The following is a 112826-nucleotide window of genomic DNA, read 5'->3' on the forward strand; positions in this document are numbered from 1 at the left end:
ACTGGCTGAGCGAGGAAGACCACCGTTCCGGCTGCAAGATCATGCCGTGCGTGTCGCGCTTCGAAGGCAAATCGCTGGTCTTGGAAAGATAGGAGGCGAGCTTGGGCATCACCTTTCGCAAGGAAACGTTCCGCGACGACTTCACCTTCAGGAACAGCCCTGAGCATATCAGGCGCTTCCCGTTCCCGTTCCACGAAGACAGCTACATGTACGCCGTCAACATCGAGCCGCATGTCGTCGGTCCGAAGGGCAGCGTGCTGGAAAACCTGATCGACGTCGACGAGCACTATGTCGCCGAGATGCAGGACCGCGCTCTGGTGCTGGCCGAGGATCCGTTGCGCTGCCAGTCGCTGCCGCACATGACGCTCGCCGGCTGGGACCTGCTCGAACTTCTGATGGAGCAGCAGGCGCTGGGCTATCCCGAGCATTTCACGCTGACCCGCGACGGCGATCGCTGGCGCTGGATCAACCGGCCGCTCGGCATCGACGACACCTTCACATTCGGCGACACCTCGACGCTGCCTTACGGGCCGATGGAATACATCACCCGCCAGAGCCAGGGCGATTTCTGCATCCTCGACCAGCGCGACGGCAATCTTTGGATGGATGCCGGCATGGTCACCACCCAGGCCGACTGGTCGCTCGATTTCGATATCGGCATGAACTTCTTCGAGTGGCACGCGCCGGTGCCGCTGGCGCATGAGAAAGGGATTTTCGTCAGGGCGCTGAAGTTCCTCACCAACATCCAGCAGGGCAAGCCGGCGCGTCGCTTGAACTGGACCATGACCGTCAATCCGCGCCTCGACACCAGCCCGGAGAATTATCACAAATGGGGCCCGGACCGGGCGACGGCCACACCGGAGAATGTCGGCGACAAGGTGCATCTGCGCGTCGAGTTGCAGAGCTTCTGGCGCCTGCCGCGTTCCAACGCCATCGTCTTCCCGATCCGCTGCTACCTGATCAAGATGGACGAGCTGGTGACGCAACCGAAATGGGCGCGCCGCCTGCACCGCGTCATCCGCGACCTGCCCGAGGAGCTTGCCACCTACAAGGGGCTCACCCGCTACCGGCCGACGCTGGTGGAATGGCTGTCGAAGCTGGATGACGGGAGTGCGACGAGCCCCGGATTCGGGCCGGACTGAATTTGTCCCGCCGATGTTGGCGCTGCCTCTCAAGCTGCCGATCTCCCCCCAAGAGGGGGAGATGCCCGGCAGGGCAGAGGGGGGCGCGAAGGAACGCAAACCTTGCCCATCCACGGCGAAAAACCACCAATGATACCAGGGGCGCAGCTACGATTGATTGATAATTCGGCGGGACAACGCCCCCCTCTGTCCCGTCGGACATCTCCCCCACAAGGGGGGAGATTAGCAGCCGCTACGACGGCGCAAACAGTGCCTCACCCCGCGCTCTGCGGATAGCAGATGATCGACAAATAGCGCATCGGCAGTTTCGTCAGCTGTTCCGGCCCGTGCGGGGCGTCGGCGTCGAAGAACAGGCTGTCGCCGGGCTTCATCGGATAGAGATTGCTGCCGTGTCGGTAAACGACCTCGCCCTCGAGCATGTAGAGAAACTCCATGCCCTCGTGCTGGAAGGTCGGGAACACGTCCGAATCCTCGGTCAGCGTGATCAGGTAGGGCTCGACGACGACGCCGCTGGTGTTTGAGCCGATATGGCCAAGCAGATTGTACTGGTGGCCGGCGCGCGTGCCGCGGCGCTCGACGTCCAGGCCTTCGCCGGCCTTGACGAAAACGGCGCTGCGCTCCTCCTCGAAGCGGCGGAAGAAGGCGGTGACGGGAACCCCCAGCGCCCGCGAAAGTGCCTGCAAGGTGGTCAGCGACGGCGAGGTGATGCCATTCTCGATCTTCGACAGCATGCCCAACGAAATGTCGGTGGCGACCGCCAGATCCGCGACGGTGATGCCGAGCTTCTTGCGGAACGCGCGCACCTCGCGGCCGATCGCGACTTCCAGCACCTTTTCACGCGTGTCGCGGATGGCGTGCGGGTTCTGGGTCAGCGGCGCCCGGATGGTCTTCCCGTCCACCGAGACCTTTGGCAGCGGCTTTGCCTTTGCGCCGCCGGCTCCAGCACCGGCCTTTGGATTTGAAGCGTTTTTCGCCATGTCGCCCCCCGGACTTCGCGGATTTATTTCACTCAAGGTGAACATGTTCGGTGGCGATACATGAGCGCAGCCGCGTCGGCAAGCCGTCTTATGTCGCATGCGCCGATCCCGCGATTTCGGCCAATGCGGGTTCTTCGCCAGGAATCCGCCTTGTGCGCACGCCGTTCCCGCAGATGGCTGTTGACAGTGCCGAAGGGCCAATTACTGTCACTGGCAGTGAAATTTGTTTCGCTGGGGAAATCAAAAAATGGAGGCCCGGAAATGAACACTCGCGTTGCCGTCATCGGGGCCGGACCGTCCGGCCTGGCACAGCTCAGGGCCTTCAAGTCGGCGGCCGACAAAGGGGCAGACATTCCCGAGATCGTCTGCTTCGAAAAGCAGTCCGACTGGGGCGGCCTGTGGAACTACACATGGCGCACCGGCCTCGACGAACATGGCGATCCGGTGCACGGCTCGATGTACCGCTACCTCTGGTCGAACGGGCCGAAGGAATGCCTGGAATTCGCCGACTATACGTTCGAGGAACATTTCGGCCGGCCGATCGGCTCCTATCCCCCGCGCGCCGTGCTGTGGGACTACATCAAGGGCCGCGTCGAAAAGTCGGGCGTGCGCAAATGGGTGCGCTTCAACAGTCCGGTGCGAATGGTGACCTTCTCGGACCAGACGAAGAAATTCACCGTCACCGCGCATGACCGCACCAACGACGTCACCTATTCGGAAGAGTTCGACAATGTCGTCGTTGCGTCCGGGCATTTCTCGGTGCCAAACGTTCCCTATTTCGAGGGGTTCTCGACCTTCAACGGCCGCATCCTGCACAGCCACGATTTCCGTGACGCGATGGAATTCAAGGGCAAGGACATCCTGATCATCGGCCGCTCCTATTCGGCCGAGGACATCGGCTCGCAATGCTACAAATACGGCGCGAAGTCGATCACCTCCAGCTATCGCTCCAAGCCGATGGGTTTCAAATGGCCTGAGAACTGGAAAGAGGTGCCGCTGCTGCAGAAGGTCGTCGGCAAGACCGCGCATTTCAAGGACGGCAGCACCAAGGATGTCGACGCCATCATCCTGTGCACCGGCTATCTCCATTCTTTCCCGTTCCTCACCGACGACCTGAAGCTCAAGACCGCCAACCGCATGTGGCCGCTGGACCTCTATGAAGGCGTCGTTTGGGAGAAGAACCCGAAGCTTTTCTACATCGGCATGCAGGACCAGTTCTACACCTTCAACATGTTCGATGCGCAGGCCTGGTATGCGCGCGACGTCATCATGGGCCGCATCAAGCTGCCGTCCGCGCAGGCGATGGCCGAGCACGGCGCCAGATGGCGGGCGCGCGAGGAGACGCTGGAAGACGCCGAGCAGATGATCTGGTTCCAGGGCGACTACACCAAGGAACTGATGGACCAGACCGACTATCCCGGCTTCGACGTCGAGGCGGTCAACCAGACCTTCATGGAATGGGAGCATCACAAGGTGGAAGACATTATGAGCTTCCGCGACCATTCCTACCGTTCGCTGATGACCGGCACCATGGCGCCGCTGCACCATACGCCGTGGCTGCAGGCGCTGGACGATTCGATGGAGAGCTATCTGGAAGTGAAGGGCGTCGCTGCGGAGTAGCTTGCCGTCAGGCCGGCAACACGACCCAGTCGTGGCGGCTTTCGCCATAGACGGCTTGTGTCGGCGCCGGGAAGGACGGATCGGCGAAACAGCCGACCGCCACAGCGACCGCCTCCGGTTTGCGCGACGGATACCAGAACACCGTCGAGCCACAGTTTCCGCAGAAGTGGAAAGTGACGGGAAAGCCGCTGTCGGAATTGCGCCGGAATGTCTGGGATGAGCCGTCGATGTCGATCGCCTCGGCATCGAAGAAAGCCGCTATCCCAAACGGACTGCCGGTGCGCCGCTGGCAGTCCAGGCAGTGGCAAAGCGATATTTTGGCCGGCTGTTGCGGACAACGGATCTGCAATTGGCCACAGGTGCAGCGGGCAATCCTGCTGGTCATGTCTTCCTCCCTTGATGGTTTCGCGGCTTGAGCTTTAACCCAGCCTCGCCCGTGCCTTGGCCGTCCAGGCATTGAACAGCCGGTCGGCGACGATGCCGATGAAGGCGATGGCGAGGCCCGCCACGATGCCGCGGCCGGAATCGGCCTTTGACAGCGCGATGAACACCTCCTGGCCGAGATCACGGGTGCCGACCATGGCGCAGATGATGATCATCGCCAACGCCATCAGGATGGTCTGGTTGACGCCCAGCATGATCTCGGGCAGCGCGAGCGGCAATTGCACGCGAAAGAAAGTCTGGCGCGGCGTGCAGCCCGAAACCTTGGCCGCCTCGATCAGTGCCGGAGGCACTTGCCTGATACCGTGATTGGTGTAGCGGATCGCCGGCACCACGGCGAAGGCTATCGTTGCGATCATCGCGGTGACGTCGCCGACGCGGAACAGCATCACCACCGGAATGATGAAGCAGAAGGACGGCAGCACCTGCAGCGTATCGATGACAGGCGTGACCGTCTTCTCGAAGCGGTCGCTGCGCGCGGCCATCAGGCCGATGGGAATACCGATCAGGCAAGCGATGAAGGCCGAGATGCCGCAGAGATAGACCGTCGCCATGGTCTTCTCCCACAGCCCGGTGACGGCGCAGAAGGCGGTCAGCGCTGCCACCAGAGCGGCAAGGCGCAAGCCGGAAAGCTGATAGCCGGCAAGGCCGAGCAAGAACACCGCGCCTAGCCACGGAAAGCCTTCGCAGAAGGCGCGCACCGGGTTCAGCACGTTGAGGATCAGCGCCACGCGGAACGCCTCGATCGTGTCGAAGAAATTGATCGTCACCCAATTCACCGCCGCTTTCCACAATGGCGCGGTGGTGAAGGTGATCGCCTTCGGCACCGCCGCGAAGGCAGGCACGAAGAGGCCAAGCAGCGTGGTGACGATCAGGATGGCGACGGCCAGCGTCAGGTTGGGATAGCGCCGCCAGAAGGCGGGTAGGACTTGCCGGTGGACGTGACCTTTTGCATGGTTGGCGGCGATGGCTTGGCTCAGCCGGTCGAGCGCGATGGCCAGCGCCACGATGGCCAGCCCCGCTTCCATGGCTTCGCCGACCTTCAGTGCACGCAGCGCCAGCAGCACGTCATAGCCCAGCCCGCCGGCGCCGATCATCGAGGCGATGATCACCATGTTCAGCGCCAGCATGATCACCTGGTTGACCCCGACCATCAGCGTCGGCCGCGCCGACGGCAACAGCACGCGCCACAGTTTCTGCCGCGCCGTGCAGCCGGCCATCTCGCCGAAATCGTCGATCTCGGACGGCACCCGCGACAGGCCGAGCATCGTTGCCCGCACCATTGGCGGCGTGGCGAAGATGGCGGTGGCGATCATCGCCGAAACCGGGCTGTTGCCGAACAGGAGCAGCATCGGGATGAGATACGCGAAGGTCGGGATGGTCTGCATCAGATCGAGGGCAGGGGAGACCACCAGCCGCTCTGCCCAGGGTTTCCGCCAGGCCCAGATGCCGACGAACAATCCCGTGGCGATGCAGAATGGCACGGCGATGGAAATCAGCGCCAAGGTCAGCATGGCGCTGGTCCATTGGCCGAACAGCGCGACGTAGAGAAAACAGCCGCCGACCAGCATCCCGAGCCTGCGACCGCCGGCGGCATGCCCGGCGACAAAGGCCGCCGCGCAGACGCCGATCCAGGACAGGCGCGGCAGCACATAGGCGTCGGCGCCGTGGCCGATCTTGAAATTCTTGGCCAGAAGGTTGAGCGCGAAATCGAGCGGCACGCCGAGCACCGCCGTGATCGAGCGCGTCAGCCATGACAGGTTCGATTTGATCCAGCGCATCAGCGCGCTGACCCAGTCCGCGGCCGGCACGATCGCCTCTGCCGGATAATTGACGGCCCAGGGGAGACTGTCCTGGAGCAGGAACACTACTAGCACCACGGCAAGCGCTGCGGCCCAGACCAGCAGCCAGGTCTGCGCCGGCTGCGGCCTCGTCCCGCTGGCGCTTGCCGTTACTGTCATGCACCGGCTCCTGACCGCTCGATGCCGGCAAGCAGGTCGATCACCGCTTGCGGCGTCACCTCACCGATCGGCTTGCCGCTGCCGTTGACCACGGCGAAAGGCCTGCCGGCCGCCACGATGCTAGCGGAGAAGCTGGCAATCTTGGCCTCCGGCGCCACCGTGCCGCCATGCTCGGCGCCGTCGCAGGCGCGCATCAGGCTCTTCGCCGAGATCACTTTGGCGCGGTCGACGTCGCGGGTGAACTCGGCGACATAGTCGGTCGCCGGGTCGACCACCAGTTCCTCCGGCGTGCCGATCTGGATGACTTCGCCATCCTTCATGATGGCGATGCGGTCGGCCAGGCGGATCGCCTCGTCGAAATCATGAGTGATGAAGACGATGGTCTTGTGCAGCATGGTCTGCAACCGCATCAGCTCGTCCTGCATCTCGCGGCGGATCAGCGGATCGAGCGCCGAGAACGGCTCGTCGAGGAACCAGATCTCCGGCTTGGTCGCCAGACTGCGGGCGATGCCGACACGCTGCTGCTGGCCGCCGGACAGCTCGCGCGGATAGAAATGCTCGCGCCCGCGCAGGCCGACGAGCTCGATCACGTCGCGGGCGCGTGCTTCGCGCGTCGCACGGTCCTGTCCCTGGATGCTGAGCGGAAAGGCGATGTTGTCCAGCACGTTGAGATGCGGCAGCAGCGCGAAATTCTGGAACACCATGCCCATGCGGTGGCGCCTGAGTTCGATGAGCGCGGCATCGGAGATCTTGAGCAGGTCCTTGCCCTCGAACTCGACCTTGCCGTGCGTCGGCTCGACCAGCCGCGACATGCAGCGCACCAGGGTCGACTTGCCCGACCCCGAGAGCCCCATGATGGTGAAGACTTCGCCCTGGCGGATTTCGATATCGACGCCGCGTACCGCCCCGACCAGTCCGGCAGCGGCGACATCGGCCATGCTGGCCATGCCGTCGCGCTCGCGGATGAAGCTGGCTGCGTTCGAACCGAACAGTTTCCAGACATTGCGGCAAGCCAGCTTTATCGGGCGGGCATCCTTTGTCGCGCCCGCAACGATCGGTCCTTGTTCAGTCTTGTCAGGCATTCAAGCGTCCTTCTGGAATATCGACGATTGAGGCCCGGCCCGATCGACGGCCGGGTCTCATTCTCCAGTCGGAGCGATCACTGTGCCCAGGCTTTCCAGTCGGCTTCGTGGGCGGCGATCCAGGCGGCGGCGACGTCCTCCGGCGTCTTGCCGCCGAGGTCGATTTCACCGCTCATCTTGTTGAGCTCGTCGGTGTCGATCGTGTAGGCCTTGGCCACCTTGTAGGCGACAGGCCATTTGTCCTTCATGCCGTTCCAGGCATATTTCCAGATCTCGCCATGCGGCTTGCCGCAGTCATATTTGGCATCGGGATTTGTGCCCCATTTCGGATCGGTGTAGCAGTCGGGCGTATATTCGGGGAATTCGACCCATTCGCCCTTGTATTTGGCCGGCGCCCAATGCGGCGAATAGATCCACAGCATGATCGGCGCCTTGCGCTGATAGGCCGAATCCAGCTCCGCGAACATCGCCGCGTCGGTGCCGGCGTGGATGACGGTGAACGGCAATTTGAGTGCCTCGACACGCTCGTCGTCAAAACCCTCCCAGGTCACGGGGCCGCCGAGATAACGGCCCTTGGGTGCCGTCTCGGGCGTCGAAAAGGCCTCGGCGCATTTCGCATCCTTCAGCGCTTCCCAATTGGGCAGGCCGGGGCATTTCTCCTTCATATATTCGGGGAACCACCACTCTTCCTTGGCCTTGGGGCCGAGTTTGCCGAGGCGCTCGGTCTGGCCGGTGGCATCGGAAGCCTTCATCGCCTCGCCGGCGGTCGTGTCCCAGAATTCCAGGCCGACATCGAGGTCGCCATTGGTGAGACCGGTGGTCAGGCTGGAGAGGTAATCGGCGGTCGGATATTCGACGGTGTAGCCGAGCTTTTCGAGAATGCCGCCGAGAATCTTGGCGTTGAGATTGACGCTGGTCCAGTCGAACAGCGCGATCTTGATGGGATCGTTGGATTCAGGGGCTGCGGCGTGGACGGAAAGCGTTGGCAGGCTTAGTGCCGCGAGCGCGGCGGCGCCCATGGACAGTTTAGAAACTCTGCTCCGAAATGACATGCTTGTTCTCCTTCAAGCTGTGACGGTTATCGTTTCGTTCCCTTCTTGCGTCTTTCTGCCCTTGTTGGGTTTTTTCTTGATTGTGTTGGAAAGACCTGCCCTTGCGCAAGGCCGTTTCCGCCATCGCGCGGCCAAAACCGGCGCAGGCGGGATTGTGCAGAGTTTTTGATTTGCGGAAACGGTGCTGAGAGGATCGGCGTCATAGCTGCCGACGGATCGCTGCGACAGCGATCGCCTGCGGGTCGATTGCCAGCCTTATGGCGCCCTGCAAAATGCGAGCCATCAGGGTCCCCTGACCTCGGCTATCGGCCCGGCAAGCCCCATCGCCGGGACGGTTTCATGGGATGAAATTATATATACCAACGTTCATCGCGCGCAACGACTAAGGCTTGCTGGATAAATATTCGGACCGCAGGCGAGGTCGCACCCACCCACCGGCCGAGCCACCTTACCAGCAGACATAGCCGCCATCGACGATCAGGTCGAGGCCGGTGACGAAGCTCGACGCGCGGCTGGCCAGGAACACGGTCGGCCCAACCATTTCCTCGGGCGCCGCCATGCGGCCCATCGGCGTGTCGCGCTTGAAGATCTTGATCTCTTCCGCCACCTCCGGGCGCTTGTTCATCGGCGTCAGCGTGTAGCCCGGGCTGACCACATTGACGCGCAGGCCGCGGTCGGCCCACTCCATGGCGAGGCTCTTCGACATGTGGATGACCGCGGCCTTCGAGGAATTGTAATGCGCCTGCGTCAGCCCGCGATTGACGATGGTGCCCGACATCGAGGCGATGTTGACGATCGAGCCCTTGCGCCGCGCCAGCATCTTGCGCGCTTCGGCCTGGCAGGACAGGAACACGCCGGCGACATTGACCTCGTGCACCTTCCGCCACGTCTCCAGGGCCATCGTCTCGGCCGGCTCCGATCCGGCGATCCCGGCATTGTTGACGGCAATCGTCAGCGCGCCGAGTTCGCTCTCGACGCGATCTGTTGCCGCCGCGAGATCGCTCTCGGACGTCACCGTGCCCGTCAGCACCAGCGCCTTGCGTCCAAGCACGGTGATACGCTGTGCGGTCTCCTCCAGTCCGCCCTTCGATGCATGGCCGAAACAGGCGACGTCTGCGCCGGCCTGCGCCAATCCGATCGCGATTGCCTGGCCGATGCCGCTGCCGGCACCGGTAACCAGCGCGACATCGCCGTCCAGCTTGAAAAGATCCATCGATACCCTCCCTGCTTCGGGGAGGGTATGCGCTGTCCCGCGTTCCGATCAAGCCTTCAGCGCGGGCATGGCGACACGGCTAGAAATAGCCGTCGGAGGCGGCCGTGGCTTCTTTCGGGATCTCGACGCCGTCGACCAGGATCTTGTCGACCAGTTCGTGATGGAAGCAGACCAGACCCTTGATGCGCTCCGCCTCATGCACCGGCTCGGGATAGTACCAGACGAGGTTCTCGTGGCGTTTCTTGCCCGTCGTCACGTGATAGTAGTTGGAGATGCCCTTGTAGGGGCAGCGCGAGATGTAGCGGCTGGGCGCGAACATATCGAGCCGCGTGTCGGAGATCGGCAGATAATGGCGTACTGGATGGCCGGTCTCGAACAGGAACACGCCGCGCCGTGAATCGGCGACCTGCTCGCCGTCCAGGATCACCTGCACCCGCCGTGTGGACGGCAGGCAATCGACCCGTCGGAACGGGTCGCGGGCGTGGACGAAGATCTCCTCGTCCTCCTCATACCAGTGCGTCATCTTGGGCCAGTAGAAGGACATATAGTCCTCGATGGGCGGACAACCCTTGACGGGGTCGAGATAGCGCCAGGCGGCATCCTCGACCAGCGTGATGCCGGTGTTGAGCGAGTAGTGCGTGGCGACGCCTTTGAACGGATCCTCCGTCGTCGTCCTGCTCGGCAGCAGGAACTCCTCGCGCACGTCGCTCATTGGGAAGTAGTAGACCGGCAGGTGATCGGATTCGTAGAACACCAGCCCCCTGGTCGTGTCGGCGACGATCATCGATCCCACCTGCACGCGCAGCCGCTTCTGCATCGGCATGATGAAGGCGACGTAGCCGGGCTCGAACTCATACTGCACGATCGTGTCGAGCAAGGGAAAATGCGGCCCGCGGCCGCGCAAATGAGGCTTGCGAATGGTAGTCTCCCGTTTCTTTTCTTTTGTCATCGAGTGTTGGGGCAAAGCGAGATGAACCTGGGATTGAGTCGTCGTATCGGAGTGGGTTTCCGGGCGGCGGGCTTCTCCTGAGTCGGGCGGCTCGGACGATTGCCCCCCCTCGCCCTTCGCAGACCCGCTGGCGGATAGCCTCGCCGCCCGAAAGCAGAAATTGTCCATCCAGCCTCTATCCCAGCGACACCCGGTCGAGCAGCAGGCCGGCGGCGATCGGCGGCAGCCCGCTGACATTCTTGCGCACCGGCACCAGGAGGTCGGGGAAATAGCTGAAGATGACAGGCGTCTCGTCAAGCAGCAGCTTCTGGATGTCGGACGCCGCCGCCCGCTGCGCGCCGATGTCGAGCGCCTTGAGATAGGAAGTGACCATGCCGTCATAGGCCGGGCTCTTGAAATGCGCCGCATTCCACGGACCGTCGCTGACCAGCGGGCTTTTCAGGAACACGTTCGGCACGCTGCGATGGGCGTAGTCGGTGATGCCGAGCGGGCTGTCCAGCCAGTCCGATTGACCGAACACCGCCTTGCCATAATATTTGTCCTGGTCCTCGATGTTGAGCGAGACGCGCGCGCCGATCTCCTTGGCGAAGTTCTGGAACAACTGCGCGTAGCCGGGAATATCGGAATAGCGCAACGTCGTCAGCGTGATGTCGAAGCCGCTGCCGAGGCCCGCCGCTTCCATAAGCTGCTTGGCCTTGGCGATGTCCTGGGAGCGCTGCGGCACCGACTTATCGGTTGCGGGAAAGGCCGGCGCGAACGGGCTGTCATTGCCGGTCGCCGCCATCCCGCGGCACAGCCCATCCACCAGCTTGGAACGGTCGATGCACAGCGCCAGTGCCTGGCGCACGCGCTTGTCGGTGAAAGGCGCCATGTCGCAGCGCATGTGAAGCTGGCGGTGCGCGGTCGAGGCGACACGCAGCACGGTGATGTCGGGGCTGTTCAGCACCACCTGGCTGACATCGAGCGGAACGGCGTCGAGTATGTCCACTTCGCCGGCCTGCAGCGCCAGGATGCGCGGCTGCACATCGCCGTAGAATTTGAACTCGAGCCGGTCGGGCAGCGCCTTCTCGCCCCAATAATCGGGGTTGCGGATGAAGGTCGCGCCGACTTTCGGCGTGTAGGTCTCCAGCCGGAACGGGCCGGTGCCTTCAAAGGTCTTCTCGTAATCGCCCTTGTAGCTCGCCGGCAGGATGACGGCATTGTAGTTGTCGATCGACACCGAATAGGGAAAGCTGCCGTTCGGCACGTCGAGATGGAAGGCGACGGTGTGGTCGTCGACCTTGCGGGTGCCGCCCTTCGACAGCAGCCCCTTGAACACCGAAAGCGCGTTCGAGGCCCCGTCCGGGTCGGCCAGCCGGTCGAAGGTCGCGACGACGTCGTCGGCCTTGAAATCCTCGCCATTGTGGAATTTCACGCCCTTGCGCAGCTTGAACGTCCAGACGCTGCCGTCCTCGTTCGGCGACCAGCTTTCCGCCAGCACAGGCTTCAGCGTGAGGTCCGGCTGTGTGACGCAGAGGAACTCGGCGGTCTGGAAAACCAGCTGGTAGCTGCCGCTGTCGTAATAGGTCACGGGATCGATGGCGCCGCCGGGCGTCGCCACGCCGGCGCGCACCGTACCGCCCGGCTTGCCTTCGGCGCGGGCCTTTTGCGTGCCGAGGCCGGCAGCGGCGACAAGGCTGCCCAGGAACGGCAGCGAAAGGCCGAGAACGCTGCCATGGCGCAGGAAATCGCGCCGGTCGAGCCGGCCGGCCAGTAATTCGTCGACAGCGGAATTTTCGATTGCAGTCAGATTCCGGCGGGCGATGTCGATCCTCTCGAAATGCTTCGGCATGGCTGCAATCCTCGCTTGTCTTGGGGCAGGCCATCTAGTTCATCGTTGACCGCGACCGGAAAGCGATATTTTTTGATAGGGGCCATCGGAATTCTCGATGCGGGAGCGAAGGGATGGACACCGAAAACCTGCGCAGTTTCCTGGAGATTGCCGAGCATGGCAGCTTCACCGTCGCGGCCAATCGGCTGAACCTTGCCCAGTCCACCGTCAGTGCGCGGATAAGGGTGCTGGAGGAGCAGTTGGGGCGACGGCTTTTCGTCCGCGACCGCGATGGCATCACGCTGACGCCGGCCGGCCGGCAGTTCCTGCCGCATGCGTCCGCAATTACCCGCACCTGGGAGCAATCGAGGCAGGACATCGCCGTTCCCGATGGCTACGAAGCACTGCTGCGGCTGACCGCGCCCGCCTATCTGTGGGAGCGCATCACCTCGCCATGGGTCGAATGGATGCGCGCCGAGCGGCCGAACGTGGCGTTGCGGCTCGAGGGCAGTTTTCCCGATCTGGCGATCGACCAACTGGCCGAAGGCCTGCTCGACATCTGCATCCTCTATCTGCCGCGGCCGCATCCCGGCATCGTTTACGAAACGCTGGCCGTCGATCAGGTGGTGCTTGTCCAGCATGCCGCGCAGACGAAGCCGTGGACCGAGAACTACATAATGATGGACTGGGGGCTCGAATTCCGCATCGAGCATGATCGGGCGTTTGCCGGCATGGTCAAGCCGGCCATTTCGGCCGGCCTGGTCTTCATCGGGTTGCAGCATGTGCTGTCGCAGCACGCCGCCGCCTATCTGCCGCTCAGCGCCGTCAGCGGCCATATCGAGCGCGGCGAAATGAAACGCGTCGCGAACACGCCCGTGTTCCAGCGGCCGATCTATCTTGCCTATCCCAGCAATCCGGCGTCGTCGGACGTGCTCGACGTGGCCTTGGCGGGATTGCGGGCGCTGACGAGAGATTGGGCCGGCGAGCAGGGCTTTGCCGAGGGCGACCGGTCCTTCAGCATGGCCGGCCATCTGTGAAGGGCAGGGGCCGCATTTTCAGCTACGCCGGCTGGGTATCGACCGCTACCGGCCTCTGCAGCCTGGCGAGTTCCGCGTAGGGAATATGGCAGCGGATCGAGTGTCCTGGGCGCGCCTCGGCCAGCGGCGGTTCCTGCTGTTCGCAGATCGGGCCGATCTTGCGCGGGCAGCGCGTGTGGAACACGCACCCCGAGGGCGGGTTGGTGGCGCTGGGGATTTCGCCGTCGAGACGGATGCGTGCCGTTTCGGTCTGGTCGAGCCTGGGCACGGCCGACAGCAGCGCTTCGGTGTAGGGGTGATGCGGGCCGGAGAAAACCTCTTCCGACGGCCCAAGCTCCATGATGCGGCCGAGATAGAGGACGGCAATCTTGTCGGAGAGGTAGCGCACCACGCCAAGGTCATGCGAGATGAAGATGTAGCTGACGTCTTCCTTCGCTTGCAGATCGGCGAGCAGGTTGAGGATCGCCGCCTGCACCGACACGTCGAGTGCGGAGGTCGGCTCGTCGCACACGACGATGCGTGGATCGCCGGCGAAGGCACGCGCTATGGCAACGCGCTGTTTCAGTCCGCCCGACAACTGGCGCGGCTTCACGGCCAGATGCCGGTCGGTCAGCCGCACCGAGCGGACGAGGTCGTCGAGGCGCGCCTCCAGCGCCTTGCCGCTCAAGCCTGCCAGCCGCTTCAGCGCGCGGCCGATCAGATGCCTTATCGAATGCGAGCGGTTGAGTGCGGAGTCCGGATTCTGGAAGACGATCTGCATCGCCTTGACCTGGTCGTCGCTGCGGTCCCCAAGCCGCGGCGCCAGCGCCTTGCCCTCGAGCTCGATGCTGCCGCCGTCGTCGGGCGGCACGAGGCCGAGCAGCAGCCTGGCGAAAGTAGTCTTGCCGCTGCCGGATTCGCCGACCAGCCCGAGCGTTTCGCCCGGCCTGAGATCGAGCGACACGTCCTTCACCGCGCGCAGCGAATGGCCATGGCTGGCAAAGGTCTTGTTCAGTCCGGCGACCCGCAATACCGGCGCGGCCGCGGCTTTCGGGGCGGCGGGCGCGTCGATGGGCGTCGCGCGCGGCAGGGATTGCGCCTGCTCGTGATAGTGGCAGCGCGACAGCCGGCCGCCCAGCTCGTAGAGCGGCGGCAACTCGTTGCGGCAGCGGTCGGTAGCGAGAGCGCAGCGGTCGGCGAAGGGGCAACCCTTGATGTCGGCCCCGATGCCGGGCAAAAAACCCGGGATGGTGTCGAGGCGGCCCTGGTCCTTGCGCTGGCCCCCGCGCGGCAGGCAGCGCAGCAGCGCCACCGTATAGGGGTGGCGGGGATCGTTGAAGACGGCCTGCGTCGGTCCTTCCTCGACCAGCATGCCGGCATAGAGCACGCCGACGCGGTCGCACATCTTGGAGACGACGGCGAGATTGTGGCTGATGAACAGGATCGAGGCCGACAGTTCTTGCCGCAGCTGCGCGATCAGGTCGAGCACCTCGGCTTCGACCGTCGCGTCGAGGCCGGTCGTCGGCTCATCCAGGATCAGCATCGAGGGATCGTTGGCCAGCGCCATGGCGATCGCCACGCGCTGCTGCATGCCGCCGGAAAGCTGGTGCGGATAGCGCTGCATGACGCTGGCCGGATCGGAGATCCGCACCCGGTTCAGCATGGCAATTGCGCGATCCTCGGCTGCCTGCCCCATTGTGCCGCCAAGCTCGAAGATTTCGGTCAGCTGGCGGCCGATGCGGATCGACGGGTTCAGCGCCTTGCCGGGGTCCTGGTAGACCATGGAGACGCTTTCGGCCCGCGCCCGCCTGAGCGCCTCGGCATCGAGTTTCATGACGTCCTGGCCGTCGAGGAAGATCGCGCCGCCTGATATCGAACCGTTTCTAGGGAGGTAGCGTACGACGGAAAGGGCGACCGTGGATTTGCCGCAGCCGGATTCGCCGACCAGCCCATAGGCCTCGCCCTGGCCGATGGTGAGGCTGAGATTGCGCAGCACCGCCCGGTTGCGGCCCGAAACACGATAGGCGACCGACAGGTCGTTGAGGTCGAGTGCGTTCTGGGTCTTCGCCTTCCGGGCCTTGGCGGGTTCAGTCATTGAACGCTCCATGCACACCGTCGGCCGCCAGGTTGACGCCGATTACCAGCGAGGCGATGGCGAGTGCGTCGAACAGCACGGTCCACCAGAAGCCGCCGCCGATCATGCCGTAATTGCTGGAGATGCTTAAGCCCCAGTCCGGCGATGGCGGCTGGATGCCGAAGCCCATGAAGGAGAGCGTGGCGACCGCGAAGATGGCGTAGCCCAGCCGCACCGTGGTTTCGACCAGGATCGGCGGGATGACGTTGGGCAGGATCTCGACGAACATCGTATGCAGCGCGCTTTCATGCCTGAGCTGGGCGGCGGCGACATAGTCGAGTTCGCGTTCGGCCAGCACCGCCGAGCGCACGGTGCGCGCGATGATCGGCGCGAAGCTCAGCCCGATGACCACGATGACAGTGGTCTTGGACGTGCCGAGCGCCACGATGGCGAGCAGCGCCACGATCACCACCGGGATTGCCATGAAGGCTTCCAGGATGCGGCTGATGACGTCGTCGACGATGCCGCGGAAGTAACCGGTGAGCAGCCCGAGCGCCGTGCCGGCCACCGTCGCCAGCAACGTCGCCAGCGGCGCGACGGTCAGGATGTCGCGCGAGCCGACGATGACGCGCGAGAAGACGTCGCGGCCGATCTGGTCGGTGCCGAACCAGTGTTCGGCCGAAGGCGGCGCCAGCGCGTTGATGATGTCGTCGGCAAGCGGATCGTAGGGCGCGAAATGTTCGCCGAACAGCGCGCAGGCGACCCAGAACAGCACGATGGTGATGCCGACGAGGAAGGTGCCGGAGCGAAGCAGCGAGGACAAAACCTCCGCCACCGGGCTGCGCTGGCGTGTGTCGTCCTGCCTGGCGGGACTGGTCTGGACGGCGCTCATTGTTCTGACCCCAGTCGGATGCGTGGATTGAGCACGGAATAGAGGAAGTCGGCCACAAGGGTGGCCACGGCATAGACGATGCCGATGGTCAGGATGCCCGATTCCAGCATCGGGAAATCCTTGCCGCGCGCAGCGGTGAAGATCAGCGAGCCGATACCCTGGTAGCGGAACAGCGTCTCGATCACCACGAGGCCGCCGATGAGATAGCCGGTCTGGGTGGCGATCACGGTGATGGTCGGCAGCAGCGCATTGCGCATCACATGGCGCCAGATCACCGTGCGCCAAGGCAGGCCCTTGAGCACCGCGGTTCGCGTATAGTCGGAATCGAGCGCCTCGATCATGCCCGAGCGCGCCATGCGCGCGATATAGCCGAACAGCACCAGGAACAGCGGCAGCGCCGGCAGGATCAGGTAGTAAAGCTGCGTGAAGAACCCGGCATCACGCGGCCATGCCGCCGAGATCGGCAGCCAGCGCAGCCAGACGCCGAAGATCAGGATAAGGATGATGCCGGTGACGAACTCCGGCAGCACCGTCACCGACAGGCCGCCAAGGCTGATGATGCGGTCGAGCGGCCGGTTGAGATTGAGGGCTGCGACGACGCCGCCAAGGATTCCGATCGGCACCACCAGCACGAAGGCGACCGCCGCCAGCTTCATCGAATTTCCCAGCGCATCGATGACGAAGGGGGCGACCGGCGAGCGGAAGATGTAGGACGTGCCCATGTCGCCCTGGACGAAGTTTGAAATCCAGCTCCAGTACTGGGCAAGCAGTGGCCGGTCGACGCCGAGCGAATGGTTGAGCGCATCGACGGCGCGCTGGTCGGCGAACGGCCCCAATATGGCGCGCCCGACATTGCCGGGCAGCACCTGCCCGCCCAGGAAGACCATGATGCTGAGCAGGAACAGCGTGACGAGCGAAAGCGAGACGCGCCGGACAAGGAAGGAGAGAATGGCTAACACTCCCTGAGTAGCCAGCTCCCGTCAGGAAGCTGGCTGTTATAGGATTGGCTTTCCCTTCCGCTCAGGCCTTCGACGCCTTTTCCAGGAACAGCTGCGACATCGCGGTCGGCTGCACGCCGGCCACGCCCTTCGCCGTCGCCGTCAGATAGTCGTAGAAATAGCCGAAGATGACCGGCGTCTCCTCGAGCAGAAGCTTCTGGATCTTGCCTGCCGTCGCCTTCTGCGCTTCGAGATCGAGGGCCGCGATATAGCTGGTCGCCAGCGCGTCGTAGTCCTTGTTCTTGAAGTGCGCCGCGTTCCATGTGCCTTCGCTCTTCAGCGGGGCGGCAAGATAGACGTTCGGCACGCCGCGGTGGCCGTAGTCGGTGATGCCCATTTCCGAGTCCAGCCAGTTCGATTTGCCGAACACGGCGTCGCCGTAATAGGCGCTCTGGTCGAGGATGTTGAGCTCGAGCTCGATGCCGATTTCCTTGACCCAGTTCTGGATGAGCTGGGCGTATTCGGGGATTTCGAGATAGCGCTCGGTGGTCAGCGTCATCTTGAAGCCCTTGCCGGCGCCCGCCGCTTCCATGAGCTGCTTGGCCTGCGCGATGTCCTGCTTGCGCTGCGGCACGCTCGCATCGGTCGAGGGATAGACCGGGGCGAACGGGCTGTCGTTGCCAGCCACGGCGCGCCCCTTCATCAGGCCCGCGACCAGCTTGTCGCGGTCCAGGCTGAGCGCGATGGCGCGGCGCACGCGCGCATCCTTCATCGGCCCGTCGTCGCAGCGCAGGTGCAGTTGCTGGTGCGCCGACGATTTCAGGCTGATGATGTCGATGTTCGGGTCGTTGAGCAGCGCCACGCCGGACAGGACAGGCATCTGGTTGATGATGTCGACCTGCCCGCCTTGCAGCGCCAGGATCATTGGCTGCATGTCGGCGAAGAAGGTGAATTCGGTGCGTTCCGGCAGCGCCTTCTCGCCCCAGTAGTCCTCGTTGCGGACGAAGGAAGCGCCGACCTTCGGCGTGTATTTGTCGATCTTGAACGGCCCGGTGCCGTCGAAGCTCTTTTCATAGTCGCCCTTGTAGCTCGCCGGCACGATGACGGCGTTGTAATTGTCTGATGACACCATGTAGGGAAAGTTGCCGTTCGGGGCGTCGAGGTGGAATTCCACCGTGTAGTCGTCGACCTTCTTGCTGGCGCCCTTCGACAGGATGCCGGTGAACACCGACAGTGCGTTGGACGAGTTGGCCGGGTCGGCGATACGGTCGATGCTGGCCACCACGTCGTCGGCCTTCATCTCGCCGCCTGAGTGGAATTTCACGCCCTTGCGCAGCTTGAAAGTCCACACCGAGCCGTTGTCGTTCGGCTTCCAGCTTTCAGCCAGCGCCGGCTTGAGCACGAGATCTGGGCCGTCGACGCAGAGGAACTCCGCGACTTGCTGCATGATCAGCAGGCCGCCGGCATCGGCGATCGTGACAGGGTCGATCGTCGCCGCCGGCACGCTGCTTGCGACGCGGATCGTGGCGCCTGGCGCGCCTTGCGCCCGGGCGGGCGACGGCATGGCACCGAGGCCCGCGGCCGTGGTGATGCCGCCCAGCAGCGGCAGAGACAGGCCGAGCAGGCTGCCATGGCGGATGAAGTCGCGGCGGCTGACACGGCCGTCGACGAGACCGTCGATGAGATGATTTTCGAGCGGCGAGCGATTGCGCCGGATGAGATCGAGAATGCGATAATTCTTGCTCATGGGTTTGACCCTTTCCCCTGTTTCTTATGGTTGACGAAAATTCGCGACTACACCGTTTCCGGTCGCCAGAGGCCTGTAGACCGGGACTGTAGCACGCGGTTTTGTCCGGTCCATCCAGTCCTTGGCGTGGATGTGCCGGATTCTGGGCTGCACTGCTTCCTCTGGTCCGTGGCCACCCTTTCCGATCGGGATCGCGGCGGCTGGCTTCTTCTGTTTTGGCCGGCCGCCCTCATCTAGTTCAGCGGCAAACGACGGTAAGTTCCGGGCTTTGCCGGATCGTGATATTTGTCGCAGGGGCCGTTCTCGGCGAAGTCGCGATGGCAGGCAGCGAGCCGTTCTCGCGACAATGTGATGCCGAGACCGGCCCCCTCCGGGACGCGCACGACATTGTTCCTCGGGCAAAACGGTCCCTCTTCGGTTATGTCCGTCGGTTGCATGCGAAACAGCGACTGGTTCGGCTCCCGCATCCAGCCGAGCGCGGCGCACAGATGCAGGTAGGCGGCGCTGCCGATGCCGCTGTCGCCGCTGTAGCACCAGAAATCGATGCCGGCGTGCTCGCAGGCGCCGACGAAGCGCAGCATGCGGCCGATGCCGCCATGCGCCGTCGGATTGCCGACGAAGGCGTCGGGCACCTTGAGGTCCATGGCGCGGGCGATGTCGATGTTGTGGGTCGAGAACGGGATCGAGCAATGGCGCCTGAGTTCGCGCATCTCCTCGATCGTCGCCACCGGATCCTCCCAATTGCGCACGCCAAGCTCTTCCAGCGGCCGCGCCAGTCGCCGGGCGGTGCTGAGCGAATAGGCCTGGTTGGAATCGATGCGGATCATCGCATCGTCGCCGAGCTTCCTGCGGATCAATTCGATCATCTTCAGCGAGATTTTTGGAGCCTGCGTCGAGAACTTCCCTTCGAAGAAGGTCGTTCCGTGCGTCTCATGAAGCTCGACGCAATAGTCGGCGACCTCCTCCGGCGTCGTCTCGCCTTTCACCCTTGGCCCGTCGCCGCGCAGCGAGAAATAGTCGGTGAATGGGATGTCCTTGCGCACGGCCCCGCCGAGCAATTGGTAGAGCGGCTGGTTCCACGCCTTGCCGCGCAGGTCCCAGAGCGCCATGTCGATCGCGCCGAAGGCCATGATGCGGGTGCGGTCGTTGATCGACTGCACGCCGGTCCAGTAGGGGAGGCAGACATGCTCGGCGCCGGCGATGTCAAAGGCGTCGCGGCCCACGAGCCGCGGTGCCAGGATGTCGTTGATGATCGCGGCTGCTGCCGGTGTCGGTGCTTCGCCGAGGCCGATCAGGCCATCTTCGGTCTCCACTTCGACAATGGTCGGCGAGAAGCCGTCGAGTTCACCGAACACCCAGGCATAAGGCGCCTCCAGCCTGAGGTTGATCGGCGTCGCCTTGATGCCGCGGATTTTCACCGGCCGACCTCGAAGAAGGGCTTGCCGAGAAGATCCGGGAGGACGTCGATGCCGAGGCCCGGACCATCCGGAACGCCCATGCGGCTGCCGGTGACCGGCGGCTTGTTCGACGCCGTGCGCACCGTCACCCATTCGTGGAAGGCGATGGCGTGCAGGCGGCGCTCCAGCGGCGTCGACAGCGACAGATGCGCCATGGCCGCAGTGTCGATCTCGGCGCCGCCAGTGTCCTCGACGGTGATCATGAAGCCGAGGTCTACGGCGACATCGCGGATCAGCCGGGTCCTGGTGACGCCGCCGAGCCGCGAGATCTTCAGCGTCAGCCCGTCGGCCGCGCCCCGGCGATGGATTTCCAGCATGTCCTCGAGCGAGGTGACGGATTCGTCGAGCACCATCGGCTTGTCGAGCATGCGGCGCACCGACATGGTTTCCTCGATCGTCGTGCAGGGTTGCTCGAATGTGTAATCAATCGAGCGCGTCGCATCGGCGAACTGGCGCGCCTGGTAGGGCGTCCAGCCGGCATTGGCGTCGCAGAAGATGACAGTGTCTTTCGGCACTGAGGCGGCGACCGCCGTGACGCGTTCGATGTCGTCGCGGACGTTGCCGCCGACCTTGACCTGCAGCCGTTGGAAGCCATCCTTGACGATGCGCTTCGCAAGCGCGGCCATGGCATCGACGCTGCCATGGGTGACGACCTTGTAGAGCTCGGCCGTATCGCTCTCCTTACCGCCCAGCATCGTCACCAGCGGCACGTCGGCGGCGCGCGCGGCGAGATCCCAACAGGCCATGTCGAGCGCCGACTTGATGTAGGGATGGCCCTTGAAGACGGTGTCCATCAGCCGGCCGATGCTGGCGAGGCCGCGTGGCTCCTGGCCGATGAGGTGCGGGGCGATCTCCATAACGCCGGCACGGGCGCCCGCCGGGAAGGCGGCCGAATAGAAATTGCCGAGCGGCGCCATCTCGCCCCAACCGGTGATGCCATCGTCCGAGGAGATGGCGACGATCACCGCGTCGAAGGCGTCGGCGACGCGCCCCTTTGACATGCGGTAGGGCCCGTCCACGAAGGGCTGCACGACATGGTAGGCTTTGATGGTTGCGATCTGCACGTTGATGTCCGTTATCCGCCGGGGAAGGATCAGGCGCCTTTCGACGGGCGCCGTTCGAGGGCGCGCGCGTAGGCAAGAAGCTCTTCGAAGTCGTGGTCTATATGCTCGCGGGCGTGGCGCTGGGCAGCGCGCATGTCGTCGCCCTTGAGCAGCCGCACGTAGGTCTCGTGAACGTCCTCGGCGGGCACGGCTTCGTCGCGTGCCTGCTGGTGCAGGGCGAAATACATCTGCAACCGGCTGGTCAGCCGCTGCCATGTTTCCAAAAGAACGGAATTGTCGGCCCATTCGTGAATCAGGCCATGCAGTTGCAGTGCGGTTTCGATCTGCCTTGTGGTGTCGCGGTCGCGCGTCGCCTGCTTCACCGCCTCATGGCGCCGGTCGAGCTCATCGAAAAAGCGCCGGTCGCGCAGCTCCCATGTCCGCTCGATGGCGAATTCGTCGAGCACCTTGTTGAGCGAGTAGACGTCGTCGATGTCCTTGGCGGTGACATTGATGACGAAGGTGCCGGCATAGGGAATGCTGGTCAGGATGCCTTCCTGCACCAGCTCGCGCATCGCTTCGCGCAAAGGCGCGCGGCTGACGCGCATCTGCTCGGAAATCCGCAGCTCGTTGAGCTTCTGGCCCGGCTCCAACTGGCCGGTCAGGATTGCCCGTCGCAGCAGCGCCACGATCTCCGCGCGTCGCGTCGTATCCGCGATTGGACTGAAGTCCGCCCTTGCCATCCGGCCACTCCCGACGAAACAAGGGCAAGACAAGCAGATTGTCGACAATCTAACAAGAGCTTTTGCGGCTTTTTTCACATCGCCGGTACTGGTCGGGCGGAACTGCTCGCAAAAGCGGCGCCCGCGACCTGTGGGAAGGCCGGGGCGCCGCGCTGAAACCGGGCCTGCGGGGGAGTCAGGTGGCCGGTTTCTGTGGCAGTGGCGAAATCGGCATTCCAGGACCGATCTTCTGCAGATTGCCTGTTATCACCTGGTCGCCTTCCGCGACGCCGCTCAGGATGGCCACCAGGTCGCCGCTGGTCGGCCCGGTCGAAACCAGCCGCTGGTCGACCGTATTGCCCTTGCCGACGACGTAGAGATATTTGCCGAGTTGGCTCGAACCCAGTGCGACCTGCGGCACCATCAGCGCATCGGGCTGCTGTTTGACGTGCAGCCGTACGCGGACATATTGGCCAGGCAGCAGCGCGAACTTGGCGTTGCCGATGGTGGCGCGCGCGGTGATGGTGCCGGTCGAATGGTCGATCGTGTTGTCGATGAAGGTGAGTTCACCCTTCTGATGGGCTTCGGTCTCGCCCGGGAGCAGCACCTCGACCTCGATCGGGCCGGCGGCGCGAGCTTCCTCGATCTGCGCCAGATCGCTCTCGCTCGGATTGAAGGTTACATAGATCGGGTCGAGCTGCACCAGCGTGTTGAGCACCGTGCCGGCGACACTGACCAGCGTGCCGATCGAGGCCTGGTTACGGCCGATGCGGCCGGCGAAGGGAGCGCGGATCTCCGAATAGCTCAGATTGAGCTCGGCCGTGCGGACCGCCGCCTGGTTGAGCGCCAGCGACGCCTGCGCCTCGCGCAGAGTGCTGGTGCGCTGGTCGAAGCTGTCCTTGGCCAGGTAGCCGCTCTTGGCGAGCTCGGTGCCGCGGCCGAGATTGGAGCGGGCATAGTCGAGCGTCGCGGTGTCGCGCTGCACCTGCGCTTTCGCCTGGTCGAGCGCCGCCTGGAAATCCTGCGGCGCGATCTTGTAGAGGAGGTCGCCCTTCTTGACGTCGGCACCGTCTTCGGCGACCTGCTCTTCCAGGTAACCCGGCACTCTGGCCTGCAGCGTGACGCTGCGGATCGGTTCGGTGCGGGCGGCATAGTCGAGATAGATCGGGATCGTCTTCTTCACCACGCTGGTCACCGGCACCGGCATGACGAATGCCGCGGGAGCGGGGGTCGCCGCTCCGGCCGTGCCGGCATTGAGGCTGAGGCTGCCCATATCGAGCAGGTGAACGCTCGCCACCGAGATTGCGCCCAGCGCGACAGCCGCGCCCAAAGCGATTTTCCATTTACGCATGTTCAGTCTCCAATCTTATTCGGCCGCTTGCGCCATGGGCGGCAAGGCGGGTTCGGCAGTTGGTTCGGAATGCAGGGAAGCGGGCTCGTCGTCGCCGCGCCGTTCGCGCAGCTGTTCGATGACCGCATAGAAGACCGGCACGAACACCAGCGACAGGATGGTCGCTGCCACCATGCCGCCGAAGACGGTCGTGCCGATCGATTGACGGCTGGCGGCACCGGCGCCGGTCGCGAACATCAGCGGCAGCACGCCCAGGATGAAGGCGAAGGCCGTCATCAGGATCGGCCGCAGCCTCAGCCGTGCCGCTTCCATCGCCGCTTCGACGATGCTGAGGCCTTCTTCGCGCCGTCGCCGGGCGAACTCGACGATCAGGATGGCGTTCTTGGCCGCCAGGCCGATCAGCATGACGAAGCCGATCTGCGAGTAGACGTCGATCTGCATGCCGCGCACCCACAGCACCACGAATGCGCCGAACAGGGCGAGCGGCACTGCCAGCAGCACCATGAACGGCATCGCCCAGCTCTCATATTGCGCCGCCAGGATCAGGAAGACGAAGACGATGGCGAGGCCGAAGACGACCGACGCGATCGATCCCGCCTTGAGCTCCTGGAAAGTGATGCCGGTCCATTCGAAGCCGAAATCCCTTGGCAGAGCCGTGGCGGCGGCCCGTTCCATGGCGGCGACCGCCTGGCCGGACGAATAGCCGGGCGCAGCGCCGCCATTGATCGAGGCCGAGGCGTTGTTGTTGTAGTGCGGCACCGTTTCCGGGCCGACGAACGGCACCAGCTTGCCCAGCGTGCTGAGCGGCACCATGCCGCCGGAGGCATTGCGCACATAGAGCCGCGAAATGTCGGCCGCACCCGCGCGTGCATCCTTGTCGGCCTGGATGGTCACCCGGAAGGTGCGGCCGAACAGGTTGAAGTCGTTGACGTAGAGCGAGCCGAGATAGATCTGCAGCGTGTTGAAGACGTCAGGCAGGTTGAGCCCAAGCAGCTTCGCCTTGGCGCGGTCGAGGTCGTAGTTGAACTGCGGCGTCGAGGTCGAGAATGGGGAGAAAAGCTGCTGCGGGTTGATTTCCGGCTGCTTGCGCGCCTCGGCGATCACGGCTTGCGTCGCATCGTTGAGGGCGGTGCTGCCACGACCGGTGAGGTCCTCGACGACGAATTCGAAGCCGCCGGTGGTGCCGATGCCCGGGATCGATGGCGGATCGAAGGAGAGCGCGAACGCCTCCGGGATCTGCATCAGCTTGCCGCGTACGTCGGCGACGAGCTTGGAGGCGCTCTGGTCGGGACCGCGCTCCTCCCACGGTTTCAGGATGGCGAATTCGACCGCGGAATTCGACTGCGCCGCGCTGGTCAGGAAGTTCAGTCCGCTGATCGAGCCGACGATGTCGACGCCGGGCGTCGCCTGCAGGATGTCGCGCGCCTTCTGCGCCACCGAGTCGGTACGCTCCAGCGAAGCGCCGTCGGGCAACTGGATGACGACGAAGAAATAGCCCTGGTCCTCGACCGGAAGGAAGGTCGAGGGAAGCTTCGCCCAGACGAAATAGGTGGCGACCAGCCCGGCCGCGAACAGGCCGAGCATGATCCAGCGCAAACGGATGAGGACGCGCACGCCATTGGCATAGGCATGCGACAGCCTGTCGAAGCCCGAATTGAACCAGCGGAACAGCACGAACTGTTCGCCATGGCGATGACGCAGGAAGGCAGCGCTCAGTGCCGGGCTCAGCGTCAGCGAATTGAAGGCGGAAATGCCGACCGAGATCGCCACCGTCAGCGCGAACTGGTTGTAGAGCCGTCCCGAAACGCCGGGGATGAAGGCGACCGGCACGAAGACGGCCATCAGCACGGCTGTGGTCGCGATGATCGGACCGGTGACCTCGGCCATTGCGGCTTTCGTCGCGGCCAACGGTTTCAGCCCGGCCTCGAGCTGTCGTTCGACATTCTCAACCACCACGATGGCATCGTCGACGACGAGGCCGATCGCCAGCACCATGCCGAGCAGGGAGAGCATGTTGAGCGAGAAGCCCATCATCTCCATGACGACGAGCGTCGCCACCAGCGACACCGGAATGGCGATCGTCGGAATGATTGTGGTGCGCCAGCTTTGCAGGAAGACGAACACCACGGCGACGACGAGAACCAGAGCCTCGCCAAGCGTGATCAGCACGTCATGCATGGAGGCCGAGACGAAGCGCGTCGTGTCGTAGTGCATGGCATAGCTGACGCCCTTGGGAAAGCGGGCGGACAGCTCCTGCATCTTGTCCTTCACGCGCTGCTGCAGATCGAGCGCGTTGGAACCGGGCATCTGGTAGACGGCGAGCACCACGGTCGGGTCCTTGCCGAAGAAGGCCGACGACGAATATTGCAGGGCGCCGAGCTCGATGCGGGCGACGTCGCGCAGCCGCACCAGCGAGCCGCTGGTGGTGTTGGCGCGCACCACGATGTCGCCGAACTCCTTGGGATCGCTCAACCGGCCGACGGCATTGACCTGCATCTCGAAAGCCGTGCCGGCAGGTGCCGGAGACTGGCCGATCTTGCCGGCGGCCACCTGGACGTTTTGCTCGGCAATGGCGTTCTGGACGTCGACGGCGGTGATGCCGAGATTGGCGAGCTTGTCCGGATCGAGCCAGACGCGCATCGAATAGCGCCGCTCGCCGAAGATCTGCACGTCGCCGACACCGGGCAGCCGCTTCAGCGGGTCCACCACTTGCAGATAGGCAAGGTTCGACAGCGCCACCGGATCGACGGAGCCGTCGGGGGAGGTGAGATTGACGATGAGGACAAAGTTCGGATTCTGCTTCTTGATCGTCACGCCGCCCTGGTTGACGATCGCCGGCAGCGACGAGGCAGCCTGCGAGACCCGGTTCTGGACGTCGACGGCGGCGGTGCTCAGGGAATAGCCGACATCGAAGGTGATGGTGATCGTCGAGGAGCCGTCGTTGGAGCTGGTCGACGACATGTAGGTCATGCCTTGCACGCCGTTGATCTGCTGCTCCAGCGGCGTCGTCACCGTGTCGGCGACCACCTGCGCGCTGGCTCCCGGATAGTGGGCGCTGACCACGACCTGCGGCGGTGTGATGTCGGGAAACTGCGAGACGGGCAGCAGGAAATAACAAATCGTCCCGGCGAGCACCATGATGATGGCGATCGCCGAGGCGAAGATCGGGCGGTGAATGAAGAAGTTTACCACGACACGCACGCCTCTCCGGCTGCTCTTGCCCTGCCGAACGCAGTGGCAACCCTGGACAGCTTCTGGCCGCGCCCGAACTCTTCCGACGAACGGAGCAACGGCACATCACCGCGCTGCGTGCCCGCAAGCCTGCGCAGCATTGTTTCGAAAGCGCGCGGATCGACCCCGTCGGCTTTCATGACCAGCCGGATCATCGGATCCCGGACGGCTTCATCTATGGTAAGATCGCGGCGCTGTGGCATTGGCCGGCTCCTTGTCTGTCGATTCGCAGCCCATGCTCGCGAACCGTTTTTCATCTCTTCACCGGCCGGAGCCGCATGAAATGCAATTTTTCGCCCGCCCCGATCTGGCCGGACCAGATCACGGTCTTGTTATTGACGGCGGGCGCCATAGGTGTTACCAGTAAGTAACGTGCTGGAAGTTACAGACCGGTAACACCCTAGTCAAGAGGTGGCCGAGGGATTTTTGGAAACGAAAGGAGATCAATGATGACAGACGGCGTCGTGGAGCGCCCTCGTCCCCGGGATCGGATCCTGGAAACGGCGCGCGACATGTTCCACAAGCACGGCATCAAGGGCGTCGGCGTCGACGCCATCACCGAGGCTGCCGGCACGAACAAGATGACGCTCTACCGTCATTTCGAATCCAAGGACGATCTGATCATCGAATGCCTGCGCGCCACCGCATCCAAGGCCGGCGCGATGTGGGACGCATTCGAGGCCGAGCATCCGGGCGACAAGCTCGCGCAACTGCATGCCTGGGTTCGCAAGGCGGCCGAGATGCTGACGGCCGATTGCCGGGGCTGCGACATGGCTAACGCCGCGGTTGAGCTGACTGAACCCGACCATCCGGCCAGGCGCGTGATCAAGGAGCTCAAGGAAGCCCAGCGCGAGCGCCTGGTGGCGCTCTGCCGGGGAGCCGGCATCGGCCAGGCCGAACTTCTGGCCGATACGCTTTCGCTGCTGTGCGAGGGCGCGCGCGTGAGCGTGCAGACCGTTGGCACCGAAGGCCCCAGCGCGCAATTGGTGCGCATGGCGGAAGGGTTGATCCAGTCGTTCAGGGGCGGAGCCGCCGCGGGCTGATCCATCGGCGAGGCTCATTGGCGCCGGACAGCGCGTACGCTTCCGGTTGCCGTACCTTTTGATCCTGCGAGAATTCCCTGCCGTTCCGGAAATGTCCGGCATGCGATAAAAAAGCCCGCTGCCGGGAGGAGGTGGCAGCGGGCTCGATTTCGAATGTGGTGCGGGAGGAGGTGCACCCCACTCAGCGCCGGCATCGCATCTGGGAGGAGTAGATGGCCGACGACCAGAAGCTATGAGTTGCCCAATGATTCGGCAATCGTGAATCGTGCATAGCAGCTGTGCAGATTCGCCGTATCGCTCGCGAACACCGTGACCGGAAGACCTTGCGGCCCGCGTCACTGCACCGGGACATTTTCCCGGAAGATCAGCCGCGGCTCGATGAACTTCCGCGTCAGGTAGGGCGCCGATGATGCGATCGAGCCAAGCAGGCGGATGACCGATTGCTCGGCGATCAGCCTGGCATTCTGGTCGATGACGACGTCGGCTAGATCGTCGACGAGATAGCCGCGCGTTTCCCTCGTCAGGTCGTGACAGATGAATACCGGCTTGCGGTTGGGCCTGGCCTCCCGGATGGCTTTGGCAACGCCGGAGCGTCCAGCTCCAATGCAATAGATGCCGAGCAGTTCCGGCTCGTTGCGCAGCGCCTTCATGGTTTCGGCATAGCTGGCATCGGGCTCGTCGTTGATCTCGACGGCGCTGCTGACGCTGAGGTTGGGGAACTCCTCGCCGAGCACGGAGCGGAAACCCATCTCGCGTTCCTCATGGCCGCGATAGGAGCGCGAGCCGACCACCATCGCCAGCTGGCCCTCGCGGTCGCCGAGAAAGCGCCCCATCAGGAGTGCGGCGGTCCGTCCGGCCACCCGGTTGTCGATGCCGACATAGGCCGAGCGGGGTGCCGCCGGAATATCGGACACCAGCGTCACCAGGCGGATGCCGGCCTCGACGATGTCGCGCAGGATGTTGCGCGTCCTGGGATGATCGACGGCGATGACGCCGACGCCGTTGGCTCTCAGCGACAGGTTTTCGAGGGCGGCCTGCAAGGCATAATCCTCGATATGCCTGGCCAGATCCTGCATGAAGGCGTTGCTGCCGATCGGCAGGAAGAATTCCAGATTGGCCGGCCGGGACGGAAGCGTTACCTGGTCGGCGACCGGCAGATAGCCGAGCTGCTTGGCGGCCTCCATGACGCGCTGCCGGTTGGCCGCGCTGACCCCCTTGCGGTTGTTGAGCACCCTGTCGACCGTCGCGGTCGACAGTTCGCAGCTCCTGGCGATGTCGGAGACGGTGGCTTTCATGCCGCAACCTATGCGCCGATGCGATGGCACGCCAGGCGGGCGATGCGGCCTGAGCGCTCCCATCGTCCGGATGCCCACTCTGCTGCTTCGCCAGGACGGTTTGCGTCCATCCTCAATGCGGCGCCTTGCCATCGGCGATGGCGTCGCGGATTTCCTTGTCCGACATGCCGGTGATGATGCGTTCGACCTCCGCCACGCTGGTCGTCTTGGGGTCGATGTCCCCGGCCACCACCTTGCCGCGCCGCATGACGACGATGCGGTCCACCACCTGGAAGACGTGGTGGATGTTGTGCGCGATGAAGATGCAGGAATGGCCGGAATCGCGCGCGCTGCGCACGAAGCTCAGCACACCCTGGGTTTCGGCGACGCCGAGATTGTTGGTCGGTTCGTCGAGGATGATGAGGTCGCTGTCGAAATGCATGGCGCGCGCGATCGCCACCGCCTGGCGCTCGCCGCCGGAGAGGGAGCCGATCGGCGTGGTCGGCGGGATGTTCTTGGAAATGCCGACCTGCTTGAGCAGGTCGCGCGCGACCGTGTTCATCGCCTCCTGATCCATGCGGTTGAGGAAGCGCGGCGGCTTGATCGGCTCGCGTCCGAGGAACAAATTGCGGGCGATCGACAGTTGCGTGACCAGCGCCGAGTCCTGGTAGATGGTCTCTATGCCGTTGGCGATGGCGTCGCTGGTGCTGCGCAGGTTCACCTTCTTGCCGCGGATGAAGATGTCGCCGCTGGTCAGCGGCACCGCGCCCGACAGCACCTTGATCAGCGTCGACTTGCCGGCGCCGTTGTCGCCGAGCAGGCCGACGATCTCGCGCTCGTTGACGTGGAAATTGGCGTCCACCAGCGCCTGCACGCGCCCGTAGGACTTGCGGATGTTCTGCATGCGGATCAGTGGCTCGGCCATGGTTCACGTCCCTGCCTGATGCCGGCGTTCCAGCCATGAATGAAGCGCCATCATGCCAAGGATGATCGCGCCGATGAAGATGTTGTAGGCAAGGCCCGGCACGCCGATCAGCACGATGCCGTTGCGCATGACGCGCAGGATCAGGATGCCGAGCACGGTGCCGATGATCGTGCCGCGCCCGCCCGTCAGCGCGGTGCCGCCGATCACCACCATGGCGATGACCTCGAGCTCGTAGCCGGTGCCGCTATTGGGGTTGGCGGCCGAGGTGCGCAGCGAGGATATGACGCCGGCAAGCGAGGCCATGACCGAGGACAGCACGAACAGGCCGATCTTGACGCCGTTGACGTTGACGCCGCGCGCCCTTGCAGCGTTCGGGTTGCCGCCGGCCGCCTGGATCCAGTTGCCGGTGCGGCTTTGCGTCAGCACATAGCCCAGCGCGATGGCCGCGGCGATGAACCAGAACAGCGACATGTAGATGCGGAACGGGCCGATGAAGAAATCGCCGACCAGCGCCTCCGCAAGCCAACTGCCCTCGGCGCTCCAGGTACGCTGCGGAAAACCATCGGTGACGAACAGCGCGGTGCCCCGCACCACCAGCAGCATGCCGAGCGTGACCAGGAAGGACGGGATCTTGAGCTGCGTGACGAACCAGCCATTGACCAGCCCGATGAAGGCGGCGACCAGCAGCGCGACGACGAAGCCGATCTCCAGCGAGGTGAGGCCGCTGTTGAACAGCGTCCACATCAGCACCGGCGAGAAGCCGAACAGCGAGCCGACGGAAAGGTCGAATTCGCCCGACGTCATCAGCAACGTCATGGCCAGCGCGATCAGTCCGAGCTCGACGGTGAAAGCCAGTGTGTTGGAAATGTTCTGCGGTGACAGGAAGTCGTGGTTGAAGCCCCAGAAGACGGCGATCTCGACGACGAGCAGCACGAAGGGGCCGAATTCCGGCCGCGCGATCAGACCTTGGACAAGCGAACGATTTTCCACGTGTAACCCGCGACTGGTTGGAATGGGCCGGACTGTCGGGCCGCGTCGAATGGCTCGATACCGGCAAAGGGCAGGGCGCCGCACGCCGGTGACGTGCGGCGCTGGAGATCAGGGACTATTTGCCGGACAGGATCTTGTCGTAGACCCCGGCGGTGTCTTTCTCATAGAGCGCGCCGGTGATGACGTTGAAGCCCGGGGGAATGCCGCTCGCGGCCATGTTGGCGAGCGACAGCGCGACATAGCTGGTCGCCTGTGGGTCCTGCCACTGGCCGGCATTGACATAGCCGTTCAGCACTTCCTGCGTGGTGTCGAGCGAGTTGCCCCAGCCGACGACCGGGATTTCGCCCGGCTTGACGCCGACCTGGTCGAACACGCGTTTGATCGAGCCGGTGACGAGGTCGCCAAGGCCGATGATCGCCTTCACCTTGGCCTTGTTGGCGGTGAGATAGTCGACCATGCGATTGATCACTTCGGCCTGGTCGAGCGTCGCCTCGGTCACCTCATAGGTGATGCCGAGCGGCTCGAACACGCTCTTGATGCCTTCCTCCTCCTGGACGCCGTAGGTGGCGCCGGGAATCTCGACCGGCATCCAGACGAAGTCGCCCTTCTTCACCAGGCCCTTGTCGACCAGGTATTGCGCCCAGTGCTTGCCGAAGGTTACGTTGTCACCGCCGACATAGGCGTTGAAATTGGCCTTGGGATCGGGCGTGTTGAAGTTGATGATCGGGATGTTGGCCGCGCGGGCTTCCTTGACGATCTCGACAAGGCTGCCCGGATCGGGGCTGGTGGTGGTGATACCGTCGGCCTTGGCCGAGATCGCGGCCCGCACCGCCTCCTGCTGGGAGGCGACGTCGCCATTGTGGAACGAGGTGTTGACGGTGTTGCCGGTGTCCTTGGCCCATTGCTTGGCGCCGGCAAGGAAGTAGGTCCAGACCGGATCGGCCGGGCCGCCATGTGAAATCCAGTAGAACGTCTTGGCCTGCGCCGCCGCCGGAATGACCGTCAGCGCGACCAGCAGGCCGTATAGAACCACTCTTAGCCGTGTCAGCATTTGATTTCCTCCCGTTTGAAATTGATCAGTTTGAAACCGCCCTTTGATCGGGCAAGATCGCGTCCTCCTCGCCAACGCCGTGTTGGATGATCAGAGCATCCTCTTTTTCGACAAATGGCAAGCCTCCGCCTGTCAGTCGTAGTCAGCGCCTGACGGGGCGCCATCAGGAGACCCATCAGATTGCATCAGTTCGAATGATTTTTCGCGGCATGCGATACCGGCCTCGAGGGTCGCCGGAGCGATGGTTGACCGCCTCCGGCAACGCGAGGAGCTAGAGGAGGCCGGCCCTGGCAAGATCGCGCATCAGATGGCTGGCGCCGTAGGTCCAGTGCGGGCAGTCCGGCGACAACCGCACCCGGTTGACCAGCGCGCCGAACTTCTCCGACGAGATGGTGACGATGTCGCCGACCTTGTGGGTAAACCCCTTGCCCTTCTCGCCGCGATCCTTCGACGGCACGAACATGGTGCCGAGATAGAGCGCCAGGCCGTCGGGGTATTGGTGATGCGGGCCCATGGCGGCGGCGACGAGCTCTTCGGGAGAGCGGCTGATCTCGGCCATCGAGCTTGCGCCCTCGAGCTCGAACCCGTCCTCACCCTCGACCTTGAGGCGCACCACCGCGTTCTTCACGTCGTCGATGGAGAACGTGCCGTCGAACAGGCGGATGAAGGGGCCGAGCGAGGCGGAGGCGTTGTTGTCCTTGGCCTTGCCGAGGAGCAGCGCGGAGCGCCCTTCGACGTCGCGCAGATTGACGTCGTTGCCGATGGTGGCGCCGACGATCTTGCCGCTGCTGCCGGCGATCACTGCGATCTCCGGCTCCGGATTGTTCCAGGTCGAGACGGGATGCAGGCCGACATCGGCGCCGAAACCGACCGAGGCCATCGGCTGGCATTTGGTGAAGATCTCGGCATCCGGACCGATGCCCACTTCCAGATATTGCGACCAGGCGCCGCGCGAGATCAGCTTGGCCTTGATCTCCATCGCTTCGGGAGACCCCGGCTTGAGCTTGGACAGATCGTGGCCGATCAGCCCGGCAATGTCGGCGCGGATGGCATCGGCCCGTTCCGCCGAACCGCGCGCCTGTTCCTCGATGACGCGTTCCAACAGGCTGACGACGAAGGTGACGCCCGAGGCCTTGATTGCCTGCAGGTCGACCGGGGAGATGAGATAGGGCTTTGCCGGATCACGCGCGGCCTCGAAACTGTTGGCCGCGATGTCGTCGAGCGAGCCGATCGGCTTGCCCCTGGCCGAGCGCACATAACCGGCCGGATCGGCCATCTCGCAGATATCACGCACGGTCGGCGCCGTGCTCGACGTGATGTCGAAGACGGTGCCATCACGCACCGTGACCACCAGGGGATGCGAGGCATCGCTGCTTCTGGCGCGCCCGACAAAAAGGCCTTCGGCGGGCAGATGCATCGGGTTCGTCATGCGTGCGGTCCTCTGATCATCGAAATGCGGCTTGCCGGTTCGGCGCGGCACTTTCACCGGATTCCTGTCAAAGGTCTATCCCGTTTGTGGTGATCCAGGCGCCATGTCTGCCGGCGTCGTCGGCCATTGGCCTACCGCAAGGAAGCACTCCTTGGGGGTTGGATGCATGCGGCGGTGCGGGAGCCCCAATGCCTGCGTCATTTTTTTGGGCTTGAGTTTGTTCTTGTTTTGTTCTAATATGCTCAACCTGAGTCAATTGGCGGACGAGATCAGTATGAGTGGGCAACCCGCATTCGGAACCGCGAGGAACGGCCAGGCCTTTTTTCGATGGGAGCAGGCGGGGAAGCATCTCCACCGGCTGTTCTTTGCCATCCTCGTCGGCAGCGCGATTGCTGGTCGTCTCGCGCGAAAGGCCATTGCCTTGAACCGTGAGTTCGGATTGCAAGGCTGGCTGGTCCCGGAAAATCACATCCACATCTCGCTTGTCGGCCTCGGCGACCATGAGGAGTATCCGCAAGAACTGGTAGAGACCGCCTGTCATATCGGATCGATGATCGTTGCGAAGCCCTTCGAGGTCTCGTTCGATCGCCTGTCGGCTTTTGGCGGTGGCGCGCTGGTCCTGCGCGGCAACGATGGCAATCCGTCGCTGCAAAAGTTCTGGCGTGATCTGACGGCGGTGATCTCGGACAGTCCGTTGAAACCCTTTCTCACCAGGTCCATGGAACCGCATGTTACGTTGCTTCGTGACGAAGTGGGCGTTCCCAGGGTACGCGAGCGGTCGATCGATCCGGTCGGCTGGACGGTCCGGGATTTTGTGCTGATCCACAGTCTCATCGGGAAGAGCGCCTACAAGCAGCCCGGACGTTGGCGGCTGACCGGCCAGGACGATGCACTGCCCGCCATGTGAGAGCCTGGAACCGTCCCCACATGCGCCGCGCGGTCCATCCTCCTGACAGGACATGTCAGCTATCAAGCGGAACGATGATGGCAGGCCGACGAGCTTTCCCTATTTGCAAGACGTCTGAACAGGAGGAACACATGACCAACGCGGAAATTGCGAAGGATTTCACGGCGCTTCTCAAGCGCGGTGACTACGAAAGCGCTGCCGAGAAATATAACGCCGACGACATCGTCAGCTATGAAGCGATGGAGGGGCCGATGGCCGTCTGCCGTGGCAAGGATTCTGTCAAGCAGAAGGGCCAGTGGTGGCAGGAAAACAACGAGGTCCATGGCGGCTCCGTCGAGGGCCCTTACGTCAACGGCGACCAGTTCGCCGTGCGCTTCACATTCGACATAACGCCCAAGGCCACGGGCCAGCGTGTCACCATGGACGAGGTTGGCCTGTACACGGTGAAGAACGGCAAGATTGCCGAAGAGCGCTTCTATTATTGACACGGGTTTTCCGGCTGTCGGCACATTTCGCGCATCCTAGGCGGCCACGATCATGTCCTGGCCGCTATCCCTATGCACGTCGTTCACGGATCGGCGACCGCCATTGAAGAAACTCACCCCTCGATGATTCGGCCGGCCGCTGGCAAAGCGCGCGGGGGCTGCTTAACCTGCCGCCAGATTCGAAGTCCGAAAGGCGCCTGTTTTGACGATCACCATGTACGGCATCACCACTTGCGACACGATCAGGAAGGCCCGCGTCTGGCTGGAAGGCCATGCAGTGCCATATCGTTTCCACGATTACCGGGCCGAAGGGATCGAGGCGGGCAGGCTGGATGACTGGGCCCGCAAGGTCGGCTGGGAAAAGCTGCTCAATAAGGGCAGCACGACGTTCCGCGAGTTGCCGGAGAAGGATAAACAGGACCTGGATGAAAAGAAGGCCAAAGCCCTGATGCTGGCCAAGCCGACGATGATCAAACGGCCTGTGCTGGAGCTTGGCGACCAGATTTTGGTTGGGTTCAAGCCGGATGTTTACGAGGCGGCGGTGGGCGGGAAGTAGAACAACACTCCGTACCCGGCGTTCCTTCGCGCCCCCTCTGTCCGGCCGGACATCTCCCCACGAGGGGGGATTGGCTGCAACGGCGGCTTTCGCAAATCGCCAATGTGGAACCGGGGCGCGGCAACTGCCGATCTCCCCCCAAGTGGGGGAGATGTCCGGCAGGACAGAGGGGGGCGCTGCCCCGCCGGCGTCTCAAGGCTAACGCGCTCCCACCAGCTGGAAGTGTGGTCGCTCAATCCGCGCGCAAATACCCCATCAGCGCGACCGCATTGTTGTGTGCCTCGTCATGCGCGCCGTAGAGCAGCGTCACCTTGCCGTCGCGGAGCAGGGCGCGCAGTTGCGCCACCGCCTCGCCATTGCCGTCCAGTTCGGCACGATACCGCTTCTGAAACTCTGCCCAGCGTTCAGGCTCGTGCCCGAACCACTTGCGCAGCTCGTCGCTCGGCGCGATCTCTTTCAGCCATAGCGCCAGCGCGGCGTCCTTCTTGGCGACGCCGCGCGGCCAGATGCGGTCGACCAGAACCCGCTGGCCATCGGCCTTTTCGGGTGCCTCATACACCCGCTTGACCACGATCTCGAAGGCCATCGGCTCTCCTTCGTGCGCTCCCGTCAGGCCCACTCGCCCTTGCGCATGACCGGCACGCGGCTGCCATCCTTGCCGACGCCGTCGATGTCGATCTTGTCCGAGCCGATCATCCAGTCGATGTGGATGAAGCTCTTGTTGCCGCCGCGCTCCGCGATCTCGGCCTGGCTGAGCGAGGCGCCGTCGACGAAGCACTTCGAATAGCACTGGCCGAGCGCGATGTGGCAGGCGGCGTTTTCGTCGAACAGCGTGTTGAAGAACAACAGGCCGCTCGCCGAGATCGGCGAGGAATGCGGCACCAGCGCCACTTCGCCAAGCCGGCGTGCGCCCTCGTCGGTATCGAGCACTTTCTTCAGCACGTCCTCGCCCTTCGAAGCCTTCGCCTCGACGATCCTGCCGCCCTCGAAACGCACCGAAATCTCGTCGATCAGCGTGCCCTGGTAGGAGAGCGGCTTGGTCGACGAAACATGGCCTTCCACCCGCCGCGCATGCGGCGTGGTGAAGACCTCCTCGGTCGGGATGTTGGGATTGCAGGTGACGCCGTTCTTGGCGGTGGAGGCGCCGCCCATCCATTCATGGCCGTCGGCCAGCCCGACCGTCAGGTCGGTGCCCGGCCCGGTGAAATGAAGCGCATGGAAATTATGGCCGTTGAGCCATTCGGTGCGGCTGCGAAGGGCCGCATTGTGGGCCTTCCAGTTGCCGATCGGGTCTTCCACGTCCACGCGCGAGGCGGCGAAGATGGCGTCGGCGAGCTTGGCCACTGCAACGTCGTCGGCGTCATCGGGGAAGACCTGCTTGGCCCAGGCGAGATCCGGATAGGCGACGATGTTCCAGTTGATGTCGAAGCCGGTGATCTTTTCCAGCGCCGGCTGGTAGGCCATCGAATTGGCCTTGTTGGCGCGCGCCACTTTCGCCGGGTCCTGCGCCGACAGGAGCGAGGGATCCTCGCCGCGCACGGCAAGTCGCGCCGCATTGTTGGAGAAGGCCTTGGCCATGCCTTCGTACAGCCAGCCGGCGGCCCGGTCGAAGCCGGCGTCCGCGCCATAGCGAAAGCGCGCCAGCGTGATCTCGTCGTCGTTGAAGATCGGCGTCACCAGCCCCGCGCCGGCCTTGTAGGCATGCTCGACGATGCGCCTGGTCAGCGGCAGCGCGGCGATGGACGAGGTCAGTACCAGGTCCTGCCCGGGCTGCAATTGCAGCCCCACCTTGATAGCGACTTCCGCCAGCCTGTCGAGCTTCACCGGGTCGATCGTTGCGGAAACGCCGCGCGAATGTGTGGTCATGATCCTGCCTGCCGTAGTTTGATGTCGGACTCTACATAGACCGGCGGCACCGTGCTTTCCACCGTGATCGCGTCGCTCGTGCCTGTCTTCGCGGAGCCGAACCGCGCCATCGTCGCCTCGATCTCTTCCCTGATCCAGAGTTTGAAATCCCGGATCTTGCGGCTTTCGGCCTTGGCGGCGGAGGTCACCAGCCAATAGCCTAGCCCGCTCTGGGCGCGGATCCCGAACGGCGCCACGAGCCGCCCGTCGGCCAGCGCATCGGCGGCGAGGAGCTGCCAGCCCAGCATGACGCCGTGGCCGGCAATCGCCGATTCCAGGCAAAGCATCGGATCGGTGAAGCGCGCGCCCTTCAGGAAGGTGACGGGTTCGACACCGGCCGCGGCGAACCAGCTTTCCCAACTGATCATCGCCCGTTCGTCGGTGATCGCGCAGGTCTGGGCAAGGTCTTCGATCGATTTCAGTTTCTTCGCGATCGAGGGCGCGCAGACCGGGAACACCTCTTGTGCCAAAAGCAACTCCGCCTTGCCGCCCGGCCATTTGCCGTCGCCAAGCCGGATGGCGATATCGATATCGGAATGGTCGAGGTCTGCCAGCCGCACAGAGGCGTCGATGCGCAACAGCACTTTGGGATGCCGGGTGAAGTGATGCGACAGCCGCGGCAGCAGCCATTTCGAGGCGAATGCCGGCGCCACTGAAACCACCAGCGTGCATTGGCGCGCCTCGTCGGCCAGCGCCACGGCCTGGGTGAGCTCGCGGAAACCCGCGCCGAGGCGCGTCGCGAACATGGCGCCGAATTCCGTCAGGACGAGCCCCTTGGCCGTTCTCTCGAACACCGACTGACCGAGCTGCTGCTCCGCGCGCTTTATCTGCTGGCTGACGGCGCTGGCCGAAACGTTGAGTTCGCCGGCGGCCGAGGCAAGCGAGCCGAGACGGGCGACGGTCTCCACGGCGCGAAGGCCATTGAGGTGGACGCGGTTGAGCATGGCCATTGAGTTTTTCTAAACCAGCGGGGCTGAAATCTCAATTGAAAGTGATGCCGAAAGCGCAGACTTTATCCCCAAGACAGGCCTGCGGAGGCTGAGATGTTAAGGCTGTTCGCGTCGCTCAAGATATTCTTCCCTGTGCACGAGCCGCCTTGCGGTGGCGAAACGGTCGCATGGCTGACCGATCCGCTGTCGCATCCCGTGCTGAGCGCCATGTCGGAGCGCGAACTCGGCGACATGCCGTTTCGGCTGACGGCGCGTCGCACTGCCCACGAGACGGCGCAAGCGGGCTGCCGCTGATTGGTGCTTACGGCCCGGCGCCTGGCCCAATGCAAGCGCGTTGTGTCGCCGGTCCACGGACTTATTGTGCACCGCGATGACATCCGCCACCTCAACAGCGCTGCGGTTCGCTTTCGCCGGCATGATCGCCATGGCCGTCGCCATGGGCATTGGTCGTTTCGTCTACACGCCGATCCTGCCGGGCATGATGGAAGAACTCCATCTGTCGGCGGCCGATGCGGGCTGGATCGCGTCAGCCAATTATCTCGGCTACCTCGCCGGCGCCTTTGCCGCGGCGGGCGGCTGGGCGCATGGGCGCGAGCGCCTGCTGATGCTGACAGGTCTGGGCGCCAGCGCTCTGCTTGCCGCGCTCATGGGGCTGTCGGATACGATCCCCGCCTTTCTTGTCATCCGCTTTCTGGCCGGCCTGGCCAGCGCCTTCGTCATGGTGTTCCTGGCCAGCATTGTTTTCAGCCATCTTGCCGCGGCCGGCCGCAGCGATCTGCAGGCGTGGCATTTCGGCGGCGTCGGCCTCGGCATCGCCGTGTCCTCGGTGCTGATGGCGGCCCTGGTCAGCGACCATGCCGGCTGGGCGGCGGGCTGGCTGTGGTCGGCGGCGATCTCGGCTTGTGGCTTCGTCGTCGTGGCGCTGTTGGTGGACAGCGGGCCGTTGGCCAGCGGCGATACCGGCCGCGAGCCGGTGCTGCCGAAAGACCGCTCGCTGACCAAGGTGATCGTCGCTTACGGCTTGTTCGGCTTCGGCTACGTGGTGACGGCGACCTTCCTGGTCGCCATTGTCCGGCAAGGCGGCGGCGGACGCGTGTTCGAGGCGGTGGTCTGGATGGTCACCGGTCTCGCCGGCTTTCCCTCGGTCTGGCTCTGGCAGAAGATATCGGTACGGATCGGCCTTTACACGACCTATGCGCTGGGATGTTTCGTCGAGGTCGTCGGCATAGTCGCAAGCGTCGCGGTAGGCGGGCGCACCGGGCCGCTGCTCGGCGGCCTGCTCGTTGGCGGCACGTTCATCGCCATCACCGCGCTCGGCCTGCAGACCGCGCGGCAACTGGCGCCACAGGCTCCGCGGCGGACCTTCGCCTTGATGACGGCTTCGTTCGGTCTTGGCCAGATCATCGGCCCGATTGCGGCTGGGCTCCTGGCGCAGGCGTCGGGCGATTTCTTCCTTGCCTCGATCGCCGCCGCGGCCGTTCTGGTCGCCTCCGGCGTCATCACATGGTCGGCCGCGCCAAAATCGCCATGATTGTGGGTTTGCTCGGTGCCGGGCATCGGGCATGGGCATTTTCTTTCCCCCTAATGTGTGACTTTATGCCCGCTGAACTCAGCTGATTTGCGCAAAAATCGAGGAATTCGCCACAGTGTTCGTATCCTTCTTCCCGCAGCCGAAGCTGTTTTTCTCTTCGGCCGCCGTCTGGAGCCTTGCGGCGATCCTGTTCTGGTTTTTCGGGGGTGAGCAGCTGGGCGCCGTCTTCGGCCTGCCGCCGGCAGCCGCCGGTGCGCCGCCAATTATCGGCATCGCCGTCCTCGTCTCGAAGCCGTTTCTCTGGTTCTACATCTACTTCGCGTTTTGTGTGTTGGCCTTCTACGCTTTCTGGAGCTGGTATTCTCCGCATCCGTGGCAGCGCTGGTCTATCCTGATGACTGCGGTCATCCTGTTCTTCATCTATTTCAATGTGCAGGTCAGCGTTGCCGTCAACGCCTGGTACGGCCCCTTCTTCGACTATGTGCAGGGGCTGATGTCGGGCACTGGAAAATCGACCAACGCCGAATTCTACATAGGGCTGGCCGATTTCTCGTGGCTTGCGCTGGTCGGCATGAACGTGCAGGTGGTCAACGCCTTTATCGTCAGCCACTGGATTTTCCGCTGGCGCACGGCGATGAACAACTACTTCGTCGAGAACTGGGGCAGGCTGCGCCATATCGAGGGCGCCTCGCAACGTATCCAGGAGGACACGATGCGGTTTTCCCAGATCATGGAAGATCTGGGTTCCAGCTTCGTCCAGTCGATCATGACGCTGATCGCCTTCCTGCCGGTCATGATCCAGTTGCAGGCCCATATAACCGAGTTGCCGATCATCGGCGCGATCCCCCAGCCATTGGTGGTCGCGGCACTGGCCTGGTGTCTGTTCGGAACGATTTCGGTCATGATTGCCGGCATGAAGCTTCCAGGGCTGCAGTTCCGCAACCAGCGCGTGGAGGCGGCCTACCGCAAGGAACTCGTTTATGGCGAGGATCACGCCGACCGGGCCCAGCCCGCCACCACCGCCGCGCTGTTCGCCAACGTCCGCCACAATTATTTCCGGCTCTATTTCCACTACATCTATTTCAATGTCGTCCGGTACACGTACCTGCAGGCCGACAATATTTTCTCGCTGCTGATCCTGGGGCCGTCGCTGGTCGCCCATAAGATAACGTTCGGCGCGCTGAACCAGATTTCGAACGCTTTCGGCAAGGTGACGGGTTCTTTGCAGTTCCTGCTCACCTCCTGGTCGACCATCGTCGAGCTGCAATCGGTGCATAAGCGCCTGCGCGCCTTCGAGGCGACGTTGCAGGGCGAGCCGCTGCCGGAAATCGACCAACGCTATCTGGCACGGCAAGGCGCCGAGGATCCCGCTTAGGCAGGGAAGACCTGGGTGCGAAACGGGTTGGCGGCTCAGCCGCCGACCGAAACCTGCTTCTGGCCAGCACCCTGCCGCGTGATATAATCGCGAAAACTGATGCATTCGACGTCTGATTTGACGCAGACCTCGCCGGCAAAACGCTCCAGCGCGTTCCAGTAGGCGCCGTCATTCATCAGCGTGAAGTGGAAGCCGAGTTCCAGCGGAACGCGCTTGCCTTGATACTGCGCGTCGAAGGCGGCGCGAAACGCCTGATAGGTCCGGTCGGCGAATTCCGCCGCGCCGCTCGGCCGCTCGAAGCCGCCGGAATGCCTGACATAGAGATTGTAGTCCATGGCGATCACCCGCCGCGATTTCGGTCCCTCCGGAATCTGCGGCAGTGAAAAGCGGGTGATGCCGCCGGCGGTCGGCGGATGAACAGGACCGCGCGAGACGCCGCTGGCGTCGAACCGGTAACCGGCGGCGGGCAGCGCCTCGTAGAGTGCCTTGCTCGTCGACAGATAGGGCGCGCGGAAGCCGACCACCGCGTGCCGGGCGAAATCGCGCCAGCCATCGGGCTCGGGCGCAATCCCGTTGATCGCGTAGGCGTTCTCGAGAATGTGCTCGAAGGCACCGAATTCCTTCAGCCAGTCGGCCTTGCTCCAGTCCTTGCCGTCGAAATGGCCGCAGGCGTGGCTGGCGATGTCGTGGCCTTCATGTGCGGCAAGCCCGATCTGTTCGAGCCGATCGGCCACTTCCTGTTTGGACGCGGCAAAGCCGATGTTGGATTTGCCCGATGTCTTGCCCGGCGCGGTGTATTGGCTGCGCGTTTCCGGCGACAGCAGGAAGACACAGGAGAGGAAATAGGTGAAATGCGCGCCGGTGCGCTGCGCCAGCGCCCGGCTGCGCTTCCATTGCGAGATGTCGCGGGCGCTGTCGAAGGAGATGATGACGACCTGCTTCGGCCTTGCCGGCAAAGGCGCCCGCGAGCCGGGTGGATCGGCGAAAGCCGCACCGGCCGTGGCAAGCGAAGCGAGACAGAACGCGGCAACGCGAGACGAAAAGGATATTGGCAACAGCTACTGGCCCCGAGCGGTTTTGGCCCCGCTATAGCGCAAATGTGGCGTGGGTGCGGTGGGCTTTTCGTCCGTTTGCCCCGCGAATGGGTGATTTTCCGGTCGAACCCCTTCCATGCCGACAAAATTTCGCTAAAACGCGGGCTCGCGAACGCCCCGTCCCGGGGCAGGAATGGTTTTATTGATGTCCGACGACAGTTTTATCCGTGAAGTCAACGACGAGATCCGTCGCGAACAGGCGCAGAAGCTGTGGGACCGTTTCGGCCCGGCCCTGCTTGTGGTCGCGGTGCTGGTCGTGCTCGGCACCGCCGCCTTCGTCGGCTATCGCTACTGGGACGAGACCCGCGCCAACCGTTCGGGCGATGCCTTCTCGCAGGCGTTGAAGCTGGCCAATGACGGCAAGAATGACGAGGCGCTGGCCGCGCTCGATCAATTGGAGAAGGATGGCTACGGCGCCTATCCGCTGCTTGCCCGCATGCGCGCTGCCACCGTCAAGGCCGACAAGGGTGACGTCGATGCCGCCGTCAAGGATTTCGACGAGGTGGCTGCCGACGCCGCCATTCCCCAGGGCCTTCGCGACATGGCGCGGCTGAGGGCCGCGCTGCTGCTGGTCGATCACGGCTCCTTCGCCGATGTGTCGAGCCGCGTCGAGGCCCTGACCTCGGACACAAACACGCTGCGCCACACCGCGCGCGAGGCGCTTGGCCTCGCCGCCTGGAAGGAAGGCAAGACCCAGGACGCGCTGAAGCTGTTCGATCAGATCGCCGCCGATGACGGTGCCCCGCGCAACACCCGGGAACGGGCGACCCTGATGTCCGAGCTGATCCGCGGCTCGGGCAACGCGTCGTGACATATGAGCTTCAAAGTCGCCATCATCGGCCGGCCTAACGTCGGCAAATCGACTCTTTTCAATCGGCTGGTGGGAAGGAAGCTGGCGCTTGTCGACGACACGCCGGGCGTCACCCGCGATCGCCGCGTCCATGCGGCAAAACTTTATGACCTGCATTTCGACGTCATCGACACTGCGGGTTTCGAGGACGCCGGCGCCTCGACACTGCCCGGCCGCATGCGCGCGCAGACCGAGATCGCTATCCGTGAAGCCGACCTGATCTTCTTCACCGTCGACGCCAAATCCGGCCTGTTGCCGGACGACCGGACCTTCGCCGAGATCGTGCGCAAATCCGGCAAGCCCGTCGTGCTGGTCGCTAACAAGGCCGAGGCAAAGGGTGCCCAGGGCGGCATGCTGGAGGCCTGGGAGCTCGGGCTTGGCGAGCCGGTCCCGGTCTCGGCCGAACACGGCCAGGGCATGCCCGACCTGCGCGACGCGGTGATCGCCGCCCTTGGCGAGGCAAGGGCCTTTGGCGAGGATGAGGACGACGACGAGGAGATCGCCTCCAGCGAGGTGCTGATCGGCGAGGATATCGCCGATCCCGACGCCGACGAGGTGCCGGCCTATGACGACACCAAGCCGATGCGCATCGCCGTCGTCGGCCGCCCCAATGCCGGCAAGTCGACGCTGATCAATGCGCTGATCGGTGAGGAGCGGCTTTTGACCGGACCGGAAGCCGGCATCACCCGCGATTCCATCTCGGTCGATTGGGACTGGCGCGGCCGCCGCATAAAGCTGTTCGACACCGCCGGCATGCGTCGCAAGGCCAGGATCCATGAAAAGCTCGAGGTCATGTCGGTGCAGGACGGCCTGCGCGCCATCCGTTTCGCCGAGATCGTCATCATCGTGCTCGACGCCACCATCCCCTTCGAGAAGCAGGATCTTCAGATCGCCGACCTGATCATCCGCGAGGGCCGCGCGCCGGTGATCGCCTTCAACAAATGGGACCTGATCGACAATCCGCAGGAACTCTTGGCCGAACTGCGCGAGAAAACCGAACGGCTTTTGCCGCAGGCGCGCGGCATGCAGGCTGTCACGGTTTCCGCCGAGACCGGACGTGGCCTCGACAAGCTCATGGAAGCCGTCATCCGCACCCACAAGGTCTGGAACAGCCGCGTCTCGACCGGCAGGCTCAATCGCTGGCTGGAAGGCATTCTTGCGCATCATCCGCCGCCCGCGGTTGCCGGTCGCAGGCTGAAGATCAAATATGTCACGCAGGCCAAGACGCGCCCGCCGGGTTTTGTTGTCCAGTGCTCGCGACCGGACGCGATGCCGCAATCCTATGTCCGCTATCTCACCAACAGCCTGCGCGAAGCCTTCGACATGCCGGGCGTGCCGATCCGCATGGCGCTGCGCACATCCGACAACCCCTTTGCCGGCAGGGCCAGGAAGCGCTGAAGCCGGCGCATCGGTGCGGTGAGGAAATCCAAAATGCCGGCGGAACAGAGGGGGGCGCGAAGGGATCGCGGCCTCTCCTCCGTCCTAGATCTCTCCTGCATGTGGGCGGCGGACCAGCTCGGGTCCGTCAGACCGCCTTGCTCAGAAGTTAGGCGGCATCTTTTACGGTCGTGTTCACCTGCGCACTCTCAGGCAGCGCCTCGAAAGCCGACTGCAGCAGAATATCGCCCAGCCGCGCCGCTACCGGATCGAGCTCCGCGTCTTTCCGATGCAGATGCAACGCCATCCTCGGCAGCGCCGGCAGCCCGGCGATCTCCGGCGTCATCGCGCTGACGCTGGCCGGCAGGCCGATGTCGGTGCGGATCGTCAGCCCCAGCCCCGCGGCGACGGCGGCCCAGATGCCGCCCAAGCTCGGGCTGGAGAAGGCCATGCGCCAGGGCAGGCCGGCGCGGTCGAGCGTTTCGGTCGCCACCGTGCGCAACAGGCAAGGTGCTTCCAGCGCCACCAGCGGCAGCGGCTCGCCATGGCGCAGGCTGGTCTCGATGCGCTTTGCCGGGCCGATCCAGCGCATCTGCACGTCGGCGACATGCTGGCTGTAAGGCAGCGTCGCGCCGCTGTGCCAGGCAAGCGCGATGTCCAGGCTGCCCGAGATGATCCGCTCCGCGAGTTCGTCGCTGCGCGCGATGCGGGCCTCGATCTTGACTTTGGGATGGGCACGGGCGAAGCGGCCGAGCACGTCGGGCAGCACCGCCTCGCCAAAATCCTCCTGCAGGCCGAGCCGTACCCAGCCTTCCAGCTCGACGTCATGGATGGCGGAAGCCGCCTCGTCATTGAGCTCGACCAGCCGCCGCGCATAGGCGAGCATGGTCTCGCCGGCTTCCGTCAGCGCCAGGCCGCGTCCCGACTTGCGGAAGATCGGCGTCGCCGCCTGCTCCTCCAGTTTCTTCAACTGCGCGCTGACCGCCGAGGTCGAGCGGCCAAGCCGGTCGGCCGCCTTGGCGAAGCTGCCAAGCTCCATTCCGGTGACGAAGCTCCTGAGGACGTCGAGGTCGAATGTCACGCGTCGCATGATAATCCCGTTTTTTAGGACTTTGTGTTAAAAACTTCCTGATTTTATGGATAAAGCTATGGCGATAGACATGCGCCGTCAAGGCCGGGTCACCGGGCTGCAAACGAGAATGAAACCATGTCCGCCATCGTCACCCGCAGCGATTGTCAGTCGGCGCCACGAGCCGAAGGCTCCGGCTCCAGGACCTTCACGCCCAACCACCGCTGGAAGGTGCTGGGTATCGGCGTCGCCGCCAATGCCGGTTTTTCCGCTACTTTCTCCGGCATACCGGCAACCGCGGTGCTGATGCGCCAGGGCTACCATCTCGGCAATGCTCAGCTCGGCCTGGCGCTTGGCCTTCTCGGTCTGGGCGTTGCGCTCAGCGAACTGCCCTGGGGCCTGCTCACCGATCGCTGGGGCGACCGCCGTGTGCTTTTGACCGGGCTTGGCGCCACGGCGGCGTGGCTGTTCCTGATGGCGTTGCTCATCGTTCCATCCCCGTCCGGCGTGCCCGGCGTGCATGTCCTGGCGGCCGCCTTGCTCGTCACCGGCCTGCTCGGCGGCAGCGTCAACGGTTCGAGTGGCCGCGCCATCATGGGCTGGTTTCGCGAAGGCGAGCGCGGCTTCGCCATGAGCATCCGGCAGACGGCGGTGCCGCTTGGCGGCGGGCTTGGCGCCCTTGTCCTGCCCTCGCTCGCCGCCACGAATGGCTTCGCGGCGGTCTATGGCCTGCTCGCCGTCTTCTCCGTGATCTCCGCCTTCTTCGCCTGGCGCTGGCTCCATGAACCGCCGACGCAGGATTCGGCCGCGCCGACCGTTCTGGCCGGGCCGCCGCCGCTGCGCAATGGCGAGGTCTGGCGCATCGCGACAGCCATCGGCCTGCTGTGCTTTCCGCAAGTGGCCGTACTCACCTTCGCATCGGTCTTCCTGCACGACTTCGCAGGCATGGGAACCCTGGCCACCAGCGCAAGCCTCGCCGCCGTGCAGGCCGGCGCCATGGCGATGCGCGTCTGGAGCGGCCGCTTCACCGACCGCCACGGCAACCGCCGGCCGTTCCTGCGCCTGTGCAGTGCGCTCAGCGCGCTTGCCTTCACGCTGCTTTGGCTGCTGGTCCTGCCCGGCCCGACCCTATCAGGCGGCCAGCCCGTCGTGATGGTTCCCGTGATGCTGATTGTCGCAGGCATCCTGGTCTCCGCCTGGCATGGCGTCGCCTACACCGAGCTTGCCACGCTTGCCGGCGCCGGCCATGTCGGCACCGCGCTCAGCCTCGCCAACAGTTTCGTTTTCATAGGCTTCTTCCTGGTGCCGGTGGCCATTCCGGGGCTTTTGCATCTCTGGTCCTGGCCCGGCGTCTGGTTGTCGGCCGCGGCGTGCGCGTTGATCGCGTGGCCCATCTTCCTGCGGCCGGCCTGCGTGTCCGTCCCGCCGCAAAACCGCCCCACTTCGCAACCACGAGCCCTGAGCCGATCGGGAAAACCCGATCGAAGCTGTTAACGTCCCATCAAGGTTAATGCATCATTTTGCTCTCCAGTGGGGTCAGTAGCGTTCCTGGAGAGAGTTCCGTGCATCGACGTGTCTTGACGCGCCTTGTTGCCGTCGCCGGTGAGAAGAAACGCAGCCTTGTGGCGCCTTTCATCGTCGGCCTCGGCATCTGGATCGGATTTCCGACAGTTTCCGCCTACCAGGACATGACGAGCCTCGTTTCCGGCCTCGAGGCGCCGACCCGCTGGAATTCCTATGTCGAGAAATCCGTCGCCGGATCGGTCCATGCGGCCGAGATGCCGTTTGTCGACGACGCCGTGACGGGTTCGCTCTCCGGGTCGGGGGTGCGCCTGCCCGGGGTCGGCGCCGTCTCCTTTCGCGGCGAGGGTGGCAAGGTCAGCACCTCGCCGGACGAGGACCGCATCGTGCGCGCCGACAAGAAGGGGCGCATCGTCCAGATCTCTCCCGTCGCCCCGCCGAAGAACTTCAACGCCGGCTCGATCTTCGAGCGCACCTCGTCGCTGCTGCGCCCCAGCATGGACAGCGGGTTGAAGATGGCTTTCGCCAAACCCCGGATCAAAGGCAAGGAGATCCAGATCGCCGCGGCATTCCATGCGCGTGAGGACAAGAAGCCGGATCCCGGCGTGTCGCCCATGCTCGCCGCCCTGGTCAATAATGACCACCCGGATGTGCTGGCGACGGCCTATGCGCAGGCCGCACCCGATTATGCCAAGGCGTCGCCCTTCGAGGCCCTGCTCCAGGACGAGGAGCCCAATAACGGCCGTTTCATCCCGCCGATGGCCAAGGGCGACCATTCGTGGATCCAGAATCCGCTTCCGGCAAGCGTCTTCTCCAAGCCCGAGCAGAAATGCCTCGCCAACGGCATCTATTTCGAGGCGCGGGGCGAATCCGTGCGCGGCCAGGCCGCCGTAGCCCAGGTCATCCTCAACCGCGTCCGCAATCCGGCCTATCCCAATTCGATCTGCGGCGTCGTCTACCAGAACGATAGCTGGTTCAACCGTTGCCAGTTCTCCTTCGCCTGCGACGGCAGGAAGAAGCGCATCGACAACCCGGTCGCCTACAAGACCGCGCAGGATGTCGGCATGGCGGTGACCGCCGGCAAGGTCTTCATTCCCGAAGTCGGTTCGTCGACCCACTATTATGCCAATTATGTCCATCCGGGCTGGGCGCGCACGATGCAGAAGATGACCAAGATCGGCCTGCATATCTTCTACCGCACCTATGGCGGCGGCTGGAGCTGAACGCCCGATAGCCGCCGATATTTTCGCACGGCTGCGCGGCCTGGCGAAGAGCCGTCGCGCGGGGGATTCGCGCAAGGCGTCCGCGCCGCCATGGCGGGCACGATGTCGCACCTCGCTACTACTTTGATTTCATTATATAAAATACATGGTAAGGAACTTCCGCCCGTGGCTTGACGGGCGCAAACCCTCTAACTATGTTGCCGGCGACTTTAGAAGCGGACGGACGGTGACGGTCTGCCCGGGCAGGGGGGTTGCGATGGCCGATGAAACTGGGCCAGGCGGAACCGGAGAAACCGGCCGCGGCAAGCAGCACGAAGCCGCCATCCGCGACGACGAACTTGAGCGCCGCCGGCGTGAACTTGAAGCATCGCTTGCGACAAGACGGCCGGACCGGCTCGAGGGGAAAGACGCGAAACCAGTGACCGGGTACGGTCAGGCACTCAAGCTGTCCAGCGAGTTCATCGCCGGGGTGGTGGTCGGTGCCGCCATCGGCTGGATCATCGACCGTCTGGCGGGGACATCGCCATGGGGTCTGATCGTGTTTCTGCTGCTTGGTTTTGGCGCGGGCGTGCTCAATGTCATGCGTTCGGCAGGCGTTGTGGCGGAATTCGGACAGGGCGACAAATCGCGCTCTGGCCGCGACGACAGCAAGTGACCGCCGTTCAGGCGGCACTTGGAAATAGCCGCCTTTCGACGGGCGGCATGGTAACAAGGCCGCATGCGGCACTGACGGGGTTTGAACGTGGCAGCTGACAAGGTCGATCCGATCCACCAGTTCCATATCAACAAGCTGATACCGATCGATATCGGCGGCTACGACTTGTCCTTTACCAATTCGGCGCTGTTCATGGTCGCGACCGTGGTCGTGGCCGCGGCATTCCTGTTTCTGACAACGTCGAGCCGCAGCCTCGTTCCCGGCCGGCTGCAATCGATCTCCGAAATGGCCTATGAATTCGTCGGCAACATGTTGCGCGACGCTGCCGGCACGCAGGGCATGAAGTTCTTTCCCTTCGTCTTTTCCCTGTTCATGTTCGTGCTGGTCGCCAACCTGCTTGGCCTGTTCCCTTATTTCTTCACCGTCACCAGCCACATCATCGTCACCTTCGGCCTCGCCGTCTTGGTTATCGGCACCGTGATCGTCTACGGTTTCGGCAAGCACGGCCTTGGTTTCCTCAAGCTGTTCGTGCCGCAAGGCGTGCCGGTGTTCCTGCTGCCGCTGGTGGTGCTGATCGAAGTGATCTCCTTCGTGTCGCGCCCCGTCAGCCTCTCGGTTCGTCTGTTCGCCAACATGCTCGCCGGGCACATCACGCTGAAGGTCTTCTCCGGCTTCGTCGTCAGCCTCTCGGCGCTGGGCGCGGTCGGCGTCGCTGGCTCGGTTCTGCCGCTGGCGATGGCCGTGGCGTTGACGGCGCTCGAACTGCTGGTCGCCTTCCTTCAGGCCTACGTCTTCGCGGTGCTGACCTGCATGTACCTCAACGACGCCCTGCACCCGGGGCACTAATCAAAAGTTTCCGGCGCAAGAGTTTCCAACATTGCCGCCGGAATGGAATCGCAACGGAATTTCAGATCCAAAGGAGTTGAACAAATGGACGTAGAAGCAGCAAAGTACATCGGCGCCGGCATCGCTTGCCTCGGCATGGGCGGCGCGGGCATTGGCCTCGGCAACATCTTCGGCAGCTACCTCTCGGGCGCGCTGCGCAACCCGTCGGCCGCCGATGGCCAGTTCGGCCGTCTGATCTTCGGCTTCGCCGTGACCGAAGCTCTGGGCATCTTCTCGCTTCTCATCGCGCTGCTGGCCCTGTTCGGCTGAGCCCCTGTTTGGCTGAGCCGTTATTTGGCGAAGCTATGGGAAGATTGGACAGGCCGGCCGCGAGAGCGGCGGGTCTGATATCAGGGGATAGTCCATGTTCGTGACATCTGCCTTTGCGCAAGAGTCCGCGCCTGCCACCGAGGTGGGCCACGCTGCGACGGAAGGCGACACGCATTCCGGCACAAGCGTGCCTGCCGAAGCGCATGGCATGTTTCCGCCATTCGATCCGGCGACGTTTCCGTCGCAGCTTCTTTGGCTGGCGATCACGTTCGGGCTCTTCTACCTCTTCCTGAAGAGGGTGGTGGTGCCGCGCGTCGGCGGCATCATCGATGTCCGCAACGATCGCATCAGCCAGGATCTCGATCAGGCCGCGAAGTTGAAGGGCGAGGCCGACGCCGCCGTTGCTGCCTACGAGCAGGAATTGGCGGAAGCCAAGAAGAACGCCAACGCCATCGGCCAGCAGGCCAATGATGCAGCCAAGGCGGAAGCCGAGACCGCGCGCAAGAAGATCGAGGCCGCGCTCGACGAGAAGCTCGGCGAGGCCGAGGCGCGCATTTCTTCCATCAAGGCCAACGCCATGAAGGAAGTCGGCAGCATCGCCGAGGACACTGCCTCGGCGATCGTCGAGGCGTTGGTCGGCGGCAAGGCCAGCAAGACCGAGATCGCGGCCGCGGTCAAATCCGTGGCCGGGTGAGGAGCGCATCATGGACGCCACATCTCTTGCAACGCTCTGGGCCACGATCGCCTTGGTCATCTTTTTGGCCATCGCGATCTACATCAAGGTGCCCCGCCTGATCGCCAAGGCGCTCGATGCCCGCGCCGCCAGGATCAGTAGCGAGCTCGACGAAGCGCGCAGGCTGCGCGAGGAGGCCCAGCAACTGCTTGGCCAATACCAGCGCAAGCGCAAGGAAGCCGAGCAGGAGGCCGCAGACATCGTCGCCGCGGCCAAGCGCGAAGCCGAACTGCTTGCCGCCGAGGCGCATAAGAAGACCGAGGACTACGTCGCGCGGCGCACCGCTCTCGCCGAACAGAAGATCGGCCAGGCCGAGCGTGAGGCGATCGGCGAAGTGCGCGCCAGCGCCGTCGACATCGCCGTCGAAGCCGCTCGCACGCTGCTCGCCGGCAAGATCGACGCCAAGGCGGGAGCCGATTTGTTCAAGGCCTCGCTGCAGGATGTTAAGGCGAAGCTGAACTGAGCCTTGACCGACGCAGAACAATCAAAGCCGCCTGGGCAACCTGGCGGCTTTTTTGTTGCAGAACGGGGCGAAGCGCTGAAGCAGCCAATCTCCCCCCACGAGGGGGGAGATTGGCTGTTATCGCTGCCGGCTCACTCCAGCCCCGCGAAGCTTTCTTCTTCCACCACCTCGGCACCCCCGAGCCTGAACGGCGCGAAGGACACGCGGTGCAGCCGCGCCACCGGCCCGTGCGTCTCGATCGCGGTGCGATGGCGGACCGTGGCGTAGCCCATATGCACTTCGAAGCCGTAGTGCTGGTGATGGCTGCCGCAGCCGCACATCATGCGGTCGCGCATCACCTTGGCGACGATCGAGGCGGCGGCGATGGATTGCGAGCGCTGGTCGCCCTTGATCAGCGCGCGCCCCGCGCAAGGCAGGCCCGGCGGCACGTCGCGCCCATCGGCAAGCGCGAGCTTCGGCCGCACCGGCAGGCCGGCGACCGCACGGCGCATCGCCTCCAGGCTCGCCTTGAGGATGTTGCTGCCGTCAATGCCCTCGGCGCTGACCGAAGCCATCGACACGCCAAGCGCGGAGCCGATGATGCGCACGAACAGCGCCTCGCGCTGCAAGTGGCTGAGCCGTTTGGAATCGTCGAGGCCGTCGGGGATGTTGGCAGGGTCGAGCACAACCGCAGCCGCCACCACCGGTCCGGCCAGCGGGCCGCGTCCGGCCTCGTCCATCCCCGCCACCGGCCACAGGCCTTCGGCCATCGCCTTCGTCTCGAAGGAGAAATCGGGTTTCTCGACGATTTCGAAGAGAGGCGGAGAATCAGAACGCGCGCGAGCCATGTTGCGGCGAGGTTCGCATCGGCTCTGATTCTCCGCAAGTCCCTCCGGGTCGGGTGGGGCGCCGGACCGGGAGGGCACCGTCTGCAGGCCGGGGCAGGCCGGACGGGATTTTTTCGCCAAGGCGGCAAACAGCCGTGGTCGTTCAAAGCAGCATCAACTGCTCCTGGTCCTTGCCGGCGGCGACGAACTGGTCGGTCCGCAGCGTGCGCCGCTCGGCATTGAGACCGAGCCGCTTGGCGGTGATCTCGAAGCGCCGGCCGATCTGCCAGGCGTAAGGACCCGCGCCCTTCATGCGCTTGCCCCATTCCGAATCGTAATCCTTGCCCTCGCGCATCGAGCGGATCAGCGACATCACATGGCGATAGCGGTCGGGATAGTGGCGCAACAGCCAGTCCTTGAAGATCGGGCTGACCTCGAGCGGCAGGCGCAGCACGACATAGCCCGCCTCGCGTGCGCCGGCATGGTGCGCCGAATCGAGGATGCGTTCCATCTCCTGGTCGGTCAGCCCGGGGATGATCGGTGCCACCATGACCGAAGCGGGGATGCCGGCATCCGCAAGCTGCCTGATCGCCTCCAGCCGCTTGCTCGGCGTCGAGGCGCGTGGCTCCATGGTGCGCGCCAGCATGCGGTCGAGCGTCGTCACCGACAACGCCACCTTGGCGAGGCCCCGTTCGGCCATGCGTGACAAGATGTCGATATCGCGCGTCACCAGAGCGGATTTGGTGACGATGCCGACCGGGTGCCCGCGCGCCTCCAGCACTTCGAGGATCTCGCGCATGATCCGGTACTGCTTCTCGATCGGCTGGTAGGGATCTGTGTTGGTGCCGATGGCGATGGTCCGCGGCTGGTAACCGTCCTTTGACAGTTCCTTGTCAAGCAGGCGCGCCGCGTCCGGCTTGGCGAACAGCTTGGATTCGAAATCCAGCCCCGGCGACAGGCCCATGAAACTATGCGTAGGCCGCGCAAAGCAGTAGACGCAGCCATGCTCGCAGCCGCGATAGGGATTGATCGAACGGTCGAAGGAGATGTCGGGCGATTCATTGCGGGTGATGATGGTGCGCGGCTTCTCGACCTGTACCTCGGTCTTGAAGGGAGGCAGTTCCTCCAGCGAGTTCCAGCCATCGTCGAAGACATGCCGGCTGACGGGCTCGAACCGACCGGACGGGTTGATGCCTGCCGACCGGCCGCGGTTGCGGTCCGGACGCACGCGCATGCCGCTCTGCTCGATCATCGCGTTGGCCATCTCGGCTCGTCCTGCTCCGAAGGCGGCAATGTCGGCGCGCATGATCGGTTCCATCTTCGCCCGCTCCCAGGGACTGTCCATGTTGCTTCGAATCGCTCTGCTCATGAATTTAATCCTATTTGCCGAAAGAGAACAAAGCAAGAACTTTCTATGGTGCACCGCAAAAACTGGCGCTGCGTTCCGCTTTCCGCTATTCGGCAAACGATGCTCACCGTTCTCATCGAGACCCACAATGACGAGGAGGGCCTCGCCCGCACGCTGGCGACGCTGATCGGCGGCGCGGTCGAGGGCGTGGTGCGCGAAGTCATCGTCTGCGACACCGGTTCCACCGACCAGACCCATCGCGTCGCCGAGCATGCCGGTTGCCAGTATGTGACCGACGGGGTCGCGGCGGCCATTCGGCATGCGAAGGGCGATTGGCTGTTGCTGCTGGAACCGGGCGCGCGACTGGTCGACGGATGGATCGACGAGGTCGTTGCGCATACCGCGAAGCAAACCATGGCGGCGCGGTTTTCACGCACACGCGCCGGCCGCGCGCCATTCCTGGCCCGGATCTTCTCGGGAAATCGGGCCTTGGCCGCCGGGCTGCTGATCAGCAAGCGCCAGGCCGCGTCCTTGTCGAAAGATGCCGGCAGCGCCGAGGCCCTCGCTCGCGGCCTGGCGACCAAGCGGCTGGATGCCGAAATCTGGGCCGCTCCGGCAAAACAAGAGCACCGCCCGTCCAAATGATTTTGCAGCTGCTCTGTCTACGTGCGTTGCACATGTGACGCGCAGCTAGCTTCCGATCACGCGGGTGCCGGCGCGCAGGCCGCGGCTGATGATGGAAGTGGTTTGGGCGTCTCGCGGCCCTGGCGCCGACGTTTCCACGGCGAGCCGGTCATTCGCCAAAACGCATCTCCACAGGCATCCAGCGAAGGCGACGTCTGGCTTGACGCTGTGCCTTGCTTTCCGCGTCGTAGTCGACAGGGATCGGTTCCTGACTGAACGACCGTTGATCGTCCAGGGCGTTGATGATGACGATTGCCCTGGCATCGTCCTCTCCGGCGATTGCGGCGGTATAGACGCCGCATTCGCCGCAGATCAGGTAGTCGGCCGTCCCCAATCCAAAACGGTATTTCTTCAATCGCCGGACGTCCTTGACTGAGATGACCAGCCTGCCGTCCGGATCGGCGACGGCGCGCGAACCATGCCTGGTACAGAACGAGCACTGGCAGGCGCGGACCTCGATTTTCGATGGATCGAGCTCGGTTGAAAATCGAAGGCGTATGTTGCCGCAATGGCACCCGCCACCATGCACAGTCATCGCATCCATCCCGTCGTCAACGGCGATGGCCGCCGCCGCGAGACGATACGTCCTCCCGCATCCGGTTTGGAATGGCCTTTAGAAGGCGAAGGTGGCGTTCTGCCTGGCAAACGTGGCGTGAAACCCGCGCTTTGCCTCGGCCTTCACGGAGCCGACATGCCGCGCCGCAGGTGCTCGTCCAGGCGCGGCATGATCTCGACGAAGTTGCAGGGCATGTGCCGGTAATCGAGCTGCGCCTTCAAGATGCCGTCCCAGGCATCCTTGCAGGCGCCGGGCGAGCCCGGCAGCACGAAGACGAAGGTGGCGTTGACGACGCCGCCGGTCGCCCGGCTCTGGATCGTGGAGGTGCCGATCTTGTCGTAGGAAATGCGGTGGAACACCTCGGAAAAGCCGTCCATGCGCTTTTCGAAGATCGGCTCCAGCGCGTCCGGCGTCACGTCGCGCCCGGTGAAGCCGGTGCCGCCGGTGGTGATGACGACGTCGATGTCCTTGTCACGCGACCACGCCAGAACCTTGTCCTGGATCTTGTCGCGGTCGTCGGTGACGATGTCGCGGGCGGCGAGGATGTGGCCGGCTTCCGCGATGCGGTCGGCCAGCGTCTGGCCGGACCTGTCGTCGGCAAGGCCGCGCGTGTCGGAAACGGTCAGCACCGCGATGCGCACGGGGATGAAGGAGCGGCTTTCGTCAATCCTGGCCATGGGCATCTGCTTCCGCTGTCATGCTGCGCGTCGCGGCGACGAACCAGTCGGGTTGCCGGGCGCGGATGTCGGCTGCCGCGCGCTTGGCGACGTTGCCGGTCTCGAACAGGCCGAAGCAGGTGGCGCCCGAACCCGACATGCGGGCAAAGCCAGCTCCGGCCTTGTTCAGCACCGAAAGCGCCTTGCCGATCGCGGGCTCTATGGCGCGGGCCGCCGGCTCGAGGTCGTTGCGGGTGATCTCCAGCCAGTTGCGCAGGCCGTGGAAGTCGACCACGCGCGGCAGCGGCGGCAGCGCTTCATTGTCGCGGCGGGACAGCGCGTTGAACACGTCGGCCGTCGAGACCGCCTTGCCGGGATTGACCAGGACCAGTCCGAGCGCCGAGAAATCGGGTACGAGCGACAGCACCTCGCCGATGCCGCGTGCAATCAGCGGCCTGGCCGCCAGGCACATGGGAATGTCGGCGCCGAGCGAAAGCCCGATCCGCGCCAGCGCGGCATCGTCGATGTCGAGTTGCCAACTCGCCGCAAGCCCGCGCAGAACCGCTGCCGCATCGCTCGATCCGCCGCCGACGCCGGAAGCGACCGGCAGGTTCTTTTCAAGCTTGATCGAGACCGGCGGCGTGCCGCGAGGACCGGCCGCCTGCCGCAGCGCGTCACGCGCCCTGAGCACCAGATTGCTGCCGTCGAGGGGAACATCCGGAGCGTAGCGGCCGGACACGCTGAAATCGTCGTGCTCGGCAAGGGCGATCTCGATCCTGTCGCCAAAGCGCGTGAACACCGCCAGGCTTTCGATCAGATGGTAGCCGTCATCGCGCCTGCCGGTGATGTGCAGGGCGAGGTTTATCTTGGCGGGCGCCGGCCACATCCGGACGCGCTGGCCGGATTCCAGGCTCTCGATTGCGAGTGAAATGAGGATCAGTCCTTGGCCAGCCGGTACTCGCCGGTCTTCGGATCCTTCACCAGCGTCCCCATCGCGCCGTTTGCCGTCTGCTTTTCGGTGCGCCGCACCTTGGCGGTCACGCGCTCGGCCTCGCGGATAAAGGTGCGATAGCCAAAATAGGCGGCGATCCCGACGACGGCGAAGAAAATGATCTGCGGCATATCAAAACTCCTCCCACGCTGGGCCGGCGAAGGGCGGCCGGTCGGGTCGGTTGGCGCATGTCGTCCAAAGGCGGTTCCTGGAGAAAAACGACATGCATGGAACTTCGGGGTTCATGGTAGACGGTTTTACCGGGTTTTCAAAGCCCGAAGCGCGCCCACAAGGCGCGCTCTTGCGCCGCATCGATCACGCCGCCGGTGGCAGCGGCGGCAATGTCGGGCGCCGAAAAGCCCTTGCTCGAGCCGAACAGCCCGAAGCGGCCGAACAAACCGCGCGGCGCCGAGATCAGCTTGAGTTGGGTTTTCGCCCCGAACCGCGTCTTGAGCACGGACCGCATGTCGCCGAGCGCATCGACAAGCCCAAGCTCCAGGCCCCGCTTGCCGGTCCAGAACAGGCCCGTGAACAGGTCGGGATCGTCCTTGAGCTTGGTGCCGCGCCGCTCCTTGACCAGATCGATGAAGGTTTCGTGCACTTCGAGCTGCAGCGCCTTCAGCCGTTCGATGTCTTCCTTCTTCTCCGGCTTGAATGGATCGAGCACCGACTTGTTCTGCCCCGCCGTGTGGACGCGGCGCTCGACGCCGATCTTCTTCATCAGCTCCGGGAAGCCGAACGAGGCCGACACCACGCCGATCGAGCCGACGATGGACGACGGATCGGCGAAGATTTCGTCGCCGGCAACCGCGATCATGTAGCCGCCCGAGGCAGCGACGTCCTCGACGAAGACCAGCACCTTTCTGTTCTTCTCGATCGCCAGGTCGCGGATACGCTTGAAGATCAGCCGCGACTGCACCGGCGAGCCGCCGGGCGAATTGATGGAGATGGCGATCGCAGGCGCGTCGAAGGAAAACGCCTTTTCGATCAGCCCGGCGGTGGAGGCAAGCGACAGGCTCGGACGGAACGGGCCGCCGCCCGCCAGGATGGTGCCGTGCAACCGGATAACCGGAATGGTGACGACCGTGGAACGCCAGGATTTCGGCAGCAGGCGGTTGAAAAGGCGTTTCACTGAGGTCGATCTCCGCTCGATGGGTTGCCAGCATGTAGGAATTTCAAGGCCAACGGCAATGCCGCGGCCATCGCGGCCAGGTTGTGTCAATCTCCGAACAAGGAGGCGAGGCCGTTGTTGATCATCTCCGTCCGTTCCGACGGGCCGTCGCCCGTCTGCGCGTGAAGCATCAAAGGCGGCCGAATGGCGAGTTTGCCGCGCGCTCCGAGCGTTGCCCTGACGATGATGCGGATCGCCGCGGCATCGGGGCGGGGATGCACGGCCAGCATCTCGGCGTCGCCGAAGCGGCCCGCGATCGCATCGAGAAGCGAACCGAGTTGCTCGGGCCGCGCGATGACGGCAAGCCCGCCACGCGGCCTGACCACCGCTGCGGCACTGCGGATCCAGCCCTCTAACAGCCCGTCCTCCATGACATGCGCTTCCTTTCTCAAGCGCTCGGGCGTGGCGCGGTCCTGCGCGGCGTTGAAGGGCGGATTCATGATGACGAAATCGAAATCATTGTCGCCGAGGCCGGCCGCCGTCCTGGCGCGGCCCGAAAGCGCGACATTGGCGACGAGCACGCAAGCGCGGTCGGCGAGATGCGCGTTGCCGGGATGCGCGAGCGTGGCCGCGGCGAAAGCCGCCATTTCCGGCGCGCGTTCGACCAGCACGGCCCGGGCCGTCGGGCAGCGCGCCAGAACGGCAAGTGCCGCGGCGCCGGCGCCGGCGCCGAAATCGGCGAGACGCCCGCCGAACGAGGATGGCACGGCAGCCGCCAGCATCATGGCGTCCATGCCGGCGCGATGGCCGCCATGCTTGGGCTGCACCAGCCAGAACCGGCCGCGATGGAAGGCATCGACCGTGTGGGCCGGCGTGTCCGGGGCGAGGGCGGCTGGCGCGGCGGACATTATTTTTGGCGGATCTCGTTGGCGATGCCGGCATCCGTCAGGATGCGCCGCGCGGCATCGGCCTTGTCGGCGTCGACCATGACGCGCCGCGGCAGGATGCCGAGGGAGCCGTCGAGCACGCTCATATTCTGGTCGGCCACGAAGCAGCCGATGCCGGCATCGCGCATCAGCGATTCGACGAAGGAGATGATGACGGCGTCGTTGGTGCGAATGAGCTCTATCATCGGACGAAACTCTCAGTTTGCCGCGTTCATGTAAACGCATGCGGGGCCCGAAACCAGAGTAGCCGCGCCAATTCGCCACTTGCCGTGGCCGCGTTCGCCGCCCTAGAGTCCGTAACGGAACCAAGGGTGCCGTCGCACGCGTTACATCAGACGGGAGAGTTTGTCGTGGGTGTCGTTCTCAACATCGAAAATGGAAAGCGGGAACCCGCCTCCATCAAGGATCTGATCGACCTGACGGCGGCCGACATGGGGCGCGTCAACGAATTGATCCTGTCGAAGGCCGGATCCGATGTCGAGATGATCCCGGAGGTCGCCAACCACCTGATCTCGTCGGGCGGCAAGCGGCTCAGGCCAATGCTGACGCTCGCCGCCGCACAGATGTTCGGCTATGCCGGCGAGGGTCACGTCAAGCTCGCCACATCGGTCGAGTTCATGCACACGGCGACGCTGCTCCACGACGACGTCGTCGACGAGAGCGGCATGCGACGCGGCAAGAAGACGGCCCGCATGATCTGGGGCAACCAGGCGAGCGTGCTGGTCGGCGACTTCCTGCTCGGCCAGGCATTCCGCATGATGGTCGATGTCGGTTCGCTGGAGGCGCTCGACATCCTGTCGAGCGCGGCCTCGATCATCGCCGAGGGCGAGGTCATGCAGCTTGCCGCCGCCAAGAACCTGGAGACCACCGAGGACGAGCATTTCGCCGTTATCAAGGCCAAGACCGCTGCCTTGTTCTCGGCTGCCGCCGAGGTCGGCCCCGTCATCGCCCAGGCGACGCGCAACGACCGCGCCGCCTTGCGCTCCTACGGCATGAATCTCGGGCTCGCCTTCCAGCTGATCGACGATGCGCTGGACTATGGCGGCACCAGCAAGGATCTGGGCAAGAATGTCGGCGACGATTTTCGCGAGGGCAAGGTGACGCTGCCGGTCATTCTCGCCTACCGGCGCGGCAGCAAGGCCGAGCGCACCTTCTGGAAGCGGGCCATCGAGGACAATGTCACCGATGACGCCGGCCTCGAAAAGGCGATCGGGCTGATGACCCACCACGGCGCGATCGCCGACACGATCGGGCGTGCCCGTCATTTCGGCGAGATCGCCCGCGACGCGCTGGCGCCGCTGGAGGCGACGCCGCAGAAATCGGCGCTGATCGACGTCATCGATTTCTGCATCAGCCGGGTGAACTGAGCCGCTGCCCTTCACGCAGGCCTCCTTTGGCTCGTGCTGGGGAGAAATCCGTGAATCCGTCTCCGCCGCCTCGACAAGCCGCCTCGCTGCAAATTATCTATAAAACATGGCAAAGGGCACGGACGAAACCATCGCGCTGCGCATCGGCAAGGTTCTGGCGGATCGCATCATCTCGGGCGCGATCGAACCCGGCGCGCGGCTGCGGCAGGATCACGTGGCCGAGGAATTCCACACCAGCCATGTTCCCGTGCGCGAGGCCTTTCGCCGCCTCGAGGCGCAAGGCCTCGCCGTCAGCGAACCGCGCCGCGGCGTGCGCGTGGCGGCTTTCGACCTCGGCGAGGTCAAGGAGGTCGCCGAAATGCGGGCGGCGCTCGAAGTTCTGGCGCTGCGCCACGCGGCGCCGCATCTGACCTCGGCTATTCTCGATCGGGCCGAGGAGGCCACCAAGGCCGGCGACAAATCCCGGGACGTCAGGTCGTGGGAAGAAGCCAACCGCGCCTTTCACCGGCTGATCCTGGCGCCATGCGGCATGTCGCGTCTTCTCGCCACCATCGATGACCTGCACGCCGCAAGCGCCCGTTTCCTGTTCGCCGCATGGCGCTCGGAATGGGAGACCCCCACCGATCAGGACCACCGGGCGATATTGGCCGCCTTGCGGCAGGGCAACACCGAATCGGCCGCGGCGACATTGGGGCGGCACGTGCAATGGATTGGCCGCAAGCCGGTCAGGACCGCCTCCGGCACCACGCGAGAGGCCTTCGCGATCGTGGGCTAACCGCCCATGCGCAAGGCATGCCTTGCCATCGTCCGAAAATTGTGGCTTCGATAATAGATCGAAGGCAGAAATTATCTATAATTTTGAATCGACCAAGGGAGTCCCTATGACCGACATCGCGTTCTCGTCCGCAAAACCGTCCTTCAGCCCGCTCCGGCTTCAGGAGCGATCGCTCGGCTGGCAGGCGGGCGCCGTCGTGCTCGGCACCCTGTTCCTGGCGCTGTCCTCCTATATCGAGGTGCCGATGGTGCCGGTTCCTGTGACGATGCAGACCTTCGCCGTGACGCTGGTCGGCGCGCTCTATGGCTGGCGGCTGGGCGCGATCACCATCGCCGCCTGGCTGGTCGAGGGTGCGGTCGGCTTCCCGGTTCTGGCCGGCGGGGCTGCCGGCGTACAGCATTTCGTCGGACCGACGGGCGGCTATCTCTTCGCCTTCCCGGTTGTCGGCGCGCTGGTCGGCTGGCTGGCGGAGCGCGGCTGGAACGGCGGCAGGGTCGTGCTTGCCTTCGTCGCCATGCTGCTCGGCAACCTGCTGTGCCTTGCCCTTGGCACGGCGTGGCTTGCCATCATCATCGGCGCCGAGAAGGCTGTCGCCTTCGGGTTCCTGCCGTTCGTCCTTGGCGGCCTGCTCAAGTCGGCGCTTGGCGCCGCCACGCTGATGGCGCTCCCGCGCGGCAAGGCGAAATAGCTGGCGCGGATGCGACAGGCTTTCCCTGTCGGCCTTATGCGCCGGGCCTGCCAAGGCTGCGAATGGAACGGCCTGTGCAGTGCGGTGGCGTCGGTGGATATCACGACGCACGCCTGCGGCGCCCCGCCTGCCGGCAACTCCTGACGCCGATGCGCCGATTTCGGGCTGAAAACCGTTCTTTGCCGGCATGGTTTGTTAATCGGGTGACCCGATTGTGAATTCGAGGCGGATTGAAGCGTGACCCCAAAAAGGCCATGCTTTTCTCCGAAAGATCGAATCTACGTCGATCCCGCTGACGCGGAGATGGCGCCTGGCTGAAAGGGATACGATGCAGCAGGGACGTGCGCGCTGGCTGACAAGGCTGGCACTTGTGACGGGCATGGCGATTTCGGCGCTGCCGGCCCATGCCAAACAGACCACCGAACCGGTGAAGATCACATCCTTCTCGGGAGCCTATCTGGCTGCCCGGATCGCCGAAGGTGACAACGACCTCGACAACGCCATCGCCTATTACAAGCAGGCCCTGGCCTTCGATCCGAGCGACACGGGCCTGCAACAAAGCCTGATGCTGTCGCTGATCGCGCAAGGCCGCTTCGACGAATCCCTTGTCTATGCCGACAAGCTGAAGGAAGTTCCCGACGTCGAACGGTTCTCGCGTCTGGCGCTGGCGGTCGATTCCTTCCACAAGAAGGATTTTTCCAAGGCGCAGTATTGGCTGAAGCTGTCGCTGGAATCCGATCTCGACCGGCTGATCTCCGGCGTCATGTCCGGCTGGGCCCAAGAGGGCGCCGGCGACCCCAGCGAGGCGATGGCATCCATCGACAAGCTGCAGGGGCCGGACTGGTTCGGCCTGTTCAAATCCTTCCACCGCGCGCTGATCGCCGACGCGTCCAACATGCCTGAGAAGGCCGACGCGATCTACGCCGCGACCATGCAGGACACCGCCGCCGGCAGTGCGGCTCCCGAAACCTGGATGCGCAATGCGCAGGCCTATGCCTCGTTCCTGGCCCGCAAGGGCGACACGGCCAAGGCAGTATCGGTGCTCGACCAGGCCGAGGCCTTTTCGCCGGGCAAGCTGGAAATTGTCGCCTTGCGCGACAGGATCAGCAAGGGCGACAAGATCCCGCCCTTCGTTGCCGGTCCGTCCGACGGAGCCTCCGAGATACTGCTCGATCTGGCGACCGCGCTCAATCGCGGCGGCGGTGAGCCTTTCGTCAGGCTCTATCTGCAATATGCGCTGGCGCTGAAGCCCGACAGCGATGCCGCCCTGGTGCAGCTTGCCGCCGTTTCCGAACAGCTGAAGGACGGCGAGGGGGCCATCGCGCTTTACCGGCGGATACCGGATACCTCGCCGCTGAAGGAGCTTTCGGACTTACAGCTTGGCCTCAACCTTGCCGATCTCGATCGCCATGGCGAGGCGATCACGCATCTGAAGGCCTTCGTCGATGCGCATCCCAACGACATGCGCGCCTATCTGGCGCTTGGTGGGGTCTATTCGTCGAAGGAGGATTTCCGTTCCGCCGCCAATCTCTACGACAAGGCCGTCGAGGCGCTGAAGACGCCGACCGCCGCCAACTGGAATATCTTCTACCAGCGCGGCATCGCCTATGAGCGGCTGAAGGAATGGCCGAAGGCCGAGCCGAATTTCCGCAAGGCGCTGGAATTGCAGCCCGACCAGCCGCAGGTGCTGAACTATCTCGGCTATTCCTGGGTCGACATGAATATGAACCTGAAGGAAGGCCTGGCGATGATCCAGAAGGCCGTCGATCTCAGGCCGAGCGACGGTTACATCGTCGACTCGCTGGGTTGGGCCTATTTCCGCCTCGGCAGGTACGATGACGCGGTCCGCGAAATGGAACGCGCGGTGTCGCTGAAGCCGGAAGATCCGGTGCTGAACGACCATCTCGGCGACGCCTATTGGCGCGTCGGCCGCAAGCTGGAAGCCACCTTCCAGTGGAACCAGGCGCGCGACCTGAAGCCGGATCCCGACGTGCTTGCCGCCTTGCAGCAGAAGCTGATGAAGGGCCTGCCGCCGATCGAGTCCAACACGGCGCAGGAAACCCCCAAGGTCAAGCCGGCGCCGGCCGCGCCGAAGGGCTAAGATGAAATGATGTTGCTCGCGAGCGGGGCCCTTGTCGGGCCCCGTTTTCGTTGGCGGCTGTCAGAACAGCTTGCGGTAGACGACGAAGCCCGAGCGCTCGCCGATCCTGTCGTAGAGCTTCATGGCGGTGTGATTGGTCTCATCCGTCAGCCAGTACACCCGGCCCGAACCGGCCGCTTGCGCCCGCTCGTAGACGCCCTCGATGAGAGCCCGGCCGATGCCTTTGCCGCGCAAGGTCTCGTCGGTGAAAAGATCCTGCAGGTAGCAGTTCGGCGCGATCGCCGTGGTGCTGCGGTGAAAGAGGTAATGGACAAGGCCGACAAGCTGGCCCTCGCCTTCGGCAACCAGCGCATGCACCGGCTCATAGGCGTCGAAGAAGCGCGACCATGTCATGGCGGTGATCTCGCTTGCCAGCGCCGTCTCGCACGAGCGCCCGTAAAACGCGTTATAGCCGTCCCACAGCGGCAGCCATTGCTCGAAATCCTGGCGCGTGACCGGGCGGACGGTGATGGAGTGGGCATGGCTGACCTGTTGTCTGGCGAGGCGGAGTTGTGAGCGTTCACCAGAAGGCACGCGCTCATGGCCGGCAATGGGCCAGCCGCTCGCAAAGCTTTCGACATGCCTCGCGACGCCCGCGCCTTGCTTGACGCTTCGCCGCCGTGTCTCTAGGACGGGGCCGCAAGTCAGCCCTTGCAGCCGAGGCCCCCGTGACGATTGAAATCTCGACGATTGAAATCCCCGCCCATATGCATCCCAGCCGCTCCTTTCAGGGGCTGATCCTGACTTTGCACAATTACTGGGCGGACTATGGCTGCGTGATCCTCCAGCCCTACGACATGGAGGTCGGTGCCGGCACCTTCCATCCGGCAACGACGCTGCGGGCGCTTGGACCGAGGCGCTGGAACGCCGCCTACGTCCAGCCTTCGCGCCGCCCCAAGGACGGCCGCTACGGCGAGAATCCGAACCGGCTGCAGCACTACTACCAGTATCAGGTGATCCTGAAGCCCAATCCGCCAAACCTGCAGGAGCTCTATCTCGGCTCGCTCGCCGCGATCGGCGTCGACCCGCTGCTGCATGACATCCGCTTCGTCGAGGACGATTGGGAAAGCCCGACGCTCGGCGCCTGGGGGCTTGGCTGGGAATGCTGGTGCGACGGCATGGAGGTGTCGCAGTTCACCTACTTCCAGCAGGTCTGCGGCATCGAATGCGCGCCGGTTGCGGGCGAGCTCACTTATGGCCTGGAACGGCTGGCCATGTATGTGCAGGGCGTCGACAATGTCTACGACCTCAATTTCAACGGCCGCGAGGGCCCCGACAAGGTCACCTATGGCGATGTCTTCCTGCAGGCCGAGCAGGAATATTCGCGTCACAATTTCGAATACGCCGACACGGCGATGCTGCTGCGCCACTTCGACGATGCCGAGGCCGAATGCAAGGCGCTGCTCGATGCCGGCGCGCCGGCATCGAACCACAATCTGCCTATGCACCGCATGGTGTTTCCCGCCTACGACCAGTGCATAAAGGCCAGTCACGTCTTCAACCTGCTCGACGCGCGCGGCGTGATCTCCGTCACCGAGCGGCAGAGTTATATCCTGCGGGTGCGCAATCTCGCGAAAGCTTGCGGCGAGGCGTTCTTGAAGACGCAGGCCGGCGGATTGGCGGCCTGAGCTTCAGGCACCCTCCCTCACCAAATCGAGGGAAGCGTCGATCGGCAATAGGATCTGGCCGCTTGGGCCGGCCATTATACGCAATGCTTGGCGCACACCCGGCATCGAGAAGGCGCCATGGGCCTGAGCTGCGAAGCAAGCGCTGAGCGCCAGGATTTGCAAAAGTCTGGATGCCGTTTTCATGGTCGTTCAGCCAATAGCTCTCTGCCTGAGCGTGGGTCGCTTCAGCGCTGCGTTCGGTTCATGGAAATCTTTGATCCAAGGACGGGTGGGATCATCCCGTCCCGACAGGACGCCCAAAATTTCTGGAAAGGGTGACAGCGGCCAGCCGAGTTGCTATGGGCCGCGGACCATTGCTGCGTGAGCTTCAACCATGCCTGACCTGCTTCTAGAACTTCGCTCCGAGGAAATACCCGCCCGCATGCAGCGCAAGGCGGCGGGCGATCTCAAGAAGATGCTGACCGACGGTCTGGTCGAGGCAGGGCTGACCTACGAGGCGGCGCGCGAGTACTGGACGCCGCGGCGGCTGGCGCTCGACATCAGGGGCCTTACCGCGCGCTCGAAGGACATCCGCGAGGAGATCAAAGGTCCATCGACGACAGCGCCTGAACAGGCTGTCCAGGGTTTCCTGCGCAAGGCCGGGCTTTCCTCGATCGCCGAGGCACACGTCCATTCCGACCCGAAGAAGGGCGACTTCTATGTCGCGCACATTTCGAAGCCGGGCAGGGCGGCGGAAGAGATCATCGCCGGGCTGGTGCCTGATATCATCCGCAATTTCCCGTGGCCGAAATCGATGCGCTGGGGGCCGGCCTCGGCCAAGCCCGGCTCGCTGCGCTGGGTACGGCCGCTGCAATCGATCCTGTGCACCTTCGGTCCGGAAACCGAGGAGCCTGTCGTGGTCGATTTGGAGATCGACGGCATCCGCTCGGGCAATGTCACCTACGGCCACCGCTTTCACGCACCCGGCGAAATCACCGTGCGTCGCTTCGACGACTATGTGAGCAAGCTGGAAGCGGCCAAGGTCGTGCTCGACGCCGACCGGCGCAAGGAGATCATCCTCGCCGACGCCCGCAATCTGGCTTTCGCCAACGGACTCGACCTTGTCGAGGACGAGGGACTTTTGGAAGAGGTCTCCGGGCTGGTGGAATGGCCCGTGGTATTGATGGGCGAATTCGAGCAGGATTTCCTCGCCATTCCGGCCGAGGTGATCCGGCTGACCATCCGCGCCAACCAGAAGTGCTTTGTCACGCGCCCGCAGGGGCAAGGCGATGCGCTTTCCAACCGCTTCATCCTCACCGCAAACATCGAGGCGAGCGATGGCGGCAAGGAGATCGCCCACGGCAACGGCAAGGTGGTGCGCGCGCGCCTCTCGGACGCGCTCTATTTCTGGACGACCGACCAGGGCGATCTGCCTGATTTCGCCGAGCTCGAGGCGTCGGCGAAAAAGTTCGGGCTCGACCTCAAGAAGCCGCTCGACCAGCGCATGGCCCGGCTCGACCATCTCAATGTGACCTTCCACGCCAAGCTCGGCACGCAGGGCGAGCGGGTGGAGCGGATCAAGCGGCTGGCACAAGAACTGGCGCCGACAGTGGCGCAGTCGATCTCCCCCCTTGAGGGGGAGATGGCCGGCAGGCCAGAGGGGGTCGCCTCGCACGAAGCGCCGGCATCCTCTGTCCGCGATGGAACGTCGCGTCCCGTCGCACCGACCCCCTCTGTCGCCTTCGGCGACATCTCCCCTTCAAGTGGGGAGATTACCGCGTTCGCGGGTCGCGCCGCCGTTTTGGCGAAGGCCGATTTGACGACCGAAGTGGTCGGCGAATTCCCCGAATTGCAGGGCGCCATGGGCCGCAAATACGCGTTGCTCCAGGGCGAGCATCCGTCCGTGGCCGCAGCCATCGAAGAGCATTACAAACCGCAGGGCCCTTCCGACTATGTGCCGAGCGATCCGGTGTCGATCGCAGTCGCGCTCGCGGACAAGCTCGATACGCTTGTCGGCTTCTGGGCCATCAATGAAAAGCCGACAGGCTCCAAGGATCCTTACGCGCTGCGTCGCGCTGCGCTCGGCGTGGTGAGGGTTCTGGTCGAGAACCGCATTCGACTGGGGCTGACGACGATCTTCGGCAGCGCTTCCACGAACTACACGGTTGGCAATATGGATCAGGTCCGAGACCTTCTCGCCTTCTTCCATGATCGCCTGAAAGTCTACCTCCGCGACAAGGGGGCCCGCCACGACCTCATCGACGCGGTCATCACGCCGCAGTCCGACGACCTCTTGCAGGTCGTGCGCCGTGTCGAGGCGCTGGGCTCCTTCCTCGACACCGAGGACGGCAAGAACCTGCTCGCCGGCACCAAACGCGCGGCCAACATCCTGGCTGCCGAGGAGAAGAAGAAAACGCTCGTCGCCGAAACCGTTGAGCCGGCGCTGTTCCGCGAGGATGCCGAGAAATCGCTTTTCGCGGCGGTGAATCAGGCCGAGAAGCAAGCCGGCGAAGCGATTCAAAACGAAGACTTTTCCGCCGCCATGCTGGCGCTTAGCGTTTTGCGCGAACCGGTTGATTCATTCTTTGAACGCGTTCTCGTGAATGATGAGGATCAAGCCGTGCGCGCCAACCGGCTGGCGCTGCTTGCCCGCATCCGTGCGGCCACCGACCAGGTCGCGGATTTCTCCAAGATTGCAGGCTAGAGGGACTCAGGCGAAGCGACGCTCGTCCACGTCGGCAAAAGCGGCCTGTCCGGCAATGGTGCCGGACGCCGGACCGACGTCAAGGCAGTCGCTACTTGAGCTTGCCGACCCCAGGGACGGGCTGCTGCGCTGCCGCCGCGGGCGCGGCTGCCGGTGATGTCGCCGGGGTCTTCTGCCCATTCGCCGCCGGTGCCGCCGAAGCGGTGGCGGTTGCAGGAGCAGTGGCCGGCGCCTTGGCCTGCGTGGGCGTCGAGAAGGCGCTGCCGACGATACCGCCGCGAATGATCATCGGGTTTTGCAGCAAGCCGTGCCGCGCCTCGGGCGCGTTCGGGATCGCTGCCACCTTTTCATAGGTGACGTCAGGGTCACCGAGCGCCACAACCGATCGCATATCGCCCGCCTCGGCGGCGTCGGTCGCCTGCAGCACGATGATGGATGGCGTCGAGGCCGGCGCACCGGGAAAGACCAGTGACGAGGCCTGGGCGCCGCCGCCGGCCATCGCCGCCAGAGTGATAGCAACCGTTCCCCAGATACGCATAGACACGATGAAAGCTCCCCATTGCCCGGAAGCCGCACGATAGCGGGCCGGAATTGATGCCGGCTTTCGCGGAACCGTAGCATTTTAGGGATTGGTAAATCGCCAAGGGACGGGCTTGCCCCTTGGACGCCATCGTACTACGCAGCCGATATCCGTGAGGTGAGCAGAGTGGCTGAAATTCTTGCCGTCGGCGAGGCGATGGAACGGGCGCTGGCGCTGCTTGAAAGCGGCGACGTGGTCGCCATTCCGACCGAGACCGTCTATGGGCTCGCCGGCGACGCCACCAACGGCATCGGCGTGGCGCGCATTTTCGAGGCCAAGGGACGGCCGCGGTTCAACCCGCTGATCGCCCATGTCGCCGACATGGCGATGGCCGAGCGCGTTGCTTTGTTCGATCCGCTGTCGAGGAAATTGGCGCTTGCGTTCTGGCCAGGTCCTTTGACGCTGGTGCTGCCGCAGCGGCCCGGCAACGACATTCATCCGCTGGTCACGGCCGGGCTCGACACGATCGCCTTGCGCATGCCGAGGGGCTTCGGCGGCGACCTGATTGCAAGGCTCGGCCGGCCGCTTGCGGCTCCCAGCGCCAATTCCTCCGGCAGGATCAGCGCGACGACGGCGCAAGCCGTGGCGGCTGATCTCGGCGCACGCATAAAGTTGGTCGTCGATGGCGGCGCGACGCCGGTCGGGCTGGAATCGACCATCGTCAAGGCCGAAGGGGGAAAATTGCGCCTATTGAGGCCCGGCGGCATTGCCGCCCAGGAAATCGAGGCGGTCGTCGGCATGGAGCTGTTGCGCGGCGCCGACGCCGGTGTCGAGGCGCCGGGCATGCTTGCCTCGCACTATGCGCCTGACGCCGCGGTGCGGCTCAACGCCGGGGCCGTCGGGGAAGGCGAGGCGCTGCTGGCCTTCGGCAAACGTCGCGCTGAAGGCTGGCAAAAGGCGGCCGCCTGCCTCAATCTGTCCGAGGCCGGTGACCTGCGCGAAGCGGCGAGCAATCTTTTCGCTTACATGCAGGAACTCGATCGCAGCGGCGCGCGGACTATCGCCGTCGAACCCGTTCCCTTCGACGGGCTCGGCGAAGCGATCAACGATCGGCTTTCACGTGCCGCCGCGCCGCGTGACAATAGCTTGCCGCCAACATAGTTTCGCGCACATGACCGACATCGCCCAGACTCTCGACACCGCTCTCATCGACCGCTTCGCGGCGATCGTCGGTGAGAAATACGCGCTGCGCGACCAGCGCGATATCGCGCCCTACATCACGGAACGACGCGGGCTCTGGCATGGCGCGACATCGCTTGTGCTGCGGCCGGGCAGCGTCGACGAGGTCAGCCGGATCATGCGGCTGGCGACCGAGACGGCAACGCCAATCGTGCCGCAAAGCGGCAATACCGGGCTGGTCGGCGCCCAGGTGCCGGACAGGTCCGGCCGCGAGATCGTGCTGTCCCTGTCGCGGCTGAACCGCATCCGCGAGATCGATGTCCTGTCCAACACCGTGACGGCGGAGGCCGGCGTCATCTTGCAGACGCTGCAGGAAGCGGCCGATGCCGCTGACCGGCTGTTTCCGCTGTCGCTGGCCGCGCAAGGCTCCTGCCAGATCGGCGGCAATCTTTCCTCCAATGCAGGCGGCACCGGCGTGCTGGCCTATGGCAATGCGCGCGAGCTTTGCCTCGGCGTCGAGGTGGTGTTGCCGACGGGCGAGGTGTTCGACGATCTGCGCAAGCTGAAGAAGGACAATACCGGCTACGACCTCAAGAACCTGTTCGTCGGCGCCGAAGGCACGCTCGGCATCATCACGGCCGCCGTGCTGAAACTCTTCCCGAAGCCGAAAGGCCGCGAGGTTGCGTTCGTCGGCCTGCCGTCGGCCGAGGCGGCGCTGTCGCTGTTCAGCCTGGCGACGGACCGCGCCGGCGCCGCGCTCACCGCCTTCGAGCTGATCGGCAAGCGGCCGTACGATTTCACGCTGGCGCATGCCCAGGGCGTGGTGCGGCCGCTGGCGCAGGATTGGCCGTGGTATGTGCTGATGCAGATCTCGTCCGGCCGTTCGCCGGAAGATGCCAGGGCCCTGATCGAGGACGTGCTCGGGGCCGGGCTGGAACAGGAAATCGTCGGCGATGCCGTGATCGCGGCCAGCCTTGCGCAAGGCGATGCCTTCTGGAATTTTCGCGAGGTGCTGCCCGACGCGCAGAAGCCCGAGGGCGCCTCGATCAAGCATGACATTTCGGTCCCAGTGGCATCGATCCCGCGTTTCATCGAAGAGGCTGCCGGCGCCGTGGCTTCGGTCAGCCCCGGAGCGCGAGTGGTCTGCTTCGGCCATATGGGCGACGGCAATCTCCACTATAACATCTCGCGGCCCGTCGATGGCGACGACCAGGTGTTCCTCGATCTCTACCATCCCATGAACAAGGCCGTACACGACGTCGTGCGCTCCTTTCACGGCTCGATCTCGGCCGAGCACGGTATCGGCCAGCTGAAGCGGGACGAACTGATCGCCACCGCCCCGCCGATGGCGATCGACCTGATGCGCAGGGTCAAGCAGGCTTTCGACCCGGCCGGCATCATGAACCCCGGTAAGGTTATCTGATCCTTTCGGAATCAAGCGCGCGGTCGCATTCCGATAACCATCCCCGTGATCAGCAAAATTTAACCGACTTTCTTAAGCGCGGCGGTAAGGAGGCCGCGCTACTGTTTCCCCATAACGAGGCCGGGAAAACTGGCCCGGAGAGAACCGGACACCGGCTCTCAGGAGAAACAGGAAGGCATTCAATGAACACTGGACTGAAGCCAGTCTGGGCGGGACGCAACATGCGCCTCGACCCATTCCGCCTGCCGCAGGTGGTAAGCTACGCCACACGCGACGACTATGGCGACGTTACCTTCACCATCGACCACCGTGGCGCCGTGATCCGCCGCCTGCTGGAGATGAGCGGCGTACCGGCGATCATCGCTCTGCCCGCCAATGCGTTCCGCGGCGTTGCCGCCCGCGCGATGGAAGATCCGGAAGGCAATGTCACGGTGACCCTGGAACTCCTGCACAACGATCCCATGCTGTCGGTGCCGCTGCTGGTCGCCGACGACCTCGACGACGTCGCCGCCGACTGGCGCGCCTGGGCCGACGCCTATCGCTTGCCGATGCTGTTGATCGAATCGGACGGCGTTGCCCGCACCCTGGAGGAATCGCTCGGTGCCGCCATCAAGACGCTGCCGCCGCAGGATCGCCGCAAGGGTCGCGTTTCCAACATGCGCCGCCCACGCTTCCTCGCCCGCCGCAGGGCGGGCGACCTCGGTCTCAGGCTGGTGATCGGCGGCGAGGAGATCATTGCAAGGGAGTAGGTTGGGCTTTCCTTCTCCCCTTGTGGGAGAAGGTGGCCGAGCGAAGCTCGGTCGGATGAGGGGTGTCCAGCTTGGCATCGACGGCGCTCCGACACGCACCCCTCAACCGTCTTGGCGCTGCGCGCCAATCCACCTTCTCCCACAAGGGGAGAAGGAAACAAGCCGCTACACCAGCGGCTTCAGCGCCACCCACAGCGCGCCGCCGATGAGGCCGAGGAAGATCAACCAGCCAACCTGGTTGTTCGACCTGAACAGCCGCAGGCATTGATCCGGATTGTCGATATCCAGCACCAGGATTTGCCGCGCCATGTGGGCGCCGGCGGCGATCAGTCCGGCCAGAGCCACGACAGGGGCCTGCGCCGACGCGAAGGCGATGGCGAAGCAGATAAGCGCGCCGCCGTAAAGCCCGGCCAGCCACGATTTGGTGTTGTCGCCGAACAGGCGCGCGGTCGAGCGCACGCCCACGATCGCGTCGTCTTCCTTGTCCTGGTGCGCATAGATCGTGTCGTAGCCGATCACCCACAGGATCGAGCCGAGATAGAGCATGACGGCCGGCCCGTCCAGATCGCCGAACTCAACCGCCCATCCCATCAGCGCGCCCCAGGAAAAGGCAAGGCCGAGAACCAGTTGAGGCCAGTTCGTGATCCGTTTCATGAATGGATAGATGGCGACGATGACCAGCGAACAGACGCCGAGCAGGACGGCGAAGCTGTTGAACTGCAAGAGCACGGCAAGTCCGACCAGTGCCTGCAGGATGACAAACAGCCACGCCGCGCGCCGCGTGACCTTGCCCGACGGAAGCGGCCGCGAGCGCGTGCGCTCGACCTGATTGTCGATGTCTTCGTCAGCCAGGTCGTTATAGGTGCAGCCGGCGCCGCGCATGGCGATTGCGCCGGCCAGGAACAGCACGAGATACAAGGGTGCCGGCAGCAGCGAAAGCAGCGGATCGCCCGGGCGCGGATAGGCACTGGCCGCGAGAGCCGCGGACCACCAGCACGGCCACAAAAGCAACTGCCAGCCGATCGGCCTGTCCCATCGGGCAAGCTGCGCGTAGGGCCATATCGGCCGCGGCAGCACGCGGTAAACCCAATGGCCGTTCGGCGCGTCGGCGACGCGGCCCTGGGCTGCTTTCGACTGAACCGTTTCCATGACGATGGAGTGGCAGCCGCCGCGCAAACCGTCAAGCGGCGAGCAGGACAGTGGCATTCGTCGGCGCTTCAGGAGGCGAAGATGTCGCGGGTGGAGAACCAGCCCTTTGCCACGTCGATGAAAGCCAGCACGGCATTGGGCAGGCGCTGATGCGTGTCATGGGTGAGGATGATGCGTTGCATGGGCAACGGATCGGAAAGCGGCTTGCAGACGAGAGGCAAGCCGTCATAGCTGCGGTCCCCATGCGGCCTCGTGTAGCTGACGGCGACGCCGAAGCCGTTGGCCACCATGCTGCGCTGGAGTTCGAACGAGCTTGTCTGCCTATCGGCGACCGGCGACAGGCCACGGCTGCGGAAGAGGTCCAGCATGTGCTGCCAACTATGCGGCTGGTCCGTCGTGATCAGCGGGTAGGCGGCCAGATCGGCCAGGCTGACATCGGGACGATCCGCCAGCGCGTGTCCGGCCGGCAAAAGCGCATGCGGCCTGAGTTCATGCAACAGGATGCGGGCGAAATGCGATGGCAGGCCAAGATCATAGGTGAGCCCGAGGTCGACGGCGGCATCGCCGAGCCGCCGCCCGAGCGTCTCGAAGGTCTCGTCGCGCACGATCACCGCAACCTCCGGATGGCGTTCCGAGAAGGCGCGGATCAGAGCCGGCGCGAAATAGGGCGCCAGATCTTCGAAGCATCCGAGCACCAGTTCGCCGCCGAGCGCCGACTTGCGCGAGCCGAGACCGATGAGTTCGTCCGTCTCGGCGAGAACCTGTTTTGCCTTGGCCACCACGGCGCGGCCGAAGGAGGTCAGGGTGACGCCGCTTCCGCGCTGGCGCACGAAGAGTTTCTGGCCGAGATCCCGTTCGACCGCGTCGATCGCCACCGAAATGGACGGCTGTGAAACGTTCAGCGCCCTGGCCGCGCCGGTAACGCTGCCGTGGCGAGCGACGGCAACCAGATAGCGCAACTGCGTTAGGGTCAGGCTCATAGAGTGGCACTATGTGACAGATGAGAAGTTATTATTTTACTGAATGAAAGAGGCTTGCGATAGTGGCGTCGATCCCTGAAAGGAGAACGCCATGGCTTCCCAGACTGCGCTTCGCGCGATCGACACAGGTTTGATCGATGCGCAGACGATTGCGGATTATCAGCGCGACGGCGCCGTCTGCATCCGCGGCGCTTTCAAGGGCTGGGTCGAAACGATTGCCGCCGGCATCGAGCGCAACATGCAAGACCGCAGCGCCACCGCGTCGGATATCGCCAATGGCCGCGGCAGCTTCTTCGACGACTACTGCAACTGGGAACGCATTCCCGAATTCGTCAAGCTGGTGCGCGAATCGCCCGCGGCCGAACTCGCGGCCGCGGTGATGCGGTCGCGCACCGCGCAGTTCTTCCACGACCACGTCCTGGTCAAGGAACCGGGCACGCAGAAGCCGACGCCCTGGCATCAGGACATTCCCTATTATTTCGTCGACGGCCGGCAGACGGTCAGCTTCTGGATCCCTATCGACCCTGTAAAGGAAGCAACGCTGCGGCTGATTGCCGGCTCGCACAAATGGGACAAGATGATCCTGCCGGTGCGCTGGCTCGACGACAGCAATTTCTATGCCGACGAGGGTGACTACCTGCCGGTGCCGGATCCAGACAAGGACCCCTCGCTGGAGGTGCTCGAATGGGAAATGGAGCCGGGCGATGCCATCCTGTTCGATTTCAGGACTGCGCATGGCGCGCGCGGCAACCTGACCGCGGCGCGGCGGCGGGCGCTCTCGCTGCGCTGGGTCGGCGACGATGCCCACTATGTCGAACGGCCGGGGCGCACCTCGCCGCCCTATCATGGCCATGGCATGCAGCCGGGGCAGAAGCTGCGCGAGGACTGGTTCCCGATAGTCTTCCAGAGCTGAGTTGGAAAGGCCCGCAACCGTGGAAGCAACTTATCTGCCGAACGCAAATGCCATCCGGCGTGCAGGCGGCACAGGCGGTCGCGCTCTGAGATAGGAACGTGACAACACAACGGATGTCATGACGATTTGATATGCGCCAATGATTGCCCCTGCCACAGACAGGATTAGAGATGCGGCACTTGAATCCTTCGGATCGATGCCCAACAAAGAGGACAGCAACATCAATATCGCTACAAACAATACCGTGACCAAGCCGAACGAGATGAGCAGACGCGGGAACGCATATCCGAAAACCTTGGAGCCGCGTTGGCCTGCAACGGCAAGCGTTTGATCATCATCGGCAATGACCGCAGGCAACATCGTACCCCATTTTGCGAACGCGGCGATGCCGGAAAAGACCCAGACAACAAGAGCTGCCAGAAGGGCGAAGGACGGACGAACGCCGCCGATGACCATAGCTACCGCAATCGTCACGGGAGCTATCGCACCGAGCAGGCCGAGTAACAGGCAACGTTTTACAAAACTGAAGAATGCCTTGGGTCTTTCCTTTAGCCAATCGGATACCTGGTCGGGGTCAAGCTGCGTCAAAACGGCAATGTGAGCAGGAATAGCCAAGAAGGTCGACGTCACTACGCCGATGAAGATTGAAGCTCCGGAGTTGATGTGTATGAACCTCTCGAGCAGCGCCAGCCCACCAGCCAAGCAGATGTATCCGACAACCCATTTCCGGTTGCGGGTATAAACTTCGAGCGAAGCCATCCAAATATTGTCTTCGAGCACCACCAGTCTCCTACCAAGCCCGGACGTGCAAGGAGTATCGGAACCATGTTGCGGCTTTCCTAATTGCAGAGGGAAAACTTTCTCTTTGCGAAATCTATGGGCTGGACTCGCAGAAGATCTCTGCATGGATCAAATTCTTTTCGAAGACCAATGCAAATATCGCAAAGGCGGCCGGGCTGGCTAACGTTCCCGTGCGCAATTCCGATCAAAGCGCCTGGATGCCTTGACCCGTCGTCCAGAGAGCAATAGCGGGTTCTCTGGAAGATTACAGGCATCAAGAGGTGGCCATGAACGTCCTTCTTCTCGGCTCCGGCGGCCGCGAACATGCGCTCGCCTGGAAGATCGCCGCGTCGCCGTTGCTGACCAAGCTCTATGCCGCGCCCGGCAATCCTGGCATCGGCCGCGAGGCGGAGCTGGTCAAGCTGGACATCGCCGATCATTCCGCTGTCGCCGCCTTCTGCAAGGACAGAGAGATCGGCCTCGTCGTGGTCGGGCCGGAAGGGCCGCTGGTGGCCGGCATATCAGACGATCTGCGCGGCTGGGGCATCCGCGTCTTTGGCCCGTCGCGAGCGGCGGCGCGGCTCGAGGGCTCAAAGGGCTTCACCAAGGATCTTTGCGCCAGATACGACATCCCCACCGCCGCCTATGGCCGTTTCACGGACCTGGCATCGGCCAAGGCCTATGTCGAGAAGATGGGCACGCCGATCGTCATCAAGGCCGACGGCCTTGCCGCGGGCAAGGGCGTCACGGTGGCAATGACGATGGACGAGGCGCTGGCCGCGCTCGACGCCTGTTTCGACGGTTCTTTCGGCACCGCCGGTGCGGAAGTGGTGGTCGAGGAGTTTCTGACCGGCGAGGAGGCCAGCTTCTTCTGCCTGTGCGACGGCACTACAGCACTGCCCTTCGGCACCGCGCAGGATCACAAGCGCGTCGGCGATGGTGATGTCGGCCCCAACACCGGCGGCATGGGCGCCTATTCGCCGGCCCCGGTGATGACGCCGCAGATGGTGGAGCGCACCATGCGCGAGATCGTCGAACCGACCATGCGCGGCATGGCTGCAACAGGTGCACCGTTCGCCGGCATTCTCTTCGCCGGGCTGATGATAACGGACGAAGGGCCGAAGCTGATCGAATACAACACCCGCTTCGGCGACCCCGAATGCCAGGTGCTGATGATGCGGCTGAAGGACGACCTGCTGGTGCTGCTCAATGCCGCCGTCGATGGCCAGCTCGCGCACATGTCGGCGCGCTGGAGCGACGAGGCGGCACTGACCATCGTCATGGCCGCGAGAGGCTATCCCGGCACGCCCGAAAAAGGCTCGGTCATTCGAGGGCTCGATGAGGCCGCCAGCGAGGGCGCCCAGATTTTCCATGCCGGCACCGCCATCAATGGCGGCGCGCTGGTCGCCAACGGCGGTCGCGTCTTGAACGTCACCGCGATCGGCGCGACTGTCGGCGAGGCGCAGAAGAAGGCCTATGCCGCGCTCGACCGTATCGACTGGCCGCAGGGCTTCTGCCGCCGCGACATTGGCTGGCAGGCCGTGGCGCGTGAAAAGGCGGGAGCAAGCTGAAGGCAAAGGTCCGGTCGCGTACTTTCAACGTTCGCCCCGGTCGAGTTCGGTCGAACCGGTGCTCATCGGATCCGTCGCTACGGCGAAGGCGGCGTCGAGTTGCGCGGGCGAGCGCTGCCCGGCGCGCTTCCAGGCGACATATTGGACAATGCCGAAGATTGCCCGTCGCGGCACCGTCTTCACGACAGGCATGCGGAACCCGTCGCGGAATTTCGACCAGCGCGAACCAAGCACCGCGACCATTTCCTCGAAACTCGGCGGCGTCGCTACGTCGGCGTAGATGAGGGTGGTCTTGCCGGCCAAAGCGGCTTCGCGCGGGAGCGGCACCGGTACGCTGGCGAGATAATCCGCCGGCACGTCGATCAGCCCGCCGAACGGCCATTGCCGGCGCAGCGTGGCGGCATCTGTCGGCGCGACGTTGACGTCGATGTCGTTGGGCGTCCCGGCTACCCGATAGGGGCAACGGAAGCGGCCGCAATTGGCCTGCGCCGAAAATTGCCAGAGCGCATAGCCTTGCCAGTTGCCGATGGGAAAATGCACGTCGATGTCAGGCTTGTAGCGCGCATACCAGAGCGGCAGCCGCGACAGCAGCCCGTACTTGTAGCTGTTGTCGGCGATATACTGGGCGGTCTTGCCATTGGTGTAGAGCACCGGGAAGCGGCCGATTCGCCGATGCACCTGGCGCACGAACGCCTCGGCGTCGTCGAGCGACATCCATTGCGCGGGATCGATGCCTTCGATGTCGAGGGCCATGAGGTCGTCCGGCGCAGGATCGGCGAAATCGAGGAAATTATTGGCCTGCTCGACCGGATTGCCGGGGCGGGCGAGGTGATAGGCGCCCCATTTCAGGCCGAGCGCCTTGGCGACGACCTTGCGCGTCTGGAACAGTTCGCGTGTCACCGCATGGCGCTTCCACAGCGCCTTGCAGAGTTTTACCTCGGTATCGTCTCCGGAGCAGGAATAGGGCGGCGACATGCCGTCGGAGGCTTTGTTGATGAAGCCGACGACGCGCTTGTCGGTGGCAAGCTGCGCCCAGTCGATGGAGTTGTATTCGTAGGCGTCGACGACAAGCGCCCGATCGGCACTTTTCCACGGCTCGGAGAAATCCGAGGCCCTGGCCGCCGGTGTTAGCGCCATTGTCACCGCAAGGGCGAAAAGCGCTATGCGGCGAGGAAAACGCGTCGTCCTTTTCAAACAGGGAATCCCCTTTGATCCAAAGCGGATCCTGAACCGCCATGGTTAAGGATTTGCTTTCAAGGCAATGCGGTCCGTCAGCCGAACAGCCTCAACGCCGTCGCTACCGATAGGAACAGCGACAATGGCCGGTCTTGAAATGGCCTGAAACCATGTTTGCAATAAAAAGCCGCGACCTTGTCGTCCTTTGCGTCGACGATCAGTGCGAAGGAAGCAGGAGCAGCTTGGGCGCAGCGCCGAAGTGCGTCCACGATCAGTATCGATCCTACTCTTTGTCCCTGATATCGGGTATCGACTGCCAACCTTCCGATCAATATGGCGGGCAGGACCGGGTAACGCGGTAGGCGTCTTGTCAGGTTTTCCGGCAGGGAAGTGATGGACACATTTGACGGTGCAAGAGTGTAGTATCCGGCAATGAGACCGACATCACGATCTGCGGCGACAAAGCAGTTGCTAACTCGGCGTTTGACGTCCTGGCTTGCCAGCTCGTGTATATACTGGTCGAGTGCCAGCACGCTACAGCTGAATGCCTTACGATCATACGATCCGCCCAGCGGCTCGATGATCAATCCTAGACTCACCGGGATTCGACGACAAGTCGCTTGTAGACGTCGGCGGCTTTGCGCAGCGCTTCATTAGGTTCGGGCGGATTGAGAATGGCCTCTGCCAGAGCGAGCTGATCCTCGATGGACAGGCGGATGATAGCGGTCTCCTCAATGGTGCGTTGTGCAGCTTCCTGCGCTGCGGAGACCACGAAGTCGCTGACGCTGCGGCCCTGGATTTCGGCGGCACGTTTCACCACACTCAGCATATCCGGGGATATCCGAGCTTCGAGACGGGAGGTACGGGTCAGTTGGTTTGTCCTTGCGATCACCTCTAGCACAGTATGTGCGGGATTTACCCGTACATATCAAGTGCGACGGTCAGCGCCGGCCGAATGGCTGAATTTCAAACGGATCCGGCGCCGGGCCCTGTTGCAACGTGCCTTCGGCCGCGCGTTTGCGATGATGGGCGAGCGAGCATTTCGGCGAGCACAATATGCCGCGATCCGACCAATAGGCGGCGCCGTTTTCCACTTCGCCATGATAGTACGAGAACCCCGCCGCCCGGTAGGGCAGGCCGCATTCGATGCAACGGTAGGCGTCAGGTCTGGCGAGCATGGGTTGGTTTCCAGTTGGCTGGTTCCGGTCTGTCGCCGGTCGATTTTGATCCGGCATCCATCGAATTTAATACGAGCCCGCGCGATTGCAAAATCAGCGTGACAAAATTTGACGTTTACGTAAAAAGAAGATGGGAGATCGCCCAAAGGCGAATACGGTTTGGGGCAAGCAGGTCCTAGGATCAGCCGGGCCGATGCATCAGGAGGAGCGAGCGGCATGTATCGGGCACCCGTCGAGGACATCGCGTTCACACTCAAGCATGTGGCCGGCCTGAAGGCCGCCCTCGATGGCGGCACGTTCGGCGACCTCGGCGAGGACATCGTCGACGCGGTTCTTGGTGAAGCCGGCCGCTTCGCCACCGAAGAAGTCGCGCCGCTCTACAAGATCGGTGACGAGCACGGCGCTGTGCTGAAGGATGCGGCGGTGACCATGCCGCCGGGCTGGAAGGAACTTTATCGCCGGTGGATCGAGGGCGGCTGGAACGCGCTCTCCGGCCCGGAAGACTATGGCGGCCAGGCGCTGCCGACCATGCTTGGCGTCGCCGCGCTCGAAATGTGGAACTCCGCTGCCATGGCTTTCGGCATCGGCCCGACGCTGACCATGGGCGCGGTCGAGGCGCTTGACAAGCATGCCTCCGAAGACCTCAAGGCCAAATATCTGGCAAAGCTCGTCTCCGGCGAGTGGATGGGCACGATGAACCTGACCGAGCCGCAGGCCGGCTCCGATCTCGCCGCCTTGCGTAGCCGAGCCGAGCCTGCCGGCGATGGCACCTACCGCATCTTTGGCCAGAAGATATTCATCACTTATGGCGAGCATGATCTCACCGACAACATCGTCCATCTGGTACTGGCGCGGCTGCCCGATGCGCCTGCGGGCACGCGCGGCATCTCGCTCTTCCTGGTGCCGAAATTCCTGGTCGGCGCCGACGGCTCGCTTGGCGCGCGCAACGACGTCTTCTGTTCGGGCCTCGAGCACAAGCTCGGCATCCATGCCTCGCCGACCTGCACCATGATCTATGGCGACGGTTTTCAGGGCGCCAGGCCCGGCGCCGTCGGCTGGCTGATCGGCGAGGAGAACAAGGGGCTGGCCTGCATGTTCACCATGATGAACAATGCCCGCCTCGCCGTCGGCATGCAGGGCGTGGCCGTCGCGGAAGCCGCCACCCAGAAGGCGATTGCCTATGCCAATGAGCGCCGCCAGGGCAAGGCGTCGGGCTATGGCGGCGCCGGCATGGCGCCGATCGTCCACCACCCCGACGTGCAGCGCAATCTCCTGACCATGAAGGCGCTGACGCAGATCGCGCGGGCGATCAGTTATTCCTGCGCCCATGCCATCGACCTGGCGCGCGTATCGTCTGGTGACCAGGCTGCCCATTGGCGCGACCGGGCCAACTTGCTGACGCCGCTTGCCAAGGCCTTTTCGACCGATATCGGCGTCGAGGTCGCCTCGCTCGGCGTCCAGGTCCATGGCGGCATGGGTTTCATCGAGGAGACGGGGGCCGCGGCACTCTACCGCGACGCCCGCATCGCGCCGATCTACGAGGGCACCAACGGCATCCAGGCGATCGATCTGGTGACCCGAAAACTGCCGCTCGGCGGCGGCGAGCATGTGCACGGCTACATTGCCGAGCTTGGCGCTGTCGCCAATGCCGTGCGGATATCGAATCTCGAAGGGCTTGGCCGTACGGCCGATGCTCTCGACAGCGGGCTCGACGATCTGACGCAAGCGACGCGTTTCCTGCAAAAACTGTCGGCCGATGGCCGGACGGACGAGGCGCTTGCCGGCGCGACACCCTATCTCAGGCTCATCTCGCTTGCCGCCGGCGGCGCCTACCTGGCGCGGGGCGCTCTTGCCGATCAGGGCCGCATCGCGCTTTGCCGCTTCTTCGCCGAGAACCTGCTCGGCGAGACAAGTGCCTTGAAGGGGCGCGTTGTCGACGGCGCCGCAAGCCTCGCCGCTGCCGGCAAGACTTTGATTTCCGCTTGACGTTCACAAGGAAAGAACCGTGACAGACCATATCCTCGTCGAGCGCCAGGGCGCCATCCAGATCATCCGCCTGAATCGCCCGGACAAGAAGAACGCGCTGACGCGCGCCATGTACGCCAGGATGTCGCAAACCTTGGCCGAAGGGGATGCGGATCCGGCAGTCCGCGTCCATGTCTTTCTCGGCGTGCCCGGGGCCTTCTCCTCCGGCAACGACCTCGCCGACTTCATGGTCGTTGCTACCGGCGGCGAAGGCGGCACGGAAGTCTGGGATTTCCTGATGGCGCTGGCCAGGGTCGAAAAACCCATCGTCTCCGGTGTCGACGGCATCGCGGTCGGCATCGGCACCACGCTCAATTTGCACTGCGACCTGACTTTCGCCACACCGCGCACCGTGTTCAGGACGCCTTTCGTCGACCTTGGCCTTGTGCCCGAAGCAGGATCGAGCCTGCTGGTGCCGCGCATCCTGGGCCAGCAGGGCGCGTTCGCGCTGCTCGGGCTTGGCGAAGGCTTCTCGGCCGAACGCGCCAAGGCCGCCGGCCTGATCTACGAAGTGGTCGAGGAAGGAGCGCTGGAGGCGTCGGTTCTGGCGGCCGCCGGCCAGATCGCCGCCAAGCCGCCGCAGGCGCTCAGGATCGCGCGCGACCTGATGCGCGGGCCGCGCGAGCACCTCGTCGCTCGCATCGGCGAGGAAAGCGAGCATTTTCGCGAACGCCTGAAATCGGACGAAGCCCGCGCCGCGCTGACGGCATTCATGACCAGAAAGAAGAGCTGAGTCCTCTTCAGGGATAAAGCCGCGTCTTGTCCCAACCGCCTCCGGGATTGCGCGAAAATACCACGCGGTCATGCAGCCGGAACGGCCTGTCGTGCCAGAACTCGATCGTCTTCGGCACGATCCGGAAACCCGACCAGTGTTTTGGGCGCGGAATCTCGCCGATGGCGTAGCGGGCAGTATATTCGGCCACCGCCTTTTCCAGCGCGAACCGGCTTTCCAGCGGCCGCGACTGTTTCGAGGCCCAGGCGCCGATGCGGCTGCCGCGCGGCCGTGTCGCGTAATAGGCGTCGGCTTCGGCATCGCTGACGATCTCCACCGGCCCGCGCACGCGCACCTGGCGGCGCAGCGATTTCCAGTGGAAGCACATCGCCGCCTTCATGCTGCCCAGGATCTCCCGGCCCTTGGCGCTTTCGAAATTCGTGTAGAACACAAAGCCGCTCTCATCGAACCCCTTGAGCAGCACCATCCGCACATCCGGCATGCCCTCGGCATCCACCGTTGCCAGCGCCACGCCGTTGGGGTCGTTCATTTCGCTTTTCGTGGCGTCGTCCAGCCATGCGGCAAAAAGGCGAAACGGCTCGGCGGCCTCGGTAAAGTCACCGCTTGTTAACTCAGTGTCACTCATAGTTTTTCTCAAATTTTCACCAAACAGGGGAGGTTGCCGATTGTCGCGTATCGCGCAAGCTTTTGACAGCAGGCAAGGCAGCCTATTTGCTTCAGCCAGCGCCAAAGCCGCGGTCGTGATGATTGCCTTGCCGCTTGCCGCATGCGGCGCGGGCGGCTTCAGCCTGCAAAAGGCCGAGGTCGATCGCTCGATCCTGACCGGCAGCATTTCGGCGCCGGCCGCGCCGGCCGATTCGGACCGCGATTCCGACCAGACGACGATCGGCAACGCGGTGTCCTCCGCCGACATCGAGCAACTCCGCGGTCAAGCCGTGCCGTGGGCCAATGCCGGTACGGGTTCGCGCGGCTCCATCACCGAACTGGCGGAATTGAAGGACGGGGGCCAGACCTGCCGCCGCTTCAAGGCTTCGCGCGAAAGCTTTGACGGCGTTGCCATGTTCGCGGGCGAACTCTGCCTGGCCAGCGGCGGCGGCTGGCGCATGCAGGACTTCAGGACGCTTTGATCTTCCACCTTTGAAATAACGTCCAGCACTGGAATTTCTTCCTATGCGAGCGCATATAAGAGGCGACTATGGACTCACTCTTTCTCCAGGGCAGGAAGCATGCGCGACCCCTATGAGGTGCTGGGCGTTGCAAAGAACGCATCGGCCAAGGACATAAAATCGGCGTACCGCAAACTCGCCAAGAAGCATCATCCGGACCAGAATCCGAATGATCCCAAGGCGAAGGACCGTTTTGCCGCGGCCAATCAGGCCTATGAGATCGTCGGCGACGAGAAGACCCGCGCCGCTTTCGATCGCGGCGAGATCGACGCCGACGGCAAGCCGCGTTTCCAGGGCTTCGAGGGCGCCCCCGGTGGCGGTGACCCCTTCGCCGGTTTTCGCCGCCAGCAGCAGGGAGCCGGCGGTTCGCGATTCGAGTTCCGCTCCGGACGCCCGGGCGGCGATCCGTTCGACGGCAACAGCGATATCTTCAGCCAGATTTTTGGCGACGTCTTCTCCGGCTCGCGCGGCGCCGGCGGAGCCGGAATGGGTGACCGCCGCCAGCCGGCAACCGCCGCCGACCTCAACGTCACGCTCGACATCACCATCGAGGAAGCGGCGAACGCTGAAAAGGTCACGGCGATGTTCCCCGACGGCCGCAAGGTGGCGGTCAAGCTGCCGGCCTATGTAGAGGACGGGCAGACCATCCGGCTGAAGGGGCAGGGCGAGCAGGGGCCGGGCCAGCCCGGCGACGCCTTGGTCAAGATCCGCTTCCGCCGGCATCCTCGCTACCGCCTGGACGGCCGCGACCTGCATGCCGATCTGCCGGTGGAGCTGGCCGACGCGGTGCTTGGCGCCAAGGTGGCCGTCGAAACGCCGACCGGCAAGCTCGCGGTCAACGTTCCCGCCTGGTCGAGCTCGGACAAGGTCCTGCGCCTGAAGGGCAGGGGCCTGCCGGAAAAGGCCGGCGGCCACGGTGATCTCTACGCCCATGTGCGCATCATGCTGCCGGAAAGCGGCGACAGCGCGCTGGAAGGGCTGTTGCGCAGCCAAAAAGGCTGATTGGCGGCTCTTGTCCCCCGAACTGTCCCGTTTGAGCGCTTGAAGGGGCTCTGTGCCTGTGCGATAGGGCTCTCCACAAATAAGAAATCTTGCGGAGAGCACGCATATGGCGGGTGGACAGGGCCTGATGGCCGGCAAACGCGGCCTGATCCTCGGCGTCGCCAACAACAGGTCGATCGCCTACGGCATCGCCAAGGCATGCGTAGACCATGGCGCCGAGATCGCGCTGACCTATCAGGGTGAAGCGTTCAAGAAGCGGGTCGAGCCACTGGCTCAGGAACTCGGCGCCTTTGTCGCCGGCCATTGCGATGTGACCGATCCGGCGAGCCTCGACGAGGTTTTCGCAAATGTCGCCAATCATTGGGGAAAGCTCGACTTTCTCGTCCACGCCATCGCTTTTTCCGACAAGGACGAACTGACCGGCCGCTATGTCGAGACGACGCGCGATAATTTCCTGCGCACGATGGACATTTCGGTCTATTCCTTCACCACCATCGCCAAGCGCGCCGAGGCGCTGATGACCGATGGCGGTTCGCTTTTGACGCTGACCTATTACGGCGCCGAAAAGGTGATGCCGCATTACAACGTCATGGGCGTCGCCAAGGCCGCACTCGAGGCCAGCGTGCGTTACCTCGCCGTCGATCTCGGGGCCAGGAAGATCCGCGTCAACGCGATCTCGGCGGGCCCGATCAAGACATTGGCCGCTTCCGGCATCGGTGATTTCCGCTACATCCTGAAATGGAACGAATACAATTCGCCGCTGAAGCAGACGGTTACCCAGGAAGAGGTCGGCGATTCCGGCGTCTATTTCCTGTCCGACCTGTCGCGCGGCGTCACCGGCGAAGTGCATCATGTCGATTCCGGCTATCACGTCGTCGGCATGAAGGCGGTCGACGCACCCGATATTTCGACGGTCAAGGATTAACTCCCTCCGCCTATCCTCCGCCCAGGCCCTGGCCCGACCTCCGGAAGACCCGATGTACCCGCTGGTTTATATCGTGCGCCACGGCCAGACCGCGTGGAATGCCGAATTCCGGCTTCAGGGGCAGGCCGATACCGACATCAACGCGCTCGGCCGCGAGCAGGCGAGCGCAAACGGGCATCGGCTGGCTGACCTGATCTCCAACCCCGCGGAGTTCGATTTCGTCGCCAGCCCGATGCGGCGCACGCGCGAGACCATGGAGCGCATTCGCGCCGCCATGAAGCTCGACCCCGCTGCCTATGGGACCGATCCCCGCCTTGTTGAAGTGAATTTCGGCGACTGGCAGGGTTTCACCTTTGCCGAGCTCGAGACGCAATTTCCGGGTGCGAGCAGGACGCGTGCGCTGGACAAATGGAACTTTCAGCCGCCGGGCAAAGATGCCGAGAGCTACCAGATGCTGCTCGAACGGGTAAAGCCGTGGTTCGACGCGCTCGAGCGCCAGACAGTCTGCGTGACGCATGGCGGCGTCATGCGCACCTTGTTTCGCTTCGTGCTTGACATGGCCGAGGACGATGCGGCGAAGCTGGCGATACCGCAGGACCGCGTGCTCAAGCTGGAAGGCGACAGCCTGGGGTGGCTTTAGCCCCCGGCACGATCCAGGAAGGCTCATGCCGGTTGCAGGTGCATAAAACGGCTGTAACGGCTCAACAAACGCCGAACAGCCGATTTGCATTGGAAGCCTAGTTGGAGTCGCTGTCCGGCAACTGCATATCGGTGACGACGTTTTCACCATTGGTCACGTCATAGGCGATGACGATGTCCATGCCGGGCTTCAGCGCGTCGAGATCGGTTTCCGCGTTCAGCTTGTAGGATTTGCCGTCGTCCAGCGTCAGGGTCAGCGCGTCCTTGTCGATCTTCTTGATCAGGCCTTCGGTCTGCCCGGCGAAAGCGGCGGTGCAAAGCAGGAATGTGGCGGCAACAGCGCCAATCAGGGTACGCATCATCGTCCTCTTTGGTATTGCGCCGGCATGGGTAGCGGCGGATCCTCAACGGCGAATGGAGCAGAGCAGAAACCAATCGAATGTGTCAAAACTAAATCCGAAGATCACGGTTTGACCCCTGTGGAAAAGGCCAATAGAAGGCAGGCTTCAGTCGGCTCCGATGCCGGGCAAGGCACTTTGCGATGTCTCACAATACGTTCGGCCATCTTTTCCGCGTCACCACCTGGGGCGAAAGCCATGGGGCCGCATTGGGCTGCGTGGTCGACGGCTGCCCACCCGGCATCCGCTTCACGCGTGACGAAATCCAGGCCGAACTCGACAAGCGCCGGCCCGGCCAGTCGCGCTTCGTCACGCAGCGCCGTGAACCTGACGAAGTGAAGGTGCTGTCGGGCTTTATCCTTGACGATGGCGGCGAGACGATGATCACGACAGGTACGCCGATCTCCATGCTGATCGAAAATGTCGACCAGCGCTCGAAGGACTATGGCGAGATCGCCCGCCAGTACCGGCCGGGCCATGCGGACTACACCTATGACGTCAAATACGGCGTGCGCGACTATCGCGGTGGCGGCCGATCCTCGGCGCGCGAGACAGCGGCTCGGGTCGCGGCCGGAGCCCTGGCCCGCAAGGTCGTGCCGGGCATGGTCGTGCGCGGGGCGCTGGTATCGATGGGCGAGAAGTCGATCGACCGCGCCAACTGGAACTGGAATTTCATCGGCGACGCGGACAATCCGTTCTTCACGCCCGATCCGGCGTCCGTTCCGGTCTTTACCCGATATCTCGACGGCATCCGCAAGGCGGGTTCCTCCGTCGGCGCCGTGATCGAGATCGTCGCCGACGGCGTTCCGGCGGGCCTCGGCGCGCCGATCTACGCAAAGCTCGACCAGGATATCGCGTCAGGCCTGATGTCGATCAACGCCGTCAAGGGCGTCGAGATCGGCAACGGCTTCGAGGCCGCCCGTATCACCGGCGAACATAATGCCGACGAGATGCGCATCGGCAATGACGGCAGGCCGGTATTTCTGTCCAACAATGCCGGCGGGATCCTTGGCGGCATCTCGACCGGCCAGGCGATCATCGCCCGCTTCGCCGTCAAGCCGACGTCTTCAATCTTGACGCCCCGGAAGTCGATCGACAAGGACGGCAACGATGTCGAGGTGATGACCAAGGGTCGCCATGATCCGTGTGTGGGCATTCGCGCCGTACCGATCGGCGAGGCGATGGTTGCCTGCGCCATCGCCGACCATTATCTGCGGCACCGAGGACAGACAGGTAAGGAAGGCAGTAGGGCAGTAGGGCAGTAGGGCAGTAGGGCAGTAGGGCAGTATGTTAAGCTGCCCGCGAGACGAGCAATTTTTCCTTCCCCCTACTGCCTTACTGCCCTATTCCCCTACTCCCTTGCGAGCGAAGCGAGCGTTCATGTCTTACGACCAGAAGAAGATCGTCGAAGCAATCCGGGCCTTCGAGCGTGGCGAGATCGTCGTCGTCATGGATGATGACGGGCGCGAGAACGAGGGTGACCTGATCGTCGCCGCCGTCCATTGCACACCGGAAAAGATGGCCTTCATCGTGCGTAACACTTCGGGCATCGTCTGCACGCCGATGCCGCGCGAGGAGGCCAAGCGCCTCAACCTTGCGCCGATGGTCGCCGACAATGATTCAGCGCACACCACCGCCTTCACCGTCAGCGTCGATTTCAAGCATGGCACCACGACAGGCATTTCCGCCGACGACCGCACGCTGACCGTGCGCAATCTCGCCAACGGCAATGTCGGCGCCTCCGATTTCGTCCGTCCCGGCCACATATTTCCGCTCATCGCGCGCGAAGGCGGCGTGCTGATGCGCTCGGGCCATACCGAGGCGGCCGTCGATCTGTGCAAGCTCGCCGGCCTGCCGCCGATCGGCGTGATCTCGGAGCTGGTCAATGACGACGGCACCGTCAAGCGCGGCCCGCAGGTCGCGGCTTTTGCCGAGCAACATGGCCTCAAGCAGGTTTCTGTCGCCGACCTCATTGCTTACCGGCAACGCAAGGAAACGCTGGTCGAACGCGTGGCATGCTCCGAGATCGACACGCTCGGCGGCAAGGCGCAGGTCTTCACCTATACGCTGCCCTGGGATTCCATGCATCATGTCGCCGTCGTCTTCGGTGACATCCGCGATGGGGAAGAGGTGCCTGTGCGTCTCCACTCCGAGGACGTGGTGACCGACGTGTTCGGGACCAGCCACCGGCTGGACGGCATCATGAAGGCGATGGGCGAGCGCAAGCGCGGCGTCATCGTCTATCTGCGCGAGGGCTCGGTCGGCGTCGCCCACCAGGAGCGCAACCGGCCGGCGAGCGGCGACCGCGAGGATCACGAAGAGGCGCGCCGCCGCGAGAATGAATGGCGCGAGATCGGGCTCGGCGCGCAGATCCTGAAGGATCTAGGCATTTCCTCGATCAAGCTGATCGCCTCGCGCGAGCGCCACTATGTCGGCCTTGAAGGTTTTGGCATCCACATCGCCAAGACCGAGATTCTCTGAAGTTCGACGGCGGCAGTAGCGTCCGATCCGCTGAACCGGACGCGTCATGGATCATTCCGCGGCAACGACGGCCGCTTCACACCCATCCAGCTCGCATTTGTGAGTGGCAAGGCTGCGTTGGCCGAGCAGCACCGTGAGCAGGGCGATGCCGCCCGCGACCACCGAGACCCAGAACCCGTTCTGGGCCCCGAACGCATCCACCACCGCGCCGGCGGCGAAAGAGCCCAGCGCCATGCCGATGCCAATCCCGGTGGTTACCCAAGTGATGCCCTCGGTCAGCATCGCTTCCGGCACATGCCGTTCGATCAGGCCGAACGCCGTGATGAAGGTCGGCGAGATCGCCACGCCGCTGATGAAGACGGTCAGCGCCAGCAGCGGCACGCTGTCGGCGGTGAGCGGCAAAAGCGTGCTGACCGCGATGATGCTGACCGCGACTGCCAGCTGGCGCTGCAATGGCGCCTTCAGGTTGAGCGCGCCGACCAGGATGCCCAGCACGAAGGATCCCAGCGCATAGACCCCGATCACCAGGCTTGCGGCACCGGCTTGGCCGAACTCCTTGGTGATCGCCACGGTGCTTACTTCCGTCGTCGCGAAGGTCGCGCCGATGAAGATCAGGGCGAAGGTGATGATCTGCACAGGACGCAGGCGGATCGCCGAGCCGGCCGAACCACGGTCCACCGGCCGCACTCTTGGCTCGGTCGATCGCTGCAGGATGAAAGCTATCGAGCCCAAGGCGAGAAACAAAGTGCTCGCCAGCATGCCTGCTTCCGGAAACAGCGCTGCACTGAGGCCCACCGACAGCGACGCACCGGCGATATAGACCAGCTCGTCGGCCGCCGATTCGAACGCGAAGGCAGTGTTCATCTCCGGCCGGCCGCGAAAAAGCTCGGTCCAGCGCGCGCGCACCATTGCCGGCATGCTGGGCATGGCCGCGGCCAGCAGCGCCGACACGAACAATGTCCATACCGGCCAATCCTGATTGGCCGACGCAATCAGCAGCAGGAATGCCAGCACGGAGATGATGGTGGTGGGTACGACGATCCGTGTCTGGCCGAGGCGGTCGACCAGCCTGGAGATCTGCGGCGCCAGGAAAGCGTTGGCCAGCGCGAACGTCGCCGAGACGGCGCCCGCCAGCCAGTATTCGCCGCGCGTCTGCGACAGCATCGCCACGATGCCGATCGGCGCCATGGCGATCGGCAGGCGCGCCATGAAGCCTGCAGCGGCAAAGCCCTTGGCACCAGGGGCTCGAAAAATCTCGGAATAGGGGTTCTGCATGGTCCGTTCCTCGACAAAAGGCGATTCGGAAATTACATACGATGCGTATGAACACTAAATAGATCATACGTTGCGTATGTCAATTGGCATACGGAACGTATGTGGGTAAGGCCAGAAGAGATGCACAAGCCCCGCAAGGAAATGATCGCCGAAACGCGCGCCAAATTGATTGCCGCAGCCCGGCATGCGTTCGGAACGATCGGTTATGCCGAAGCGTCGATGGACGATTTCACCGCATCGGCGGGACTGACGCGCGGTGCGCTCTATCATCATTTCGGCGACAAAAAGGGGCTCTTGCAGGCGGTCATCGCCGAAATCGACGCCGAGATGGCGGCACGGGTGAATGAGGTTGCAGCGAAAGCACCGACCCGCTGGCAAAGCTTCGTCGACGAATGCACGAGCTACATCGAAATGGCGCTGGAGCCGGAAATCCAGCGAATCATGTTCCGGGACGGTCCGGCCGTGCTGGGGGATCCCGCGCAATGGCCGAACGCCAATGCCTGCGTCGCGTCGATGACCGATCACCTGACGACGCTGCAGGGCGACGGGGTGGTCGTCTCGGGCGTCGACCCCGAGACCGCGGCACGGCTGATCAACGGGGCGAGCAGTCAGGCGGCGCAGCGGATCGCCAATTCGAACGACCCGGAAGCGACATCAAAGACCGTGGTGGCGGCATTCAAGCAACTGCTCGAAGGATTGTTGAGGAAGGGTGCCACAGCCGCCTGAAGGCGGATAGCCGAGGTGCTTCCAGGTTCAGATGCTCAGCACAAGGCGCAGGCCGCCGGCAGCGCTGAGCATGCCGTAGCGGCAATCAAATCAAGGGTTTGCCAGGTTTTTCGCGTGTTGCCGCCTTGAGGCGGGCGATCGTTGACTTGAGCGGCACTTCGCCCTGTCCGCAAAACGTCTCGCTCATGATCAGCTCGGGCAGCGGCAACCGTCGACCCCAGCCATGTGTTTCGAGGTCCGGTTTCGGCGCGAACTCGGAGACGCGGCCGACACAGAGATAGGCCACCGGCGTCACATGCTCGGGAATCGACAGGAGGTCTTTCAACGCCTGCGCCTCGATAATGCTGACCCAGCCGACGCCGACGCCTTCGGCGCGCGCCGCCAGCCAGAAATTCTGCACCGCGCAGACCGTGCTGTAGAGATCCATCTCGGGATTGTGCCAGCGTCCCAGCGGCGAGCCCTGTGAGCGTCGGCGGTCGCAGGTGATGCAGATATTGAACGCGCTTTCGCAGATGCCTTCCAGCTTGAGCTTGCGGTAGAGCGCCCGCCGCTCTTCCTCGATGGCGGGCAATTCCTGCTCGCGCGCCGCCAGGAACAGGTCGCGCACCTTTTCCCGTCGTTCGGTGCCACGAATGACGATGAAATTCCATGGCTGCATGAAGCCGACCGATGGCGCGTGATGGGCGGCAAGCAGCAGCCGTGCCAGCACCTCGTCATCGACGGCCTCTGATGTAAAATGGCTGCGGACATCGCGCCGCGTGAACATGGCGCGGTAGACCGCATCGCGCGCCATCTGGTCGAATCCGTCACCCACGGGGATGGTCATATCGTCCGGCATCGCTTGTCCCCTTGCGATTGCAATCAACTGCCGTCCGCCTGACCATGCGGATGACGATGCCTGCCAGGCCGGTCTTCTGGCTCGGGATCAACCCGCGTCCGGCGCCTTCCCGTCATCGACAGTGGCATTTACCGGCGCGGTCCCCCTTACAGCGTTGGGCACGCCACGGGATCAAACCGTGTTCCCGATTCTCCCGCTCGCAGCGGGCACCAGGCAGCGGCCGGGACTTTACGACGAAGCCTCCGCGCCGCCAATCCCCGCGGCGACGCGAATGGACGCAGGCGCGATTTTCCCCAGCCATCAGGCCGCAACGCATGGCTATCGCCGCTCCGGGGCACTAGATAGGGAGCATGGCCACTCGTCTCTACACCCATCCGATCTTCCTCGAGCACATCACGCCCCCCGGCCATCCGGAGCGGCCGGACCGCTTGCGCGCCATCGAGCGCGTGCTCGACGAGGAGGCTTTTGCCGCGCTCGACCGCCTCGAGGCGCCGGAAGGCGACGAGGCCACCATTCTCTATGCGCATCCCGAGGACTTCGTCGAGCGGGTGCGCGCCGCCATTCCCGAGACGGGCATCGCCCGCATCGATGCCGACACAACGGCCAGCCCGAAGAGCTGGCAAGCGGCGATCACCGCGATCGGCGCCGCCAACGCCGCCGTCGACGACGTCTTTGCCGGCAGGGCAGACAACGTTTTCGTCGCCGCCCGGCCGCCCGGCCATCATGCGGAGAAAGCGACGGCGATGGGCTTCTGCCTGTTCAACACGGCGGCCATCGCCGCACGTTATGCACAGCGCAAACACGACATCGAACGTGTCGCCATCGTCGACTGGGACGTGCATCACGGCAACGGCACGCAGGATATTTTCTGGGACGATCCGTCCGTGCTTTACTGCTCGACCCACCAGATGCCGCTCTACCCCGGCACCGGAGCAAAGAACGAAACCGGCGCCGGCAACATCGTCAACGCGCCGCTTGCGCCGCAAACCGGCAGCGAGGCGTTCCGCGATGCCTTCCTGTCGCGCGTGCTGCCCTCGCTCGACAATTTTGCACCCGACCTGATCATCATTTCGGCCGGTTTCGACGCGCATCATCGCGACCCGCTGGCTGAGATCAACCTGACCGAGGATGATTTCGACTGGGCGACCGGCCAGCTCATGCAGCGCGCGGCGCGCCACAGCGGCAACCGGCTCGTCAGCCTGCTCGAGGGCGGCTACGATCTGCAAGGATTGGCATTTTCGGTCGCCGCCCATGTCGGGCGACTGATGAAAGGATGAATGATGGCTGGTGAAACCAACGAAGACGTCAAGGCGATGAGCTTCGAACAGGCTCTCGACGCGCTGGAGAAGATCGTCGATGATCTGGAGCGTGGCGATGTGCCGCTCGACCAGTCGATCAGGATCTACGAGCGCGGGGAGGCGCTGAAGGTGCATTGCGACCGGCTGCTCAAGGCGGCCGAGGACAAGGTGGAGAAGATCAGGCTGTCGCGCGACGGCAAGCCGGCCGGGACGGAGCCGCTGGACGCGGATTGAGGCACGCGGCCGTTACCGGTTTTTGACACGATCATGATTGAGGATAGAACGCATCCCGATTGAAACGGCTTCAGGACAAGAGGAGATACGGAAGCGATGTGCAGAAACATCAAGACCCTGTTCAATTTTGATCCGCCGGCAACCGATGACGAGGTGCGCGATGCTGCCCTTCAGTTCGTCCGCAAGCTGAGCGGAACGACGCGGCCCTCGAAGCAGAACCAGCACGCCTTCGACCATGCCGTCGAGGCCATCGCGGCGTCGGCGCGCGAGCTTCTCGATTCGCTTGAAACCAACCAGCATCCGCGCAATCGCGAGGAGGTTGCGGCCAAGCTGCGGGCGAAGGCGGCGATCCGCTTTGCCTGATCTGCCCAAAGCAGCCATCGGCCGCTGACAAGGAGAGTTCATGAGCTTCTTCCCCGGGAAGGACCCCGAAATAGGCGACGCCTTTGCCAGCGACCAGATCGAATTGATGGTCATTCCGAACGCGAAGGACATTGGCGGTTTTCAGGTTCGCCGTGCCTTGCCGACCGCCAGAAGGCGGCTGGTCGGTCCCTTCATCTTCTTCGACCGCATGGGGCCTGCCATCCTGCGCGCCGGTCAGGCGCTCGACGTCCGGCCGCATCCCCATATCGGCCTGTCGACGGTCACCTACCTGTTCGATGGCAGGATCAGGCATCGCGATTCGCTCGGCACCGAAATGGTGATCGAGCCGGGTGACGTGAACCTGATGACCGCCGGCCGCGGCATCGTCCATTCGGAGCGCACGCCGGAAGAACTGCGCGGCGCGCCGATGTCGGTCTCGGGCCTGCAGACATGGCTGGCGCTGCCGGACGGCAAGGAGGAAGTGGCGCCGGTGTTCGAGAACACCGCTGTCGCGCGGCTTCCCGACATCGACGCGGAAGGCGTCAGTGGCCGCATCGTCATCGGCGATTTCCAGGGGCTGCGTTCCCCGGTGCGGGCCGATTCCGAGACGCTCTACGCCGACCTCAGGCTGGCGCCGGGCGCCAGCGTCAAAATCCCGGCCGACGCGGAAGAACGCGCCATCTACACGCTGGAAGGCGAGGTCTCGATTTCCGGCGACGTGTTTCCGGCCGAACGGCTGCTGGTGTTCCGGCCCGGCGACGAGATCGTCGTATCCTCACAGGCCGGTGCCCATTTCATGCTGTTCGGCGGCGCCTCGCTGGGCTCGAAGCGCTACATCTGGTGGAATTTCGTCTCGTCCTCCAAGGAGCGCATCGAACAGGCCAAGCAAGAATGGAAGACCGGCCGCTTCGACATCGTTCCCGGCGATGAGAAAGAGTTCATTCCACTGCCGGAAGGCTGAGGAAATCGACGACGGGGCCATGCCTTCCGCATCATTTGACAGGCATTTACTTTCGCCTGACGGCGGCCTATCCCGCGCATGAACAGAAGCCTGGGCCTACCCGTGAACGCAACGCCGCATACGCCGCTTCTCGACAAGGTCCGCATCCCGGCCGAGCTGCGCACGCTTTCCGAAAGCGAATTGCCGCAATTGGCGTCAGAGCTTCGCCTCGAACTGATCGACGCGGTGTCGCGCACCGGCGGTCATCTCGGCGCCGGGCTTGGCGTTGTCGAACTGACCGTGGCGCTGCACTATGTCTTCAACACACCCGATGACCGGCTGATCTGGGATGTTGGCCATCAGGCCTATCCGCACAAGATCCTGACCGGGCGCCGCGATCGCATCCGCACCTTGCGCCAGGAGGGCGGCCTCTCCGGCTTCACCCGCCGCACCGAGAGCGAATACGATCCGTTTGGCGCCGCCCACTCCTCGACGTCGATATCGGCGGGCCTGGGCATGGCGGCGGCCCGCGATCTTGCTGGCGGCCGCAACAATGTCATCGCCGTCATCGGCGACGGCGCCATGTCGGCCGGCATGGCCTACGAGGCGATGAACAATGCCGGTGCGCTCGATGCCCGCCTGATCGTCATTCTCAACGACAACGACATGTCGATCGCCCCGCCGACCGGCGCCATGAGCGCCTATCTGGCGCGCCTGGCCTCTGGTAAGGCCTATGTCGGCCTGCGCGACTTCGGCAAGAAACTGACCTCGTATCTCGGCAAGCGCGCCGACCGTGCCATCACCAGGGCCGTCGAGCACGCGCGCGGCTACGTGACCGGCGGCACGCTGTTCGAGGAGCTCGGCTTCTACCATATCGGCCCGATCGACGGTCATAATCTGGACCATCTGATCCCGGTGCTGAAAAATGTCCGTGACAATGGGAAGGGCCCGGTGCTGATCCATGTCGTCACCCAGAAGGGCAAGGGCTACGCGCCGGCGGAGGCCGCGGCCGACAAATATCACGGCGTCAACAAGTTCGACGTGATCACCGGCGCGCAGGCCAAGGCTCCGGCCAACGCGCCGGCCTACACCAAGGTGTTCGCCGAAAGCCTGATCCGGGAGGCCCAGGAGGACGAGCGCATCGTCGCCGTCACCGCCGCCATGCCGGGCGGCACCGGGCTTGACCTGTTCGGCGAAGTGTTCCCGGCCAGGACCTTCGATGTAGGCATCGCCGAGCAGCATGCGGTGACGTTCGCGGCCGGCCTCGCTACCGAAGGCTACAAGCCGTTCGCGGCGATCTATTCGACCTTCTTGCAACGTGCCTACGACCAGGTCGTGCACGACGTGGCGATCCAGAAATTGCCGGTGCGCTTCCCGATCGATCGCGCCGGCTTCGTCGGCGCCGACGGCGCCACTCATTGCGGCGCCTTCGACACCACCTTCCTTGCCTCCCTGCCGGGCTTCGTCGTCATGGCGGCGGCCGACGAGGCGGAACTGCGCCACATGGTGCGCACGGCGGCAACCTACGATGACGGCCCGATCGCCTTCCGCTATCCGCGCGGCAATGGCGTCGGCGTCGACATGCCCGATCGCGGCTCGGTGCTCGAAATCGGCAAGGGCCGCATCGTCAGGGAAGGCAGCAAGGTGGCGCTCCTGTCCTTCGGCACGCGCTTGCAGGATTGCTTGGTCGCGGCCGAGGAACTGGGCGCGGCCGGGCTTTCGACCACCGTCGCCGATGCCCGCTTCGCCAAGCCGCTCGATGCGGACCTGATCCGCCGGCTGGCCCGCTCGCATGAGGTTCTGGTCACGGTGGAGGAGGGCGCCATCGGCGGCTTCGCCAGTCACGTTTTGCAGTTCCTCGCCCATGAGGGCCTGCTGGAAAGCGGCCTGAAAGTGCGCCCGCTTGTGCTGCCGGACGTGTTTGCCGACCACGCCAAGCCGGAAAAGATGTATGCCGATGCCGGTCTCGATGCCGCCGGCATCGTCCATACGGTTTTCACCGCCCTCGGGCAGGCGGTCCGCGCCCAGCGCGCCTGAATCAAAGTCTCAAACCTCTGGATCGGTTTGTCGGCTATTTGTAATAACACATTGTTTACGCTGCTGTTTGGCGGTTTGATTACCGTGTCTCTTGGTCATTTTTGAACGGCGCCCTGCTAGATACGCATCAGGCAGGGAGACAATTGGAATGAGGACGTTTCTGTACGGCACGGCCGTTTTTGCCGTGATGGTCGTGCCGGCTGCCGCAGAGACGCGATACGACCGCAATCTCGAAAAGGCGGCCGCGGGTATAGTCGCCGGCAAGATGGGCGATATCAGGGGCGGCTTTTCCTACAAGCAGGTGCCGCAACTGGTGCCGGACGCCGCACCAATGCCGGCTGTCCCGGTCGAGCATTCACGTGAGCAAGCGTCAGGCAATGCGGATGACGGCCTGTCTCCCGCTGTTGAGCGGCAGGTGCCGCGCGCCACATTTTAGCCCAGCCTAAAACCACATGTCGCGCACGCAACGGCCGTCGCGTGGAAGATCATCATAGGTATCGAGACCGTCGAAATGGTCGATCGGCAGATCGGCGACGTCCTCCGGCGGCGCCAGCCGCACATTGACGGCGATGCGTGTTCGACCGGAAGCATCGGCGCGCAATCCGCGCCAGGCCAGCACGCAGGCACAGGCCGGGCAAAACAGGATTTCCAGCGAAGGCGTGCCCTTTTCGGTCCGCCTGTAGCTTCTCGTCGGCCCCGCGACGCGGATCCGTTCATCGACATAGTCGTAGGCCCAGAGCACGCCGTAGCGGCGACAAAGCGTGCAGTTGCAGGCTGTGATCGACCCAGGGTCGCCTTCCAGCGTCCAGTGCGTCGCGCCACAGTGACAGGTTCCGGTCAGCACTTTCGACTTCCCCGTATAGACAGCAACCCCATTGTGCCGGCCCGCCGCGACGCTCGCAAGCCGCGCAGCGGCCTGACGCCCCGCATGCTTGCGATGATGTTTCTTGTTCCCCGCCCAATGTCCTTGCCTTCGCAGCGCGCATTCGCCATGAAGGCCGATGAACTCGCCCCTGCCAGCCAGCACCCGCCAGCGGCTCGACGACCTGCTCGTCCAGCGCGGGCTGTTTGCCAGCCGCTCACGGGCCCGCGACGCCGTCGAGCGCGGCACGGTGACGATCGATGGCGCCATTGCCCGCAAGCCTGGTCAGAACGTTTCTCCGCAATGCCTTGTTGTCGTCGACGATCCGGCCCAGGGCTATGTCTCGCGCGCGGCGCTGAAACTGATCGCCGGCCTCGATCATTTCGGCCTCGATCCGGCCGGCCGCGAGGCGCTCGACATCGGCGCCTCGACCGGCGGATTCACCCAAGTGCTGCTCGAACGCGGCGCGACCCATGTCACGGCGATCGATGTCGGTCACGGCCAGATGCATCCCGATATCGGCAATGACGCGCGCGTGACGGTCATTGAAGGGCTGAACGCCCGCGATCTCTCGGCCGCCGATCTTGGCGGCCGCAATCCGCACTTCGTCGTCTCCGACGTCAGTTTCATTTCCCTGAAGCTGGCATTGCCGCCCGCGCTCGCCATTGCGAAGCCCGGTGCCGCCGCGGTCTTTCTGGTCAAGCCGCAATTTGAAGCAGGCCGCGAAGCGATCGGCAAGGGCGGTTTGTTGAAAGATCCTTTCGACGCCGCCCGTGTCGCCGGCCTGCTGCACGATTGGCTGGATGCCGTCCCGGGCTGGCGTGCGCTCGGCCTGCATCTGTCGCCGATCGAAGGGGGCGATGGCAACCGCGAATTCCTGCTCGGTGGAATAAAGGACCGATGAGCGCGCGCTTCACCATCGGCAAGCTCGGCGCGCAGGGTGACGGCGTCGCCGAGACCGAGACCGGAGAGGTCTTCATCCCGTTCACGCTGCCGGGCGAAACCGTCACCGCCGCGCGCGAAAGGGATCGCGCCGCGCTGAGAGCGCTGATCGAGGCCTCGCCCCTGCGCATCGAACCCGCCTGCCGCCATTTCGGCGAGTGCGGCGGCTGCGCCCTCCAGCATCTGGAGGCGCAAGCCTATCAGCAGTGGAAGCGCGAGAAGGTCGTGCATACGCTGAGGGGCATCGATTGCGAAATAGGCGATCTGGTTGCCTGCGCGCCGCATACGCGCCGCCGCGTCGTGCTCGCCGCCAGGCGCACAGAAACAGGCATGCTGCTCGGCTTCAATCGCCATCTGTCGCCGGAAATCATTTCCATCTCCGAATGCCCGATCTCGCTGCCGGGGATCGTCGGCGCGCTCGACGGCTTGAGGGCGCTCGCCGAATTGATCTGCGCCACCCCGAAATCGTTTCGGATGGCGGTCACCGTGACGGGTTCCGGCCTCGACGTGGCGGTGCATGAATCGGGCAAGCTCGGCGAAAACCAGCGACGCGTCGCTTCCAATTTTGTCATTGCGCAGGGCTTTGCCAGACTGTCCATCGATGACGAGATCATCATCGAGCCGAAGAAGCCTGTCGTCATGTTCGGCAGCGTTGCCGTCGCGGTGCCGCCGGGCGCCTTCCTGCAGGCAACGGAGGCAGCCGAACGGACCATGGCCGATATCGTCGGCGGACATTTGAAACGTGCCAAAAAAATTGCCGATCTCTTCGCCGGCTGCGGCAGCTTCGCCCTGCGGTTGGCCGCGAGATCGGAAGTGCATGCGGTGGAAGGCGATGCGGCCGCGCTTTCGGCGCTCGATCGGGGTTCACGCTTCGCCACCGGCTTGAAACGCGTGACCGGCGAGCGCCGAGACCTGTTCCGCCGTCCGCTGACGTTCAAGGAGTTAAACGCCTTTGATGGCGTTGTCTTCGATCCGCCCCGCGCGGGCGCCGAGGATCAGTCAAAGCAGATCGCCCGGTCGGATGTTCCATTCGTTGCCGCGGTATCCTGCAACCCGGTGACGCTCGCGCGGGATTTGCGCATCCTCATCGACGGCGGCTACGCGGTGAAAAGCGTGACGCCGATCGACCAGTTTCTGTGGTCGCCCCATGTCGAGGCTGTTGCCTTGCTGGAGAAGCCGCGAAAAAGACGCTAGGCGCTTAGCCCTGCTCAGCGAGACTGGCTGCGTCCTGCAGTCTGCCCCCGAAATCCCAGCCAGGTTTATCGCTAAAGTTGTGGATGATCTCCACTGCAGTTGAATCTGCCCTCGAAAAAGGCATAATCCAAATTGGGATAGGGGGAGAAGATGATTTCATCGGGACTTGTTGCCGAGATTTTTGGCTCGGCTCTCATCATGGCGCTCACCGGTGCGGTGCTCGCTTGGATCTTGAGAAAATTCACGCGTATGGGGCTGGTGCCATCCTATGCGCTTGGCGTCGCGGTCATGACGTTTGTCGGCGCTGCGCTCTATGTCTCCGGCCACAATGGGACCGTCAACTACCTCAGTGCATGGTCCCAGTACGCGATCGGTGGCGTTGTCGGTTTCCTGATCCTGTACGCTACGTCGCGCCGGTCTGTGAGCAAGACCTAGCAGACTGGCCACGAGGCGGCTTCAAACCCTCGTGCCGCCGACCGTCATCTGGTCCATCCTGAGGTGCGGCTGGCCGACGCCGACTGGTACGCCCTGTCCGGCCTTGCCGCACATGCCGATGCCATTGTCGAGCTTCATGTCGTTGCCGATCATCGAAACGCGGTGCATGGCGTCGGGTCCGTTCCCGATCAGCATGGCGCCCTTGATCGGCTGCGTCACCTTGCCGTTCTCGATCATGTAGGCTTCGGTGCAGCCGAACACGAACTTCCCCGAGGTGATGTCCACCTGGCCGCCGCCGAAGGAGACGGCATAGATGCCGTTCTTGACCGAGGCGATGATCTCGTTCGGCTCCATGTCGCCCGATGTCATGTAGGTGTTGGTCATGCGCGGCATCGGCTGGTGCGCGTAGCCCTCGCGCCTGCCGTTGCCGGTGGCCCGCATGCCCATCAGCCGGGCGTTTTGGCGGTCCTGCATGTAACCGACCAGCTTGCCGTCCTCGATCAGCACGTTGCGCGCCGAAGGCGTGCCTTCGTCGTCGACGGTGAGTGAGCCGCGCCGCTCGGCGATCGTGCCGTCATCGACGACGGTGACGCCCTTTGCCGCCACCTGCTGGCCCATCAGGCCGGCGAAGGCGGAAGTCTTCTTGCGGTTGAAGTCGCCTTCCAGCCCGTGGCCGACGGCCTCGTGCAGCATGACGCCGGGCCAGCCGCTGGAGAGCACGATGTCGAAGGTGCCGGCCGGCGCCGGTATGGCTTCGAGATTGACCAGCGCCTGGCGCAGCGCCTCCTTGGCGGCATGCTTCCAGCTGTCCTCGACGAGGAAGTCGCCGAACGCCTTGCGCCCGCCCATGCCGTAGGAGCCGCTTTCCTGGCGGTCGCCGTCGCCGACCACCACTGACACGTTCACCCTGACCAGCGGCCGGATGTCGCGTACCACCTGGCCGTCGGCGCGCACGATCTCGACATGCTGCCATGACGAGGTTAGCGATGCCGAGACCTGGCGCACGCGCGGATCTTCGGCGCGCAGCCAGGCGTCGATTTCCTGCAACAGCTTCGCCTTGGCCTCGAAGGAAGGCGAGGGGATAGGGTTCTCATCGCCATAGAGATAGCGGTTGGTGCGGGCGGGCGCGGCGGCAAGCGTCCCGGAATAGCCGCCCTTGACGGTTGAGACGGCGTCAGCCGCGCGTCGCAGCGAGGCCTCGGACAGGTCGCTGGAGTGGGCATAGCCGCTGGCTTCGCCGGCAACCGCGCGCAGGCCGAAACCCTGGTCGGTGTTGAAATTGGCTGTCTTCAGCCGACCATTGTCGAACATCAGCGCTTCGCTCTCGCTGTATTCGACGAACAGCTCGCCATCGTCGGCGCCGTTGATGGTCTCTGCGACGATCTCCTTGACGCGATCGTCGGAAATATCGAATTGGCCGATAAGGCTGTTCATGGCGTATGTCCGTGGATGAATGGTTATATCCGGGATGTAGGCGCGAAGCCGTGCCCAGACAATCGCCAATCGTCATTCAGATGCAGGGCGGCGGCGTCCCGGATCCATCCCAGGTCCGGAAAACCTGTCGCTGATCGGCAGATCCTGGGTCGAGGCGCGGGAGTCTACGGCAGGGCTGCAAATCCGTCGGCAAAACCCTTGAGGTCCACCGGGATGCCGATGCCTTCTTCCGGCGTCTGGAAGACGATGAACGTGGCCGACGTGCCGGTCTTCAGCGTATCGAGCAGCGGCTTCTCGAGAATGACCTCGGCGTAGCAGCCGTCCTGGAAGCAGCGCACGAAATAGGCGCGGCCGATATCCTTGCCGTCGACATTGAGGCCGAGCCCGTTGGGCAAGAGCACACCGAGCGGCGCCAGCACACGCAGGATCTCCGCCTTGTTGTCGGCGGTGCGCAGCACGACGACCGACAGTCCCATCTCCGGGCGGTCCTCGGCGACGACGTTCTGCATCATCACGCATTGTTCCGACGTGGCGCCGGCCGGTGTGTCGCAGATGATCGACCACGCGCCATGGGTCGACTTGACCGTGCCGCTCGGCTGGGCCGCGTTGGCCTGGCCGGCGGCAGACAAGCCGGCGACGGACAAGGCGGTGAGAAAGATGACCTTCGCCAAGGGGCTCGAAAGCCCAAATCCCGACAGCCAAGAGTTCATGACGGCTCCATTGCGAATCACGGCACTTTAAGCCGCGCCAAAGCCAAGTAAAGGACGAGACAGCGGCCGAGCCGCTACGAAAATGCCAATGCGGCGCTTTTCCTAGCCAATTTCGCCCGAATTACGACGCCAGGCGCGCCGGCCGGCAGGAAGCAGCCGATCCGTCGAACATAGCCGATTCGCCATGGCGGCCGCCGCCTTCAAAGATGCATTCCGGCTTGCGCGCAAAAATGCCGCACGGTTTCCTCCGCTCCTTTCTTGCGGAGGGAAAAAGAGTATGGTTTGAACCAGCTTGAGACAGTCGGGATTCCCGTCCCGGCATTGTTCGTTATTCTCGTGGACACAGCCGCGAGGAACTGGGAGACGAAGAGGGCGATGAGAAATTTCCTGGCAAACGCCAAGTTTCCAGCAAGTGCCAAGTTTCTAAGCGCTTGTGCCGTTAGCACGTTTTTCGCCGGCGCGGCCGCCCATGCCGATCAGCCTGTCGAGTGGGAGACGACCTTCCAGGCGCCGGCAACCGACATGATGCGCCAGATCGAGTGGTTCGGAAACTACACGATGTGGTTCATCATCCCGATCACCGCCCTGGTATTGGTCCTTCTGATCTACTGCATCGTGAAATTCCGCGCGAGCGCCAACCCGGTTCCGTCCAAGACCAGCCACAACACGCTGATCGAGGTGATCTGGACTGTCGGCCCCGTCGTCGTCCTGCTCTGCCTCGCCATCCCGTCGTTCCAGCTGTTGACTGCGCAGTACACGCCGCCGGAGGAAGCCAAGCTTACCGTCAAGGCGACGGGCAACCAGTGGAACTGGGATTACGAATACCAGACCGACAACACGCTCTCGTTCAACTCGGCAATCCTCCAGGATGGCGACCGTGCCGCCGCGGGCAAGGAGGATCGCAAGGTCTATCCGCGCCTGCTTGCCGTCGACAACGAGATGGTGGTGCCCGTCCACACGATGACCCGGGTGCTCGTCACCGCGACCGACGTGATCCATTCCTTCGCCATGCCGTCTTTCGGCATCAAGATCGATGCCATTCCCGGCCGCACCAACGAGACCTGGTTCAAGGCGGAGAAGGAAGGCCTCTATTACGGCCAGTGCTCGCAGCTTTGCGGCAAGGACCATGCCTTCATGCCGATCGCCATCCGCGTCGTCTCCGACGCGCAGTTCAAGACCTGGCTGGCTGCGGCCAAGGCCGATCTGCCCGGCGCCAACAAGACGCTGATGGCCGAGGTCGATGGCCAGAACAAGGTAGCGGCCGCCGGCAACTGATGCCGCGGGTTAGCAAGATTTAGGGAACGGAGCGGAACATGGCAGACGCTGCAGCTCACGACGGGCACGACCACAAGCCTTATCATGGTTGGGTGCGCTGGGTTTATTCGACCAACCACAAGGACATCGGTACGCTCTACCTGATCTTCGCGATCATGGCCGGAATCATCGGCGGCGCGCTGTCGGTCGCCATCCGCATGGAGTTGCAGGAGCCTGGCATCCAGATCTTCAGCGGTCTGGCGCAGATGGTCTACGGCATGAACGGTGACGCCGCGATCGACGGCGGCAAGAGCATGTACAACGCCTTCGCCACGGCGCACGCGCTGATCATGATCTTCTTCATGGTCATGCCGGCCCTGATCGGCGGTTTCGCCAACTGGATGGTGCCGATCATGATCGGCGCCCCGGACATGGCGTTCCCGCGCATGAACAACATTTCGTTCTGGCTGCTGCCGCCGGCTTTCATCCTGCTGCTTATCTCGATGTTCGTGCCGAGCGCGCCCGGCGCCTACGGCGTCGGCGGCGGCTGGACGCTCTATCCGCCGCTTTCGACCTCCGGTCAGCCCGGTCCGGCCATGGATCTGGCGATCCTGTCGATCCACATCGCCGGCGCGTCCTCGATTCTGGGTGCCATCAACTTCATCACCACCATCTTCAACATGCGCGCGCCAGGCATGACGCTGCACAAGATGCCGCTGTTTGCCTGGTCGGTGCTGGTCACCGCATTCCTGCTGTTGTTGTCGCTTCCGGTTCTTGCCGGCGGCATCACCATGCTGCTTACCGACCGCAATTTCGGCACGACCTTTTTCGCTCCCGATGGCGGCGGCGATCCGCTGTTGTTCCAGCACCTGTTCTGGTTCTTCGGCCATCCGGAAGTGTATATTCTGATCCTGCCGGGCTTCGGCATCATCAGCCATATCGTCTCGACCTTCTCGCGCAAGCCGGTGTTCGGCTATCTCGGCATGGCCTACGCCATGGTCGCGATCGGCGCGGTCGGCTTCATCGTCTGGGCGCACCACATGTACACGACCGGCCTGTCGCTCGACACGCAGCGCTATTTCGTCTTCGCCACCATGGTCATCGCGGTGCCGACGGGCGTGAAGATCTTCTCCTGGATCGCGACGATGTGGGGCGGATCGATATCGTTCAAGCCGCCGATGCTGTGGGCGCTGGGCTTCATCTTCCTGTTCACGATCGGTGGTGTTACCGGGGTTCAGCTGGCCAATGCCGGTCTCGACCGGTCGCTGCACGACACCTATTTCGTCATCGCGCATTTCCATTACGTGCTGTCGCTGGGGGCGGTGTTCGCCATCTTCGCCGGCTGGTACTACTGGTTCCCGAAGATGACCGGCTACATGTATTCGCCTGTCATCGCCAATACCCATTTCTGGGTCATGTTCGTCGGCGTCAACCTTGTCTTCTTCCCGCAGCACTTCCTCGGCCTTGCCGGCATGCCGCGCCGCACCATCGACTATCCGGACGCGTTTGCGGGCTGGAACATGGTGTCGTCCTACGGTTCGTATATTTCGGCCGTCGGCGTGGTGATCTTCCTCTATGGCGTGTTCGAAGCCTTCCAGAAGAAGCGGATCGCTGGCGCCAATCCATGGGGCGAGGGCGCAACGACGCTGGAATGGCAGCTGCCTTCGCCGCCGCCGTTCCACCAGTGGGAGCAACTGCCGAAGATCAAATAAGGCGGCAGCCCGGAATCGAAACCGCCGGCCTGCCGGCGGTTTCGGCCAAACGGAATATGGATTTGAGTACGCATGGCCCTTGTCGACGAAACCAGCATTGACGAAGCAGGCTTCCGCATGTCGGAAGCGACGGCGGGTGATTTCTTCGCCCTCCTGAAGCCGCGCGTCATGTCGCTGGTGGTGTTCACCGCCTTTGTCGGACTGGTCGCGGCACCCGTGACCATCAATCCGCTGCTGGCGGTGATCGCGATCCTGGCTATTGCCATTGGGGCTGGTGCCTCCGGCGCGCTCAACATGTGGTACGATGCCGATATCGACGCGGTGATGACGCGCACTGCCACCCGCCCGGTGCCGGCCGGCCGCATCCAGCCCCACGAGGCGTTGAGCTTTGGGTTGGTGCTTTCGGTTTTGTCGGTGATGACGCTCGGCGTGCTGGTCAACTGGCTGTCGGCGGCGCTGCTGGCCTTCACCATCTTCTTCTATGCCGTCGTCTACACGATGTGGCTGAAGCGCTGGACGCCGCAGAACATCGTCATTGGCGGTGCTGCCGGCGCCATTCCGCCCGTCATCGGCTGGGCCGCGGTGACCGGCACGGTCAGCCTGGAGAGCGTCGTCCTGTTCCTCATCATCTTCCTGTGGACGCCGCCGCATTTCTGGGCGCTGGCGCTGTTCAAGTCGCAGGATTATGAACGCGCCGGCATCCCGATGATGCCCAATGTCGCCGGCCCGGCGTCGACCCGCCGCCAGATCTTCGCCTATGCTCTGGTGCTGGCCCCGGTCGGTGTGCTGCCGTGGCTGCTTGGCTACACCACGCCGTTCTATGGCGTGGCTGCCCTGCTGCTCGGGCTCGGCTTTGTCTGGTATGCGTGGAAAGTGCTTGGCATGGCCGACGACGATCGCGCGATGAAGCCAGCCAAGGCGTTGTTCGGCTATTCGCTGCTCTATCTCTTCGCCATCTTCGCCGTCTATCTCGCCGACAGCGTCGTCGAACGTGCACTCGCGGTGGGTGGAGCATGAGCATGATCGAAGAGAAGCTCGAAACGGTCACCTTGACCGAGCGCCAGCGGAAGGCCCGGCGCAACCGCTCGGTCGCCATCGGCGTGGCCTTGGCCGTGCTGGTCGTTATCTTCTATATCGCGACGATCGTGAAGTTCGGTCATAACCTCTCTGGCACGATGTGAGGCAGGAGATGGGTGTCGACACGAGCGCCAAACCGGCCAGGAACAACAGCAACCGCCTTGTGGCGGCCGTTTGCCTTGCCTTCTTCACGGGCATGATCGGCATGGCCTATGCCGCGGTGCCGCTCTACAAGATGTTCTGCCAGGCGACAGGCTATGGCGGCACGACACAACGCGTCGAGAAGCAATATGCCGGCCGCGTGCTCGATCGCGAGATCACCGTCCGCTTCGATGCCAATATCGCCGGCGTGCCGTGGGATTTCCAGCCGGTCCAGCGCTCGATGACCATGAAGATCGGCGAGACGGTGCAGGCGCACTATCAGGCGACCAACAAGTTCGATCGCCCCATCACCGGCCGCGCCACCTTCAATGTCCAGCCTGAACTGGCGGGTCCCTACTTCAACAAGGTCGAATGCTTCTGCTTCACCGACACGACGCTGAAGCCTGGCGAAACGCTTGACATGCCGGTCCTGTTCTACGTGGACCCCGATATCGTGAACGTGCCGGAACTGAAGGACGTGAAGACGATCACCCTGTCCTACACGATGTTTCCGGTCGAGAAGAACAAGCCGGTCGCATCGTCGGAGCCGGTCCAGGGCAACAGCAAGACAATTTCGAATACCGAAGGAAATCTCGGGGGTTGATATGGCAGACGCGCACGCAAAACATCACGACTATCATCTCGTTGACCCGAGCCCGTGGCCTTTCCTGGGATCGATAGGCGCTCTCGTCACCGCCTTTGGCGGCGTTTGCCTCATGGAATACCTGAAGGGCGGCTCATTCCCGATCTTCGGCTTCAACATCGCCAATCCGTGGCTGTTCTTCATCGGCCTCGCGATCGTCCTCTACACCATGTTCGCCTGGTGGTCGGACACCATCAAGGAAGCGCATGAGGGCCATCACACGCGGGTCGTGTCGTTGCATCTGCGCTACGGCATGATCATGTTCATCGCCTCCGAGGTGATGTTCTTCGTCGCCTGGTTCTGGGCCTATTTCGACGCCAGCCTGTTTCCGGGCGAAGCCCACCAATATGCCCGCACCGCGTTCACCGGCGGCGTCTGGCCGCCGAAGGGCATGGAGGTTCTCGATCCTTTCCATTTGCCGCTCTACAACACCGTGATCCTGCTGTTGTCGGGCACCACGGTCACCTGGGCGCACCACTCCCTTATCCATGGCGATCGCAAGGGGCTGATCAACGGCCTGGTGCTGACCGTCGGCCTCGGCATGCTGTTCACCATGGTGCAGGCCTACGAGTACATGCACGCTCCGTTCGCCTTCAAGGATTCCATCTACGGCGCCACCTTCTTCATGGCGACCGGATTCCACGGCTTCCATGTCATCATCGGCACCATCTTTTTGCTGGTTTGCCTGATCCGGGCCATGAAGGGCGACTTCACGCCCAAGCAGCATTTCGGTTTCGAGGCTGCCGCATGGTACTGGCATTTCGTCGACGTGGTCTGGCTGTTCCTGTTCGCCTCGATCTACGTCTGGGGATCGGTCGGCGCGGTAATCGAAGCCCACTGATGCCGGTCTGATGACTTTGAAGGGGCGGCTGCGGCGACGTGGCCGCCTTCTTCTTTTCGGTGGGATACAATCCGGGCGGTTGCGAGGGCGCACAGCGTCGACGCCGGCAGCATGATCATGATCACGGCCAGCCCAACGGATTCGGCGGCTGCTTCAATTGGTCGGCTGGACCGACGGCGGCATTGTCGTTACGGACTCCGGCATGGACGAAGCCTGCGCAGTGGTGGTCGATGGGAGACCCATCGGGATTGAGCGGTAAGCGATGAGCGACGACGCTTCGAGGAGTGAAGATAGGGCGATCTGGCCTCCGATCGACCCGATTTCGGCGGGCCTGCATGGACGCTGTCCGCGCTGCGGCGAGGGGCGGCTGTTTTCCGGCTTTCTCACCGTAGGCAAACGCTGCACCAATTGCGGCCTCGATTATTCCTATGCCGATGCCGGCGACGGGCCCGCGGTTTTCGTCATCCTGATCATCGGCTTCATCATCGTCGGCCTGGCGCTCTGGGTCGAAGTGACGCTGAGCCCGCCGCTCTGGCTGCATCTGCTGGTCTGGATCCCGCTAGCGCTGGTGCTGTGCCTGACGGCGCTCCGGCTGATCAAGGGGGTGCTGCTCACGCTGCAGTACCGCAACAAGGCGGCCGAGGGCCGGCTGGATCGCGGCGAATGACCGACATGTCCACCAAAGACGGCGGTCGTTCGCGGCCAGGATCGGTATTGCTGCTCGGCATTGGCCTCGTCCTGCTCCTGATCCTGCTGGCGCTCGGCACCTGGCAGGTCCAGCGCCTGCACTGGAAGGAGGGTCTTCTCCAGACCATCGACCAGCGCACCCACTCGCCGCCGCTCCCGCTGGCCGAGGTGGAGAAACAATTCGCCTCGACTGGGGACGTCGACTACACGCCGGTGACGGTGACCGGCACGTTCCTGCATTCGGGCGAGCGGCATTTCTACGCGACATGGGAAGGCGAAGCCGGCTTCAACGTCTACACGCCGCTGGCCCTCGACGATGGCCGCTTCGTTCTGATCAATCGCGGTTTCGTGCCATACGATCTGAAGGATGCCGCCAAGCGCGCCAAGGGACAGGTCGCGGGCAAGGTGACGGTCACCGGCCTCGCTCGCAATCCGCTGCCGGCGAAGCCGTCGATGATGCTTCCCGACAATGATGTTCCGAAGAACATCTTCTACTGGAAGGACCGCGACGCAATGGCGGCGAGCGCCGGACTGCCGGCGAGCGCCAAGCTGGTGCCAATCTTCATCGACGCCGACAAGACGCCCAATCCGGGCGGTTTGCCCATCGGCGGTGTCACCATCATCGACCTGCCGAACAGCCATCTGCAATATGCCGTGACCTGGTATGGGCTTGCCGCCGCACTTGCCGCCGTTCTCATCCTGCGGCTTCGCAGGCCAGCAAAAGAGGAATGAGCGCGACCGACCCGCTCGAAGGGCCATCGCCCTTGACAGGACGGGGGTAGGCACCTCATTTCGGCTCTGATCAAACGGCCCGGATTCATGCTTCAGACCACCACAAAGCCTCCTCTGACGATCCGCCTCTGCCAGCCGCGCGGTTTTTGCGCCGGCGTCGACCGTGCTATCCAGATCGTCGTGCTGGCGCTGAAGAAATATGGCGCGCCGGTGTATGTCCGCCACGAGATCGTGCACAACCGCTATGTCGTTGAAGGGCTGCAAAGCCTTGGCGCCGTGTTTATCGAGGAACTTTCCGAGATTCCGGCCGAACATCGGCAGTCGCCCGTCGTCTTTTCTGCGCATGGCGTGCCGAAGTCGGTACCGGCGGATGCCCAGGCGCGCAATTTGTTCTATCTCGACGCCACCTGCCCATTGGTCTCGAAGGTCCACAAGCAGGCGATGCGCCACCAGCGGCTCGGCCGCCACGTGCTCCTGATCGGCCATGCCGGACATCCCGAGGTGATCGGCACCATGGGACAATTGCCGGAAGGCGCGGTAACGCTGATCGAGACCGAAGCCGATGCCGCGAGGCTTGCGCCGGCGGACCCGAAGGCGCTCGGCTTCGTCACCCAGACCACGCTTTCGGTCGAAGACACGGCCGGCATCATCCGGGCGCTGCAGGACCGCTTTCCCGAACTGCAGGCGCCGGCGGCGGAATCGATCTGCTATGCCACCACGAACCGCCAGGAAGCGGTCAAGGACACCGCCGCGGGCGCCGATCTCTACCTGATCGTCGGCGCGCCCAATTCGTCCAATTCGCGGCGTCTTGTCGAAGTGGCCGAGCGTGCGGGGGCTGCGATGTCGCTTCTGGTGCAGCGTGCCGCCGAGATTCCGTGGGACGACATCGGCGACATCTCGACGCTCGGTCTGTCGGCGGGGGCGTCCGCCCCGGAGATCATCGTCGACGAGATCATCGATGCGTTCCGCCAGCGCTTCGATGTCACGATCGACCTGGCCATCACGGCCACTGAAACGGAGGATTTTCCCGTCATGCGGGTACTGCGCGATGTCGAACTGACGACGGCCGACATGGCTTTCGTCAACGGGGCGCCGTAAGGCACATGGCGGTCTACACCGATGTTGCGGAAGGCGAACTCGGCGCATTCCTGAAGCACTATCCGGTCGGCGATCTCCTGTCCTACAAGGGCATCGCAGAGGGCACCGAGAACTCGAATTTTTTGCTGCACACCTCCAGCGGCTCCTACATCCTGACGCTCTATGAAAGACGGGTGGAGAAGGCGGATCTGCCGTTTTTCCTGGGGTTAATGGGCCATCTCGCCAAAAAGGGCGTGTCCTGCCCGCTGCCGGTAACCGCGCATGACGGCAGCGTCATCGGCACGCTGGCGGGCCGGCCGGCCGTCATCATCACTTTCCTCGAGGGTCTCTCGCTCCGGCGACCGACATCCATCCACTGCGCCGAGGTCGGCAAGGCGTTGGCCGCCCTGCACCTGGCCGGAGCCGATTTTCCGATGGCCCGCCCCAATGCGCTCGCCATCGACGGCTGGCGCAAGCTCTGGTCGGCAGCTCGCGACCGTGCCGATGAAGTCGAGCCGGGCCTTGCGGCCGAAGTCGACGCCGACTTCGCCGACTTCGAGCGGAATTGGCCGAAGGGCCTCCCGGAAGGCATCATCCATGCCGATCTTTTCCCGGACAACGTGTTCTTTCTCGGCGAGAAGCTCTCCGGCCTGATTGATTTTTATTTCGCTTGCAACGACCTCTACGCCTATGACGTCGCCACCTGCCTGAACGCCTGGTGCTTCGAGAAGGATTTTTCCTTCAATCTCACCAAGGGCAAGGCGTTGCTTGCCGGCTACCAGGGTGTGCGGCCTCTGAGTGATCAGGAAAAGGCAGCACTTCCGATGCTGGCACGGGGCTCGGCGCTGCGTTTCATGCTGACCCGGCTGTATGACTGGCTGACCGTTCCCGATGGCGGGCTGGTGATGAAACGCGATCCAACCGAATACATCAGGAGAATGCGGTTTCATCGGACGATCAAATCTGCTTCGGAATATGGACTGGCATGAGCAAACACGTTGAGATCTTCACCGATGGTGCCTGTTCGGGCAATCCCGGCCCGGGCGGCTGGGGCGCGATCCTGCGCTTCAATGGCGCCACCAAGGAACTATCGGGTGGCGAGGCCGAGACGACCAACAACCGCATGGAATTGCTTGCCGCCATCTCGGCGCTGAACGCGCTCAGGGAACCTTGCACGGTCGATCTTCACACCGACAGCAAATATGTCATGGACGGCATTTCAAAGTGGATCCATGGCTGGAAGAAGAACGGCTGGAAGACCGCCGACAAGAAACCGGTCAAGAATGGTGAGCTCTGGCAGGCGCTCGATGAGGCAAATCGGCGTCACAAGGTCACCTGGATCTGGGTCAAGGGCCATGCCGGCCATATCGAGAACGAACGCGCGGACGAACTCGCTCGTGATGGCATGGCGCCATTCAAGAAGGGCCCGGTCAAGCTTGTTTCTACCCCACCCAAGCCGGTCTCGCAGTCCAAGCAGCCGGCGGTGGCAAAGGCGCGGCGTTCGACCCAAAGCTATTGAATTCCGGGGCGGCACCATCCCTAGGCTGGGACCTCTATCATGCCGGTCCTGCACCATGTGACGCATCCCCAGGTTCAGGTGGACGCCAAGATTCCGGTACCGGGATGGGGCCTGTCCGATGTTGGACGCGCGAGAGTGATTGCAATACTGGCTGCTTTAACCAACGCCAGCGGGCGTGCGCATAGAGCCCATAACGTTGCAGTTGCTCCGGGATGGGAGTAATATTTCCTACCAAAGAGCAATGAAGGAACCGGCATGGCGAATGTGGAAAAAATGAGCATTGCGGTGACGCCGCAGCAGGCAGCCGTCATGCGAGAGGCGGTGGAAGCGGGCGAGTATGCCACTGCAAGCGAGATTGTGCGGGAAGCAGTGCGAGATTGGCTGGCCAAACGCGAACTGCGGCATAACGATATCCACCGGCTGAGGCAGCTGTGGGATGAAGGCAAGGCAAGCGGAAGACCCGAGCCTGTGGATTTCGACGAGCTGCGAAAGGAAGCTCGGCGAAAGCTGACGGACGTCTCGCCGAATGGCCGTTAGGCTAGTCTGGTCACCCGCAGCTAGAGCGGACCTCATCGACATCTACATGATGATCGGCAGCGAAAACATACGGGCAGCCGATCGTTATTATGATCGGCTGGAGGCGCGAGCCATGCAGCTGGCAGACCAGCCGCGCATGGGAATTAGACGACCGGACATTAGGTCGTCCGCACGAATGCTGGTGGAGACGCCGTTTTTACTGCTCTACGAAACAATTCCGGACACCGACGATGGCCCTGTTGAGCAAGTTGAAATCGTCCGGGTTGTGGATGGACGGCGAGATTTGAACCGCTTGTTCTAGCCATTCACCGGATCAACAGTGCGGTGCCCCAAAGCCCGAGGGCGAACACGGTATGTGACACCAGGTTGAGCGCCCGTACCTTCATCGGGTTGGGCCGCTTCGATGCTGCCCAGCCCGCGCCCATGCCGGGCGCCAGCAGGAACCAGCCGGCGCCGACGGTGACGATGCCGAGGATGAAAGCAGGCAGGAAGGTCGGCGCGACAAGCCAGCTCGCTCCGGCCACGACGACAAGGATGATGCCGTAGACGATGCCGACGAAGTAATGGAAAGCCCAGCCCAGCACCTGCTCATGCGCGTACGGCGCAGCCTCGCCGATATCGTCGTGGAAAACCTTGTCGCGGAGGTGCCATACCCAGCGCCCGACCGGTCCC

Annotated in this window: 117 protein-coding genes and 1 riboswitch (2 of these 118 running past the window's edge); of the genes, 63 read left to right on the forward strand and 54 right to left on the reverse strand. The window is 63.8% G+C overall.

Annotated elements, in window-relative coordinates; all coding sequences use genetic code 11:
* Both LB551_RS13620 and LB551_RS13625 read left to right on the forward strand, forming a co-directional pair.
* Positions 1–92 carry the end of a PDR/VanB family oxidoreductase gene (locus LB551_RS13620; protein WP_224659506.1) on the forward strand. It extends 874 nt beyond the left edge of the window, so 92 of the gene's 966 nt are visible here — the last part of the coding sequence; its start codon lies off the left edge, out of view; the stop codon is at positions 90–92.
* Positions 93–101: 9 nt separating this feature from the next.
* A complete protein-coding gene (locus LB551_RS13625; protein WP_224659507.1) occupies positions 102–1142 on the forward strand; it encodes a heme-dependent oxidative N-demethylase family protein in 1041 nt (346 codons plus the stop codon).
* A 254-nt stretch (positions 1143–1396) separates the two neighbouring features.
* Here the strand turns inward: LB551_RS13625 and LB551_RS13630 are convergent, their stop codons facing one another.
* Positions 1397–2119, reverse strand: coding sequence for a helix-turn-helix domain-containing protein (locus LB551_RS13630; protein WP_140497887.1), 723 nt, complete (start codon positions 2117–2119; stop codon positions 1397–1399).
* A gap of 261 nt (positions 2120–2380) precedes the next feature.
* Between LB551_RS13630 and LB551_RS13635 the strand changes: the two genes are divergently transcribed.
* Complete coding sequence (locus LB551_RS13635) at positions 2381–3739, forward strand: NAD(P)-binding domain-containing protein (protein WP_140551126.1); 1359 nt, start codon at positions 2381–2383, stop codon at positions 3737–3739.
* 7 nt (positions 3740–3746) lie between these two features.
* Here the strand turns inward: LB551_RS13635 and LB551_RS13640 are convergent, their stop codons facing one another.
* From LB551_RS13640 to LB551_RS13670, 7 genes are all read right to left on the reverse strand, one after another.
* Complete coding sequence (locus LB551_RS13640; RefSeq protein WP_224659508.1) at positions 3747–4124, reverse strand: GFA family protein; 378 nt, start codon at positions 4122–4124, stop codon at positions 3747–3749.
* Between the two features lie 34 nt (positions 4125–4158).
* Complete coding sequence (locus LB551_RS13645) at positions 4159–6141, reverse strand: ABC transporter permease (protein ID WP_224659509.1); 1983 nt, start codon at positions 6139–6141, stop codon at positions 4159–4161.
* Positions 6138–7223, reverse strand: coding sequence for a glycine betaine/L-proline ABC transporter ATP-binding protein (locus LB551_RS13650; protein ID WP_224659510.1), 1086 nt, complete (start codon positions 7221–7223; stop codon positions 6138–6140). The genes LB551_RS13645 and LB551_RS13650 overlap by 4 nt, the downstream gene beginning before the upstream one ends.
* Before the next feature lie 77 nt (positions 7224–7300).
* Positions 7301–8275, reverse strand: a complete 975-nt coding sequence (locus LB551_RS13655) for an ABC transporter substrate-binding protein (protein ID WP_224659511.1) — start codon at positions 8273–8275, stop codon at positions 7301–7303.
* 448 nt (positions 8276–8723) lie between these two features.
* Positions 8724–9488, reverse strand: coding sequence for an SDR family oxidoreductase (locus LB551_RS13660; RefSeq protein ID WP_224659512.1), 765 nt, complete (start codon positions 9486–9488; stop codon positions 8724–8726).
* A 79-nt stretch (positions 9489–9567) separates the two neighbouring features.
* Positions 9568–10365 (reverse strand): DUF427 domain-containing protein, encoded by a 798-nt coding sequence (locus tag LB551_RS13665; protein WP_224659513.1) that lies wholly within the window; start codon positions 10363–10365, stop codon positions 9568–9570.
* Between the two features lie 247 nt (positions 10366–10612).
* Positions 10613–12268, reverse strand: coding sequence for an ABC transporter substrate-binding protein (locus LB551_RS13670; protein ID WP_224659514.1), 1656 nt, complete (start codon positions 12266–12268; stop codon positions 10613–10615).
* 113 nt (positions 12269–12381) lie between these two features.
* Here LB551_RS13670 and LB551_RS13675 point away from each other — a divergent pair, with 113 nt between their 5' ends.
* Positions 12382–13284, forward strand: a complete 903-nt coding sequence (locus LB551_RS13675; protein WP_224659515.1) for a LysR family transcriptional regulator — start codon at positions 12382–12384, stop codon at positions 13282–13284.
* Between the two features lie 22 nt (positions 13285–13306).
* Here the strand turns inward: LB551_RS13675 and LB551_RS13680 are convergent, their stop codons facing one another.
* The 10 genes from LB551_RS13680 to LB551_RS13725 all read right to left on the reverse strand — a co-directional run bounded on the left by LB551_RS13680 (position 13307) and on the right by LB551_RS13725 (position 26921).
* Positions 13307–15358: an ABC transporter ATP-binding protein gene (locus tag LB551_RS13680; RefSeq protein ID WP_224659516.1), complete on the reverse strand. Its 2052-nt coding sequence runs from the start codon at positions 15356–15358 to the stop codon at positions 13307–13309.
* A complete protein-coding gene (locus LB551_RS13685; protein ID WP_224659517.1) occupies positions 15351–16229 on the reverse strand; it encodes an ABC transporter permease in 879 nt (292 codons plus the stop codon). Before LB551_RS13685 ends, LB551_RS13680 begins: the two co-directional genes overlap by 8 nt.
* Complete coding sequence (locus LB551_RS13690) at positions 16226–17179, reverse strand: ABC transporter permease (RefSeq protein ID WP_224659711.1); 954 nt, start codon at positions 17177–17179, stop codon at positions 16226–16228. The genes LB551_RS13685 and LB551_RS13690 overlap by 4 nt, the downstream gene beginning before the upstream one ends.
* Before the next feature lie 70 nt (positions 17180–17249).
* Positions 17250–18914: an ABC transporter substrate-binding protein gene (locus LB551_RS13695; protein ID WP_224659518.1), complete on the reverse strand. Its 1665-nt coding sequence runs from the start codon at positions 18912–18914 to the stop codon at positions 17250–17252.
* Positions 18915–19147: 233 nt separating this feature from the next.
* Complete coding sequence (locus LB551_RS13700; RefSeq protein ID WP_224659519.1) at positions 19148–20332, reverse strand: mandelate racemase/muconate lactonizing enzyme family protein; 1185 nt, start codon at positions 20330–20332, stop codon at positions 19148–19150.
* The gene (locus tag LB551_RS13705) at positions 20329–21435 is read right to left on the reverse strand and encodes a mandelate racemase/muconate lactonizing enzyme family protein (RefSeq protein WP_224623397.1); all 1107 of its coding nucleotides are present in this window, start codon (positions 21433–21435) and stop codon (positions 20329–20331) included. The genes LB551_RS13700 and LB551_RS13705 overlap by 4 nt, the downstream gene beginning before the upstream one ends.
* A gap of 29 nt (positions 21436–21464) precedes the next feature.
* Positions 21465–22157 (reverse strand): GntR family transcriptional regulator, encoded by a 693-nt coding sequence (locus LB551_RS13710; protein WP_224659520.1) that lies wholly within the window; start codon positions 22155–22157, stop codon positions 21465–21467.
* A gap of 175 nt (positions 22158–22332) precedes the next feature.
* Positions 22333–23487 (reverse strand): efflux RND transporter periplasmic adaptor subunit, encoded by a 1155-nt coding sequence (locus LB551_RS13715; RefSeq protein ID WP_140551112.1) that lies wholly within the window; start codon positions 23485–23487, stop codon positions 22333–22335.
* 15 nt (positions 23488–23502) lie between these two features.
* The gene (locus LB551_RS13720; protein ID WP_224623635.1) at positions 23503–26679 is read right to left on the reverse strand and encodes an efflux RND transporter permease subunit; all 3177 of its coding nucleotides are present in this window, start codon (positions 26677–26679) and stop codon (positions 23503–23505) included.
* Entirely contained in the window at positions 26673–26921 is a 249-nt protein-coding gene (locus LB551_RS13725; RefSeq protein WP_224623393.1) for a hypothetical protein, read from the reverse strand. The genes LB551_RS13720 and LB551_RS13725 overlap by 7 nt, the downstream gene beginning before the upstream one ends.
* 246 nt (positions 26922–27167) lie before the next feature.
* On the opposite strand from LB551_RS13725, the gene LB551_RS13730 reads away from it, so the two are divergent.
* Positions 27168–27761 (forward strand): TetR/AcrR family transcriptional regulator, encoded by a 594-nt coding sequence (locus LB551_RS13730; protein ID WP_140497923.1) that lies wholly within the window; start codon positions 27168–27170, stop codon positions 27759–27761.
* A 335-nt stretch (positions 27762–28096) separates the two neighbouring features.
* On the opposite strand, the gene LB551_RS13735 is transcribed toward LB551_RS13730, so the two are convergent.
* The 5 genes from LB551_RS13735 to LB551_RS13755 form a co-directional block, all read right to left on the reverse strand.
* Complete coding sequence (locus tag LB551_RS13735) at positions 28097–29056, reverse strand: LacI family DNA-binding transcriptional regulator (protein WP_224659521.1); 960 nt, start codon at positions 29054–29056, stop codon at positions 28097–28099.
* A 112-nt stretch (positions 29057–29168) separates the two neighbouring features.
* Positions 29169–29960 (reverse strand): ATP-binding cassette domain-containing protein, encoded by a 792-nt coding sequence (locus tag LB551_RS13740; RefSeq protein WP_224623390.1) that lies wholly within the window; start codon positions 29958–29960, stop codon positions 29169–29171.
* A 3-nt stretch (positions 29961–29963) separates the two neighbouring features.
* On the reverse strand, positions 29964–30950 hold the full coding sequence (locus tag LB551_RS13745; protein ID WP_224623387.1) for an ABC transporter permease: 987 nt from the start codon (positions 30948–30950) through the stop codon (positions 29964–29966).
* A gap of 115 nt (positions 30951–31065) precedes the next feature.
* Positions 31066–32001: a substrate-binding domain-containing protein gene (locus tag LB551_RS13750; protein ID WP_224659522.1), complete on the reverse strand. Its 936-nt coding sequence runs from the start codon at positions 31999–32001 to the stop codon at positions 31066–31068.
* 271 nt (positions 32002–32272) lie between these two features.
* Entirely contained in the window at positions 32273–33430 is a 1158-nt protein-coding gene (locus LB551_RS13755; RefSeq protein ID WP_224659523.1) for a fumarylacetoacetate hydrolase family protein, read from the reverse strand.
* Between the two features lie 256 nt (positions 33431–33686).
* Between LB551_RS13755 and LB551_RS13760 the strand changes: the two genes are divergently transcribed.
* The 3 genes from LB551_RS13760 (at position 33687) to LB551_RS13770 (ending at position 35378) form a co-directional block, all read left to right on the forward strand.
* Positions 33687–34337 (forward strand): 2'-5' RNA ligase family protein, encoded by a 651-nt coding sequence (locus tag LB551_RS13760; RefSeq protein WP_224659524.1) that lies wholly within the window; start codon positions 33687–33689, stop codon positions 34335–34337.
* Positions 34338–34468: 131 nt separating this feature from the next.
* Complete coding sequence (locus tag LB551_RS13765; protein WP_224623380.1) at positions 34469–34822, forward strand: nuclear transport factor 2 family protein; 354 nt, start codon at positions 34469–34471, stop codon at positions 34820–34822.
* 202 nt (positions 34823–35024) lie between these two features.
* On the forward strand, positions 35025–35378 hold the full coding sequence (locus LB551_RS13770; protein WP_224659525.1) for an ArsC family reductase: 354 nt from the start codon (positions 35025–35027) through the stop codon (positions 35376–35378).
* Between the two features lie 232 nt (positions 35379–35610).
* Here the strand turns inward: LB551_RS13770 and LB551_RS13775 are convergent, their stop codons facing one another.
* Genes LB551_RS13775 through LB551_RS13785 form a run of 3 tightly spaced genes read right to left on the reverse strand, consistent with a single transcriptional unit; the run spans position 35611 to position 38233 of the window.
* The gene (locus LB551_RS13775; RefSeq protein WP_224659526.1) at positions 35611–35964 is read right to left on the reverse strand and encodes a DUF488 domain-containing protein; all 354 of its coding nucleotides are present in this window, start codon (positions 35962–35964) and stop codon (positions 35611–35613) included.
* 23 nt (positions 35965–35987) lie between these two features.
* Complete coding sequence (locus tag LB551_RS13780) at positions 35988–37244, reverse strand: aminopeptidase (RefSeq protein ID WP_140551102.1); 1257 nt, start codon at positions 37242–37244, stop codon at positions 35988–35990.
* Positions 37241–38233 (reverse strand): LysR substrate-binding domain-containing protein, encoded by a 993-nt coding sequence (locus LB551_RS13785; protein ID WP_224659527.1) that lies wholly within the window; start codon positions 38231–38233, stop codon positions 37241–37243. Before LB551_RS13785 ends, LB551_RS13780 begins: the two co-directional genes overlap by 4 nt.
* A 93-nt stretch (positions 38234–38326) precedes the next feature.
* Here LB551_RS13785 and LB551_RS13790 point away from each other — a divergent pair, with 93 nt between their 5' ends.
* The 3 genes from LB551_RS13790 to sbmA all read left to right on the forward strand — a co-directional run bounded on the left by LB551_RS13790 (position 38327) and on the right by sbmA (position 41139).
* On the forward strand, positions 38327–38527 hold the full coding sequence (locus LB551_RS13790) for a hypothetical protein (protein WP_224623372.1): 201 nt from the start codon (positions 38327–38329) through the stop codon (positions 38525–38527).
* 76 nt (positions 38528–38603) lie between these two features.
* Complete coding sequence (locus LB551_RS13795; RefSeq protein ID WP_224659528.1) at positions 38604–39764, forward strand: YbfB/YjiJ family MFS transporter; 1161 nt, start codon at positions 38604–38606, stop codon at positions 39762–39764.
* A gap of 115 nt (positions 39765–39879) precedes the next feature.
* A complete protein-coding gene (gene sbmA, locus LB551_RS13800) occupies positions 39880–41139 on the forward strand; it encodes a peptide antibiotic transporter SbmA (protein ID WP_140551098.1) in 1260 nt (419 codons plus the stop codon).
* 35 nt (positions 41140–41174) lie between these two features.
* On the opposite strand, the gene LB551_RS13805 is transcribed toward sbmA, so the two are convergent.
* The gene (locus LB551_RS13805; RefSeq protein WP_224659712.1) at positions 41175–42188 is read right to left on the reverse strand and encodes a polysaccharide deacetylase family protein; all 1014 of its coding nucleotides are present in this window, start codon (positions 42186–42188) and stop codon (positions 41175–41177) included.
* 190 nt (positions 42189–42378) lie between these two features.
* On the opposite strand from LB551_RS13805, the gene LB551_RS13810 reads away from it, so the two are divergent.
* Both LB551_RS13810 and der read left to right on the forward strand, forming a co-directional pair.
* Positions 42379–43044 carry a tetratricopeptide repeat protein gene (locus LB551_RS13810; protein WP_224659529.1) on the forward strand — a complete coding sequence of 222 codons (666 nt, stop codon included), beginning with the start codon at positions 42379–42381 and terminating at the stop codon, positions 43042–43044.
* A gap of 3 nt (positions 43045–43047) precedes the next feature.
* Positions 43048–44481 carry a ribosome biogenesis GTPase Der gene (gene der / locus LB551_RS13815; protein ID WP_224659530.1) on the forward strand — a complete coding sequence of 478 codons (1434 nt, stop codon included), beginning with the start codon at positions 43048–43050 and terminating at the stop codon, positions 44479–44481.
* Positions 44482–44629: 148 nt separating this feature from the next.
* Here der and LB551_RS13820 read toward each other — a convergent pair whose 3' ends face one another.
* Entirely contained in the window at positions 44630–45550 is a 921-nt protein-coding gene (locus LB551_RS13820; protein ID WP_224659531.1) for a LysR substrate-binding domain-containing protein, read from the reverse strand.
* A 117-nt stretch (positions 45551–45667) separates the two neighbouring features.
* Here LB551_RS13820 and LB551_RS13825 point away from each other — a divergent pair, with 117 nt between their 5' ends.
* From LB551_RS13825 to LB551_RS13855, 7 genes are all read left to right on the forward strand, one after another.
* On the forward strand, positions 45668–47023 hold the full coding sequence (locus LB551_RS13825) for an MFS transporter (protein ID WP_224659532.1): 1356 nt from the start codon (positions 45668–45670) through the stop codon (positions 47021–47023).
* A gap of 68 nt (positions 47024–47091) precedes the next feature.
* Positions 47092–48273 carry a cell wall hydrolase gene (locus LB551_RS13830; RefSeq protein ID WP_140551092.1) on the forward strand — a complete coding sequence of 394 codons (1182 nt, stop codon included), beginning with the start codon at positions 47092–47094 and terminating at the stop codon, positions 48271–48273.
* A gap of 256 nt (positions 48274–48529) precedes the next feature.
* Positions 48530–48928, forward strand: coding sequence for an AtpZ/AtpI family protein (locus tag LB551_RS13835; protein WP_140498124.1), 399 nt, complete (start codon positions 48530–48532; stop codon positions 48926–48928).
* A gap of 87 nt (positions 48929–49015) precedes the next feature.
* Complete coding sequence (locus tag LB551_RS13840; protein WP_140497962.1) at positions 49016–49774, forward strand: F0F1 ATP synthase subunit A; 759 nt, start codon at positions 49016–49018, stop codon at positions 49772–49774.
* An 84-nt stretch (positions 49775–49858) separates the two neighbouring features.
* Positions 49859–50083, forward strand: a complete 225-nt coding sequence (locus tag LB551_RS13845) for a F0F1 ATP synthase subunit C (protein ID WP_140497964.1) — start codon at positions 49859–49861, stop codon at positions 50081–50083.
* Between the two features lie 94 nt (positions 50084–50177).
* A complete protein-coding gene (locus LB551_RS13850) occupies positions 50178–50777 on the forward strand; it encodes a F0F1 ATP synthase subunit B (RefSeq protein WP_224659533.1) in 600 nt (199 codons plus the stop codon).
* Between the two features lie 10 nt (positions 50778–50787).
* Positions 50788–51279, forward strand: coding sequence for a F0F1 ATP synthase subunit B (locus tag LB551_RS13855; protein WP_140551090.1), 492 nt, complete (start codon positions 50788–50790; stop codon positions 51277–51279).
* A 131-nt stretch (positions 51280–51410) separates the two neighbouring features.
* Here LB551_RS13855 and LB551_RS13860 read toward each other — a convergent pair whose 3' ends face one another.
* Positions 51411–52106 (reverse strand): ribonuclease HII, encoded by a 696-nt coding sequence (locus LB551_RS13860; RefSeq protein ID WP_224659534.1) that lies wholly within the window; start codon positions 52104–52106, stop codon positions 51411–51413.
* Positions 52107–52248: 142 nt separating this feature from the next.
* Positions 52249–53403 carry a PA0069 family radical SAM protein gene (locus LB551_RS13865; RefSeq protein WP_140551310.1) on the reverse strand — a complete coding sequence of 385 codons (1155 nt, stop codon included), beginning with the start codon at positions 53401–53403 and terminating at the stop codon, positions 52249–52251.
* A 150-nt stretch (positions 53404–53553) separates the two neighbouring features.
* Between LB551_RS13865 and LB551_RS13870 the strand changes: the two genes are divergently transcribed.
* A complete protein-coding gene (locus LB551_RS13870) occupies positions 53554–54078 on the forward strand; it encodes a glycosyltransferase (RefSeq protein WP_224659535.1) in 525 nt (174 codons plus the stop codon).
* 148 nt (positions 54079–54226) lie between these two features.
* Here the strand turns inward: LB551_RS13870 and LB551_RS13875 are convergent, their stop codons facing one another.
* From LB551_RS13875 to LB551_RS13905, 7 genes are all read right to left on the reverse strand, one after another.
* Positions 54227–54472 carry a hypothetical protein gene (locus LB551_RS13875; RefSeq protein ID WP_224623358.1) on the reverse strand — a complete coding sequence of 82 codons (246 nt, stop codon included), beginning with the start codon at positions 54470–54472 and terminating at the stop codon, positions 54227–54229.
* Between the two features lie 323 nt (positions 54473–54795).
* Entirely contained in the window at positions 54796–55350 is a 555-nt protein-coding gene (gene moaB, locus LB551_RS13880) for a molybdenum cofactor biosynthesis protein B (RefSeq protein WP_140551087.1), read from the reverse strand.
* Positions 55337–56215 carry a 4-(cytidine 5'-diphospho)-2-C-methyl-D-erythritol kinase gene (locus LB551_RS13885; RefSeq protein WP_224659536.1) on the reverse strand — a complete coding sequence of 293 codons (879 nt, stop codon included), beginning with the start codon at positions 56213–56215 and terminating at the stop codon, positions 55337–55339. Before LB551_RS13885 ends, moaB begins: the two co-directional genes overlap by 14 nt.
* A gap of 50 nt (positions 56216–56265) precedes the next feature.
* Positions 56266–56451: a hypothetical protein gene (locus tag LB551_RS13890; RefSeq protein WP_140497980.1), complete on the reverse strand. Its 186-nt coding sequence runs from the start codon at positions 56449–56451 to the stop codon at positions 56266–56268.
* Between the two features lie 137 nt (positions 56452–56588).
* Positions 56589–57452: a S49 family peptidase gene (locus tag LB551_RS13895; RefSeq protein ID WP_140497982.1), complete on the reverse strand. Its 864-nt coding sequence runs from the start codon at positions 57450–57452 to the stop codon at positions 56589–56591.
* An 86-nt stretch (positions 57453–57538) separates the two neighbouring features.
* Positions 57539–58339 (reverse strand): methyltransferase, encoded by an 801-nt coding sequence (locus tag LB551_RS13900; RefSeq protein WP_140551084.1) that lies wholly within the window; start codon positions 58337–58339, stop codon positions 57539–57541.
* Complete coding sequence (locus LB551_RS13905; protein ID WP_135901951.1) at positions 58339–58563, reverse strand: DUF2007 domain-containing protein; 225 nt, start codon at positions 58561–58563, stop codon at positions 58339–58341. The genes LB551_RS13900 and LB551_RS13905 overlap by 1 nt, the downstream gene beginning before the upstream one ends.
* Before the next feature lie 165 nt (positions 58564–58728).
* Here LB551_RS13905 and LB551_RS13910 point away from each other — a divergent pair, with 165 nt between their 5' ends.
* From LB551_RS13910 to LB551_RS13925, 4 genes are all read left to right on the forward strand, one after another.
* Entirely contained in the window at positions 58729–59745 is a 1017-nt protein-coding gene (locus tag LB551_RS13910) for a polyprenyl synthetase family protein (RefSeq protein WP_140514769.1), read from the forward strand.
* Between the two features lie 106 nt (positions 59746–59851).
* Positions 59852–60520: a GntR family transcriptional regulator gene (locus LB551_RS13915; RefSeq protein ID WP_224659537.1), complete on the forward strand. Its 669-nt coding sequence runs from the start codon at positions 59852–59854 to the stop codon at positions 60518–60520.
* Between the two features lie 106 nt (positions 60521–60626).
* Entirely contained in the window at positions 60627–61208 is a 582-nt protein-coding gene (locus LB551_RS13920; RefSeq protein ID WP_224659538.1) for a biotin transporter BioY, read from the forward strand.
* A 328-nt stretch (positions 61209–61536) separates the two neighbouring features.
* On the forward strand, positions 61537–63309 hold the full coding sequence (locus tag LB551_RS13925) for a tetratricopeptide repeat protein (protein ID WP_224659539.1): 1773 nt from the start codon (positions 61537–61539) through the stop codon (positions 63307–63309).
* A 60-nt stretch (positions 63310–63369) separates the two neighbouring features.
* On the opposite strand, the gene LB551_RS13930 is transcribed toward LB551_RS13925, so the two are convergent.
* The gene (locus tag LB551_RS13930) at positions 63370–63819 is read right to left on the reverse strand and encodes a GNAT family N-acetyltransferase (protein ID WP_224659713.1); all 450 of its coding nucleotides are present in this window, start codon (positions 63817–63819) and stop codon (positions 63370–63372) included.
* Between the two features lie 236 nt (positions 63820–64055).
* Between LB551_RS13930 and LB551_RS13935 the strand changes: the two genes are divergently transcribed.
* Both LB551_RS13935 and glyS read left to right on the forward strand, forming a co-directional pair.
* On the forward strand, positions 64056–64976 hold the full coding sequence (locus LB551_RS13935; RefSeq protein ID WP_224659714.1) for a glycine--tRNA ligase subunit alpha: 921 nt from the start codon (positions 64056–64058) through the stop codon (positions 64974–64976).
* A gap of 373 nt (positions 64977–65349) precedes the next feature.
* On the forward strand, positions 65350–67659 hold the full coding sequence (glyS, locus tag LB551_RS13940) for a glycine--tRNA ligase subunit beta (RefSeq protein WP_224659540.1): 2310 nt from the start codon (positions 65350–65352) through the stop codon (positions 67657–67659).
* Between the two features lie 91 nt (positions 67660–67750).
* On the opposite strand, the gene LB551_RS13945 is transcribed toward glyS, so the two are convergent.
* On the reverse strand, positions 67751–68197 hold the full coding sequence (locus tag LB551_RS13945) for a hypothetical protein (RefSeq protein ID WP_224659715.1): 447 nt from the start codon (positions 68195–68197) through the stop codon (positions 67751–67753).
* A 168-nt stretch (positions 68198–68365) separates the two neighbouring features.
* On the opposite strand from LB551_RS13945, the gene LB551_RS13950 reads away from it, so the two are divergent.
* The 3 genes from LB551_RS13950 (at position 68366) to LB551_RS13960 (ending at position 71530) form a co-directional block, all read left to right on the forward strand.
* Positions 68366–69340: an L-threonylcarbamoyladenylate synthase gene (locus LB551_RS13950; protein WP_224659541.1), complete on the forward strand. Its 975-nt coding sequence runs from the start codon at positions 68366–68368 to the stop codon at positions 69338–69340.
* Positions 69341–69350: 10 nt separating this feature from the next.
* Entirely contained in the window at positions 69351–70781 is a 1431-nt protein-coding gene (locus LB551_RS13955) for an FAD-binding oxidoreductase (protein ID WP_224659542.1), read from the forward strand.
* Positions 70782–70963: 182 nt separating this feature from the next.
* The gene (locus LB551_RS13960) at positions 70964–71530 is read left to right on the forward strand and encodes a DUF6101 family protein (protein WP_140551072.1); all 567 of its coding nucleotides are present in this window, start codon (positions 70964–70966) and stop codon (positions 71528–71530) included.
* Positions 71531–71695: 165 nt separating this feature from the next.
* Here the strand turns inward: LB551_RS13960 and ubiA are convergent, their stop codons facing one another.
* Positions 71696–72679 (reverse strand): 4-hydroxybenzoate octaprenyltransferase, encoded by a 984-nt coding sequence (ubiA, locus tag LB551_RS13965; RefSeq protein ID WP_224659716.1) that lies wholly within the window; start codon positions 72677–72679, stop codon positions 71696–71698.
* Positions 72680–72747: 68 nt separating this feature from the next.
* Entirely contained in the window at positions 72748–73659 is a 912-nt protein-coding gene (locus LB551_RS13970; RefSeq protein ID WP_224659543.1) for a LysR family transcriptional regulator, read from the reverse strand.
* Positions 73660–73750: 91 nt separating this feature from the next.
* Between LB551_RS13970 and LB551_RS13975 the strand changes: the two genes are divergently transcribed.
* Positions 73751–74572, forward strand: a complete 822-nt coding sequence (locus tag LB551_RS13975) for a phytanoyl-CoA dioxygenase family protein (protein WP_140551069.1) — start codon at positions 73751–73753, stop codon at positions 74570–74572.
* A 30-nt stretch (positions 74573–74602) separates the two neighbouring features.
* Here the strand turns inward: LB551_RS13975 and LB551_RS13980 are convergent, their stop codons facing one another.
* The gene (locus LB551_RS13980; protein ID WP_224623337.1) at positions 74603–75352 is read right to left on the reverse strand and encodes a hypothetical protein; all 750 of its coding nucleotides are present in this window, start codon (positions 75350–75352) and stop codon (positions 74603–74605) included.
* Between the two features lie 287 nt (positions 75353–75639).
* On the opposite strand from LB551_RS13980, the gene purD reads away from it, so the two are divergent.
* A complete protein-coding gene (purD, locus tag LB551_RS13985) occupies positions 75640–76923 on the forward strand; it encodes a phosphoribosylamine--glycine ligase (protein ID WP_224659544.1) in 1284 nt (427 codons plus the stop codon).
* A 24-nt stretch (positions 76924–76947) separates the two neighbouring features.
* On the opposite strand, the gene LB551_RS13990 is transcribed toward purD, so the two are convergent.
* The 4 genes from LB551_RS13990 to LB551_RS14005 form a co-directional block, all read right to left on the reverse strand.
* Positions 76948–78060 (reverse strand): glycoside hydrolase family 25 protein, encoded by a 1113-nt coding sequence (locus tag LB551_RS13990; protein WP_224659545.1) that lies wholly within the window; start codon positions 78058–78060, stop codon positions 76948–76950.
* 134 nt (positions 78061–78194) lie between these two features.
* Positions 78195–78686: a GNAT family N-acetyltransferase gene (locus tag LB551_RS13995; RefSeq protein ID WP_224659546.1), complete on the reverse strand. Its 492-nt coding sequence runs from the start codon at positions 78684–78686 to the stop codon at positions 78195–78197.
* An 8-nt stretch (positions 78687–78694) separates the two neighbouring features.
* On the reverse strand, positions 78695–78970 hold the full coding sequence (locus LB551_RS14000; RefSeq protein ID WP_263495862.1) for a DUF1778 domain-containing protein: 276 nt from the start codon (positions 78968–78970) through the stop codon (positions 78695–78697).
* A 70-nt stretch (positions 78971–79040) separates the two neighbouring features.
* Positions 79041–79277: a hypothetical protein gene (locus tag LB551_RS14005; RefSeq protein ID WP_140551065.1), complete on the reverse strand. Its 237-nt coding sequence runs from the start codon at positions 79275–79277 to the stop codon at positions 79041–79043.
* Between the two features lie 216 nt (positions 79278–79493).
* On the opposite strand from LB551_RS14005, the gene LB551_RS14010 reads away from it, so the two are divergent.
* Entirely contained in the window at positions 79494–81263 is a 1770-nt protein-coding gene (locus tag LB551_RS14010; RefSeq protein ID WP_224659547.1) for an acyl-CoA dehydrogenase, read from the forward strand.
* Positions 81264–81282: 19 nt separating this feature from the next.
* Entirely contained in the window at positions 81283–82035 is a 753-nt protein-coding gene (locus LB551_RS14015) for a crotonase/enoyl-CoA hydratase family protein (RefSeq protein ID WP_224659548.1), read from the forward strand.
* Positions 82036–82042: 7 nt separating this feature from the next.
* On the opposite strand, the gene pdxH is transcribed toward LB551_RS14015, so the two are convergent.
* Complete coding sequence (pdxH, locus tag LB551_RS14020; RefSeq protein WP_224659549.1) at positions 82043–82660, reverse strand: pyridoxamine 5'-phosphate oxidase; 618 nt, start codon at positions 82658–82660, stop codon at positions 82043–82045.
* 40 nt (positions 82661–82700) lie between these two features.
* Between pdxH and LB551_RS14025 the strand changes: the two genes are divergently transcribed.
* The 4 genes from LB551_RS14025 to LB551_RS14040 all read left to right on the forward strand — a co-directional run bounded on the left by LB551_RS14025 (position 82701) and on the right by LB551_RS14040 (position 85768).
* Entirely contained in the window at positions 82701–83162 is a 462-nt protein-coding gene (locus tag LB551_RS14025; RefSeq protein ID WP_224659550.1) for an RT0821/Lpp0805 family surface protein, read from the forward strand.
* 99 nt (positions 83163–83261) lie between these two features.
* Positions 83262–84203 carry a DnaJ C-terminal domain-containing protein gene (locus tag LB551_RS14030; protein ID WP_224659551.1) on the forward strand — a complete coding sequence of 314 codons (942 nt, stop codon included), beginning with the start codon at positions 83262–83264 and terminating at the stop codon, positions 84201–84203.
* Positions 84204–84309: 106 nt separating this feature from the next.
* Positions 84310–85128 (forward strand): enoyl-ACP reductase FabI, encoded by an 819-nt coding sequence (gene fabI, locus LB551_RS14035; RefSeq protein ID WP_140551059.1) that lies wholly within the window; start codon positions 84310–84312, stop codon positions 85126–85128.
* A 52-nt stretch (positions 85129–85180) separates the two neighbouring features.
* Complete coding sequence (locus LB551_RS14040) at positions 85181–85768, forward strand: histidine phosphatase family protein (protein ID WP_140498047.1); 588 nt, start codon at positions 85181–85183, stop codon at positions 85766–85768.
* A gap of 97 nt (positions 85769–85865) precedes the next feature.
* Here LB551_RS14040 and LB551_RS14045 read toward each other — a convergent pair whose 3' ends face one another.
* Positions 85866–86126: a DUF1344 domain-containing protein gene (locus LB551_RS14045; RefSeq protein WP_140551058.1), complete on the reverse strand. Its 261-nt coding sequence runs from the start codon at positions 86124–86126 to the stop codon at positions 85866–85868.
* A gap of 182 nt (positions 86127–86308) precedes the next feature.
* On the opposite strand from LB551_RS14045, the gene aroC reads away from it, so the two are divergent.
* Together aroC and ribB are read left to right on the forward strand one after the other, a co-directional pair.
* The gene (gene aroC, locus LB551_RS14050; protein ID WP_224659552.1) at positions 86309–87430 is read left to right on the forward strand and encodes a chorismate synthase; all 1122 of its coding nucleotides are present in this window, start codon (positions 86309–86311) and stop codon (positions 87428–87430) included.
* Between the two features lie 115 nt (positions 87431–87545).
* Positions 87546–88646 carry a 3,4-dihydroxy-2-butanone-4-phosphate synthase gene (gene ribB, locus LB551_RS14055; protein WP_224659553.1) on the forward strand — a complete coding sequence of 367 codons (1101 nt, stop codon included), beginning with the start codon at positions 87546–87548 and terminating at the stop codon, positions 88644–88646.
* A 51-nt stretch (positions 88647–88697) separates the two neighbouring features.
* Here the strand turns inward: ribB and LB551_RS14060 are convergent, their stop codons facing one another.
* Complete coding sequence (locus tag LB551_RS14060; RefSeq protein WP_224659554.1) at positions 88698–89921, reverse strand: MFS transporter; 1224 nt, start codon at positions 89919–89921, stop codon at positions 88698–88700.
* A 120-nt stretch (positions 89922–90041) separates the two neighbouring features.
* Between LB551_RS14060 and LB551_RS14065 the strand changes: the two genes are divergently transcribed.
* The gene (locus LB551_RS14065) at positions 90042–90647 is read left to right on the forward strand and encodes a TetR/AcrR family transcriptional regulator (RefSeq protein WP_140551055.1); all 606 of its coding nucleotides are present in this window, start codon (positions 90042–90044) and stop codon (positions 90645–90647) included.
* An 85-nt stretch (positions 90648–90732) separates the two neighbouring features.
* Here the strand turns inward: LB551_RS14065 and bluB are convergent, their stop codons facing one another.
* Positions 90733–91485: a 5,6-dimethylbenzimidazole synthase gene (bluB, locus tag LB551_RS14070; RefSeq protein ID WP_224659555.1), complete on the reverse strand. Its 753-nt coding sequence runs from the start codon at positions 91483–91485 to the stop codon at positions 90733–90735.
* Positions 91486–91533: 48 nt separating this feature from the next.
* A riboswitch (cobalamin riboswitch) is annotated at positions 91534–91714 on the reverse strand.
* A 121-nt stretch (positions 91715–91835) separates the two neighbouring features.
* Here bluB and LB551_RS14075 point away from each other — a divergent pair.
* The 6 genes from LB551_RS14075 to LB551_RS14100 all read left to right on the forward strand — a co-directional run bounded on the left by LB551_RS14075 (position 91836) and on the right by LB551_RS14100 (position 96793).
* Positions 91836–92762: a histone deacetylase family protein gene (locus LB551_RS14075; protein ID WP_224659556.1), complete on the forward strand. Its 927-nt coding sequence runs from the start codon at positions 91836–91838 to the stop codon at positions 92760–92762.
* A 3-nt stretch (positions 92763–92765) separates the two neighbouring features.
* Positions 92766–93017 (forward strand): exodeoxyribonuclease VII small subunit, encoded by a 252-nt coding sequence (locus LB551_RS14080; RefSeq protein WP_224659557.1) that lies wholly within the window; start codon positions 92766–92768, stop codon positions 93015–93017.
* A 96-nt stretch (positions 93018–93113) separates the two neighbouring features.
* Positions 93114–93380 carry a DUF2277 domain-containing protein gene (locus LB551_RS14085; RefSeq protein WP_140551052.1) on the forward strand — a complete coding sequence of 89 codons (267 nt, stop codon included), beginning with the start codon at positions 93114–93116 and terminating at the stop codon, positions 93378–93380.
* Between the two features lie 40 nt (positions 93381–93420).
* Positions 93421–94341 carry a pirin family protein gene (locus LB551_RS14090; protein ID WP_140551051.1) on the forward strand — a complete coding sequence of 307 codons (921 nt, stop codon included), beginning with the start codon at positions 93421–93423 and terminating at the stop codon, positions 94339–94341.
* A gap of 78 nt (positions 94342–94419) precedes the next feature.
* Entirely contained in the window at positions 94420–96357 is a 1938-nt protein-coding gene (dxs, locus tag LB551_RS14095; protein ID WP_181172478.1) for a 1-deoxy-D-xylulose-5-phosphate synthase, read from the forward strand.
* 148 nt (positions 96358–96505) lie between these two features.
* Complete coding sequence (locus tag LB551_RS14100; protein ID WP_224623305.1) at positions 96506–96793, forward strand: hypothetical protein; 288 nt, start codon at positions 96506–96508, stop codon at positions 96791–96793.
* Positions 96794–96799: 6 nt separating this feature from the next.
* On the opposite strand, the gene LB551_RS14105 is transcribed toward LB551_RS14100, so the two are convergent.
* Complete coding sequence (locus LB551_RS14105) at positions 96800–97201, reverse strand: GFA family protein (RefSeq protein WP_224623303.1); 402 nt, start codon at positions 97199–97201, stop codon at positions 96800–96802.
* 157 nt (positions 97202–97358) lie between these two features.
* Here LB551_RS14105 and LB551_RS14110 point away from each other — a divergent pair, with 157 nt between their 5' ends.
* The 3 genes from LB551_RS14110 (at position 97359) to LB551_RS14120 (ending at position 99790) form a co-directional block, all read left to right on the forward strand.
* The gene (locus LB551_RS14110) at positions 97359–98123 is read left to right on the forward strand and encodes a TlyA family RNA methyltransferase (RefSeq protein WP_140551048.1); all 765 of its coding nucleotides are present in this window, start codon (positions 97359–97361) and stop codon (positions 98121–98123) included.
* The gene (locus tag LB551_RS14115; protein WP_224659558.1) at positions 98120–99355 is read left to right on the forward strand and encodes a class I SAM-dependent RNA methyltransferase; all 1236 of its coding nucleotides are present in this window, start codon (positions 98120–98122) and stop codon (positions 99353–99355) included. Before LB551_RS14110 ends, LB551_RS14115 begins: the two co-directional genes overlap by 4 nt.
* A gap of 150 nt (positions 99356–99505) precedes the next feature.
* A complete protein-coding gene (locus LB551_RS14120; RefSeq protein WP_224623298.1) occupies positions 99506–99790 on the forward strand; it encodes a hypothetical protein in 285 nt (94 codons plus the stop codon).
* Positions 99791–99811: 21 nt separating this feature from the next.
* Here the strand turns inward: LB551_RS14120 and tldD are convergent, their stop codons facing one another.
* Together tldD and LB551_RS14130 are read right to left on the reverse strand one after the other, a co-directional pair.
* Complete coding sequence (gene tldD / locus LB551_RS14125) at positions 99812–101224, reverse strand: metalloprotease TldD (protein WP_224623296.1); 1413 nt, start codon at positions 101222–101224, stop codon at positions 99812–99814.
* Between the two features lie 164 nt (positions 101225–101388).
* Positions 101389–101934 carry an invasion associated locus B family protein gene (locus LB551_RS14130; RefSeq protein ID WP_140551044.1) on the reverse strand — a complete coding sequence of 182 codons (546 nt, stop codon included), beginning with the start codon at positions 101932–101934 and terminating at the stop codon, positions 101389–101391.
* Between the two features lie 375 nt (positions 101935–102309).
* Here LB551_RS14130 and coxB point away from each other — a divergent pair, with 375 nt between their 5' ends.
* The 13 genes from coxB to LB551_RS14195 all read left to right on the forward strand — a co-directional run bounded on the left by coxB (position 102310) and on the right by LB551_RS14195 (position 112455).
* The gene (coxB, locus tag LB551_RS14135) at positions 102310–103209 is read left to right on the forward strand and encodes a cytochrome c oxidase subunit II (RefSeq protein WP_411970944.1); all 900 of its coding nucleotides are present in this window, start codon (positions 102310–102312) and stop codon (positions 103207–103209) included.
* 38 nt (positions 103210–103247) lie between these two features.
* Positions 103248–104900: a cytochrome c oxidase subunit I gene (gene ctaD / locus LB551_RS14140; RefSeq protein WP_140494972.1), complete on the forward strand. Its 1653-nt coding sequence runs from the start codon at positions 103248–103250 to the stop codon at positions 104898–104900.
* Between the two features lie 72 nt (positions 104901–104972).
* A complete protein-coding gene (locus LB551_RS14145; protein WP_140551041.1) occupies positions 104973–105917 on the forward strand; it encodes a heme o synthase in 945 nt (314 codons plus the stop codon).
* Positions 105918–105919: 2 nt separating this feature from the next.
* Entirely contained in the window at positions 105920–106081 is a 162-nt protein-coding gene (locus LB551_RS14150; RefSeq protein ID WP_224659727.1) for a hypothetical protein, read from the forward strand.
* A gap of 8 nt (positions 106082–106089) precedes the next feature.
* Positions 106090–106722, forward strand: coding sequence for a cytochrome c oxidase assembly protein (locus LB551_RS14155; RefSeq protein WP_224623292.1), 633 nt, complete (start codon positions 106090–106092; stop codon positions 106720–106722).
* Between the two features lies 1 nt (position 106723).
* Entirely contained in the window at positions 106724–107602 is an 879-nt protein-coding gene (locus tag LB551_RS14160) for a cytochrome c oxidase subunit 3 (RefSeq protein ID WP_140551039.1), read from the forward strand.
* A gap of 262 nt (positions 107603–107864) precedes the next feature.
* Positions 107865–108269 (forward strand): DUF983 domain-containing protein, encoded by a 405-nt coding sequence (locus LB551_RS14165; RefSeq protein WP_027022938.1) that lies wholly within the window; start codon positions 107865–107867, stop codon positions 108267–108269.
* Positions 108270–108274: 5 nt separating this feature from the next.
* On the forward strand, positions 108275–109021 hold the full coding sequence (locus LB551_RS14170; protein ID WP_411970947.1) for an SURF1 family protein: 747 nt from the start codon (positions 108275–108277) through the stop codon (positions 109019–109021).
* 87 nt (positions 109022–109108) lie between these two features.
* Positions 109109–110119, forward strand: coding sequence for a 4-hydroxy-3-methylbut-2-enyl diphosphate reductase (gene ispH, locus LB551_RS14175; RefSeq protein WP_224659561.1), 1011 nt, complete (start codon positions 109109–109111; stop codon positions 110117–110119).
* 5 nt (positions 110120–110124) lie between these two features.
* Entirely contained in the window at positions 110125–111087 is a 963-nt protein-coding gene (locus tag LB551_RS14180) for a homoserine kinase (protein WP_224623284.1), read from the forward strand.
* Complete coding sequence (gene rnhA, locus LB551_RS14185; RefSeq protein WP_224659562.1) at positions 111084–111617, forward strand: ribonuclease HI; 534 nt, start codon at positions 111084–111086, stop codon at positions 111615–111617. The genes LB551_RS14180 and rnhA overlap by 4 nt, the downstream gene beginning before the upstream one ends.
* A gap of 255 nt (positions 111618–111872) precedes the next feature.
* Positions 111873–112154: a type II toxin-antitoxin system ParD family antitoxin gene (locus LB551_RS14190; protein WP_224659563.1), complete on the forward strand. Its 282-nt coding sequence runs from the start codon at positions 111873–111875 to the stop codon at positions 112152–112154.
* Entirely contained in the window at positions 112144–112455 is a 312-nt protein-coding gene (locus tag LB551_RS14195; protein WP_224659564.1) for a type II toxin-antitoxin system RelE/ParE family toxin, read from the forward strand. Before LB551_RS14190 ends, LB551_RS14195 begins: the two co-directional genes overlap by 11 nt.
* 4 nt (positions 112456–112459) lie before the next feature.
* Here LB551_RS14195 and LB551_RS14200 read toward each other — a convergent pair whose 3' ends face one another.
* A protein-coding gene (locus LB551_RS14200; RefSeq protein WP_140551032.1) for a DUF2938 domain-containing protein crosses the window boundary here: on the reverse strand, positions 112460–112826 show its 3' portion. Its footprint extends 110 nt past the window's final position; 367 of the gene's 477 nt are visible here — the last part of the coding sequence; its start codon lies beyond the right edge, outside the window — the gene reads right to left on this strand; it ends in the stop codon at positions 112460–112462.

Origin of the sequence: Mesorhizobium sp. BR1-1-2 (genome assembly GCF_020165435.1) — a bacterium.
GTDB lineage: Bacteria > Pseudomonadota > Alphaproteobacteria > Rhizobiales > Rhizobiaceae > Mesorhizobium.

Coding starts and splice junctions, on each gene's coding strand:
- LB551_RS14120 (WP_224623298.1), top strand. CDS start 99,506: ATGATTTCATCGGGACTTGTTGCCGAGATTTTTGGCTCGGCTCTCATC.
- LB551_RS13755 (WP_224659523.1), bottom strand. CDS start 33,430: ATGACGAACCCGATGCATCTGCCCGCCGAAGGCCTTTTTGTCGGGCGC.
- bluB (WP_224659555.1), bottom strand. CDS start 91,485: ATGCCGGACGATATGACCATCCCCGTGGGTGACGGATTCGACCAGATG.
- LB551_RS14180 (WP_224623284.1), top strand. CDS start 110,125: ATGGCGGTCTACACCGATGTTGCGGAAGGCGAACTCGGCGCATTCCTG.
- LB551_RS13860 (WP_224659534.1), bottom strand. CDS start 52,106: ATGGCTCGCGCGCGTTCTGATTCTCCGCCTCTCTTCGAAATCGTCGAG.
- glyS (WP_224659540.1), top strand. CDS start 65,350: ATGCCTGACCTGCTTCTAGAACTTCGCTCCGAGGAAATACCCGCCCGC.
- LB551_RS14165 (WP_027022938.1), top strand. CDS start 107,865: ATGAGCGACGACGCTTCGAGGAGTGAAGATAGGGCGATCTGGCCTCCG.
- LB551_RS13730 (WP_140497923.1), top strand. CDS start 27,168: ATGACAGACGGCGTCGTGGAGCGCCCTCGTCCCCGGGATCGGATCCTG.
- LB551_RS13775 (WP_224659526.1), bottom strand. CDS start 35,964: ATGGCCTTCGAGATCGTGGTCAAGCGGGTGTATGAGGCACCCGAAAAG.
- LB551_RS14005 (WP_140551065.1), bottom strand. CDS start 79,277: ATGCTCGCCAGACCTGACGCCTACCGTTGCATCGAATGCGGCCTGCCC.
- LB551_RS13735 (WP_224659521.1), bottom strand. CDS start 29,056: ATGAAAGCCACCGTCTCCGACATCGCCAGGAGCTGCGAACTGTCGACC.
- pdxH (WP_224659549.1), bottom strand. CDS start 82,660: ATGAGTGACACTGAGTTAACAAGCGGTGACTTTACCGAGGCCGCCGAG.
- LB551_RS13655 (WP_224659511.1), bottom strand. CDS start 8,275: ATGTCATTTCGGAGCAGAGTTTCTAAACTGTCCATGGGCGCCGCCGCG.
- fabI (WP_140551059.1), top strand. CDS start 84,310: ATGGCGGGTGGACAGGGCCTGATGGCCGGCAAACGCGGCCTGATCCTC.
- LB551_RS13635 (WP_140551126.1), top strand. CDS start 2,381: ATGAACACTCGCGTTGCCGTCATCGGGGCCGGACCGTCCGGCCTGGCA.
- LB551_RS13630 (WP_140497887.1), bottom strand. CDS start 2,119: ATGGCGAAAAACGCTTCAAATCCAAAGGCCGGTGCTGGAGCCGGCGGC.
- LB551_RS14100 (WP_224623305.1), top strand. CDS start 96,506: ATGAGGACGTTTCTGTACGGCACGGCCGTTTTTGCCGTGATGGTCGTG.
- LB551_RS14085 (WP_140551052.1), top strand. CDS start 93,114: ATGTGCAGAAACATCAAGACCCTGTTCAATTTTGATCCGCCGGCAACC.
- LB551_RS13820 (WP_224659531.1), bottom strand. CDS start 45,550: ATGCGACGCGTGACATTCGACCTCGACGTCCTCAGGAGCTTCGTCACC.
- LB551_RS14155 (WP_224623292.1), top strand. CDS start 106,090: ATGGGTGTCGACACGAGCGCCAAACCGGCCAGGAACAACAGCAACCGC.
- LB551_RS13850 (WP_224659533.1), top strand. CDS start 50,178: ATGTTCGTGACATCTGCCTTTGCGCAAGAGTCCGCGCCTGCCACCGAG.
- ubiA (WP_224659716.1), bottom strand. CDS start 72,679: ATGGAAACGGTTCAGTCGAAAGCAGCCCAGGGCCGCGTCGCCGACGCG.
- LB551_RS14030 (WP_224659551.1), top strand. CDS start 83,262: ATGCGCGACCCCTATGAGGTGCTGGGCGTTGCAAAGAACGCATCGGCC.
- LB551_RS14110 (WP_140551048.1), top strand. CDS start 97,359: ATGAACTCGCCCCTGCCAGCCAGCACCCGCCAGCGGCTCGACGACCTG.
- ispH (WP_224659561.1), top strand. CDS start 109,109: ATGCTTCAGACCACCACAAAGCCTCCTCTGACGATCCGCCTCTGCCAG.
- LB551_RS14065 (WP_140551055.1), top strand. CDS start 90,042: ATGCACAAGCCCCGCAAGGAAATGATCGCCGAAACGCGCGCCAAATTG.
- LB551_RS14190 (WP_224659563.1), top strand. CDS start 111,873: ATGGCGAATGTGGAAAAAATGAGCATTGCGGTGACGCCGCAGCAGGCA.
- LB551_RS13780 (WP_140551102.1), bottom strand. CDS start 37,244: ATGACCACACATTCGCGCGGCGTTTCCGCAACGATCGACCCGGTGAAG.
- LB551_RS13680 (WP_224659516.1), bottom strand. CDS start 15,358: ATGACTGAACCCGCCAAGGCCCGGAAGGCGAAGACCCAGAACGCACTC.
- LB551_RS13945 (WP_224659715.1), bottom strand. CDS start 68,197: ATGCGTATCTGGGGAACGGTTGCTATCACTCTGGCGGCGATGGCCGGC.
- LB551_RS13835 (WP_140498124.1), top strand. CDS start 48,530: ATGGCCGATGAAACTGGGCCAGGCGGAACCGGAGAAACCGGCCGCGGC.
- LB551_RS13970 (WP_224659543.1), bottom strand. CDS start 73,659: ATGAGCCTGACCCTAACGCAGTTGCGCTATCTGGTTGCCGTCGCTCGC.
- ribB (WP_224659553.1), top strand. CDS start 87,546: ATGTCTTACGACCAGAAGAAGATCGTCGAAGCAATCCGGGCCTTCGAG.
- LB551_RS13865 (WP_140551310.1), bottom strand. CDS start 53,403: ATGGAACCGATCATGCGCGCCGACATTGCCGCCTTCGGAGCAGGACGA.
- LB551_RS13975 (WP_140551069.1), top strand. CDS start 73,751: ATGGCTTCCCAGACTGCGCTTCGCGCGATCGACACAGGTTTGATCGAT.
- moaB (WP_140551087.1), bottom strand. CDS start 55,350: ATGGCCAGGATTGACGAAAGCCGCTCCTTCATCCCCGTGCGCATCGCG.
- LB551_RS13645 (WP_224659509.1), bottom strand. CDS start 6,141: ATGACAGTAACGGCAAGCGCCAGCGGGACGAGGCCGCAGCCGGCGCAG.
- LB551_RS13890 (WP_140497980.1), bottom strand. CDS start 56,451: ATGCCGCAGATCATTTTCTTCGCCGTCGTCGGGATCGCCGCCTATTTT.
- tldD (WP_224623296.1), bottom strand. CDS start 101,224: ATGAACAGCCTTATCGGCCAATTCGATATTTCCGACGATCGCGTCAAG.
- LB551_RS14115 (WP_224659558.1), top strand. CDS start 98,120: ATGAGCGCGCGCTTCACCATCGGCAAGCTCGGCGCGCAGGGTGACGGC.
- LB551_RS14060 (WP_224659554.1), bottom strand. CDS start 89,921: ATGCAGAACCCCTATTCCGAGATTTTTCGAGCCCCTGGTGCCAAGGGC.
- LB551_RS13750 (WP_224659522.1), bottom strand. CDS start 32,001: ATGCTGACACGGCTAAGAGTGGTTCTATACGGCCTGCTGGTCGCGCTG.
- LB551_RS14145 (WP_140551041.1), top strand. CDS start 104,973: ATGGCCCTTGTCGACGAAACCAGCATTGACGAAGCAGGCTTCCGCATG.
- LB551_RS13640 (WP_224659508.1), bottom strand. CDS start 4,124: ATGACCAGCAGGATTGCCCGCTGCACCTGTGGCCAATTGCAGATCCGT.
- purD (WP_224659544.1), top strand. CDS start 75,640: ATGAACGTCCTTCTTCTCGGCTCCGGCGGCCGCGAACATGCGCTCGCC.
- LB551_RS13855 (WP_140551090.1), top strand. CDS start 50,788: ATGGACGCCACATCTCTTGCAACGCTCTGGGCCACGATCGCCTTGGTC.
- LB551_RS14195 (WP_224659564.1), top strand. CDS start 112,144: ATGGCCGTTAGGCTAGTCTGGTCACCCGCAGCTAGAGCGGACCTCATC.
- LB551_RS13900 (WP_140551084.1), bottom strand. CDS start 58,339: ATGTCCGCCGCGCCAGCCGCCCTCGCCCCGGACACGCCGGCCCACACG.
- LB551_RS13670 (WP_224659514.1), bottom strand. CDS start 12,268: ATGCCGAAGCATTTCGAGAGGATCGACATCGCCCGCCGGAATCTGACT.
- LB551_RS13675 (WP_224659515.1), top strand. CDS start 12,382: ATGGACACCGAAAACCTGCGCAGTTTCCTGGAGATTGCCGAGCATGGC.
- LB551_RS13885 (WP_224659536.1), bottom strand. CDS start 56,215: ATGTGGCCGGCGCCCGCCAAGATAAACCTCGCCCTGCACATCACCGGC.
- LB551_RS13905 (WP_135901951.1), bottom strand. CDS start 58,563: ATGATAGAGCTCATTCGCACCAACGACGCCGTCATCATCTCCTTCGTC.
- LB551_RS13845 (WP_140497964.1), top strand. CDS start 49,859: ATGGACGTAGAAGCAGCAAAGTACATCGGCGCCGGCATCGCTTGCCTC.
- LB551_RS13790 (WP_224623372.1), top strand. CDS start 38,327: ATGTTAAGGCTGTTCGCGTCGCTCAAGATATTCTTCCCTGTGCACGAG.
- rnhA (WP_224659562.1), top strand. CDS start 111,084: ATGAGCAAACACGTTGAGATCTTCACCGATGGTGCCTGTTCGGGCAAT.
- LB551_RS13650 (WP_224659510.1), bottom strand. CDS start 7,223: ATGCCTGACAAGACTGAACAAGGACCGATCGTTGCGGGCGCGACAAAG.
- LB551_RS13915 (WP_224659537.1), top strand. CDS start 59,852: ATGGCAAAGGGCACGGACGAAACCATCGCGCTGCGCATCGGCAAGGTT.
- LB551_RS13925 (WP_224659539.1), top strand. CDS start 61,537: ATGCAGCAGGGACGTGCGCGCTGGCTGACAAGGCTGGCACTTGTGACG.
- LB551_RS14170 (WP_411970947.1), top strand. CDS start 108,275: ATGTCCACCAAAGACGGCGGTCGTTCGCGGCCAGGATCGGTATTGCTG.
- LB551_RS13685 (WP_224659517.1), bottom strand. CDS start 16,229: ATGAGCGCCGTCCAGACCAGTCCCGCCAGGCAGGACGACACACGCCAG.
- dxs (WP_181172478.1), top strand. CDS start 94,420: ATGAACAGAAGCCTGGGCCTACCCGTGAACGCAACGCCGCATACGCCG.
- der (WP_224659530.1), top strand. CDS start 43,048: ATGAGCTTCAAAGTCGCCATCATCGGCCGGCCTAACGTCGGCAAATCG.
- LB551_RS13725 (WP_224623393.1), bottom strand. CDS start 26,921: ATGCCACAGCGCCGCGATCTTACCATAGATGAAGCCGTCCGGGATCCG.
- LB551_RS14130 (WP_140551044.1), bottom strand. CDS start 101,934: ATGAACTCTTGGCTGTCGGGATTTGGGCTTTCGAGCCCCTTGGCGAAG.
- LB551_RS13710 (WP_224659520.1), bottom strand. CDS start 22,157: ATGGCAAGGGCGGACTTCAGTCCAATCGCGGATACGACGCGACGCGCG.
- aroC (WP_224659552.1), top strand. CDS start 86,309: ATGTCTCACAATACGTTCGGCCATCTTTTCCGCGTCACCACCTGGGGC.
- LB551_RS13740 (WP_224623390.1), bottom strand. CDS start 29,960: ATGGCCGAGCCACTGATCCGCATGCAGAACATCCGCAAGTCCTACGGG.
- LB551_RS14080 (WP_224659557.1), top strand. CDS start 92,766: ATGGCTGGTGAAACCAACGAAGACGTCAAGGCGATGAGCTTCGAACAG.
- LB551_RS13990 (WP_224659545.1), bottom strand. CDS start 78,060: ATGGCGCTAACACCGGCGGCCAGGGCCTCGGATTTCTCCGAGCCGTGG.
- LB551_RS14160 (WP_140551039.1), top strand. CDS start 106,724: ATGGCAGACGCGCACGCAAAACATCACGACTATCATCTCGTTGACCCG.
- LB551_RS13960 (WP_140551072.1), top strand. CDS start 70,964: ATGAACACTGGACTGAAGCCAGTCTGGGCGGGACGCAACATGCGCCTC.
- LB551_RS13810 (WP_224659529.1), top strand. CDS start 42,379: ATGTCCGACGACAGTTTTATCCGTGAAGTCAACGACGAGATCCGTCGC.
- coxB (WP_411970944.1), top strand. CDS start 102,310: ATGAGAAATTTCCTGGCAAACGCCAAGTTTCCAGCAAGTGCCAAGTTT.
- LB551_RS13660 (WP_224659512.1), bottom strand. CDS start 9,488: ATGGATCTTTTCAAGCTGGACGGCGATGTCGCGCTGGTTACCGGTGCC.
- LB551_RS14045 (WP_140551058.1), bottom strand. CDS start 86,126: ATGCGTACCCTGATTGGCGCTGTTGCCGCCACATTCCTGCTTTGCACC.
- LB551_RS13715 (WP_140551112.1), bottom strand. CDS start 23,487: ATGCGTAAATGGAAAATCGCTTTGGGCGCGGCTGTCGCGCTGGGCGCA.
- LB551_RS13765 (WP_224623380.1), top strand. CDS start 34,469: ATGACCAACGCGGAAATTGCGAAGGATTTCACGGCGCTTCTCAAGCGC.
- LB551_RS13695 (WP_224659518.1), bottom strand. CDS start 18,914: ATGAGCAAGAATTATCGCATTCTCGATCTCATCCGGCGCAATCGCTCG.
- LB551_RS13870 (WP_224659535.1), top strand. CDS start 53,554: ATGCTCACCGTTCTCATCGAGACCCACAATGACGAGGAGGGCCTCGCC.
- LB551_RS14075 (WP_224659556.1), top strand. CDS start 91,836: ATGGCCACTCGTCTCTACACCCATCCGATCTTCCTCGAGCACATCACG.
- LB551_RS14010 (WP_224659547.1), top strand. CDS start 79,494: ATGTATCGGGCACCCGTCGAGGACATCGCGTTCACACTCAAGCATGTG.
- LB551_RS13935 (WP_224659714.1), top strand. CDS start 64,056: ATGCATCCCAGCCGCTCCTTTCAGGGGCTGATCCTGACTTTGCACAAT.
- ctaD (WP_140494972.1), top strand. CDS start 103,248: ATGGCAGACGCTGCAGCTCACGACGGGCACGACCACAAGCCTTATCAT.
- LB551_RS13795 (WP_224659528.1), top strand. CDS start 38,604: ATGACATCCGCCACCTCAACAGCGCTGCGGTTCGCTTTCGCCGGCATG.
- LB551_RS14040 (WP_140498047.1), top strand. CDS start 85,181: ATGTACCCGCTGGTTTATATCGTGCGCCACGGCCAGACCGCGTGGAAT.
- LB551_RS13955 (WP_224659542.1), top strand. CDS start 69,351: ATGACCGACATCGCCCAGACTCTCGACACCGCTCTCATCGACCGCTTC.
- LB551_RS14090 (WP_140551051.1), top strand. CDS start 93,421: ATGAGCTTCTTCCCCGGGAAGGACCCCGAAATAGGCGACGCCTTTGCC.
- LB551_RS14150 (WP_224659727.1), top strand. CDS start 105,920: ATGATCGAAGAGAAGCTCGAAACGGTCACCTTGACCGAGCGCCAGCGG.
- LB551_RS13825 (WP_224659532.1), top strand. CDS start 45,668: ATGTCCGCCATCGTCACCCGCAGCGATTGTCAGTCGGCGCCACGAGCC.
- LB551_RS13785 (WP_224659527.1), bottom strand. CDS start 38,233: ATGGCCATGCTCAACCGCGTCCACCTCAATGGCCTTCGCGCCGTGGAG.
- LB551_RS13920 (WP_224659538.1), top strand. CDS start 60,627: ATGACCGACATCGCGTTCTCGTCCGCAAAACCGTCCTTCAGCCCGCTC.